This window comes from Methylocystis sp. H62 (assembly GCF_015709515.1).
Lineage (GTDB): Bacteria > Pseudomonadota > Alphaproteobacteria > Rhizobiales > Beijerinckiaceae > Methylocystis.
This window is the reverse complement of sequence record NZ_JADNQZ010000043.1, coordinates 1-88,501: the sequence shown is the minus strand read 5'-3', so window position 1 is coordinate 88,501 and position 88,501 is coordinate 1. Positions and strand designations below refer to the sequence as shown.

Annotated in this window: 77 protein-coding genes, 1 tRNA gene, 16 pseudogenes and 1 other annotated feature; of the genes and pseudogenes, 27 read left to right on the top strand and 67 right to left on the bottom strand. The window is 57.3% G+C overall.

All coding sequences use genetic code 11. The annotated features are described in order from the left end of the window. The 6 genes and pseudogenes from IYY11_RS04515 to IYY11_RS04490 all read left to right on the top strand — a co-directional run. Window positions 1-422, top strand: a 422-nt coding sequence (locus tag IYY11_RS04515) for a transposase (protein WP_196402897.1), incomplete at its 5' end; no start/stop codon positions are given. A gap of 84 nt (window positions 423-506) precedes the next feature. Further along, complete coding sequence (locus tag IYY11_RS04510; protein ID WP_281431676.1) at window positions 507-1,799, top strand: IS4 family transposase; 1,293 nt, start codon at window positions 507-509, stop codon at window positions 1,797-1,799. Continuing rightward, window positions 1,790-1,999: a hypothetical protein gene (locus IYY11_RS04505; protein ID WP_196402896.1), complete on the top strand. Its 210-nt coding sequence runs from the start codon at window positions 1,790-1,792 to the stop codon at window positions 1,997-1,999. The genes IYY11_RS04510 and IYY11_RS04505 overlap by 10 nt, the downstream gene beginning before the upstream one ends. 322 nt (window positions 2,000-2,321) lie before the next feature. After that, a complete protein-coding gene (locus tag IYY11_RS23715) occupies window positions 2,322-2,741 on the top strand; it encodes a transposase (RefSeq protein WP_409455221.1) in 420 nt (139 codons plus the stop codon). A 330-nt stretch (window positions 2,742-3,071) separates the two neighbouring features. Beyond that, window positions 3,072-3,728 (top strand): Fe2+-dependent dioxygenase, encoded by a 657-nt coding sequence (locus IYY11_RS04495; RefSeq protein WP_196402904.1) that lies wholly within the window; start codon window positions 3,072-3,074, stop codon window positions 3,726-3,728. A 262-nt stretch (window positions 3,729-3,990) separates the two neighbouring features. Beyond that, a pseudogene (locus IYY11_RS04490) lies at window positions 3,991-4,110 on the top strand (phage integrase N-terminal SAM-like domain-containing protein); the annotation flags it as partial. 25 nt (window positions 4,111-4,135) lie between these two features. Here the strand turns inward: IYY11_RS04490 and IYY11_RS22805 are convergent. The 7 genes and pseudogenes from IYY11_RS22805 to IYY11_RS04450 form a co-directional block, all read right to left on the bottom strand. Then, entirely contained in the window at window positions 4,136-4,324 is a 189-nt protein-coding gene (locus IYY11_RS22805) for an SEC-C metal-binding domain-containing protein (protein WP_246719618.1), read from the bottom strand. Next, a protein-coding gene (locus IYY11_RS04480; RefSeq protein ID WP_196402903.1) for an IS630 family transposase occupies window positions 4,321-5,390 on the bottom strand; the annotation gives its coding sequence in 2 pieces (ribosomal slippage) (window positions 4,321-4,904 and window positions 4,904-5,390; 1,071 coding nt in all). Before IYY11_RS04480 ends, IYY11_RS22805 begins: the two co-directional genes overlap by 4 nt. A gap of 84 nt (window positions 5,391-5,474) precedes the next feature. Next, a pseudogene (locus IYY11_RS04475) lies at window positions 5,475-5,946 on the bottom strand (transposase); the annotation flags it as partial. Further along, window positions 5,940-6,693: pseudogene (locus tag IYY11_RS22800) on the bottom strand (IS3 family transposase); the annotation flags it as partial. The pseudogenes IYY11_RS22800 and IYY11_RS04475, both read right to left, overlap by 7 nt. After that, window positions 6,359-6,475: a sequence feature (AL1L pseudoknot), on the bottom strand. Its footprint overlaps the pseudogene before it by 117 nt. A gap of 75 nt (window positions 6,694-6,768) precedes the next feature. Beyond that, the gene (gene uppS, locus IYY11_RS04460) at window positions 6,769-7,551 is read right to left on the bottom strand and encodes a polyprenyl diphosphate synthase (protein WP_196402893.1); all 783 of its coding nucleotides are present in this window, start codon (window positions 7,549-7,551) and stop codon (window positions 6,769-6,771) included. Between the two features lie 124 nt (window positions 7,552-7,675). Further along, window positions 7,676-8,554, bottom strand: a complete 879-nt coding sequence (locus tag IYY11_RS04455; RefSeq protein WP_312029696.1) for a CpsB/CapC family capsule biosynthesis tyrosine phosphatase — start codon at window positions 8,552-8,554, stop codon at window positions 7,676-7,678. Between the two features lie 8 nt (window positions 8,555-8,562). After that, complete coding sequence (locus IYY11_RS04450; protein ID WP_246719625.1) at window positions 8,563-8,883, bottom strand: recombinase family protein; 321 nt, start codon at window positions 8,881-8,883, stop codon at window positions 8,563-8,565. 473 nt (window positions 8,884-9,356) lie between these two features. Between IYY11_RS04450 and IYY11_RS04445 the strand changes: the two genes are divergently transcribed. After that, window positions 9,357-9,431: transfer RNA gene (locus tag IYY11_RS04445), tRNA-Thr, on the top strand. Between the two features lie 296 nt (window positions 9,432-9,727). Further along, window positions 9,728-10,210 (top strand): cyclic nucleotide-binding domain-containing protein, encoded by a 483-nt coding sequence (locus IYY11_RS04440; protein ID WP_196402892.1) that lies wholly within the window; start codon window positions 9,728-9,730, stop codon window positions 10,208-10,210. Window positions 10,211-10,220: 10 nt separating this feature from the next. On the opposite strand, the gene IYY11_RS04435 is transcribed toward IYY11_RS04440, so the two are convergent. Further along, window positions 10,221-11,006 carry a metallophosphoesterase gene (locus IYY11_RS04435; protein WP_196402891.1) on the bottom strand — a complete coding sequence of 262 codons (786 nt, stop codon included), beginning with the start codon at window positions 11,004-11,006 and terminating at the stop codon, window positions 10,221-10,223. 550 nt (window positions 11,007-11,556) lie between these two features. Here IYY11_RS04435 and IYY11_RS04430 point away from each other — a divergent pair. Further along, a pseudogene (locus IYY11_RS04430) lies at window positions 11,557-12,673 on the top strand (IS3 family transposase). 332 nt (window positions 12,674-13,005) lie between these two features. Here IYY11_RS04430 and IYY11_RS04425 read toward each other — a convergent pair. The 3 genes from IYY11_RS04425 to IYY11_RS04415 form a co-directional block, all read right to left on the bottom strand. Beyond that, on the bottom strand, window positions 13,006-13,233 hold the full coding sequence (locus IYY11_RS04425; RefSeq protein WP_196402890.1) for a hypothetical protein: 228 nt from the start codon (window positions 13,231-13,233) through the stop codon (window positions 13,006-13,008). A 5-nt stretch (window positions 13,234-13,238) separates the two neighbouring features. After that, window positions 13,239-13,637, bottom strand: coding sequence for an SOS response-associated peptidase family protein (locus tag IYY11_RS22795; protein WP_246719617.1), 399 nt, complete (start codon window positions 13,635-13,637; stop codon window positions 13,239-13,241). A gap of 169 nt (window positions 13,638-13,806) precedes the next feature. Continuing rightward, entirely contained in the window at window positions 13,807-14,013 is a 207-nt protein-coding gene (locus IYY11_RS04415; RefSeq protein ID WP_196402889.1) for a hypothetical protein, read from the bottom strand. 76 nt (window positions 14,014-14,089) lie between these two features. Between IYY11_RS04415 and IYY11_RS04410 the strand changes: the two genes are divergently transcribed. Next, window positions 14,090-15,151, top strand: a complete 1,062-nt coding sequence (locus tag IYY11_RS04410; RefSeq protein WP_196402888.1) for an IS481 family transposase — start codon at window positions 14,090-14,092, stop codon at window positions 15,149-15,151. 40 nt (window positions 15,152-15,191) lie between these two features. On the opposite strand, the gene IYY11_RS04405 is transcribed toward IYY11_RS04410, so the two are convergent. The 5 genes from IYY11_RS04405 to tnpA all read right to left on the bottom strand — a co-directional run bounded on the left by IYY11_RS04405 (window position 15,192) and on the right by tnpA (window position 18,784). Next, entirely contained in the window at window positions 15,192-15,509 is a 318-nt protein-coding gene (locus IYY11_RS04405) for a transposase DNA-binding-containing protein (RefSeq protein WP_246719616.1), read from the bottom strand. 269 nt (window positions 15,510-15,778) lie between these two features. Further along, window positions 15,779-16,363: a UPF0149 family protein gene (locus IYY11_RS04400; RefSeq protein ID WP_281431675.1), complete on the bottom strand. Its 585-nt coding sequence runs from the start codon at window positions 16,361-16,363 to the stop codon at window positions 15,779-15,781. A 65-nt stretch (window positions 16,364-16,428) separates the two neighbouring features. After that, entirely contained in the window at window positions 16,429-17,982 is a 1,554-nt protein-coding gene (gene tnpC, locus IYY11_RS04395; RefSeq protein ID WP_196402887.1) for an IS66 family transposase, read from the bottom strand. Between the two features lie 50 nt (window positions 17,983-18,032). Next, window positions 18,033-18,389, bottom strand: a complete 357-nt coding sequence (tnpB, locus tag IYY11_RS04390) for an IS66 family insertion sequence element accessory protein TnpB (protein ID WP_196402886.1) — start codon at window positions 18,387-18,389, stop codon at window positions 18,033-18,035. Continuing rightward, window positions 18,386-18,784, bottom strand: coding sequence for an IS66-like element accessory protein TnpA (tnpA, locus tag IYY11_RS23235; protein WP_196402885.1), 399 nt, complete (start codon window positions 18,782-18,784; stop codon window positions 18,386-18,388). The genes tnpB and tnpA overlap by 4 nt, the downstream gene beginning before the upstream one ends. Before the next feature lie 44 nt (window positions 18,785-18,828). Between tnpA and IYY11_RS23445 the strand changes: the two genes are divergently transcribed. After that, window positions 18,829-19,047, top strand: coding sequence for a hypothetical protein (locus IYY11_RS23445; protein WP_196402901.1), 219 nt, complete (start codon window positions 18,829-18,831; stop codon window positions 19,045-19,047). Window positions 19,048-19,182: 135 nt separating this feature from the next. After that, window positions 19,183-19,296 (top strand): annotated as a pseudogene (locus tag IYY11_RS04375) (transposase); the annotation flags it as partial. 27 nt (window positions 19,297-19,323) lie between these two features. Here IYY11_RS04375 and IYY11_RS04370 read toward each other — a convergent pair. From IYY11_RS04370 to IYY11_RS04360, 3 genes and pseudogenes are all read right to left on the bottom strand, one after another. Further along, a complete protein-coding gene (locus IYY11_RS04370; RefSeq protein WP_196402884.1) occupies window positions 19,324-20,178 on the bottom strand; it encodes a GMC family oxidoreductase in 855 nt (284 codons plus the stop codon). A gap of 74 nt (window positions 20,179-20,252) precedes the next feature. Further along, on the bottom strand, window positions 20,253-21,332 hold the full coding sequence (locus IYY11_RS04365) for a transposase (RefSeq protein ID WP_196402883.1): 1,080 nt from the start codon (window positions 21,330-21,332) through the stop codon (window positions 20,253-20,255). A 302-nt stretch (window positions 21,333-21,634) separates the two neighbouring features. Then, a pseudogene (locus IYY11_RS04360) lies at window positions 21,635-22,196 on the bottom strand (IS5 family transposase); the annotation flags it as partial. Between the two features lie 373 nt (window positions 22,197-22,569). Between IYY11_RS04360 and IYY11_RS04355 the strand changes: the two are divergent. Further along, a complete protein-coding gene (locus IYY11_RS04355; protein ID WP_210331233.1) occupies window positions 22,570-23,754 on the top strand; it encodes a transposase in 1,185 nt (394 codons plus the stop codon). A gap of 307 nt (window positions 23,755-24,061) precedes the next feature. Here IYY11_RS04355 and IYY11_RS04350 read toward each other — a convergent pair whose 3' ends face one another. The 10 genes from IYY11_RS04350 to IYY11_RS23700 form a co-directional block, all read right to left on the bottom strand. Continuing rightward, window positions 24,062-24,496, bottom strand: coding sequence for a GtrA family protein (locus IYY11_RS04350; RefSeq protein ID WP_196402882.1), 435 nt, complete (start codon window positions 24,494-24,496; stop codon window positions 24,062-24,064). A gap of 9 nt (window positions 24,497-24,505) precedes the next feature. Next, complete coding sequence (locus IYY11_RS04345) at window positions 24,506-25,255, bottom strand: SDR family NAD(P)-dependent oxidoreductase (protein WP_196402881.1); 750 nt, start codon at window positions 25,253-25,255, stop codon at window positions 24,506-24,508. Then, the gene (locus IYY11_RS04340) at window positions 25,252-26,586 is read right to left on the bottom strand and encodes an FAD-binding oxidoreductase (protein WP_210331232.1); all 1,335 of its coding nucleotides are present in this window, start codon (window positions 26,584-26,586) and stop codon (window positions 25,252-25,254) included. Before IYY11_RS04340 ends, IYY11_RS04345 begins: the two co-directional genes overlap by 4 nt. A gap of 15 nt (window positions 26,587-26,601) precedes the next feature. After that, window positions 26,602-28,173, bottom strand: a complete 1,572-nt coding sequence (locus IYY11_RS04335; protein WP_246719613.1) for a UbiA family prenyltransferase — start codon at window positions 28,171-28,173, stop codon at window positions 26,602-26,604. A 426-nt stretch (window positions 28,174-28,599) separates the two neighbouring features. Beyond that, window positions 28,600-29,712, bottom strand: coding sequence for a hypothetical protein (locus IYY11_RS04330; protein ID WP_196402880.1), 1,113 nt, complete (start codon window positions 29,710-29,712; stop codon window positions 28,600-28,602). 243 nt (window positions 29,713-29,955) lie between these two features. Beyond that, window positions 29,956-31,749: an asparagine synthetase B gene (locus IYY11_RS04325; RefSeq protein ID WP_196402879.1), complete on the bottom strand. Its 1,794-nt coding sequence runs from the start codon at window positions 31,747-31,749 to the stop codon at window positions 29,956-29,958. Window positions 31,750-31,838: 89 nt separating this feature from the next. After that, on the bottom strand, window positions 31,839-32,261 hold the full coding sequence (locus tag IYY11_RS23710) for a lasso peptide biosynthesis B2 protein (protein WP_196402878.1): 423 nt from the start codon (window positions 32,259-32,261) through the stop codon (window positions 31,839-31,841). A gap of 3 nt (window positions 32,262-32,264) precedes the next feature. Then, window positions 32,265-33,305, bottom strand: a complete 1,041-nt coding sequence (locus tag IYY11_RS04315; RefSeq protein WP_196402877.1) for a hypothetical protein — start codon at window positions 33,303-33,305, stop codon at window positions 32,265-32,267. Window positions 33,306-33,421: 116 nt separating this feature from the next. Further along, window positions 33,422-33,727, bottom strand: a complete 306-nt coding sequence (locus tag IYY11_RS23705; protein WP_196402898.1) for a PqqD family protein — start codon at window positions 33,725-33,727, stop codon at window positions 33,422-33,424. Between the two features lie 245 nt (window positions 33,728-33,972). Next, window positions 33,973-34,119: a lasso RiPP family leader peptide-containing protein gene (locus IYY11_RS23700; RefSeq protein ID WP_196402876.1), complete on the bottom strand. Its 147-nt coding sequence runs from the start codon at window positions 34,117-34,119 to the stop codon at window positions 33,973-33,975. A gap of 936 nt (window positions 34,120-35,055) precedes the next feature. On the opposite strand from IYY11_RS23700, the gene IYY11_RS04300 reads away from it, so the two are divergent. Next, a complete protein-coding gene (locus tag IYY11_RS04300; RefSeq protein WP_312029695.1) occupies window positions 35,056-36,048 on the top strand; it encodes a site-specific integrase in 993 nt (330 codons plus the stop codon). On the opposite strand, the gene IYY11_RS04295 is transcribed toward IYY11_RS04300, so the two are convergent. From IYY11_RS04295 to IYY11_RS04255, 9 genes and pseudogenes are all read right to left on the bottom strand, one after another. After that, entirely contained in the window at window positions 36,045-37,166 is a 1,122-nt protein-coding gene (locus tag IYY11_RS04295; protein WP_312029697.1) for a glycosyltransferase family 4 protein, read from the bottom strand. The genes IYY11_RS04300 and IYY11_RS04295 overlap by 4 nt on opposite strands. A gap of 8 nt (window positions 37,167-37,174) precedes the next feature. Beyond that, window positions 37,175-38,302: an EpsG family protein gene (locus IYY11_RS04290; protein WP_196402873.1), complete on the bottom strand. Its 1,128-nt coding sequence runs from the start codon at window positions 38,300-38,302 to the stop codon at window positions 37,175-37,177. A gap of 1 nt (window position 38,303) precedes the next feature. Further along, window positions 38,304-40,316 carry an asparagine synthase (glutamine-hydrolyzing) gene (gene asnB / locus IYY11_RS04285; RefSeq protein ID WP_196402872.1) on the bottom strand — a complete coding sequence of 671 codons (2,013 nt, stop codon included), beginning with the start codon at window positions 40,314-40,316 and terminating at the stop codon, window positions 38,304-38,306. A 109-nt stretch (window positions 40,317-40,425) separates the two neighbouring features. Continuing rightward, complete coding sequence (locus IYY11_RS04280) at window positions 40,426-41,610, bottom strand: glycosyltransferase family 4 protein (RefSeq protein ID WP_196402871.1); 1,185 nt, start codon at window positions 41,608-41,610, stop codon at window positions 40,426-40,428. A gap of 7 nt (window positions 41,611-41,617) precedes the next feature. Further along, on the bottom strand, window positions 41,618-42,751 hold the full coding sequence (locus tag IYY11_RS04275; RefSeq protein ID WP_409455220.1) for a glycosyltransferase: 1,134 nt from the start codon (window positions 42,749-42,751) through the stop codon (window positions 41,618-41,620). A 52-nt stretch (window positions 42,752-42,803) separates the two neighbouring features. Further along, entirely contained in the window at window positions 42,804-43,928 is a 1,125-nt protein-coding gene (locus IYY11_RS04270) for a glycosyltransferase family 4 protein (protein ID WP_196402869.1), read from the bottom strand. A 72-nt stretch (window positions 43,929-44,000) separates the two neighbouring features. Then, a complete protein-coding gene (locus IYY11_RS04265) occupies window positions 44,001-44,969 on the bottom strand; it encodes a glycosyltransferase (protein WP_196402868.1) in 969 nt (322 codons plus the stop codon). A gap of 60 nt (window positions 44,970-45,029) precedes the next feature. Beyond that, on the bottom strand, window positions 45,030-45,974 hold the full coding sequence (locus tag IYY11_RS04260) for a hypothetical protein (RefSeq protein ID WP_196402867.1): 945 nt from the start codon (window positions 45,972-45,974) through the stop codon (window positions 45,030-45,032). A 68-nt stretch (window positions 45,975-46,042) separates the two neighbouring features. Continuing rightward, window positions 46,043-46,228: pseudogene (locus IYY11_RS04255) on the bottom strand (integrase core domain-containing protein); the annotation flags it as partial. A 109-nt stretch (window positions 46,229-46,337) separates the two neighbouring features. On the opposite strand from IYY11_RS04255, the gene IYY11_RS04250 reads away from it, so the two are divergent. Then, window positions 46,338-47,540: an IS256 family transposase gene (locus IYY11_RS04250; protein WP_196402866.1), complete on the top strand. Its 1,203-nt coding sequence runs from the start codon at window positions 46,338-46,340 to the stop codon at window positions 47,538-47,540. Between the two features lie 634 nt (window positions 47,541-48,174). Here the strand turns inward: IYY11_RS04250 and IYY11_RS04245 are convergent. From IYY11_RS04245 to IYY11_RS23690, 4 genes and pseudogenes are all read right to left on the bottom strand, one after another. Then, on the bottom strand, window positions 48,175-48,330 hold the full coding sequence (locus IYY11_RS04245) for a transposase (protein ID WP_196402865.1): 156 nt from the start codon (window positions 48,328-48,330) through the stop codon (window positions 48,175-48,177). Beyond that, window positions 48,326-48,817, bottom strand: a pseudogene (locus IYY11_RS04240) (transposase); the annotation flags it as partial. The gene IYY11_RS04245 and the pseudogene IYY11_RS04240, both read right to left, overlap by 5 nt. A 125-nt stretch (window positions 48,818-48,942) precedes the next feature. Next, entirely contained in the window at window positions 48,943-49,491 is a 549-nt protein-coding gene (locus IYY11_RS23695; RefSeq protein ID WP_409455222.1) for a methyltransferase domain-containing protein, read from the bottom strand. Between the two features lie 148 nt (window positions 49,492-49,639). After that, window positions 49,640-49,975 (bottom strand): glycosyltransferase family 4 protein, encoded by a 336-nt coding sequence (locus IYY11_RS23690; protein ID WP_196402863.1) that lies wholly within the window; start codon window positions 49,973-49,975, stop codon window positions 49,640-49,642. 216 nt (window positions 49,976-50,191) lie between these two features. On the opposite strand from IYY11_RS23690, the pseudogene IYY11_RS04225 reads away from it, so the two are divergent. Continuing rightward, window positions 50,192-50,520, top strand: a pseudogene (locus tag IYY11_RS04225) (integrase core domain-containing protein); the annotation flags it as partial. A 77-nt stretch (window positions 50,521-50,597) separates the two neighbouring features. Here the strand turns inward: IYY11_RS04225 and IYY11_RS04220 are convergent. Further along, window positions 50,598-51,560: a glycosyltransferase gene (locus IYY11_RS04220; protein ID WP_196402862.1), complete on the bottom strand. Its 963-nt coding sequence runs from the start codon at window positions 51,558-51,560 to the stop codon at window positions 50,598-50,600. Window positions 51,561-51,664: 104 nt separating this feature from the next. Further along, window positions 51,665-52,495 carry a glycosyltransferase family 2 protein gene (locus tag IYY11_RS04215; protein ID WP_196402861.1) on the bottom strand — a complete coding sequence of 277 codons (831 nt, stop codon included), beginning with the start codon at window positions 52,493-52,495 and terminating at the stop codon, window positions 51,665-51,667. 384 nt (window positions 52,496-52,879) lie between these two features. Between IYY11_RS04215 and IYY11_RS04210 the strand changes: the two are divergent. Then, a pseudogene (locus tag IYY11_RS04210) lies at window positions 52,880-54,065 on the top strand (IS3 family transposase). A gap of 15 nt (window positions 54,066-54,080) precedes the next feature. On the opposite strand, the gene IYY11_RS23685 reads toward IYY11_RS04210, so the two are convergent. The 5 genes and pseudogenes from IYY11_RS23685 to IYY11_RS04185 form a co-directional block, all read right to left on the bottom strand. Next, window positions 54,081-54,305: a WxcM-like domain-containing protein gene (locus IYY11_RS23685; RefSeq protein ID WP_409455219.1), complete on the bottom strand. Its 225-nt coding sequence runs from the start codon at window positions 54,303-54,305 to the stop codon at window positions 54,081-54,083. A gap of 2 nt (window positions 54,306-54,307) precedes the next feature. Further along, entirely contained in the window at window positions 54,308-55,120 is an 813-nt protein-coding gene (locus tag IYY11_RS04200; RefSeq protein WP_196402859.1) for a class I SAM-dependent methyltransferase, read from the bottom strand. A gap of 293 nt (window positions 55,121-55,413) precedes the next feature. After that, window positions 55,414-56,618 (bottom strand): IS3 family transposase gene (locus IYY11_RS04195; protein WP_409455218.1). Its coding sequence is split into 2 segments (ribosomal slippage): window positions 55,414-56,363 and window positions 56,363-56,618, totalling 1,206 coding nucleotides; the frame shifts between segments, so codons are not numbered across the junction. Between the two features lie 89 nt (window positions 56,619-56,707). Further along, window positions 56,708-57,391: pseudogene (locus IYY11_RS04190) on the bottom strand (IS5 family transposase); the annotation flags it as partial. Window positions 57,392-57,564: 173 nt separating this feature from the next. Continuing rightward, window positions 57,565-57,944 (bottom strand): annotated as a pseudogene (locus IYY11_RS04185) (transposase); the annotation flags it as partial. A gap of 19 nt (window positions 57,945-57,963) precedes the next feature. On the opposite strand from IYY11_RS04185, the gene IYY11_RS23225 reads away from it, so the two are divergent. Beyond that, a complete protein-coding gene (locus IYY11_RS23225; RefSeq protein ID WP_196402905.1) occupies window positions 57,964-58,191 on the top strand; it encodes a hypothetical protein in 228 nt (75 codons plus the stop codon). Here the strand turns inward: IYY11_RS23225 and IYY11_RS04175 are convergent. The 3 genes and pseudogenes from IYY11_RS04175 to IYY11_RS04165 form a co-directional block, all read right to left on the bottom strand. Beyond that, window positions 58,144-58,337 (bottom strand): annotated as a pseudogene (locus IYY11_RS04175) (helix-turn-helix domain-containing protein); the annotation flags it as partial. The gene IYY11_RS23225 and the pseudogene IYY11_RS04175 overlap by 48 nt on opposite strands. 154 nt (window positions 58,338-58,491) lie before the next feature. Continuing rightward, window positions 58,492-59,091: an IS5 family transposase gene (locus tag IYY11_RS04170; protein ID WP_196402857.1), complete on the bottom strand. Its 600-nt coding sequence runs from the start codon at window positions 59,089-59,091 to the stop codon at window positions 58,492-58,494. A gap of 38 nt (window positions 59,092-59,129) precedes the next feature. Next, window positions 59,130-59,273, bottom strand: coding sequence for a hypothetical protein (locus tag IYY11_RS04165; protein ID WP_196402856.1), 144 nt, complete (start codon window positions 59,271-59,273; stop codon window positions 59,130-59,132). A 200-nt stretch (window positions 59,274-59,473) separates the two neighbouring features. On the opposite strand from IYY11_RS04165, the gene IYY11_RS04160 reads away from it, so the two are divergent. Next, window positions 59,474-60,757 (top strand): IS701 family transposase, encoded by a 1,284-nt coding sequence (locus tag IYY11_RS04160; RefSeq protein ID WP_196402855.1) that lies wholly within the window; start codon window positions 59,474-59,476, stop codon window positions 60,755-60,757. Window positions 60,758-60,943: 186 nt separating this feature from the next. On the opposite strand, the gene IYY11_RS04155 is transcribed toward IYY11_RS04160, so the two are convergent. The 8 genes and pseudogenes from IYY11_RS04155 to IYY11_RS04120 all read right to left on the bottom strand — a co-directional run bounded on the left by IYY11_RS04155 (window position 60,944) and on the right by IYY11_RS04120 (window position 69,725). Then, a complete protein-coding gene (locus IYY11_RS04155; RefSeq protein ID WP_196402854.1) occupies window positions 60,944-62,413 on the bottom strand; it encodes a flippase in 1,470 nt (489 codons plus the stop codon). A 71-nt stretch (window positions 62,414-62,484) separates the two neighbouring features. Continuing rightward, window positions 62,485-63,513, bottom strand: a complete 1,029-nt coding sequence (locus IYY11_RS04150; RefSeq protein WP_196402853.1) for an SDR family oxidoreductase — start codon at window positions 63,511-63,513, stop codon at window positions 62,485-62,487. Window positions 63,514-63,523: 10 nt separating this feature from the next. Then, a complete protein-coding gene (gene tviB, locus IYY11_RS04145; RefSeq protein WP_196402852.1) occupies window positions 63,524-64,798 on the bottom strand; it encodes a Vi polysaccharide biosynthesis UDP-N-acetylglucosamine C-6 dehydrogenase TviB in 1,275 nt (424 codons plus the stop codon). A gap of 17 nt (window positions 64,799-64,815) precedes the next feature. Then, a complete protein-coding gene (locus IYY11_RS04140; protein ID WP_246719609.1) occupies window positions 64,816-65,652 on the bottom strand; it encodes a class I SAM-dependent methyltransferase in 837 nt (278 codons plus the stop codon). 195 nt (window positions 65,653-65,847) lie between these two features. Next, window positions 65,848-66,701: pseudogene (rfbA, locus tag IYY11_RS23680) on the bottom strand (glucose-1-phosphate thymidylyltransferase RfbA). A gap of 299 nt (window positions 66,702-67,000) precedes the next feature. Continuing rightward, window positions 67,001-67,237 (bottom strand): GDP-mannose 4,6-dehydratase, encoded by a 237-nt coding sequence (locus IYY11_RS22765; protein WP_246719622.1) that lies wholly within the window; start codon window positions 67,235-67,237, stop codon window positions 67,001-67,003. Between the two features lie 850 nt (window positions 67,238-68,087). Continuing rightward, complete coding sequence (locus tag IYY11_RS04125; RefSeq protein ID WP_246719608.1) at window positions 68,088-68,750, bottom strand: transcription termination/antitermination protein NusG; 663 nt, start codon at window positions 68,748-68,750, stop codon at window positions 68,088-68,090. Between the two features lie 171 nt (window positions 68,751-68,921). Further along, window positions 68,922-69,725: an O-antigen ligase gene (locus tag IYY11_RS04120; protein ID WP_210331229.1), complete on the bottom strand. Its 804-nt coding sequence runs from the start codon at window positions 69,723-69,725 to the stop codon at window positions 68,922-68,924. Between the two features lie 833 nt (window positions 69,726-70,558). Between IYY11_RS04120 and IYY11_RS04115 the strand changes: the two genes are divergently transcribed. Beyond that, the gene (locus IYY11_RS04115) at window positions 70,559-71,479 is read left to right on the top strand and encodes a hypothetical protein (protein WP_196402848.1); all 921 of its coding nucleotides are present in this window, start codon (window positions 70,559-70,561) and stop codon (window positions 71,477-71,479) included. A 586-nt stretch (window positions 71,480-72,065) separates the two neighbouring features. Here the strand turns inward: IYY11_RS04115 and IYY11_RS04110 are convergent. The 6 genes and pseudogenes from IYY11_RS04110 to IYY11_RS04085 all read right to left on the bottom strand — a co-directional run bounded on the left by IYY11_RS04110 (window position 72,066) and on the right by IYY11_RS04085 (window position 78,961). Next, a complete protein-coding gene (locus tag IYY11_RS04110) occupies window positions 72,066-73,388 on the bottom strand; it encodes a hypothetical protein (protein ID WP_196402847.1) in 1,323 nt (440 codons plus the stop codon). A 54-nt stretch (window positions 73,389-73,442) separates the two neighbouring features. Continuing rightward, on the bottom strand, window positions 73,443-73,979 hold the full coding sequence (locus IYY11_RS04105; RefSeq protein ID WP_196402846.1) for a hypothetical protein: 537 nt from the start codon (window positions 73,977-73,979) through the stop codon (window positions 73,443-73,445). A gap of 126 nt (window positions 73,980-74,105) precedes the next feature. Further along, window positions 74,106-76,283: a polysaccharide biosynthesis tyrosine autokinase gene (locus IYY11_RS04100; RefSeq protein ID WP_196402845.1), complete on the bottom strand. Its 2,178-nt coding sequence runs from the start codon at window positions 76,281-76,283 to the stop codon at window positions 74,106-74,108. Window positions 76,284-76,326: 43 nt separating this feature from the next. Next, window positions 76,327-77,028: a polysaccharide biosynthesis/export family protein gene (locus tag IYY11_RS04095; RefSeq protein WP_196402844.1), complete on the bottom strand. Its 702-nt coding sequence runs from the start codon at window positions 77,026-77,028 to the stop codon at window positions 76,327-76,329. A gap of 782 nt (window positions 77,029-77,810) precedes the next feature. Then, a pseudogene (locus IYY11_RS22760) lies at window positions 77,811-78,194 on the bottom strand (transposase); the annotation flags it as partial. Window positions 78,195-78,210: 16 nt separating this feature from the next. Beyond that, window positions 78,211-78,961: pseudogene (locus IYY11_RS04085) on the bottom strand (IS5 family transposase). Between the two features lie 1,931 nt (window positions 78,962-80,892). Between IYY11_RS04085 and repA the strand changes: the two are divergent. The 5 genes from repA to IYY11_RS04055 all read left to right on the top strand — a co-directional run bounded on the left by repA (window position 80,893) and on the right by IYY11_RS04055 (window position 85,627). Beyond that, complete coding sequence (gene repA / locus IYY11_RS04075; protein ID WP_196402842.1) at window positions 80,893-82,104, top strand: plasmid partitioning protein RepA; 1,212 nt, start codon at window positions 80,893-80,895, stop codon at window positions 82,102-82,104. Beyond that, entirely contained in the window at window positions 82,086-83,084 is a 999-nt protein-coding gene (gene repB / locus IYY11_RS04070; protein WP_312029694.1) for a plasmid partitioning protein RepB, read from the top strand. The genes repA and repB overlap by 19 nt, the downstream gene beginning before the upstream one ends. Before the next feature lie 186 nt (window positions 83,085-83,270). Next, complete coding sequence (repC, locus tag IYY11_RS04065) at window positions 83,271-84,638, top strand: plasmid replication protein RepC (RefSeq protein WP_196402840.1); 1,368 nt, start codon at window positions 83,271-83,273, stop codon at window positions 84,636-84,638. A 435-nt stretch (window positions 84,639-85,073) separates the two neighbouring features. Beyond that, window positions 85,074-85,298, top strand: coding sequence for a DUF433 domain-containing protein (locus IYY11_RS04060; RefSeq protein ID WP_196402839.1), 225 nt, complete (start codon window positions 85,074-85,076; stop codon window positions 85,296-85,298). Next, complete coding sequence (locus IYY11_RS04055; protein WP_196402838.1) at window positions 85,298-85,627, top strand: DUF5615 family PIN-like protein; 330 nt, start codon at window positions 85,298-85,300, stop codon at window positions 85,625-85,627. The genes IYY11_RS04060 and IYY11_RS04055 overlap by 1 nt, the downstream gene beginning before the upstream one ends. A gap of 3 nt (window positions 85,628-85,630) precedes the next feature. Here IYY11_RS04055 and IYY11_RS04050 read toward each other — a convergent pair whose 3' ends face one another. Beyond that, a complete protein-coding gene (locus tag IYY11_RS04050) occupies window positions 85,631-86,668 on the bottom strand; it encodes a tyrosine-type recombinase/integrase (RefSeq protein ID WP_196402837.1) in 1,038 nt (345 codons plus the stop codon). 253 nt (window positions 86,669-86,921) lie between these two features. Here IYY11_RS04050 and IYY11_RS04045 point away from each other — a divergent pair, with 253 nt between their 5' ends. Together IYY11_RS04045 and IYY11_RS04040 are read left to right on the top strand one after the other, a co-directional pair. Next, a complete protein-coding gene (locus tag IYY11_RS04045) occupies window positions 86,922-88,094 on the top strand; it encodes a DUF1403 family protein (RefSeq protein WP_196402836.1) in 1,173 nt (390 codons plus the stop codon). Window positions 88,095-88,210: 116 nt separating this feature from the next. Next, window positions 88,211-88,501, top strand: a 291-nt coding sequence (locus tag IYY11_RS04040; RefSeq protein WP_196402835.1) for an SMC-Scp complex subunit ScpB, incomplete at its 3' end; no start/stop codon positions are given.

Sequence of the window (88,501 nt, the reverse complement as noted above, 5' to 3'; positions counted from 1 at the left end):
GCTACGCAAACGCTTATCTCTTTGGCGCAATCTGTCCGGCGAAGGGCAAGGGCGCGGCGCTGGCGCTCCCCTACGTCGACACCGAAATGATGCAGCTCCATCTCGACGAAATCTCGCGCCATGTCGAAAAGGGCGCACACGCCGTCCTGCTGCTCGACCGCGCCGGCTGGCACACGACGGCAAAGCTCGTCATGCCCAAAAACATCACGCCGATCCTGTTGCCGTCGCGCGCGCCAGAGCTGAACCCGGTCGAGAACGTCTGGCAGTATCTGCGTCAGAACTGGCTCTCCAACCGCGTCTTCGAGAACTACGACGCTATCATCGACGCCGCCTGCGACGCATGGCGAAAGCTCACCGATCAGCCAAAGACCATTGCTTCAATCGGAATGCGCGACTGGGCGCATATAGGTCAGGCGTTATGACCGTTGGTATAACCCATGATTTTGCAAGCTTGGCTGACGTTGCCGAGCTGCTTGGCCAGCTCGAGCAGGCCTGCCTTGGCGCGGATGATTTTCTGTTCCTGGGTCATTTCGGTGTCTCCTGGAGACGCCGTGGCGGGGGCTGCGCTACCCCGACCAACTCCGCCCCCGCCACGGCTCACATGCGTGGCTGAAAACACCGTCCGTCAGATTAAGTCAAAACTTATACAATTCATTTATAGCCGCGAGTCGCCTGGCAAGATTGGCTTCACGAAGACCATCAACGCCGGGCGCTACAAAGCCGGCCAACCCAATACGCGGACATTATGCGGCGTTTTGATGCATTCGAGTCTAGCCGTCACTACCAGCAGGACGCCGCTCGGCTTGGCGGCGGTGAAGTTCTGGACGCGCAGCAAGTTCAAAGGAACGGCCGCGATCAAGCGCCTCGTGAACCAAACGCGCGTACCGATAGAGACGAAGGAAAGCTATCGCTGGCTTGAGAATCTGCGCCAATCCATCGCGCTTATGGGTTCGCCCGAGCGCTGCGTGCACGTCGGCGATCGGGAAAGTGACATTTACGAACTCTTCTGCCTCGCACAGGTTCTCGGAACGCGGTTCCTCGTGCGCGTTCAGACCAACCGGCTGGCCGAGCCACCGACAGAAGCAGCGCCGACGGATGCGGCCCATCGTGTCTTTTCCCAACTCGCCGCGATCCCGTGGTCTGGTCGTCACCAGGTCGCGATTGGCGGTGATGACGAAACTGCTTTCTTGCAGATCAAGTTTGCCTCGGTGAAGACATTGCCGCCCATCGGCAAACAAAAGCGATACGCGCCACAAACCCTTTTCTACATTCACGCCCTCGAAGTCGACCCGCCTTCGGATCGCGACCCGATCGACTGGAGGCTCGTGACCAATCTGCCTGTCGACGATCTCGCAGCCGCCGTCGAAAAGCTCGACTGGTACGCAATGCGCTGGAAAATCGAGGTGTTCCACAAGGTCATGAAATCTGGTTGCCGCGCCGAAGATGCGAAATTGCAGACTGCCGAACGGCTGGTGAAGTTGCTCGCCCTCATCACAGTCGTCAGCTGGCGCATCTTTTGGATCACCATGTCTGCGCGGGCTCAACCACTCGCGAAACCCGAGACTGTCCTCACACCTGCCGAGATTGAAACACTCGACCGCATCGATGCGGCGCGCTCCAGACCGCGCATCATGCGCCGAACGGTCGCAACCTACTTGTTACAGATCGCCATGCTCGGCGGCTATCTCGCTCGCACGCGCGATCCTCCCCCAGGAAACATGGTCGTCTGGCGTGGCCTGACCAAATTGCAAGATATCGCTTTCGGCATCGCTATCGGTTCAACACGCAGATGTGGGTAATTGAAAGTCTCGCCGGACGCTTACATCTGGACGAGCGCCATCGGAAACTGTCGGAAGTCGACGATCCGCTGACGCGTCTCAAAGAGCTCGTCGATTTCGAGGTCTTTTGCCCGGCGCTCGCCGCCGCGCTGAAGCGTTCCGACGGCGCGGAGGGCGGACGCCCACCTTATGACGCCGTGCTGATGTTCAAGCTTTTTTAATCCTGCAAACGCTCTACACGCTGAGCGACGACGCGAACGCGTTGGAGGGATCTGGGAGCGGGGTGAAAGGGCTTCATGCCCTGCGGTTTACGTTCCGCTGAACGTAAGCGCCGTCGGCAGAGAGCGAAAGAGATCGGCTTCGGGGAAGAGAGAAGGATCGAATTGTATCGTCAATCGTAAGCGCTTAGCCGATCCCTTCTGCCGAAAATTTTCTGATTATGCGAAGAAGCCCTTGCTTTCGAGGCTGGCTATATGACCAGAGACGTCAAAATGGACGCCCAATTGGGCGTCTCGAAGGAAGGCTACGCGGGACGGATTGAGGTTGCCGGCCCGACGGGGCCGTCGGCGACGCTCTAAGGCGGAGAAGGCTCGGATCGCCGCCGAGAGTCTGACGCCTGACGCCGTCGTGGCCGATATCGCGCGCCGATACGGAGCGACGCGCTGGCAGATCTACGATTGGCGCCGGCGATTTGCCGTGATGAACGACGCGGCGCATGACGGCGCCCGCTTGCTCGAAGTGGCGCAAAGGATCGCCGCTGACGGCGGCGCGAGCCAAGGCCAATGCGGCGCGCTCGAAAGCGCGTTCAGCGGCGGAGACCGTGTTCGCGGCGCAGAAACATCGCTTCGGTCTGTTCGTGCGCAGCATTGGCGCGACGCGCGCCAGGTGAAGATCGGCCTCGCCAACATCGCCTATAATGTGACGCGTTTCATCTGGCTGATGACGCGGCCCCTGGCAGCATGACCGCCTTGCTCGCCGCGAAAGCAGGCGCGCCGCCAACGGCAAAAGCCCGTTTCCCACGTCAATAACCGTCGCACGCGCCGCCCTAATGCCGCTCGTGTCGCCAAAAAACCGTTCTTCGAAGTGTCCGATCGTATCGGTTGCACGAAAGGCGCTTGAGCCTCCAAACTCCACGTCGTGTGCGACGCCTCGCGCGAGCCCCTGGTCATGTTGCTTTGAAAAGGCCTAATGAGCGATCACAAAGGGGCGCGCCTGATGCTCGCAGAATATTTGACATGCGTTTAACCGCTCCTGTAATGCAGGACATGACACTGGATGAAAGGCCGACGGCAAATGTTGCTAATAGAGGATTTTATCGATGAGGCTAAAAGTATTGAGTTACGTGACAAAATTCTCACACTCCCTTTCAGATCTGGTGAGATAACTGTGCCTGATCTACCAGCAAATATTAAAAATAATCTGGAATTAGAACCTGCCGAAGGCAAAGAAATTTCTGAGCACATAAGATCACTTGTATTAAAGAGCGAGGCTGTGGCGAATTATGCATTCACAAGAGATGTTACGTGGCCCATCATAAATCGGTTCGACGAGGGTATGGAATATGGAAATCACACTGACAGCGCACTGATGGGGAAGATTCGCTCCGATATTTCGTTCACTATTTTCCTCGAAAGGCCAGAGAATTATAAGGGTGGCGCGCTCATCTTGGAGCTGCCCGGCGGGCCTTTTCCAGTAGCTATCAAGCCACGCATTGGAAGTATATACTTATACCCTACTGGATGGATCCATCGAGTGAATAAGATAACCAAGGGTCGACGCATTGCTTGTGTAGGCTGGATTGAGAGCCGAATTCGTGACGAAAAACAACGAGAGATAATGAGAGAAATGCGCCTTATATGCAGGCACTATTTTGAAGAGTACGGTTACGATGATACTCTTCTTTTGTTTAATAAAAATATTCAATCACTGATGCGTTTATGGTGCGACTGATCCCAAAGGCTATGAGGGTTGACCGATTACAGAAGCGTCCAGCTTTATTGAGGATTCGGTTGTTGTTAAGTAATTGATGTATTTCTCAGTAGCTATTTATAAAACTAGGCCGTGTGGACGAATTTGCGACTGAAGATCGGTAGGGGATTGAACGAAGCCGCTGATCGCGGCGGGTGCGGCGATGTCTGGTGATTGGCCTCCTGTCTGAGAGGATTTGGGTGTTGCAGCCCACTCTCAAACAGGAGGTTTCCAGACGGCCGAGATGAGCCCTCTGCGCCGTCGCATGCTCGAGGACATGACCGTCCGCAATCTCTCGCCGGCGACCCAGCGATCCTACCTTAACGCCGTTTCGAAGTTCAGCCGCTATTTTGGCAGCTCCCCGGTAAGCGTGATCGGACGACCGCGGATCAGTTGAGGCCGCAACATTTTTTGTATTTTTTGCCTGATCCGCATGGACACGGATCGTTGCGGCCGACTTTTCCGAAGGAGTTGGGTTGGGTCGGCGGGGTGACGCTTATTCCTTTGCCTGGATCGTGATTTTCTACGCGCCATTCGTTGAGCGTCAGGACGAAAGGGCCGATAATACCAACGGTCATAACGCCTGACCTATATGCGCCCAGTCGCGCATTCCGATTGAAGCAATGGTCTTTGGCTGATCGGTGAGCTTTCGCCATGCGTCGCAGGCGGCGTCGATGATAGCGTCGTAGTTCTCGAAGACGCGGTTGGAGAGCCAGTTCTGACGCAGATACTGCCAGACGTTCTCGACCGGGTTCAGCTCTGGCGCGCGCGACGGCAACAGGATCGGCGTGATGTTTTTGGGCATGACGAGCTTTGCCGTCGTGTGCCAGCCGGCGCGGTCGAGCAGCAGGACGGCGTGTGCGCCCTTTTCGACATGGCGCGAGATTTCGTCGAGATGGAGCTGCATCATTTCGGTGTCGACGTAGGGGAGCGCCAGCGCCGCGCCCTTGCCCTTCGCCGGACAGATTGCGCCAAAGAGATAAGCGTTTGCGTAGCGCTGATCAGCGGGCTGACGCGGACGCGTTCCACGCCGCGCCCATTGTCGCACGAGGCCGTTCTTCTGGCCGATGCGGGCTTCGTCCTGGAACCAGATTTCGACGGGCGTTCGCGGGGGCAGATCGGCCAGATGCGCCTTCAGCGTCGCTTCGAAGTTTTTTTATAGGCCTCGACGATCTCGCCGTCCTGCGCGGGATGGCGCGGTCTGGCGCTGATGTGGGAGAAGCCGAGTTTCTTGAGGAGCGCTCCCACATAACGCTCGTGAAAATCGACGCCGAATGTCTCAGCGATGACGCGCTTGAGGTCTACGCGTCGCCAGCGCACGACGCCGTCCCGCTCGCGATCCGGTCCCGCCTCGACGATCTTGGCAAATGTGGCCAACTGCTCCGCCGACAGGCGCGATTTCGGACCATCCGTCCAATTGTCGAAGAGACCTTCCGGGCCAGCGGCGTTGAAGCGATGCACCCAATCGCGCAGCGTCTGCCGATCCATCCCGCCAATCCTCGCGGCCTCGCCGCGGTCCTTGCCGTCGCGGACCGCCGCCAGCGACAAAAGCCGCCGGCTCTGATTGACGTCCTTCGAACGCCGGGCCAAAGCCCGCAGCTGCTCGGCCGAGAAATCCTCTCGTAATTTCACCGCTGCTGGCATGGCGCGAATCTCCTTCGCGCCAAATGAGTCAGAAAATTCGCGCCGGGGGAATCCCCCGTGAGTCAGCCCGCATAGCCATTGGTATAAGACATGCGCCTCGATCAGACGCCGCAGCGGATCGAGCGTCGCACAAATGGAGCCGATCGCGTCGGCTTTGGTCGACAGCGCGATCGGCGCGCCCTCAAGCGCATAACGCTCCGCCTGACGGTTCAGGGGCTGATGCTGGCCAAAACTTCTCGAAGGCGATCATCGCCAAAAGGCTCGGCCCGGCCCAGCCGCGCGCGACGACATGGAACGGCGCCGGCGCTTGCGTGATCTTCTCGAAAGAACTTCTCCCGCACGGTCGCGTCTGCGTCACGTCTTCGCCGAGCTTGCGCAGGCGCGCGCCCCCGCAGCAGGCGCAGGTCGTCGGCGTTTCGATCACGACGTGCTCGCGCGGCAGATGCTCGGGAAACCTATTGCGCTCCGGCCGTTTGCGTGCGAAGCTGGCGACGCTCGTCGTTTTCGCCGCGGCCCGTTCCGCCGCGAGTTCATCTTCCGTCCCGCTCGCTGCCAGCCGACGATCCGGCGCGCGAACGTGTCGATGACGAAGGTGACATAGACGAAGCCCCGCCAGGTGGCGGCGTAGTGAAGTCGGACACCCACAACTCATTCGGCCGATCCGCCACGAATTGCCGGTTGACCTTGTCGAGCGGACAGGGCACCGCTGTGTCGCTTACCGTCGTTTTGATAGACTTGCCGCGCACCACGCCCTGCAGGCCCATGGCTCGCATCAGCCGCTCGATCGTGCAGCGCGCCACTGTCTCGCCTTCCCGGATCAATTGTCGCCAGACCTTTCGCGCGCCATTGATGCCGAAGTTCTCGTCGAAGACGCGCCGGATTTTTTCGCAGAGCGCGGCGTCGCGCCTGGCGCAGGGCGATAACCGCGCGGGATCGCGGCGGCCCGCGGCCCGCGCGTGGTAAGTGGAAGGGGCGATCGGCAACACCGTGCAGATGGGCTCGACCCCGTGCGCCTCGCGATGATCGTCGATGAAAGCGATCATGGCCTGAACCGGCGGTCGAGCTCCGCCTGCGCAAAATACGCCTTACGCAAAATCTCGTTGGCCTGGCGCAGCTCGCGGTTCTCCCATTCCGCTTGCCGCATCCAGCGCCGCAAACTCTCTCCCGTGCAGCCGATCTTCGAGGCGATCGACAAAATCGCCTCCCATTCCGAGCCATAGTCCCCCTGGTGCTCCCGCACCATCCGCACCGCACGATCCCATACATCAGGGGAAAAGCTCTTCGACGTCTTCTTCGTTTCCATGGCCCCAATCTCTCAAGAGTTGGAGCCTTCGGCAAACCCGGGGCGGTTGAGATCGGCTCTGAGATTCCCCTTTCCTCAACCAGCAATCTGTCTCGAAGGCGCTGAGCGGGATGTTACACCTCCGAATCGACGCTCGCGACGAGTATATTCACCGATTGCCGCGTCGAACGCCTCCTTGTTAAAGTCTCGCCAATTGATAGGCAGGAAGACGAATTCTGCATAAGCTGACTGCCATAAAAAGAAATTCGACAACCACTGCTTGCGCGAAATACGAATTATAAGATCCGGATCAGGAATGCCAGCCGTTTCGAGGCTCATGCCAATCTTGTTGGCATCGACTTCAGCTGGATCGAGGCGGCCCTCGGCAACTTGCCCCGCAAGGGAGCGGATGGCCGCCACTATATCCTCCCGAGCTTCATATTCTAAGGCAAGTAGCAATGTCATTCCAGTGTTTCGAGCAGTTGCTTCCACGCTTTCGCGGAGAAATTTAGCTTCGCTGGAGGAAATGTCCGACGGCGTTCCGATAATCTTTATGCGCACATTCCGAGCCCGCACCTCGGGGAGATTCTCGCGAATAAACTGATTTAGTATCTCCATGCACAACGCACAATCCTCCCGCGGGGTCATCGGCAATCTAAAAGGGGACAAATGGATCGTCAGATATGATATACTGAGCAAAAGCGCGGCACGGACGGCTTCGCGCACGGCTTGAGCCGGGTGCTGATGCTGCTCATTGTTCAAACAATCGGGATCCGCCAAATCTGAGAGGCGGTCCATAACGAGGGCGACGTGACGCACTTCCCGGCGCGTGTCACGACTTTGAAATCTAATCTTACTTAGTTGGATGTTACCATTCATGCTGAAGGGCCTCTCACGCTCGCTTGATCGTCAACCGACTGGGTCCAAAGGCCAGATTACCATGCTTGCGTGGAGCGCCGAGACGCTTGGCCAACCCGTCCGCCAAGGTAATGATCAATAAAGATTACCGGTCGCGATTTGCCCGCGGACTTTTGATGGTCTGAGAGAACCAATTACGCCAACCGCGAGAACGCCGATTGTGCTCATCAGAATGGCCAGTTCCACTCATGCCTTTATCCCAGCGCCTGTCCGCCACGCTGGGGGGCGCACTGACTTCGGAAGGATCTCTATTATCGAGAATTGCCTGCGGGCGGACAAGTACGAGTTCTTCCGCCTCCTGTTCGCCGAGCCACGTCGCCGCAACAGCCCGGCCTTCCGCCAGATCGGGTCGACGGCGACGCGCCCCATGGGCATCGGTCGCGAGAATATTCACAAGACCTTCATTCAGCATCCGCTCCGCCCAATACTTGGGCCTCCTGCCAAAAGCGCCGGTCAACGATCCAGATGTTACTTGCATCCAGGTGCCGGCGCGGGACAATTCTTTGAATACCGCATAATGCGTCTCGATCCACGTTAGCCTTTCAGGATGGGTCAAAATGGGCACAAAACCTCCGCCCAAGATATCGAAGAAAAAATTTTCAATCCTAGGCAGAGGGACGTGATGTGGAGGCTCGACGAGCACATATCGAGAACCCGCAAGCGACGGAATCCTTTTTTCGCGAAGTCCTGCTACCATGTTAGGAACCACATGGGCGTCGGCGCCGGCAACCAGCCGCAGCGAAATCCCTTTTTCGTCCAGCCGGCGCTGAAGCTCGATCGTTGCAAGAAGAATTTGTGGACCTGTGTTGTTGTACACGCCGGGCAAAATATGCGGCGTACAGGCCTGAACCGTGACCCCACTAGCCTCCGCGATACGGGCCATTTCGATGGAAATGTCGAGATGGGCCGCCCCGTCGTCAATTCCCGGTAGAATATGTGAGTGGAGGTCGATCATACGTTTCATTAATAACATTAAATTGCGACCGCAAGAAATGTATTGAGCGTTTTTGGCGAATTTCGGAGGCGAGTAGTCCTTATCAGCCCGTTGACGAAGTCGGTTTCGGCTGATTCTGTTCGAGCATTCGAGCGCTCAACCACCCGGCACAGCTCGATCGGCTGCTGCCAGTCACGACTGTTGCGTGCGAAGCGCGACACCTCGCGCGCGCAAACGGCGCCAGCTTTTCCGAGGCACACTTGTGCGACCATTCGCTCGAGGCCGGCGCGCTCGGCGCCGCCCGCAGCCGAACTGCCGAGATCGTCATCGATGATCTCGATGTCTGACCAGCCAAGCATCTTCAGCCGGTCTCGCATGGCGTATTGCAGCGTGCTGCTCTCGCGGTTGTGCAGAACCTGATGGGCCGAAGGCGTACATAGAGCAGCGCCTTGCGCTCCAGGTGATGGGGACTGACTTTGTCAGAGGTCATGGCCGGCACCGTCGGTCGTGCCCCCAGTGATGGTGTAGCTGGTTGGGAGCAAGCCGCTCGCGACGCGCGCTTTTTTTCATAGCGCCGTAGTGGTAGGCCCCCATCGGGTGATCCAGTTCGGATGTTGGTTTAAGAGCGGCATTTGGACCAGCGGCTGAGCGCCCGGCGGAGCTGGCTGGGGTTGCGCAGCCGGGCGCTCGGGGAACAGAACCGCCAGGGCTGGCGGCCGATGGCCACACATTGTAATTAGCGGGTGGACCGCTGAAAACGACGTGTTCTTAATGCTTTGACAAAGGCGAGAGTAGAAAAGTAGGGGTTTAGTAGGGCGCAAGCCTGAATTGTGCCGCAATAGCTCAGCTGGTAGAGCCCATCATTCGTAATGATGGGGTCAGGGGTTCGAATCCCTCTTGCGCACCAAAAAAATCAATAATTTATATTTAAAATTTCACCGGCGTGACATCCTATTCATCGATATGTCGCCACTATGTCGCCACCGGAGCGAAATTGCCCGGCACCCTTTGATGAACGCCGATTTTTGTGGTTAGGAATGGGCGCGCCTTGAGTTGGAGTTCCGGATTCGCGGCATGCATAATGCAAGCTATCTTTGGCCTGCATTACCTCGAATAACCCGACATTTGGTCGCTGGGGGGCGATCGCGTGTCGAGGGGCAAGACGCCGATCGAGCTTTCGTGAAGAGACGCTGGGCAAAATTGATGCGCGAGATTTTGCAACACTTCGCCGAGGTTCCGCTTGAAGCCGTCCCCGATGGCACGCTGCTGCTCACCGAAGGCGAACTGAGCGGCCGCGTCTATGCACTCGCGGAGGGGCAGCTCGAAGTACTGCGCGGCGACACGCGAGTCGCCATTCTTGACGAGCCAGGCTCGATTGTCGGGGAAATGTCCGTTCTGCTTGTCGCGCCCCACACCGCTACGGTGCGCGCACTCGGCGACGCGAAGGTACATGCGGTCGAGAACGCCCCTGCTTTTTTTGAATCGCGTCCGGAACTGTCCTGGCTTCTAGCACAGCTGCTCGCACGGCGGCTCAATGCCGGCACGACCTATCTCGTTGATCTGAAGCGCCAATTCGCCGGGTATGGCAATCACCTCGAAATGGTCGGGGAAGTGCTGGAAAGCCTTATGCATCAGCAAGAACGTCACTTTTACCCCGGTTCCGACCGCGAACCTGGCATCGACTAGCAGCGCAACGTCAAGGCGCCGGTTCGAACCAATTGGGTAAGGCATGCAGGGACGGAATCGGCCGGGGAAGCGGCGCGTCGAGCCGCACGGACTGGGCCCCCATCGCTGAAATCCAAAGCGCTTCCCCGATCGCGGTGTCAATCACAATATAGGCGGGCGGCGAGCCATACTGGCGACCCGAGTTGAAAATCCAAGTCGATCCGACGCGGTCGGCCCAAGAGCCATTCTCGACGAATGGGGATTGGTGGACATGGCCAGAGATGACGACGTCCGGTGAATATTGCGCGATCCAGTCCGTCAGTTCCGTATCGCCGAAACTCTGTTTGCCCGACCAACTTGTCTGAGAATCACGTGGCGGCGCGTGATGCGCCCAGATCCAACGCCGTGTAGCGCGCCGCGTGGCGTCAGCGGAAAGTTGTGCAATCAACCGCTCCTTCACCGATGGACCGTCCCACCAGGGAAACACCGAATAGAGCGTGTCCCCAATCACGAGGGCGTCGCCGTCACACGCGATGCCGAGCTTATGCAGCCGCTCGATCCAGCGCGCAACCTTCTCACCAGATTCAGAACGAAAGTCGAGGTCATGATTGCCGGAGCAGAAAATGAGCTGTGTTTTATCGGCGACGCGCTGCAGATACTTCTGGACGACGAGCGTTTGTGCGCTGAAGTCCACCATAGAGCCGACGTCCAAGGCGTCGCCGGCGAAGACGATCAGGTCGTATCTCGGCGCAACGCTCGTCAACCAGTCGAACTGAGGAAGCGCGTAATGCAGATCGGAAACGACGAGACAGCGCATCGAGATGTTCCGTTTACGAGACCGGTGCAGCCAGCGGCTGAAAAGATTACGTGTGGTTGAATGGAGGGCAATGATACGCTCGCTCTGGGGAATGCGGGAATTTGGTCGTTGGTCCTTACGCCATGCTTGCCGAAATACACCCGCTTTTGAATTCCAGATGGTCGCTGGTAAGGCGATGCATTTCCCGTATTGCCGGCAAGAACCAGGCGACGATAACCCTATGTCAGATTGCCAGCAACTCAGGCGTGGTTGGTCCTGTCGAGGCTTACCGAAGAATGCCCCTCCTGCCGGCGAGCATTTTCTGGTCTGACCTCTGAAAGCGATCCTCCTTGAATTCGGCGCTTAAGCCTTTGAGCGAAACGGCACAAGCCCGTAGGAGATTGTCGCGAAGCTTCGTCAGCTTTTGAGGGCGGCGAGACAATCACAGACGGTCTCGACCATTTCGTAACGTGCCAAGCTTTAGAGCTGGCCCCGCAAATTCGGACAGTGAGATGAGTGGATTTTCTGCCTGACGGCGGCGAGGATTCTCGCTGCGAATCAGGAGCATTCGATGACGAAGAGGAGCCGCCGGACGCATTCTCCGGCGTTCAAGGCGAAAGTGGCGTTGGCCGCGATCAAGGGCGAGAAGACGCTGGCCGAACTGGCGCAAGCAGTTCGACGTGCATCCGAACCAGATCACGACGTGGAAGAGCCAGCTTCTGGAAGGCGCGGCGGGCGTGTTCGGGCAGGAGAAGGCGGAGCCGAAAGAGGCGGCCGTGGATTTGAAGTCGCTTCACGCCAAGATTGGCGAGCTGACCCTGGCCAATGATTTTTTAGAGGGCGCGCTCAGCAAAGCCGGCCTGCTGAGCGCAAAGCGATGATCGATCGCAGCCACGCCTTCCCGATCAAAGAACAAGCCAGGATGCTCGGCCTTTCGCGGAGCACGGTCTATTACAAGTCTCGGCCGGTGTCGGCCGAGGACCTGAAGCTGATGCGGCGTCTCGACGAACTGCATCTCGATTATCCCTTCGCCGGAGCGCGGATGCTGCGGGATCTGTTGCGGCGCGAGGGCGCCGTCGTCGGCCGCCGGCATGTCGCGACGCTGATGAAGCGGATGGGGATCGAGGCGATCTACCGGCGGCCGAATACGAGCAAGCCGGCGGCCGGCCACAAGATCTACCCGTATCTTCTGCGTGGCGGGCCGGATCATGTCTGGGCGATGGACATCAGCTACGATGCGGCGCGGATTCGTCTATCTCGCGGCGGTCGTCGACGTGGCGAGCCGCCGCGTCCTTTCGCATCGCGTGTCGATCACGATGGAGGCGGCGTTCTGCGTCGAGGCGCTTGAGGAGGCGCTGGCGAAACACGGCAAGCCCGAGATTTTCAACACGGATCAGGGGAGCCAGTTCACCAGCCTCGACTTCACGAGCGTGCTGCTGGATGCGAAGGTCATGATCAGCATGGACGGCAAGGGCGCCTGGCGCGACAATGTCTTCGTCGAGCGGCTGTGGCGCAGCGTCAAATACGAGGAGGTCTATCTGCGCGCCTACGACACTGTGTCCGAAGCGCGTGCGTCGATTGGCCGGTATCTGACCTTTTACAACGGGCGGCGCCCACACTCATCGCTTGACGGGCGCACGCCCGACGAGGCCTACTTCGGCAAACAGGAAACGGCCATGGCAGCATGACTGTCGCCTTCGGTTTTGTCGCAGCTCTGGTCGGGCTACGCCCTCCCGACGCCGCGACAAAACCGAAACGCCCCGCGTTCAGCAAACCCCGGCAGAGATCCACTTAAAATTCGCGGGGAGCTGTCCAAACAACCGGGGCTAGCTCTCTTTCTTGGCTGAATTATAGAACTAACCGCCGTCGGTTAGTTTCAAACTTCCCGGCGCCGGGAAGTTCGCCTCGCGCTTGTGCGCAAGCGATATGCCCTCCGCTCGAAAACATGTGGTCATGCCCTCGATTGCCAAGCGTAACAATTCTTTCGAGGGCGGATGTCGCAAATGGAGGCTCTGCGTTTTCAAGGTTCAGCGTCTTTTCCAGCATTTCGCGAGCCTGCCGCATCGCGAGCTCTAACCTTCGTCTCTTTAATTAAGTCCGCGAGCTGCTTTCTGAGAACGCGCCCATGAATTTGCCGACCGTCGTATTCTTCGCGGTCAAGGCGTGCGACGATATCACCGACCCTTCTGCAATCTCCGGAGCGAGCAAGTTCGAACGCTCGCTCGATTGTTGTCTTGTCGGCATCCATGGCAGTTATGGCTGCCTAGCGCCGTTGTATAGGGCGTCGATACGCCCGCCACTACTTCGAAGTGCGCGCGTCCGATCCATCGGGGTGCGTGACCAAAATGCTGTATCCCATCTTGAAGGTCTCACAGCCAATCGTGGATGGCGCGCTCGGACTATCCGGTCTTCGCGGCTCATAGCGCAGCGAAGGCGAGCGACCGGCGATCTGGCGCTGAAGTAGTGGGGCGTCTTCGCGCCCTTCGCGCCTGTCCACTCATAGAAGCCGGGTGCCGGAATGACGCAGCGGCGGCTCTTGAACGCCGATCGGAACATCGGCTTTTCGGCGACCGTTTCGGCGCGAGCGTTGAACGTCGAAGGAAGGTCGCGCAGCGGTTTTTTCCACCATGACGGCACAAGCCCCCATCGCATCGGCACAAGCTCATTGCCGCCCGCCGAAGGTCGGATACTTCGATCCTAGTCGTCAGGGCCATGTTGTAGCGCGGCTGGAGATTGCGCGGCTGGCCGATCAGGTCGGCGAGGCGCTGGAGCTCTTCCCAAGAGAGATGCTGTGCGAAGCGACCGCACATTACCTCGGCTCTCACTCCCGGAGCGCGTCGTAGACCTCTTTGAAGCCGTCGAGAGTCAATATGTGCCGAAGTCCCTCGCCGGGCTTGAGGTAGGTCGTTACTAGAATAGTTTTGCCGCTGAGCATTTTGTTTTTCAGGTCGTCGCTGATTGGCCCTTCAGCAGCACAGGTAATCTGTATAAGTTTTGACTTAATCTGACGGACGGTGTTTTCAGCCACGCATGTGAGCCGTGGCGGGGGCGGAGTTGGTCGGGGTAGCGCAGCCCCCGCCACGGCGTCTCCAGGAGACACCGAAATGACCCAGGAACAGAAAATCATCCGCGCCAAGGCAGGCCTGCTCGAGCTGGCCAAGCAGCTCGGCAACGTCAGCCAAGCTTGCAAAATCATGGGTTACAGCCGCGACAGCTTTTATCGCTTCAAGGACCTTTATGACAAAGGCGGCGAACAGGCGCTGCAGGAACTGTCTCGCCGCAAGCCGTTGCTGAAGAACCGGGTCGCGCCCGAGACCGAGGCGGCGGTCGTCGCCATGGCGATCGACCAGCCGGCCTGGGGGCAGACGCGTGTCGCCAACGAACTGGCTAAGAAGGGCGTCAGCGTATCGCCTTTCGGCGTGCGCTCGATCTGGCTGCGCCACGACCTCGCGACCATGAAACACCGGCTGAAGGCGCTCGAAGCCAAGATGGCGCAGGAGCAGTTGATCCTCACCGAGGCGCAGGTCGCCGCCCTGGAAAAAGCCAAGTCCGACAAGGAAGCGCATGGCGAATTCGTTTCCGAATGCCCCGGTTATTGCGGCGCGCAGGACACCTTCTATGTGGGAACCTTGAAAGGCGTCGGCCGCGTCTACCAGCAGACCTTCGTCGACACCTACGCCAAGGTCGGCTTCGCCAAGCTCTATGACCGCAAGACGCCGATCACCGCCGCCGATCTCTTGAACGACCGCGTCATCCCCTTCTACGAGGAGCACGGCATTCCACTGCAACGCGTGCTCACCGATCGCGGAACCGAATATTGCGGCAACCCCGAGCGGCACGAATACGAGCTGTATCTCGCGGTCGAGGACATCGACCATACACGCACCAAGGCGAAGAGCCCGCAAACCAACGGCATCGTCGAACGCTTCCACAAGACCATGCTCGACGAATTCTATCGCATCGCCTTCCGCAAGAGGGTCTATGCGACGATCGATGAGCTGCAGGCCGATCTCGACCTGTGGATGCGCGCGTTCAACGAAATCCGTCCGCATCAGGGCAAATGGTGCTTCGGCAAGACACCGATGCAAACCTTCATTGACGCGTTGCCGCTGGCGCGCGAAAAATCAGGTCATCTTCAGGCCATCGAGGAGAGCAACGCCGCCTGAAACGACATCGGCCAACTCATGCCGTCTGTCAGATCAAATATCAACTTGTACAAATGAATTCGGTCGTGTCCTGCAGAATCAGGATTGGACCTTCGCTAGCCTTGGATCGCGCCGCGGTCGCGGCGAAGTGTCCCGACAACACGCCATGCTCGGTGACGCGGGGATTATCGAAAAATCGATAGGCCGCCTTCGTCGCAGCCCAATCGCCACATGCCGCAGGAACCGGCTTACCAGGGGCGGCTGAAAGTTGCTCCAACAACCGCCGCAAACGACGTTGCAGACGTTTATCCGGAATACTCGCCGCAGCCACCTCGGCATCTTGCCAGCCGGCCTGACCGGTCTCTGATCCAACCTGCATCCATGACGCCCCAGTGATTCGGCGTCACGGACAGAATCACGCCCGATTCAGATCGGGCAAGCCCCTCCGGAGATGTGGGTAATTGAAAGCTACACCGGATGGCTACGTCCAGATCGAAAAATCCCGGCTGCTGCCCCATCGCGATTCTCCCCGCGCCGCGACAGACAGCGAATCACGCCGCCGCAAAAACCGGGAGGTTTTTCGAGGCGTCCGCTCGGCGAAAGGTAAGCGGCACGAGGACACCCTTGGTCCCGCGGCGCCGGCGGGGGTTACACTTTTTTCTGGTATCTGTTCGGCATCCAGAACTGGCGCATGGCTTCTACGACGGCCGGGATGTCACGCCACGCATTTTGAGTGAAGGACCGCGTGCCTGGACCGCGCCGCTCGGGCGCGAGAACTGGGCGACCGGACGGGTCGACGCAATGGAACAGGATCGGCAGCAGCAACCTATGCTCGATGATGTTTGGGTTCATCAAGCGGGACCATGTGAGCAGCCGGAGGTTCATGACGGCATAGAACCCCATGCACCAGGGCTGTGCGTCGATTTCGCCATCCGGCTTGCGCTCGAATAGAGGCTCGAAGCTTTCGGGCTTCGTGGACAACGTGTTGCTGATTGCGTTGTGCCGCATAAGCGTGGCGGCAATCGCAGAGAACTCTTCAGTGTCGTGATTGAACGCGTCCGCATCGACGCCGAGCAGAGGACAAACCCACTCCTCGGGATTCATCGAGATCGGACCGGCGACAACCGCGGCTACGGCGCCGTCGAGCATCGACAGCGATGTCGCCTGGGGACGGCGAAGCGATGTTGATCGGGCGCGTTCGCTGATCCAAAGGCCGAGCCGATCGAACGGCATGGCGTAATCGGCCATCGTCTTGACAGACTTGGTCGCCCTCGCCGCCTTTCGCCTGTTTCCCACTGTCATGCCGCTACCTTCTCGGCCTCGCGCGCGGCTTTCCAATTCCAAACGAGGAGTTCGTGAAGCTGATGATTTTTCGTCGCGCCAGATACCATGCGCTCGAGGATGTCGGCCAAATAGGTCTCGGGATCGACGCCGTGGAGTTTGGCCGTGTTGAGAAGCGAGGCGAGGATCGCCCAGGTCTCCCCACCGCCCTCGTCGCCACAGAACAAGCTGTTCTTTTTTCCGATGCTGATCGGTCGGATCGAGCGCTCGACGACGTTGGTGTCCGGCTCCAGCCGTCCATCCTCGAGGAACAACGTCAGACCCGCCCAGCGTTCGAGCGCGTAGTCGATTGCTCCGATGAGTTTCGACTGGCGTGATATGCCGTCCTTGGTCGCTTCGAGGCGCGCCTTTAATGTATCCATCAGCGGCTTCGTCTCGGACTGCCGGACCGCGCGGCGCTGGTCGGCGTCAAGGCCGCGGATCCGTTCCTCGATCGCGTAGACGGCGCCGATGCGCTCTATGACGTCTTTCGCGAAGGGCGAGTTCGTCGTCTTGTAGACGTCCACGAAGTTTCTGCGTGCGTGAACGAGACAAAACGCTAGGCGGATTTTCCCCGACGCCTTCTTGTCCCCGGCCAGCGAGGCGTAGGCCGCATAGCCGTCGACCTGCAGCACGCCCTCGAAGCCCGCGAGTTGCGTAAGGATCTCCTTCTTGCCTCGGCCGCCCGCGAACACATAGGCGATGGCCGGCGGCGCCGGTCCGTTCCAGGATCGATCATCCGTGGCGTGTGCCCAGAACTGGCAGATCTTTGTTCGCCCTCGCCCAGGATCCAGAACCCGCACGGGCGTCTCGTCGCAAAACAGGCGAGGATGGCTGTGCATGGCGGCAAGCTGCAAGCTGTACAGGCCTTTCACCGTCCATGCCGCCTGCTTCATCCACCGAGCCAGCGTCTGACGGTCGATCTTGACGCCGTGCCCGGCAAGGATCTGCGCCTGGCGATACAGCGTCGAGCCCCACGCGAACTTCGCCGCGGCGATCCAGGCGACGAGCGCTGTCGAGGCCATGCCGCCTTCGACCAGACGTGCGCGCGCCTTGGCTTGAACAACCGCGCCTTCGCAAGTCCGACACGCGTATTTGGGGCGGATCGTGCGAAGCACGCGAAGCACGGACGGAACTCTGTCGAGCGCTTCGCTGACATCTTCGCCGATGCGGTGCAGCGCGCCAGCGCAGCACCGACATGTCGTCGTTTCCGGCTCGATCACCAGTTCGCAGCGCGGCAGATGCTTCGGCAAGGCGCCAATGTTGCGTTTGGCCTTTCGACGCGGCTTTGCCGGGCTTGGCCTCTCGTCATCATCGTTGGCCGCGCGCGGCGCGGCGCTCGCGTCGTCCAAAAGATCGAGTGCGGACTGTTCGGCGCCGATCACGGCCGAGCGCTCCGAGCGCACGCCAAAAATCAATTTCGTCAGCGTCGCGACCGTTGCTCGCAAGCTCTCGATTTCGCCATCGAAGGCAAGCACCAGTTCGGTCAGAAGCGCCGGGTCTTTGGGCAGGTCTTCGGGGCGGAGCGCCATGAAAATAAGATAGCAAAAGACGCGCTGAATCGCCAGTAAAACCGGGCGTTTCAAGCAGTTTTTGTCGGCCGGTTCACGGTTCGCGGCGCTATCCGGATCCACTCGCTGAGACCGTCGAACAGCATCGTAAATTGCGTCGGCGTCAGCCGCATCGTTCCCGCGCCGATCGGCGGCCACGTGAAACGGCCCTCCTCGAGCCACTTCGTCGCCAGAATCATTCCGGATCCGTCGAAAACCAGAAATTTCAGCTTGTCCGCGCGTTTTGACCGGAACACAAAGACGTCGCCGCTATAGGGACTGCCTTGCAGACCCTCCGCGACCAATGCGACGAGGCCATGTACGCCACGACGGAAGTCTACCGGCGCCGTCGCCACGAACACGCGAACTTCCGATCCGAACGAGATCACCGCGCAGACCTCAGCGCCGCAACGACATTCCTCAGTGTCGCGACATCGGCGCCCAGCGGCACGCGCACCCGCGCGTCGGCGAATTCGATTTCGATCCTCGCGGCCACGTCGACGCCGGGGTCTCCTTCCGCCATACAGCTTCGCGTCCCCTCGATCCGCACCTGCGCGAACGCCGACGCGCCACACGACGCTTCACGCGCTTGCCGCCGCCACACGGTCAGCAACCCACGGCTCACCCCGTTGCGCCGCGCGACCTCCGATATGTTGGCGTCGGGATCGGCGCTCTCCGCGACAATCCGCGCCTTCTCCTCCTCGCTCCAATCGCGCCGTCGTCGACCACCCGTGATCACCTCGACGCGTCGGTACGAGTCGGCATCATGCCTGGCTTGATGCATGGAATTTGCGACCTCCCGCCAATAGAACGCGGCGAGTCTCGCTTATCGCGCGGAAAAATGCGAGGTGGGGCGATCGTACCGCTTACGGCGAAAGCGTCGACTGGCTCTACGACGTCGCCAATGAAATGGAAACGGAGGACGGCGTCTTCTGGGTCTACGGCGTCGGCGATGACGGCGTCATGGCCTTCACCGACTTCGGCATCGAAAATCTCGTCGAGCTCATCAAAATCCACAAAGACCTAAAGTCCCGCCCCCAGCGTTGACGCCTCGTTGCCAGACCCCTGCGGCCCACGCCGGATGCTTACCACGCTTCGGGCGACGAACGCCTCGCTTGCAGCGCCGCGATGTATAGGACGGGCTAAGCTCGAAGTCTTCCTGCGCGCCCAGGCCGCGCGCGTCTGTCGGGGCGCAGCGATATGGCCAAGGCGGTCGCCTGTCTTCTCAACCATTGGGACGGGCTGACGCTGTTCCCGGAGGACGGCCGCGTCGAGATAGATACGAACTTGGTCGAAAACCAAATCAGTTGCAATCCGCCCGGGTCACATTAGAGATAACAAGTGATCTTTTAACCGCAAAGAAAATTGAACAATGGGTAGAGTTGGGTTATTATGGCCACCCGTTGTAAATATGGATGATCCCGCGACATATAAGTTATCAGAACCGAACACCTTGCAATTTTTATCTACAACTCCATATTTAGAAGAAATTGACATGCGCGTCCCTCCCATATGATGATATCCAGCAAGTTCATCATTCAGCGGATACTCTCCATCATCTAGCATCCAGGCGTCCAGTTGAATGCGCCCCAAATTATTTCCCATAATCAACTTATTAAACGCGTCGACCGATTCCACAATTGTTCTCCTATCAAGTTCATTCTTTTTCCATAATAAATTAACGCGGGGAATCCCGAAGCGGTCGCGAGCTTCACTGAGCGACACCTGATTCGATATTTCAGGGGCTTGCTCCCAAGCCGCTTTGAATGTCACTGCACAAACAAGTTTTTTGTTAGCCAATGAGGCCATTCTCTCGCCTAGCGCTGGCGCGACACACATTAGCTCTCGAATAATTTTTTTTGTTCCCTCGAAGCGTTGAGTCTCAAGTCGAAACCCGCAGTTGAAGATCTGCCGGTTTATTTGAGCTTCAGCAGTCAACGAGTAAAAATTATTATCGGACATAGCCCTGTCAACGATTGCTCGCCCAAGCGTAAAGTGTGGATGCTCCATCCAATATTTTCCGATAGGCGTAAAGTCATCGAAGAGCGTATTGCCATAGAGTTTTGCTAGCCAGAGCAATAAACGAGAATTTTCAATTCCGCCCATCGCCAAAACGAATTTCTTGGCATTTATCGTAATTAACGCCGCGTTTTCGCGATTTTGAGAGCAGCGACGCATCGTTTCGTGCGCGGCGCGCGTTTTGGGACTGTGCGCTGGGTTTGAGGGCGTCGCTTGGCGCCCATTCTTCGGCGTCAGGCGGCGGCGGTTCGTTGGAGAAAGACCAGCCGCTTGAAGTTGTAAACGAGGTTCGCCATGCCGATTTTCACTTTGGCTCTGGCGATCCCGATCGTGCGGATAAAGAGCCCCATTCGATCCTTCTGCTCGGCGAAGACGTGCTCGACGCGCGAGCGGACTTTCGACTTTTCCGCATTGGCGCGGCGCATGGCTTCGGGCATCGGCTTGCCCTTCGGCTTCTTTCGATGAACGCGGCTGACAAAGCCGTTCTTCTCCATGAACGTCTCATTAGCCGCCGAACGATAGGCCGTGTCTGCCCAAACGCTCGATGCCGTGTTGGTCTTATCGAGCAAGCCGTCGCGCAGCCGCGCGCCCTCATAAGCGGCGGCGTCGGTCGCCGACCATGTGCGGATGAAGCCGAAGCCGCGGTCGATCGAGATGTGGTTTTGATAGCCAAACAATGGGATCGCGATGTCGCAGGGCGGCGTCGAGCCGTCCTCTTTCGTCTTCGCCTTGGTGAACTTCACCGTCCAGCGCGCGTCGCGATCTTTCTGGCGCAACTTGGCGGGCTTCGCTTTCCAGTCCTCGGGAATGCAGCCTTCTTTAATGGCCTGCTTCTCTTCCTGCGTGTTGCGCTGCCGCGGCGCGGCGACGAGAGTCGCGTCTATGATCTGTCCGGCCATGGCGATGAAGCCAGACGCCCGCAGCGCTGTGTCGAAGCGCGCGAACAAAGATTCGATCGCGCCAGCTCTGGTGAGTTTTTCCCGGAACAGCCAAATCGTGCGCGCGTCCGGAACCCGATCAGCAAGCGACAGCCCCAGAAACCGCATGAACGACATGCGGTCGTTGATCAGAAACTCGGCGCGCTCGTCCGAGAGATTGTCCATCGCCGCAATGACGAGGATCTTGAACATCATCACCGGATCGAACGGCGGCCGGCCGCCCTGCGACCCGTCGCAATAGCCAAGGGCTGCAACGAGATCGGCGCGGAACATCTCAAAATCCACCGCCGCCGCGAAGGCTTCCAGATGATCGCCAAGACCGCTCAGCCGCTTCAAACGCTCGTCGACATCAAAAAATCCCGCCTGACCGCTCATCGACTCGCCTCCGATCCCTTCCGCCAAAGGGAATCAGAAACCGGCCCCCGCCGCCAGTTTTTAGAAGCGTCCACCTTGTCGTCTCGAATGATACGCGCACTTGCAACAGAGGACGATCCGATCCGTGCGCCGGGCCATGTGCGCCTCCATCGGCTTAAGGCGTGACGACACGCCGCCGAACGCGCATCACCCCTCCCCCCTTTTGCTCGAAACTGTCTGCGACAAATCGACTCGCTGTCGCGGAACTCTCTGGCTCTAGCCGACAAGGACGGCCCCTTCCAACCGTTCGGGCAACGGATGTCGTCGGCGAAGAGATGCTTGACCCACGGCCAGCGCTTGCGAATGGCGTCGAGGAATATGCTGCGCGCCTGCGGAGTAGGAAAATATCCGCAGATTGACCATGAGCAGCCGTCCTCCGTATCCACCACAATGTGGCAGCGCCCTTTGATTTTCTTGCCCGGCGTCGTAACCTCGCGCTTGCGCCGCCTGGGCCTTGACCGATTGGCTGTCGATGACGCCAGCCGAGGGGCTCGCCGCGCGGCCGGCGCGTTCGCGGTCGATCATCAGCGCCACATCGTGAATGGTTTCGAACAGAAAGCGGCGCATGAAGCGGCAAAACCACCAGTAGACGGTTTGCCAAGGCGGAAAATCTTCGGCAGCATACGCCAACCGCAGCCGGCGCGAGCGATATAGCGGATGGCGTTCAAAACCTCGCGCAGGTCGACCGAGGGCTTGCGCCTTCTGCGCGCCGGCGAGGGAAGGAACAGCTCAACGCGCTCCCACTCTATCGGTCAAATCCGTCGGACAACGCATGGTCTTCTTCTCAAGGGCGGCCATCTTGGCGCGCTTCGCTCGGGTCCACATCCCAAGCTTGAGTCATGTCGCCAATGCGCCTTCAACGGTCTCTAAGATTAGAGACTTGATTATTTCTATCTGTTTAAAGAGCCGCAGTAAGTGTTGGCCGTATTTCCGCTTCTCTTCCAAGTTCTCTTCGCCCTTAGCAGCGTGTTGACGAAGTCTCGGTCGCCTGATTCTGTCTGAAGAACAAAAACTCTCGACGGACTGCGTCGATGGCGATGGGGCGTGAGGGCGAAGTCCAGGGCGACCTCATGATAAGTTGGGGGGAGATGCCGCGTTCGCCAGGCCATGTGTTTTACGACGGTCTCCAGAAGCTTTTGGCTGAAGCCGGCTTCGACGCTTTCGTCGAGGAGGTATGCAAGCCGTATATGCGCCGAGGATGGGCGCTCCGTCGTTGCCGCCTGGCCGTTATTTCCGCATGCATATGATCGGTTATTTCGAAGGGCTCGACAGCGAGCGCGGCATTGTCTGGCGCTGCTCGGATTCTAGATCGCTGGGAGATTTCATTCGGCTCGGCAAGCGCGACAAGGTTCCCGATCATTCCTGGTTGTCGAAGACGCGCAGCCGTCTGCCGCACGAAGTGCACGAGAAGGTGTTCGCCTTCGTCCTGAAGCTCGTCGCCGAGCATGGTCTGGTGAAGGGCGAGCGGCTCGGCGTCGACGGGTCGACGATGGAAGCCAACGCGGCGCTGCGGACGATCGTGCGCCGTGACAATGGCGAAAGCTATCGCGAGATGCTGACGCGGATGGCCAAGGAAAGCGGTGTCGAGACGCCGACGATCGACGACCTGATCCGGCTCGACCGTAAGCGCAAAGGTAAGAAGCTCTCCAACGAAGACTGGACGAGCAAGACCGATCCGGAGGCGAAGATCGCCAAGATGAAGGACGGCTCGACGCATCTCGCCTACAAGCCCGAACATGCGGTCGATCTCGACACGGGCGTGATCGTGGCGGCGCCGATCCACGAGGCCGACAAGGGCGACACGACAACGCTCGATCCCACGCTGAAGGAAGCGGAAAAGAATCTGTCCGCCGTCGGACTTGCGCCGACGCCGGAAGATCCTCGCGATCTCGTCGCCGACAAAGGCTACCATTCGCGCGACGTTCTGAAAGACCTCGACGACGGCCCATGGAAGACGCGCATTTCCGAGTCGCGACCGAGCACGGGCTATTCACGATGGCATGGCGACGACGAGGCGCGAGCGGCGGTCTATGGGAACCGCAACCGGTTGAAGTCGGGTGTCGGCAGGGAGGCCATGCGCAAACGCGGCGAGATCGTCGAGCGCAGCTTCGCCCATGTTCTGGAACGCGGCGGGATGCGCCGCACATGGTTGCGAGGTCGCGAAAACGTTCACAAGCGCTATCTTGTTCATGTCGCGGGCTACAATCTCGGCATTTTAATGCGCGCGCTGTTCGGAGCCGGCACTCCAAGAGAGGCCGCAAGCGCCAAAAACGCACTTTTGCTCGTCATTCAGACCAATGTCGCGATGGCCATTGTCATAGTCGCCGAGATCGACGGCGAAATGGCCTTGCTCGCCATCGTCGCCGCGCCCGAGGCCGATTGATCAAACAGCGACTTCATCACCGCGCTGTTAGGACAACCTTTCGGAATGCTGACCAAGCACACGATAACGTGGTCGCCGATACGAGAGTTGCGCACCGCCGGCAGCACGTCATAACCGGTTCCGATAATGCCGTTTGAGTACATGATCGAAATGCCGCTATTTGGCGTTCCTTCAAGCCGTCCGCCTAGTTGCGCCAAAAGTCGATCGATATCGTCTCTATCGAAGCGCCCCTTATTGCCGGGCTCCCATGACGAATCATGGTGAGCCAACGAGTCTGAGTTCACATAAATTCGCAATGCTCAGGGCTTCAGCTTGGTTGAAACGTAAGAAGACGATGTCCGAAATAGCTGGAAATCGTTGGCACTCCAATCGCAATGCCATGACCGAGAGGCTCCGCCAGCGGGCTAATGAAACCGACGGCTGGAAACGCGTAATAGACGAGCGCCATTGAGACCGCCCAGACCTGAGCGATTCCAGCGAGATTGACAAGGATGAAGAATTTCACCTGACGCTCCAAAGGTTGGTCCGAGGCTGGAAAAACGAAGCGGCGAAACAGCGCAAAGGCGACCGCCATGCCGATCATATAAGCCATAGCGACAGCGGCTGAAAACCCCATCAGGCGTTCGAGGGGAAAACGCGAGAGCCAGTTGACGGCCGCCGCGCATCCGCCGAGAGCGAGGAAGCGCACAAATTGCAGCGCCTCCGCGCGCGCGTTCAGGCTCGTCTCGCCTTGTGGCGTCATTGGCGGCCCTCAAATGTCGAGCTTGTTGAAGATGAAAGTCGGAAGATGGCGGATCAGCAGCATGATCCAACGCCAGAAGGCCGGCGCGTAAACGACGGGGCCGCCGCGTTCTGCCGCCTTGACTATAACCCGCGCCACCGCTTCCGGTTTCGCCCAGAGCAGGCCTCTCTTTTCGAAAGCGGCGGTCATGGGCGTTTTGATAAACCCCGGCTTGACGATGACCGCACGAGCGCCAATCGGAGCGAGCTTATGCGCTATTCCCTCAACGAGGCGGGCCAAGCCGCCCTTACAAGCGCCGTAAATAAAATTCGATCGCCGCCCGCGATCGCCCGCCACCGATCCGATCACGAGCAACGCGCCAGACCGTTGCCGTTCCAGGACGGCGCTTGCCGCCAGGCACCAGGCGACGGCGCTGGCGAAATCGGTCTGAATAAGTTCGCGAACTGCGTCTGGATCGGCTTCGAGGCGTTTTTGCTCGCCGAGCGTCCCATAGGCCAACAACATGATGTCGAGTCCGCCCAGCTTCTTGACCATCGCATCCAATTCGACGTCAGCGTTCAGTTTGGAGCAATCGAGGGCGACCGCGGCGACCTCCACCGCGCCGCGCGTTTTCAAGTCTGAGGCGATCACATCGAGACGGCGCGGATCTCGCGCGACAAGGACGAAGCGCGCGCCCTGCGCCGCCCAAATTCGCGCCGCTGCCTCGGCAATGGCGGAGGCGGCTCCAAGAATGATGATCCCCTTGTTGACGCCTGTCATTCGGCCACTCTGCGCCAGAAGTCAGAGTTCATGATGGGGTCCTTGTGTTCGAGAAATTCACGCCAGCGCGGGAAGGAGCGCCGGAACATCTCAGGCGAAAGCCGTCCATCCTTGGCCGGGTACAGCGCGCCGCCCGCTTCGCTGACAATCACGTCCAAGCGCGACAACAGGTTTAAAGTGTCCACTCCGCGATTGGGAAAGTCGATGGCGAGCGTCACGCCCGGGCGTGGAAATGAAAGCAGACCAGGCGACGCTCGCTCTCCAAAGGTTTTCAGCACCGAAAGAAACGAGGCCTGTCCAGAGCGTGCGATTCCATCAAGCAGACTTGTAATGGCAACCCGCGCCTCATCAGCAGGAATTACGCACTGATATTGGAACATACCACGCCGCCCATAAAGCCTATTCCAATTGAGAAAGGCGTCGAGAGGATAGAAGAATGGCGCGTAATGCTGACGGGCGATTCCAGTCTTCGCTTTGCTCGCTCGAAAATACAATTCATTGAAGGCGGCGACGCTGAACCGGTTGAGGAGGAAGGCCGGTGCGTCGAACGGAACATTTTTCCAAGCCTGATCGTCATGTGGCGTGAAAACCTCGTCCTCGCGCCAATTCGCCCGTGAAAAGATGCCTCGCCCAAAGTTCGCGCCGCGAGAGCTGCAATCTATCCAAGACACCGTGTGCTCGAATTTTCCGACGCTTTCCTCGGCAATGGTCCAAAACTCGTCGAGCCCGACATAGGGGATGATCTCCACGTCAAGATAGGCGCTGCCGATCCTCTGAAGCTGAATTTCCGCCCACTCGATAACGCCGGTTAGACCAATGCCGCCGATCGTTGCCGCAAACAGCCTGGGTTGGTTGTCTTTTGTGACGACATGGCTAGAGCCGTCGCTGCGCAGAAGACCAAAGCAACTGACATGACAACCAAACGAGCCCGCCTGGTGATGATTTTTACCATGGACGTCATTGGCGATCGCGCCGCCTAAGGTCACGAAACGGCTGCCAGGAGTCGTCGGCAAAAACCAGCCGCGGGGAACGGCGAAGGCCAAAATTTGCGACAGAGATGCGCCGGACTCAGCGCGAAGCATTCCCGTCGTCTCATCGAAAGCGATGAGACGATCCAGGCCGCCCATGTTGATTACCGCGCCGCCGCTATTGAGACAGGAGTCGCCGTAAGAGCGACGCAAACCGATCGCAAGACAAGAGGTCGATGCGCTGCCGTCGAGCAGCGCAGGCAATTCATCACAAAAACGTGGCGCAGCGACCTCTTGTAACTGCCGATGAACTCGTCCCCACGACAACACATCATTGCGGCTAATGAAAGGAGTAGGACTCAAGATAAAGCGTCTCGATCACAGGACTGCGGCGATAAAGATCGCGCCCATCGCAGCAGCATAACAGAGGCTCAGCCGATCCTTCAAAGCGAAGGCCACGGGATCGTCACGCAATTGGCCGCGGTGGCACAGCAGCCATACTCGTGCGAGCCAAAGGAAAATGATCACGGCAAAGCCCCAAAGGAAATCCGGGTGTTTGTAGAACCCCTTTGGGAAAGCGTCTTCGATTAGATAGATGACCATGATGAGGACCGCCGCCATCATCGTAGCGACGCCTGTCGCCAACACGAAGGGCGCGTCGCTGGCCTTGTAACCGCGACCTGGCGCAGCCTCTTGCCCATGCGCGGCCATGCGGGTGATTTCGGTTTGCCGTTTTGCCAATGATAGCGACAGGAAAATGAACATCGAAAAAACAATCAGCCATGGAGAAAACGCCACTTCGGTTACGACAACCCCGATGGCTAGGCGCATCGTAAAAAGCGTCGCTAGCAGGAAAACATCGATAATCGGTTCCCGCTTCAGTCGGAAGGAATAAGACAGGCTGAGAGCGAGATAGAGCGCGAGCATTCCGACGCATCCCGCGCCGGCGCCGAGCGCCAGGCCAAGCGCGGCAATGCAGCAGGCGACGATCAGTCCCACACTTAAAGCTATCGGCAGCTCGCCGCTCGCGATCGGCCGATGTTTTTTCGACCAATGTTGACGGTCTTCATGCAAATCCCAAAGATCGTTGAGCAGATAGGTTGCGGAAGCGAGAAGACTAAGAGCCAAGAAGGCCTCTAGTGCATGAATCCATGCGATAAGGTCCATCGCCTTGCCACCGAGAATCAGCGGCACAAAAATGAGCGCATTCTTCGCCCATTGATGCAAGCGTAAGCCGCGCCTTAGCCCATCTAAACCAAGCGCTCGGCGCGGAAACGAGGCCATAATGTCGGCGACCTCGCGAACTCGCAGGAAGAGACGGGGAGATGCGCCAGCGAAGACCGCGCCCAAGGAATGACGCCAGACATGAATGTCGGGATAGGAGTCGCCGGCGTAAATGAAACCATTGGGATAGAGTCGGCGCAGCTCCTCGGCCTTGGCGCGGCCTCGCATGTTTGCGCGACCGTCTGAACTGATGACTTTGGAGATGAACGAAAAACGCTTCTGGATCTTTTCCGCGATGGCTCGATCGGCGGCCGTGGCCAGCACGATCTCGCGGCCAAGTCCCGCTTCGCGTTCGGCAAACTCTTGCAGCGCCAGATTGATCGGGAAGCGATTGATATCTTCTTCCGTAACAACTTCCGCCAACTTTTGCTCTACAACAGCACGCCCTTTGAGTGTCCAAAACCGAACCCGCCACGCCTTCGACCAGTCCCGCTTGAACAGCAATAACAACGCCTCATGGAGCGTGTCAGTTGTGACAAGGGTGCCATCCAAATCAAGAACCAACGGAAGCGCCAATTCACAATTCAATGCTGGAATATCATCTGCTTCGCGACTAACAGCTTGTTTGGACATGCCCACTCCCCCCCCCCAGCTGAACCGCTCGTCTGGCGCTTGACGGTTGAGCTCCTTTGCCAGCGCCGGACGGAAGACCTCGAAGTCGATCAATTCTTTGAGCCGTGTCAGCGGCTCAGCGGCTCGCCGACTTCTGAGAGCTTGTGATGCCGCTCATCAAGATCGAACAAGCTGGGCTGCCGTACCATCGTGATTCCCTCCGCACCCGTACGCCAATTGAACAGCGCCGGCGATGGTCGCGCGAGTTTCTTCGAGGCGTCCGATAGCGCCAATCAACCCGTCGGTGGATTCTGACGCGAAACGCGACAACCTCGAGTCCTTGGTTTCTATGGGAGAGTAGCTCCGGTCACGTCTGCAATCACCGAATTGGCGGGCTTTCAGCCTTGCAGGGTGTTGGGGTTTCGAGCCAGTTCGGCGTATGCAGCTGTCGCACTTCGCGTCAGAATTCCCCATGGACGAGGCGCTTATGGACATCCAGAATCCTCGGAAGCTAAAGTGGGATGAAAAGACGAAGGCATTCTACCGTAAATGGGCCAGCCCCCCCAACGTGAGAATGATATCAAGTAACTGTGCGTACGGCTGCTCAACAGAGCCCCCGACCCACGTCATGACACCCGGTGATATCAGCATCATTGAAACTGTAAATATAGCAAGGTGAACACGAACTGCCTCCATGCTTGTGTCAGCGCTCATATATCTGATTAGGAGTAAGAAGGAAGGAAACGATGTCACGGCGAATACCCTTGTGCCATCTGTAGTAATTAATGTTGCTAGCGCGGGCAGCACAATAGCGCCGCTGGCTATTAAGGCACGAGTAGCATGGCCGCCATTTGAAATCATGTATAAAACTAACACCCACGAAGCTGAAAACCAGCTATAAATCTGAACTGGCCAAGCTTGCAAGAAGCCCCTTAATGAGAGACGTAGCCAACCGCTAACAACGCTAGCTCTCGTGTGAACGTCAACGTTATTGTGTAGATACCATAACTCCAGAATGGCTCGCGCAAATAACATAGACAATACCGATAAGCATATAATCTTGATAAACTCCCTGTCGATAGCGTATGCGCATATCGCTAAAGCAGCAAGCGCAACCAGACCCTGTTCGACGTTCGTAAAACCAAACAAAAGCCCTGAAAGAACGGCTCCACGCCAGTTTCTATCGAAGAGAAGAAGCATGGAGGCTGCAAACATCCAAATGTCGTAATGACCAATTTTGCCAATGGCCACAACCCCAGCCCCGGACCCACAAAGTGCGATCCAAATAAATTGCCGCGTCGAAGCTTCAGGAAATTGGCGTTGAACAAGGCGCCAGGCTAAATAGAAAATGACGCAAACCAAAATAATATGTAGGATACACCATTCCAATTCTGTGTGGATTCCAACGTAATGGGCAATAATAGGGCTAATGATGGAAAGACCCTTGTAATCAGCCAGCGGCGTCGGGAAGGCTTCGGCTATTGCAATTACATCGCCATCTGCGCCGTAGTAAAATCCAACCCCTGACCTGAGAACAAAAATCAAGATAATGATCAAGAATGAGACATGTGGATCTTGCTTTATAATCCACCGAGCCGTCTGGAGAGGTGGAATGTTGCTTAAGTTATTAAAGTTGGGCAAGTCTTGGCTCATATGCCTTAACGCCGCTTCAAGGCGCGGATAGATGATGACAGAATATAAAAGCTTAAGCCAGCCGGAACGTCAAATAGGGATGCCCAAATAATACATCCCTTGCATGAGGTTGCTGCTCTCCGGCGGCTCATTTGCGACTGGGCGCCCGCGCCTCCTGAAAATCGCAAGGCGACGGCCGAACTCCGGCCGCTTCGAGAATGATCCCCAGGCGATAGTTGACCATGCTAGTCCTTACGAGCGTCTCTATTGCTGTTGCCGCGCTGACAGCCAGTGCTGGAGAGCAAGCAACCGTAGAATCATACGACTTGGCATAAGACCCGTCGGCCATTCCGCCGGAATTTTCGACATGTCAACGTATCGAGACAACTCTGGACTCTGTAAGATAGGAGGAAACGGGTGCCGTTCCCTGGCTCTATTCGAAGGGACGGCGGACAAGTAGGTCTTTTCCCTTCTCAATACAGATTCCGGCAGCATGCCAGTCATGCTTTCGCGGATCAAGGCCTTCCTATGACACCACGGCACGACGGGCACTGACGACAGAAATTGCATCATGCGGACATCGAGATATGGATATACCGCTTCGACCAGCCAACCTCCGATGCCGGGATCGAAGGATTCGAACACGCCCTGGCAAACTGGGTGACGAAGATGCGCAACAGTATGAGGACGCCATGGATGCGGCGCGCCGGAGTTTGAGCAATCATCAAGCACTTTACTCCGCACCCAAGGGGGGTATTCTTGCACGGGAGGCGGCGTCATTCGGGGCGTAAGCGCCGTCCCGATCTTCCGAAGCGCATCCCCCAAGCCCCTTGCGCGCAGCGTAGAATAAAGGGCCGAACCGAGTCTTGTGAGACGGCCTGTGTTGAGAAGCCACAGCAAATAGGGTCTGAAATCTGCGTAATTGAGCGCCTCATCGGCTCCATGACCAACGAACAATACTCGAACGTCGTTCAGCGGCCCTCGCTTTATCGCATCGATCCACACCGAGTGATTTAAAACAACCTCATGGGGCTCGGGCGGCATTAGGCCCTTCTGCCACCATTGAGGGTCATAAAACATCTCGTCCGTGTTTTCGAGAGTGATCGGAATCCCTATGTGATCCGCCGCAGCAGTCGCATACCTCGGCTCGTCGTCGTAAATCAGCGTCTCGCTATAATTGGTCTGCACAACGATGTTGTTCGCGCCCTTTCCAAGAATTTCTCGGATAAACGCGACCATAGTCGTAGAGTCGAGCCCGCCGCTCATCTCACTCCCGACTCTCTCAATTCGAATTCGGTCCCCGATGACCGTTTTTGCGAGCTCCCGAAAATGCTCGTGATATTGTTCACGTTTTTTGTAATAAATCGGTTCTCCGACATCAAATTCCCAATATTTTTTCTTTGTTTTTCCACAACGCGACAGTTCTAGAATATAAGCCGGCGGAAGCCTTTTAATCTGACGGTATGCCGTTCTTTCGAATTCGACCTTGAAGTGAACCGCTAAGAAATTTGAGATCCAAATGTCATCAAGTTCGTCGCCGATCTCTGGATGCAGTCTGACGCATTCGAGTGAATTACTACAAATCCAGCACTGCCCGGCGCGGGCATAAAACAACGGCCGCACTCCTAAATGGTCGCGGACGGCGTGGATTTGCTCCGTTTTCGCATCCCAAATCACGAAAGAATAATCGCCAATCAGGCGCTCAACCAGTTTGGGGCCCCAGCGATGGTAGGCCCGCAACGCCATCTCAGCATCGGTTGGCAAATGTTTTTTGGAGGGGTCAGCGCCAAGTTCTTTCCAGAGCTGCTCGCGCGCATCAATGCGAATATCGCCAGCCAGCCATGCGTCGCCATAAACAGTGCAAGGCTGGCGCTCCAAATGAGATTCCGATGCTGTATAAAAGGCGGCGTGTGCAAGCCCGACATTGCGGTTTGCCCCCAAAATCGCGTGGCGTTGTTCGTCAGGGCCCCTCGAAGAAAGAAAATTCTCCATTTTTATCAGGAGGGCTTCGTCGATCGGCGTTCCATCCGTGTTCCACAACGCAACAAATCCGCTCATTGCCCATCCTAGATAATTTGATTTCCCTACGTGGAAAAACTCGGATCCCTAAGAGCGAAACGCATTCCCAGCAACCTCAGGGCAAAGCGTCAAGCCGCTCCGCGCCCGATCTCCCATGAGCAAAGCCGCGTGAAGCCTGGCGCCTCAACGCTGCCGATTATTGCGTTGCCGTCATGTTCAAGCCAAGCGTGCGCCTCAAACCCACTGTCTCCTCGTCTCACGCCGATATGAAGTGTGGATTTGTAACCGTATTTGGCCAGTAACCTACTGGCCGCCAACGCCCGAACCAAGCAGGTTGGATTAGGCGTAACTTGCCGTGCGATCTGGGTCGCCCAGATTAGCTTCGCGATTGGGACGAATTTTTCTGTTCTTACGCACGACGTTAAGATCCGAAGGTCTTCGAATCTAAGGAGATGCAGGCCCAGCCTGCATGCGAGCATTATCAGTGCAGCATTGAGCAAAAGCGCCTGATCTTGCGTCTTCAAAGACAAAAACTTCGTCAGCTTTTGCATTTTCTATTGCCCAACCATGCGCTCGTATACAGCGCTAAGGACCTCAAATCGCCGAGGATAACACAGTCGAAACACTGGGATTCTCGACAAGACCTGCCCGGTGACTTGAAGTTGTTGTACGAGCCCTTCTTCGGTCTGCGCTACCGAATTAAACGTCGACCCGAGTAAAATCAATGTAGCATCCCTACTATGCAACTTTTCAACACTCACAGCATAACCATCGTCACTATTTTCTGGCTCAACCAGCAAGTATAGAGCTTTTAGGGGGACACCTTTATCTACCCTCTGATTCGCCGCGGGAGCAATGAGCTGCTTCTTCGAAAAAGGGCTCGTCAGGACGTCGCAAATTTCTTCCGGCAAAAGGACGGCGGCGGTCTCGGGAAATAGTTTTATCCTTGGCGGGCCTGGGTGAGCAATGACAAATCGGTCGCACAAATTTGCTCGCAATAGATCATCTGTCACCAAACGAGCGCCCCTGCTCATGCAATATGACGCTAACGTTGATTTACCTGCACCACTATCTCCCAGAAAGCCAAAAGCCAGACCTCCAGCTTCTACGACAGTTGCATGAAGCTGAAGCGCCTCGTCGCGGATTCGCAACAATGCGAAGCTCAATGCAAAGCTCACCAGGAAGCTAACGTACGCTTCGGAAATGTCACCGCGCGGGTCGCAGAGGATCGAACGACCGTCGGAAGCAATGAAAAAATCAAAATGCTCATTCCAACTGAGATAGCTCGACCCATCCGGAAGAGGCTCGTGTCGATACCATTTGGGTTCGCCCACAGACGCCCGATGCGATCTAAAACTATTGAAAAAGTCAGGAGGCGCACGCGCAATGTTAATTGCTGGCGGCGCCGCATCGGAGCCGCCCTGTAGCAAAAGATCGATGTCGCTGGCGATGCTGAGCCCGTATACTTGGAACCGGCGCATGTTCAAGAGAACCTCATTTTTCGCGACACGCTGGCGATCTGCGCCTTGACTGTCAAGAACCTGCTTACTTTTCCAATCCAGGGATAATGAGTAGTGCTGGAGGTTACTCTCCATTAGCGCAGTGCTTCAAGCCTTTGCTGAGTTCATGGCCCAGCGCCGTGGTATGGGCGGAGGTGAACGGGCAGAACGCCTGCTTGCCGTTAAAAACCGGCCTACCGCTCGTGGCGTCCTCATCCACTAGCGGTTTTTTCTGGCGCTGGAACCTCTTGCACCAGGCCGGCGTCTCTGAGCTGTTCGAGCAGGTTCAAGATGTCTTTCTCGCAAACATCGAGTTCGACCTCAAACCTTCGCGCCACTTGGTCGCGTATGTCGACTACGCACGCTGGCGTCTGGATTAACGCCCAGACAGCGAATCCGACCTCGTTCAATCCGTAATAGACGCAATCTTCGAGGCTCAAGATCACAGCCTCGCCTTCTAGCTCACAGGACGCCTGATTGCTTGTCGCCGCTACCCAAGAGTCAGTTGATAGATTCATAAAAGACCGCCCATGTTCGACTTTCTCGCCGCCATCCGCGTCGATGACACGCGCCAAAGTCGAAAAGTCAAGCGCAAGCGACGCCGACGATTATGCCGCGCGCGCCATTTTTATTCGTCACGACTTCCTGCAAACCGCGTTAGACCTGAAAGGACGAGACCGTCGGCCTTAATCGAGATCGCTCAACGCGGAGAGAGCGCACCCGTCGGGTGCGCTCTCTCCAATGTCTCGAATCGCCCAATCAGTCAACGTGGGCAACTTGTGTCTTTTTGTTCGCCGCACCCCATGCCTTGACCATCGTTCCCGTACTTAACCCCACTGTTTTTTGTAAGCTCGGCGAGCGAACCGTACCGCGAGAGCGCCGGCGCGACATATTTTTTACGAGACGTCATGCTCGGTTCTGACTCCGCCACGTCTCTCTCTGGCGAAGGATTCCCGTCGGGCCCGGACATGTTGATTCCTCAAATCTGGAGATAATAGCGTAAACTCTATTTCCCAGCGGAAGCTTTGTCAACCGCGCGCGAGGTTCAGCAGCCAATTCTGTCATTTTCATGTATCTGAAATAGCTAACAAAATAAGACATGCGCCGATGCGCTTTATATAGTGCATCCGTATGGATAACTCCGCCAGTTTCGGCTCTTCGCTTGTCCCGGGGAGGCGATTCGCCGTCGGCGCCATCGCAACCCGACTCGCCTTTCTAACGATTGCTTATATCACACTGCATTTGCCCCGAACTGCAGGGAAAGGGATCTTGCCCGCGAGCGCCAAGAGGCGTTATCGCACGCTGAGGCGAAGCGAGGGGGATTTTTTGACGTCGTTTTCGCCGCGCGACCAAAGCCTGACCGGAGCAGGTGCGCGGTCAGCCGCGCGCCCGCTCAAGGGCGCGAATTGCTAATTGGCGGCCCATCCGATGGCGAGCCAGTAACTCTCGCGACCTCCTGCAAGCGGATTGAGCGACAGATTCAAACCCAAACGCCGCGAAATTGAAGTTTGCACAAGCGGTGCGTTCAGCCGCCGGACACGCGTTGTCTGCCAAGGAGCTCGATTAGCGATTCGCTTTGCGCCAGAGGCGTACGCCAGGCCCTTCGTCTGGGGCGCCGATGAATTCGATTCCAGCCGCTTCGAACGCCTTCTGCACCTCAAAAAGGGTCGATGACCGACTAGATGGCACGCCTTCGGAGGCCTCGAATCTCTTAATCGTCTGCACGCTTATTCTGGCGTGTGTAGAAAGTTCGATGACGGACCAACGAAGAGCAGCGCGAGCGGATCGAATCTGTGTCGAAGTGATCATTGACCTTACGGCGCTAGTGGTCTATATAGACCCGTAAGTGAGTCCAATCAGACCAATTGGGAATCAGGTGTCGAACTATAGATCCACTCTCGTCTCCGATCTCAAGGATTGGCGTTCTGCACTTTCTCGGATCGAAGGTGCATACTCTGACAATACCCTCCGATCGTATCGCGCCGACATGGCGACCTTCGAAAAATGGTGCGCGGAAGCACGGCGACGGACGCTTCCTGCGAGCCCGGAAACGGTCGCGGCCTATGTCGAGCATGAAGCGGAGCGCTTCTCAGCTGCCACACTTAAGCGTCGACTGGCGGCTGTCAGCAAGGTTCACAAACTTCTGCGCCTCACAAACCCCGTCGTAGACGAGGACGTGACAATTGCTATGCGACGTGCGTTCCGACGGCGCTCCGCGAGACCCCAACAGGCGCTAGGCCTGACCAGCGAATTGCGCGATCGGCTGATTGCGGCGTGCCCGAACTCTCTCACCGGGAAACGCGACCGTGCGATAATGGCTCTTGGTTATGACACGCTTTGTCGTCGCTCTGAACTTGTCGCGCTTCGCGTGGAGGACTTGAGCACATCAACTGATGGATCAATTCAAGTTCTGATCCGCCGATCAAAAAACGATCCGTACGGGAATGGGCGCCTCGGGTATGTTTCGCCGGAGTCGAATGCATTCGTGCAGGATTGGCTAGGCGCGGCGCGGATCAAGACAGGCTATATTTTTCGTTCTGTCCGTAGCGAATCCATTGCCGAATCCGCACTACATCCTTTCACAATCAACCGGATCTTGAAGCGGACAGCATGCACAGCGGGACTTCCTCCCCAGATCGTCACGAGGCTATCAGGTCATTCAATGCGCGTCGGCGCCGCTCAGGACATGATCGTTTCAGGACTCACCATCCTGCCAATTATGCAGGCCGGAGGGTGGAAGTCGATGAATGTCGTTAGCCGATATGTTGAAAACGCCAACCTCAGCGCATTGCTTGAAAAAGCTCGTGCCGCCATCCGAAGAAAAGATCAAGCCGGCTAAACAGCAATTTCGTGATAGACAGCGAGCGTCTGCGCGATCACGACACGCTCGTCGAATTCAATTAAGGCCTTTACACGTGCAGCCTCTCCGAGACGCCGAGCGAGTTCCGGATCGTCCTGCAGCATGGCGATGGCTCTTGCCAGCGCTTCAGCGTTACGGACGGGTACTAACAGTCCGTTCACGCCGTGCGTGACCACTTCTCGGCATCCCGGAGCATCAGTCGTAATCAGAGGTCGTGCGCATGCAGCCGCCTCGATGAGGCTTTTTGGCAAGCCCTCGCGATAGCTGGGCAAAACCACAATACCCGCGTCGGCCAGCAAAGTAGGCATGTCGCTTACATGGCCGAGCCATTCAACAAGCCCTTCCGCCTGCCACCCAAGTAGGGTTTCTTCCGCTATCGCAGCCGGATTGCCAGGATCTGGATCGCCAGCGAGAACGAAGCGAAGGCGCCGACTCTCCGATTTGAGGAGCCGGGCCGCCTCGACCAACTCGCCAACGCCCTTGTCCCACAACATTCGCGCAGCGAACACAATGCGCAAAGGTTCCCCGACAGAAGCGGGTTCGTCATTCGGCGGAAGGAAGCGCGAGCAGTCAACGCCCGAACTGCGTACTAGACGAATCTGCTCCAACGGAACGATGCCGACCTTTTCGAATAACTGAACGTCATCGTGATTCTGTAAGATTAAGCTCGCGCGATCGCCGCCGAACGCAGCGCGCATCAATAAACGTAGCAAGGGCCGTAGCAGCTGCGCCTTGAAGGAGTCGCTAATGAAAACATAGCCCATCCCTGTGACCGAATTGAGCCGTCCCGCCTTCACCAGGCGTGCGATGAGCCCTCCGTAAACGGCGCATTTAATGGTAAAGGTGTGTACGATGTCAGGCCGCTCTTTGCGCATCAAGCGCCACAGCCAGCTAAGCAAAGCCAGTTCACGCAGCGGATTGAGGCTCATGCGCTCCATCGGCGCCGGAATCCATCGAAACCCCGCGGCGCGAAGCTTCTCGCCGTAGGGCCCTGGGGGAGAAACCAGTAAAAGATCGTGGCCCGCATCGCGGAGAGCGGCGGCAAGAGAGCGCCTGAAATTATAGAGATACCAGTCGGTGTTCGCGAACAGGATCACCTTCAAACTCAGAACTCCAAAAGATAAAATCGGTATGGCAGCCAATAGCCGGCGTGCGTGGCAAAGTTCAACCACACGAAAAGAACTACAGAGTAATACAGCAACACGGCTGCCGTTAATTGGCGCGCGCTTTCGGGTCTGACTGGCAACAGTTCACCGCGCGGAGACGAGGCGGTCGAGTTTGTAGAAGCCAGACGACGCTTGACTTTGACGCCAATCGCATCGGGAAGGCGAGAAAAAACCGCGAGCTGTAAGGGCAGCATGTAAAGCGCGATCCGATCGATCGCCGCGCTCGCGGTGGTAACCGCGAATACTCCCAACATCCCCAGCGAAAAAATTGCAACCCAAGTCCACAAACGCCGTTCGGATTCGGCAAATTGAAATTTCTGTCGCCAAACCAAAAAAATCACAGCCGGCAATGCGTTCATCAGCAGTCGCACCATCGCGCCTTCTGATTGATAATCGGCGACGACGTAGTTGACGTAGAGCGACTCGGCATCCTTCTCCAGAAGCAGCTTGTATGCCCCTGCCGTGATCACTGCAATCCATCCAACTGTCCAGAGTCGACTGCGCGCCGTCGCGAGCGCCGCGAGCGGTAACAGTAGGACAGCTGATTTATGGAACGTAGCTCCCAAGAGCACCCACGCCGCGAACCGGATGTTAGACTTGTTGCCCAGGGCCACCAGTCCAAGCATTGCCGCGCCTAATGCAATAGCTTGACGAGTGTATCCCATAGCGACGACTACCACTAGGTATGGAACTGCGACTGCCAACGCCAGCCAGGGCCGGGGCTGGGCTCGGCAAAACCGCATAAGGCCAAGTGTAAAAATTGCGCCTCCAATAACATTGACGCCAAATATTCCCCAGTCCATCTCCAAACTAAATGAGTTCAGTAACCCATAACCAGGGTCTAGTTTAGTCGAAATTCCATTGGTAGCTATCTCTTTCAACATCTTCAGATATGAGCCCCAATCGCCGCCCACCTGATAACGAAAGCCTATGAGCAGGGCGAGGAATATTCCAAAGGACACCCAAATTACCGAGCCTCGCGCCTGATTGGGCCGGCTGAGCCTCGAACCTGCCGAATTCAGAGCGGCGCACGCCGGCAGCAAAAACATGACCCAGTACGGCCACATCTCAGGAAATCCCTCGCAACCAGGCTTGAAACATCAATATGCTCCATAGTTTGGGCGTTAGGTCGCGTCGACCGCTCAAATGTTGTCTCCATGCTTCGCGAATCTGCGCAGGCTTGAAGTATCCCTCATGCACGAGCCGAGTTTCGTCCAATAGGTTCTCCGCCCAGCCGCGCAATGGTCCTCGCAACCATTGGCCGACGGGAATGCTGAAGCCGGCCTTCGGCCGTTCGATCAGCTCGCGCGGCACATATTTGTGAAGCACCTGGCGAAGCGCCCACTTGCCTTGACCGTCACGAATTTTCATGTGGAGCGGAAGTCGCCATGCGACTTCAGCCACGCGCTGATCCAGAAAAGGCACGCGCGTTTCCAGACTCGTCGCCATGGCGGCGCGGTCCACCTTACATAGAATATCGTCGGGCAGATAGGTGAGGCTGTCTCGGTACATCATCTGCAGTTCACGTGGCTCCGCGCCTCGGGTCGGCAACGGGTCGTCCAGAAGACTCAGCGGCCCCTCTATTCGGCCGCAGCCGGCGCTTAATATTTCCGAAGGATCCTGCCATTCGGAAACTAGGTTACGGTAAAAATCGTCAAAGTTGTGTGCGCCGCGGAGCCGAGAAGCCAACTTGTGCGCCTTTTCACCGAGGTGGCCGATGCCACGGCTTCCGGGTAATACTGCGTTGACGGGACGACTGAGAAGTTCCAAGACCGATTCCGGAACCGCGGCGAGCGCTCCCCCAAGCGCCTGGCGCCCTGAGTAAGGCAGCCTGCTCAGGCGGCTCCAAAGGCGCGGCCCCCACAAGTAGCGATTATAGCCGCCAAACAGCTCGTCGCCGGCATCGCCGGACAGCGCTACAGTGACATGCTGGCGCGCGGCGTGGCAAACCAAAAGCGTCGGTATCTGAGACGAGTCTGCGAACGGCTCATCATAGATCACCGGCAAATTCGGAATGACGGACAAGGCTTCGGCCGCCGTCACGTACAGCTCGGAATGATCTGAGCCAAGATGGCGGGCGACCGCCCGAGCGTGAGGCGCTTCGTCGAAGCCCGCCTCCTCGAAACTGACGGTGAACGTTTTGACCGGGCGCGCGGCTTGTTGCTGCATGAGCGCCACGATTGTCGATGAGTCGACGCCGCCGGAGAGAAAAGCGCCCAGCGGTACATCCGCCACTGATTGCAGCTTCACTGCATCTCTCAGGCTTTGCTCCAGCGCCCCGATCGCGTCTGCTTCGCTTTCAAATTGATGCTGCGCTCCCGATTCCACCAGCGCGTCGAGCGACCACCAACGGCTCAGCGTCGCTCCTCCATGCGTCGCCGGCGGCCGCAGCGGCTGGGCAAGCGAAGGCGGCCCGTCGCCTGAGATGCTGAGCACGCAACCCGGCTCCAGCTTGTAGACGCCCTCATAGATGCTGTACGGTGCGGGAACATACATGAAACGCAAATACAGCGCCAAAGCTTCAAGGCTCACCGGATTGGCGAATCCGGGATAAGCGCGCAATGCCTTTAGCTCGGAACCGAATGCAAAAGCGGCCTGACCGCCATGGCCTACCCAGCCGTAATAAAGAGGCTTCTCGCCAAAACGGTCGCGCGCCAAATACAGCGTGCGGCGAGCGATATCCCATAACGCGATGGCAAACATGCCCGTGACGCGTTTCAGGGCGACGTCTAGACCCCAATGCTCAATAGCGGCGAGGAACGTCTCAGTGTCCGAATGTCCGCGCCATTTGGGAGCAGCGCCGACATCTTCCAATTGCGAACGTATTGCCGCGTGATTGTAAATCTCGCCGTTGAAAGTCATCACGAATCGTCCGCTAGCAGACTCCATCGGTTGATGACCTGCGGACGAAAGATCTATGATGGACAGACGCCGGTGCCCCAGAAACAGCCGCCCTTCGGGATCGCTCCAATATCCTGCGCCATCAGGCCCGCGCGCAACTAATGCGTTGGTCATCGCCTTAATCGCATTCAGCCCGCGCGGGTTTGTTCCGGAAGTCAGAAAGCCGGAGATGCCGCACATTCGATTAGGCTACCGCCTCGTGGAACATGGAAAAAAAGTTGACAGGGCCATTTTTCCGAATTCATTTCCAGGTGGGGCGCCACTGAGAAGGTCGCGGCGCAATTTTGTACTATGAGATCTTGACCCGATCGAACTGTGTGGAGGTCGTGGCTTGAGCAGCGTCGCGCAAAATGCTTTCCCATGTATCGAGCACTCTCGGCAAGCTGTATGCTTCCAGTCTCCGAACGCTGGCGTGAGACAGCCGTTCTACCTCTTCCGGGGAGGCCATCAGTCGCTTTAGCACAATCGACAGGGCCTGGGTGCGGTCTCTGCTCTCATTCACGAGAATCCCGTCGACGTTGTTCTGTATTAAGACATTGGTGCCTGGGCAGTCTTCGAATGCGACTGCCGGCACGCCGCTCAGCAGCGCTTCGGCGGTCGCGAGCCCGAAGCTCTCGTATGTCGATGGGGAAACGAAAAAAGAAGCGTTCCGGTACTCCCGCCAGATGTCACTGATAGCGCCAGGCAGCTCGACGCGGCGCTCCAGTCCAAATTCACGTATTTGCCTTTCGAGCGCTCCGCGCAATTCGCCCTCGCCGACGATCCGCAATGTCCAGTCGGGGAAGTCAGACGCGATCAAAGCAAAGGCGGCGATGAGACAGCCGTGATTTTTTTGCGTCGTCAACCTTCCAACTGAAAGCACCCTTCTTGCGCGCGGGGCACGCTTCTCGTTTTTCGTTGACGGCGCAGCGATAGGATTTGGCGCGACAACCATAACACGCCTAAGCCAGGGCCCGTATTGCTGCTTGATCTGCTCCGAAACGACGGTGATTTTCTGCGCCATAAAAGGGGTCAGCATGACGAGCGCCAATTGGAATGGTCGCGTCTGGTAATGGTCGGGCCCGATGTGCTCGCTTGCCACCATGGGAATGCCGGTTCCTACGAGCGCCATTCCTACGGGTAGGTATGAGCTGTGCATGAAGGCGACGACCACGTTGGGAGCGCAATTTAATATTTTGCGCCTCAGCACCCAAATCCGACGCACGACGTCCCAAGGCCGAGAGTTCCCCTCCACTGTCCCCACGCCCAAAGAAACGCGTCGAACGCGCGACGAGAGAGGATAGAAGGACGGCTGGTCGGATGGATCGCTGGTAATTATCGTTACGTTGTGACCTCGCTCGGCCAATCCAGAACACACAGAGGCAAGAACGCGCTCTGCACCCCCGCCAGGATTGCTCATTGCCTTGATCACAAAGGCGATCTTCAAGGGGAAATGGTGGTCCGCCACCGGTTCGCCGCGCTTATTCAAATGCAATGCGTCGCTATAATTGACATTGGTCGTCGGCGTGCGCGAGCTTTCTCCGATCGTTGGTCAAGCCCAAGAGTTCAAAGTGTCGCGCGATGATGGTCTGCTCTTCAAATGGAGCGATCGCTTCGGCGAGAAGATGCTTATCTATGGGCTTCTCTAGCGCCTGCTCAATCCCGCTTGCGATGGAGATCGGATCCCCGACAGAAACGAGATAGCCGAATTTCCCGTCATCGAGCAGTTCCCGAGGGCCAGTGGGACAATTGGTGGCGACCGGCGTACATCCGCACATCATCGCTTCAATCAATGCGTTCGGCATGCCCTCGACGTAGGAGGTCAGCGCGAACACTCGTGCGTGTGTGAAATATTTGAGGGGGTTCGCCACATTGCCTGGCAATTTCACATTGTCGGTGAGGTCGAGCTCTTGAATCAAGCGTTCAAGCTCGTCGCGCAGCGAGCCCTCGCCGAATATTACCAGCCGCACGCTCCGCCTACGCGAGACCTCCTTCACCGCGCGGATCAGATCGGCGAAACCTTTCCACGGCTCCAATTGTCCGGCGGCGACAATTACAGGGATGTCCTTTTGCAGAAACCACTCGGCATCGACTGGTTCAAGCATTTTTTGTCTGGACAACGGGTTATCGACGATGTTGTAGACACAGACATGGGGCGCGTTACTAAACACCTTTCGGTACTGCTCGACCATGTCCTTCGAAACGCATGTCAGTACGTTCGCTCGCCACATCACGGTGCGAAAGACCTGCTTAAGAACCCACCGCTTGGTAAATATTTTGGTTGAATATGTGTCATATGGCGTGACTCTCGAAGATCCGCTGATTTTCGCCGACGATCCCGAGAGGATAGCCGCTAAGAGTACGATCGTGTTGAGGTGATCTTCAGCCGAGAAGACAATGTCAGGCTTGTTCTTACGAAAACATTTCCATAGGGGATATAGCATTCCACGCACGTTCGCGCGATTGAAAAGCATTACATTGACTCCCAACACTTTCGGCATCGCGAGGCCTCGGTTCACGCAACCGATTACGAAGTCGACAGAGTGTCCATTGGCAGCCAACGCTTCCGCGAATCTGATTTGTGCTAGTGGAACCCCCGATACCGCAAATCGCGGCGTAACGACGCAGATCTTCATTCCTGGCTAGCTCGCTGTGGATTTGCTTGGTCGAACCTGACCTTGGCGCCTTTCAGTTCGCGGCATGGGACGCCGCTTCCAGCGCATGCGCGAGACGAGCGCGCGCAGCTTCATAAGAGTATCGGCGCTCAAACAGCGCCCTGACCTCATGGTCGAATCGCGGCAATGCCGCGTGCTCCAAGCGATTGAGCGTTTCAATGAAGTCGTCTGCGGTCGCACAGATCCACCCCACCTTTTCGGCGACATCTTCGTAGCCGGAGAAGGCCTCGGGGGCGCCGACGACCTTTTTACCGAACATCAGCGCTTCAGCGACCTTTGTCTTCATTCCCGAACCATCAAATATTGGGGCGACAACAAGATGGGCGTCAAGATACCATTCAGCAAGATTTTGCACCTCTCCAATCACCTCGATTTTTGCGTTCGGATCGCCATCGTGCCTCAAAACTTCGAGGCCTTTGCCTACAATGATCGTCCTAATGCCGATATGGGGAACGACATGTTTGATGAACCAAGCGGCGCCCAACCGATTAGCATAAAACGCTCCACCTACGAAGAGTATATACTTTTCTTTGCGGATGCGCGCACAGTCGACTTGGCCACCCGTCGCTTGCGGCAGCTTATCCTCGAGCGACATCGGCGCGATGTAATCTGCCGAGCGGCCGTAGATGCTTCGCAGAAAATCGCTGTCGCGACGGTTTAGCGCTATTAGGCGATCGCTGCAGCGAACCGCCTTCCGCTCTCCGAGATAATTGACCACCATTACGACGAGCGCTCGCAGGCTGGGCGACGCCATCAGAGAACCGAGGAAGAAGCGGGATTCCACATTGTGAAAAAACGTTATGATACTGACGCCCGGCGCGTCTTTACGCAGCGCTGCCGCGACTTCGCCGAGGTTCGAGCCGTCCACGAATGCGAGGCCGATCCGATTGGTGCGAATTTGCCTCACGGCTTCTGCGATGACGGCGCTGTTCAAGCCATCGATATGCCCTCTAAAAGCTCCAATAAAAGAGCACACCCCGGTCAAGGGTCGGCCGTCGAGCTCCAAAATATGCAGATCCTCGCCGAAAATGTCCTTTAGGCAATCACGGTTGAGCTTGCACAACAGTTCCCGCCCTCCGGCGGGTCGAGTTTCAATTTTTTTTGTTATCAGCAAGACCCCCGCCATCAGCTGAACCATCCTCTCATCGTCCCCTATGGGCCAAGCCGCCTGCCACCGATCGATCGTTGTCCATTATATCCTGTCTGTGGCTCAGATAATCGTTAAATCCTTTAGAAGGCTTTTCCATCCATAAAATAATTTATACTGGCCTGTAGTCGCCATAACAAATATTAGCTTCAATCTTTTCACATACGGCATACCGAACAATGACGCTCGATTACGAAATGCGACAATCCGACGATCAAGCGCATCAATCACTTGCTTCTCACTCACGAGCAGGTCCATTCCGCGGAACTCCAAAATTCTAGAATGTAGATGCTGCTTCATTCGGGTGAATTGGTCTACCTTGTTCAAATAATCGGCTCTTGAATCGACCTTTCTGAATTTCAGATACCAGGAAAAAATAGATATTTTTTGCGGCCTTGTCATCTCATTCTGAGATGAATTCGTTTCGTGAATTCTCCAGATCTGCAGAACCTCGCTCGTTAGCCGCTTGCAATCCAATACAGCCGCCCATCTATGAATGTACACATCGTGCTGCGGTATGTCCCTAAAATCCAATGGTATGATGAAATCACGGAACTCTCTCGTCATAGCGGTGCAGGCACCAGCGATGTGACCATTCGGATGTCCATGTATGCTTCTAATTTTTTCCAGTACGGTCAGGTCAAGCTCAGCTCCATTGGAGTTTGCGTACATCGCATCGTTGAGCGCAACTTGGCATGTTTTGTCTCGCTGAAACATTTTAATTAGCGTCGATATCTTGTTAACATACCACTTATCGTCTTGATCGCTGAGAAATATTACGTCGCCACGACAATACGATAGGGCCTGCATGAAATTTCTAAGGTGACCAATATTACATTCATTCTGATAGATGACAACCTTAAATTTAGCGCGGCTTCTAAATTTATCTAATATTTCAAACGTTTCGTCGGTGGAGCAGTCGTCACAAACGATCAACTCGTCGGGAGGTCTATCCTGGCCCACGAAGCTCTCGAGCTGATCTCTTAGCCACGAGGCGCCGTTATACGTCGCCATTGCGATCGACACTTTCATGCTTCTCTCCAAACCGACAGCAAACCGTAGGCCAAAATTCTCTCTTTGATACAGATCCAGCTACTGAAAACAAGACAAGGCGATTTTCTTTAAATAAACAAGTTTGTTTTTTAATACGATCCAAGCATATGTCAATGTATTACAGTATCCATCTTTCGTATAGCCGTCGACAGCAACGTATAATTCGCCTCTAAAAGAGGACACTGATATGTGGTGGTGGCCTTCAGAAGCCCATGATGGAGGAGTACTAAATAAATGTCTACCAACAACCAACGTCTCTCCGTAGGATTCAGATAAATTGTCTATTTTATAGAACGCAACAGACTCTCCGTATTTAGTTATCTCTCTCTGCGCTACCCTCACAAAGCTTTCTCCAAACTTCAATGGGCTGCCTCCACATCTAGAGATGGCTTTATCGACATGTGCCAGTCGGCAGGAGCCCGGCTTAATACGAAGCATGCTATCTAACTCAAATATCTTCAGAGTTTTATCTCTAGTTGTTCCAAACAAATATGCGATATGCGAGTTTATACGCAGAAGCGTCGGATCAAGCAGCGGCCCGTTTATTAATGTTGAGTTTATCTCCCATTCTTTTGGGAATGCTTTTGCGCGGTAGAGAACAACGCGTTCAAGCTGCGCTGTTTCAGGGAGCATATACACTACACCATTGTAATCAAAAACCTGAGGGTATGAGAGATGGAAAGGCTCGTGCAAAACAATGCCAAGGTCCGTTAACAGTCCATCTGAGGACAGCACCGCTGCAGCTATTGCTCCATGATCGCCATCAGTTTTTAGCTCATAAAACACGTATAAATTGTCATGATAAACAAACAAAAACGGGTCGGCACATACTGATGGGTAGCTTTTATCCTTTCGTCGTCCCTGGGCTCCTATTAAGAAAAAAGGTTCTAAGCGTTCCAAATCAAAAATCTGATCAAGGGATGAAACTTTATATATAGCCGTGCGCCAAACTATTCTTTTTTTAAATAGGCCAAGGAGATTCATGCGGCACCTTCTCGCTAGGTGTATAGTCCCGGTGTGAGCTGGGTCGGATCTTTTTCGAAGACGACGGGCTAGGCTTTCCAGGATTTGCAGACATACTCGTGAGGCGTCAGGCCTCGCAGGGTCTTCAGTCGTTTCGCGAAGTTGTAGGCCGCCAAGAACGTCGCGAGATGCTCTCGCAGCTGGTTATGGCTTTCATAGGGGGAGCGTTTGACCGTCGCCTCTTTCAGAGTGCGATTCATTCGCTCCACACTGCCTCGGCGATCTGCTCCAACATCGCCTGGCCGGCGCACAGCTCTCGCACGCGCGGGACTGTCAGGAATCTTGTGTGTGTGTGGGCCATAGTAGAACCGCTGGAGGCGGACTATGGCGATCAAGAAGGACACACTGGACCAACTTCTCTCGGGGCGCGATCCAAAGGAAGTGTTTTCCAAGGACGGGCTTTTCGACGAGCTGAAAAAGGCCCTGGCCGAGCGGGTTCTGAACGCGGAGCTGGACGATCATCTCGATGGCGAAGCAGTGGGTGGTAGAGCCAATCACCGCAATGGCTATTCGAAGAAGACCGTGCTGACCGAGACGTCGAAGATCGACATCAAAATCCCGCGTGACCGGGAAGGAACTTTCGATCCCAAGCTCATCCAGCGTTACCAGCGCCGCTTCCCGGGCTTCGACGAGAAGATCGTGTCAATGTATGCGCGCGGCATGACGGTTCGTGAGATCCAGGGCCATCTCCTGGAGCTTTATGGGCTGGAGGTCTCGCCCAATCTCGTCTCGACGATCACCGACGCGATTTTGGAGACGGTCGCCGAATGGCAGAACCGGCCCTTGGAGGCGATGTATCCGCTGATTTTCTTCGACGCCTTGCGCGTCAAAATCCGCGATGAAGGGCTGGTTCGCAACAAGGCCGTCTATGTCGCGCTGGGCGTTACGCCCGAGGGAACCAAGGATATTCTGGGCCTGTGGATCGAGACTTCCGAGGGCGCCAAATTCTGGCTTCGCGTCATGAACGAGCTGAAGAACCGAGGCATCGACGACATTCTCATCGCCGTGGTGGACGGACTGAAGGGCTTTCCGGACGCGATCAACGCGGTCTTTCCGCAGACGATTGTGCAGACCTGCATCGTGCATCTCATTCGCAACTCCATGGACTTTGCGTCATGGAAGGACCGCAAGGCCATCGCCGCCGAACTGAAGACGATCTATCGCGCGAAAGACGCGGACGCCGGCCGAGAGGCGCTGGAGGCATTCGACGCCGGACCATGGGGTATAAAATATCCAGCTATTGCGCAGAGTTGGCGGCGAAACTGGGAGCAAGTCATTCCGTTTTTCGCCTTTCCCGTCGCGGTGCGTCGGATCATCTACACGACGAACGCCATTGAATCGCTCAACGCGAAATTGCGCCGCGCCGTGCGAACGCGAAGGCATTTTCCAACCGATGAGGCCGCGACGAAGTTGCTGTATCTCGTCTTGCGTCAGGTCGCGGGAGAATGGAAAATGCCGCCACGCGAATGGTGCGAGGCGAAGACCCAATTCGCCATCATGTTCGACGAAAGGTTCGTCGTGGTGTGATGGTCAACCTGGCCCCACACACAAGATTCCTGACAGTCCCGCACGCGCGCCTCGAAACCTGTGCGTGTCACAACGCCCATCTTCAACCCAAATCCGCGCCACCGTGAATCACCCGCGCCTGATAGGAAACAAAAAAGCTTTCGAAGCGGTCCTGAAGGGAGCCGTTTCATCCAAGGTCCCGTCGCTGGGACGATGGAGCCGGTGAAGCCGTAAGAGCGGGCAGTGGCCGTCACAAAGGCGGACCACGCGTGATTAGATAGGCTCACTGTTTCCTCTGATGAGCATCATGTGGCGGCCGTCGCGTCGACCACGGACGGAAGCAAGAGACCGGCGACGAAGACGAGGGAGACGGATCGCAGGCACCGCGCTCGCTATGGCGCAATTAAATGGCGCGCTCGCGCGGCGCACCGTAGATTGGCGAAGTTGATACGAGGGACTTGACAACGCGGGGGCCATTACGGAAGCCCGTCCTATTCAGCCAGCCGACGGTCTTTCCCGAGTTTTTTCCGCGGTATGATCGCGGCGCGCGTCCGCTTTGCGTTTGATCGCTGAGTAATTTCTGCACTTTTGGAACGCGTTGGAGTTGAAAGGACGGGCTCTCTGGGGCTTGCGGACGCGGTCTCTGCCCCGTCGTTCACGGTCCTGCCGGCTGTAACGCGCCGGCCAGACGTCGGAATAGCTCGGCTTGTGGGCAAGCGCTGGCCAGCGCAAGGCGGATGCGGCTTGCGGTCTCGACGATGCGCGCGCCGATCTTGAGCAGCTTCTCGCGCAAGGTGGCAAATTTGCCCATGCACGGCGTCGCAGGTCTCGTCGATATCGAGCGTGACGGCTTTCGGAGGCGCAGCGTAGCTGGCGCAATAAAGATCGATCAGCACGCCGCCAAGCTTCACGATTTCGCGCAAAGTCGGCGCATTCTCCCAACGCGAAATGGTCGGCTGCGAGCACAAATCGTTCCCTGTATCGGGCAAGCGCCCGCAGGCGATCTTGAAGGCCGGATCCTTGCGTAGATGATCGAGATCGTCCGCATCCTCGTAACCGCAAGCGATAGCGAGAATGCGCGCACGAAAAATGGTGGCGAGCGAATGGGTGATCAACAAAGGATTACGCGGATCGGCAATAACGGCGGCGAGCTTGTCCACCAGCCCCAGACGACGTTCGGCTTGCCCCAGGAACATCACGCCGGCGTCCGAGGTGATGCGTCCGCCGTCGAATGCGGCGGTGATCTTCTTGCGGCCAACGGCTGGAAACGAAAATGGGAGGGAGGTATCTTCGGTCATGGCGCGCGTGGCGTCGATGCGATAGCGTGAATGCTCGGCGTAGACAACCGATCCATACACTAAATCAACATTTTACGCTACGCTCGCCAGCCCAAAATTACCCCATCGCTGAATAAGGTGGGCCATCATCGTCCCGCTGCGAAGTCCGAAACGGCTTTAGTCCTGCTGACAGACTGAAGAAATACGCAACTAGTCTGAAAATGCATGAAAATATTCGGCACGTCTGACGCAACATTTCTCCACCGCTTCATGCCTTTTCTCGGAAGGATAACGTTAATAAGGAAGGAAGCTAGATCCCGCTTATTTCTCAACAATCGATAAACGTGCCCGGTCCCACTACTGACCGTGGCGGCATCTAAAAGCTCAAGTTCTGGAAACAAACCTAACAATTGTTGACAGTCTGGCCTAAATTTTGAATCGTATGGATCAGCACAGTATGGATATATAAAGGGCGACGTAACAACAATGTATGACTTTTCTTTCGCTAATCTTTTGATGTTGTTAATAATTATGTCCCTGTCAAATACGTGAGTTAGCAGATTTGAACATATTATAACGTCATAGGAGCGATCATTTATTTGCTCCCAAAATGCGGGCTCACAAAAGTCTCCGCTTAAATCGATTCCATCTCCTTGTTTAGCATCCGCATGAGTAAAGCTAAACCTTTCTTTCATCGGTTCGAATATTAGTTTATTTATATATGGTTGAGCGATTTCGCGATAATGTCTCGTTGAGCTGCCTAGATTCAAAACACTATTAGCATTGTCCTCTAAGTTATTTGACGCATGTTCCAGACACTTCGCAATCCAGCGCGCTTCCGCCTCAAACACCGCCAGCCCCCGTTTTTGTGCCGTATCTGCTTCTAGCTATCCTTGAAAACATTGCGCAAGATGGAGCGTGAGCCTGCGTGCCGACGACCTTTTTGCCGAACATCAGCGCTTCAACGACCTTTGTCTTCATTCCCGAACCATCAAATATTGGGGCGACGACAAGATGGGCGTCAAGATACCATTCAGCATGATTTTGCACCTCTCCAATCACCTCGATTTTTGCGTTCGGTTCGCCATCGTGCCTCAAAACTTCGAGGCCTGTGCCTACAATGATCGTCCTAATGCCGATATGGGGAACGACATGTTTGATGAACCAAGCGGCGCCCAACCGATTAGCATAAGGGCACCTCGAAAAATTCCCTCTTCCAACCGTTACGCAAATCAGATTCAAACCTCGCAGGCTCTGAACGTAGGAGTTTGGCGTGGGACAGCTTGGTTTCTTCGATTTGAGTCGACGCTATAACGACGTCGATAACGACGTAAATTTACACCGCAGACCTCATCCCCGTAAGGCGGCCCTTATCGGCCGGTTACGACCAAAAGCAAGATCGAGTGGCATTATATTGCGCCGGGCAAGCCGATGCAGAATGGCTTCTGCGAAAGCTTCAACGGTCGTATGCGCGATAAGCTGCTGAACGAAACGCTGTTCTTCGGCCTCGACCACGCGCGGGAGAAGATCGGCGCATGGGTCAGCGACTACAATCATCGACGCCCGCATTCTTCGCTCGGCTACGCGACGCCGGCGGAATATGCGGCCAATCTCACCGCAACAGGCGATCGGCTGCGCAACCCCGACCAGCTCCGCCGATCGCCTGTTGCTCCACCCGCGCCCTCGGGCGTACAACAAACGGGACTCTAATTGCCGTTGGATGAAAGTTCAGGGGCAGGTCAGGCGTTGCAACCCACTCTCGGTCAACGGCGTTGAGCCATGCTGGGAATTCCCTTACGATTTAGCGCGTAAAATCTCTTAAAAAACTAGAAAACCCATTGAAAAAATTGTATTTCCCCTCAGCTAACATGCGAACAGCAAGAAATCTCCTTTCAATCGGCCCTGCTGCCACGAGCCTCGTGCGAGAATTCAAGGCGGATGCCTCATCTGAAATGTATTTTAATATATTGAATATTTCATCATGACGGAGAGATAAGCAGCCATTACTTAGCTTCTCGTCAAACTGACGCTGAAGTGCTTTGTTGATTGTTATTCTGTCTTCATAAGAGTGAGCTCTTGGTGTTTTAAACGCGCTCCAAATTACGTCTAGGCTGTTTATTCGTGCCGTTGAGGACGCTATCCATTCTGTCGCGTTTGAGGAATGACGCCGTATTAGCTGGAGTTCCTCGTCGATAATGCACCTAGCCCCGAGACGGTGTGCGACCGAATGTATCCAGCCATCGTACTCTATCCCTTCGGGAAAAGGGGATATATAATGCAATAAGTCATGGTGAATAAGAGTCAAAGCTCCTGTTACAACACCGGTAACGTTGCCATACCCTCTGCTCACTTGGCCAAGCTTTGTCGAGCCTCCCCACTTCAGATGCTCGTCAACAAGTCTTCCATCGTGCATCCAAAGCAATTGATTGGATGACCTTGATGCAGCAACTGTTTCCATGTATGATATTTTCTCTGGCAGCCAGATGTCGTCTTGATCAGAAATGAATATTAAGTCACCAGAACACTCCGATATCGCCTTTGGGAAGTTTTTATTATAGCCTAAATTCGCTTCGTTTTTAATTAAAGTTACATTAAATGGCGCTGCTTTTGCGAATTTAGAAATGATTGTTGTAGTTTCATCGGTCGAACAATCGTCACAGATAATAAGCTCATCCGGGAGTCTCGTCTGTCGGGTAAACGATTCGAGTTGGTGGCGTACATAATTAGCTCCATTAAAAGTCGCCATCGCGATCGAGATCTTCATAGCAACAGTGCTTTCACAAGTAGGCGCTTCTTCGGTTTGGGCTTAACCTTCGTACCGTCGAATATCGGATGACGGGCCACCCACAGGCCCAGCAATCATAGGGACTAGGAGCGATCATTGAAACGGCCCATTCGCCCAAATGCAAAATCGCGCCAGCCCAAAAACATGTGTCGTAGCTTCTTCATCTTTTCCTCCTCTACTAACAATACCTTAATTGCATCGATAATTATCATCTTCAGATAACCACGCCTAATTTCGGGATAGGCCTGTCTCATAAAGAGCCTGTTGCGCGTCATGTAATATTTCCGTAAATAACTATGGTTCCACGAAGTTACCCTTCGACCAAATATCTTTCTTGTTATAGGGTCCCCGAGGGAGTGGTTAAGCAATATTCTATTAACTCGAACAATTCGATAACCCATCCGCAACAAGCGGAAACAAAGCTCATGATCAACTTGATCAATAAACAGCTGCTCATTAAAGCCACCAATTGCCAGAAAGGCTGCCAACCGTACCAGACTTCCAGACGTTATGGCGCTTTTGCATTCAGTTAAGCCTTCCAACCCTTCATAGGCGATTTCTCTGATCGAAGGGGAAAATATTGCTACACCTCTCTCTTTGAAGTGCGGCGCGCTTGGATCCAAATAACTACGAATAGCTTCTTCGTTAAACCAGCTATCCTGATCCATCGTTAGAACCCATTCCACCGCGAGCTGCGAGGCTCGCTCGCAACCAAGATTGAGTGCGGCTGCAATTCCGATGTTTTTATTTAGTGGTATATATTCAATATCTGGACGCGCTGGAACCAAATTGCTGTTATCGTTGGTGGAATTATCAACGATAATCGTTCTATCTACGAATTTACAGAAGGTGCTTATGTTTTCAACAAACTCCTCTTTTGGATTGAACCAGATGACAACTGCTGCTATTTTCATTTAATCTCATCCCATCTTGTCCCGAACCTACTACTCATACCAGGACTGTTCAACGCTCACATGGGGAGGTTCAGGTCAAGGGGATCAGCTTCAGTAGCGCATGAATAAAACTCCGTTGGCTGTGTCGGTGTCCAAGGTCTGAGCCTGTTTCCGGGACCTGGTCGTTTCCCGGCCAGATCAAACTCACATTCGGTCGCCGTTCGTGACGGCTGCACCAATATCCCGCTTGCGGCGGTCGGGGCTCAGGAAGACGAGACCATTCTCTAGAGCGGCTTTTTCAAGCCATGCGTTGAAGCGGTTCGTCCACCTGGATCCGCCATGACCTGCCCCTGAAAAGTTCCTCCAGCTTCGATTAGAGTCCGACCCATTGCAGGGACGGACGAGATGAAGAAGAAGCGGTTCACGGAAGAGCAGATCATCGGGATTTTACGGGAGCAGGAAGCGGGCGCGAAGGTCGCGGATCTGGCGCGCAAATACGCGGTTTCGGAAGCGACGCTCTACAATTGGAAAGCCAAATTCGGCGGCATGGACGCTTCCGAAGCCAAGCGGCTGAAGGCGTTGGGGGACGAGAACGCAAAGCTGAAGAGGCTTCTGGCGGACCAGATGCTCGAGGCAGCAGCGTTGCGAGAGCTTCTGGGAAAAAAATGGTAGGGCCCGCCGTGAAGCGCGCAGCCGTCGCGCACCTTCGGGCCGTCATGGGCCTGTCGGAGCGTCGGGCCTGTAACATCGTCGCCATCGACCGCACGACGGTTCGCTATACGCCAAAGCGGCCGGCGGATCGGGAACTGCGTGAAAGACTTCGGGAACTCGCCAACCCCCGCCGACGCTTTGGCTATCGGCGGCTGTTCATCCTGCTGCGCCAGGAAGGCGAGCGCTCGGGCAAAAACCGTATCTACCGGCTTTACCGCGAAGAAGGGCTTACGGTGCGCAAACGCCGGGCCCGCCGCCGCGCTGTCGGCACGCGGGCGCCGATCGTTGTCGAGCCAAGGCCGAATGCGCGCTGGTCTTTGGACTTCGTGCATGACCAGTTTGCCTGCGGCAGGCGGTTCCGCGTCCTCAACATCGTCGACGACGTGACGCGCGAATGCCTGGCGGCGATCCCCGACACATCGATCTCGGGCAAGCGTGTCGCCCGTGAGCTGTCGACGCTGATCCGTGGGCGCGGAAAACCTGGAGTGATCGTCTCTGATAACGGGACGGAATTCACCTCGAACGCCATCCTCTCCTGGGCGACCAAAAGCAAGATCGAGTGGCATTATATTGCGCCGGGCAAGCCCATGCAGAACGGCTTCTGCGAAAGCTTCAACGGTCGTATGCGCGATAAGCTGCTGAACGAAACGCTGTTCTTCGGCCTCGACCACGCGCGGGAGAAGATCGGCGCATGGGTCAGCGACTACAATCATCGACGCCCGCATTCTTCGCTCGGCTACGCGACGCCGGCGGAATATGCGGCCAATCTCACCGCAACAGGCGATCGGCTGCGCAACCCCGACCAGCTCCGCCGATCGCCTGTTGCTCCACCCGCGCCCTCGGGCGTACAACAAACGGGACTCTAATTGCCGTTGGATGAAAGTTCAGGGGCAGGTCACAAGGTGGTCACGTGGAAAGGACGACGATCGCGATTGGAAGCTCGGACCAAGCAGACTGAGCCCGAGGAAAAATTGTCGAGCTCACGCCAGATCATGGGACAGACGTTAAGGCCATAATAAGAACGCGCCAGATGTTGGCGCACCTTCGAGCGGGTTAAGATTGAATCATTCTGGCTGAAAGTCCCGCAGCTGTTGCGCGAACTCGCCAATTGCTTCTTCATTCTCACGAGCATCTTGGTGTTTCCAACATCACTGCATTCGTTTGTTTTTCCCCATCCGTCTCTCCTGTCATGACAGTATATCGTGGGAACTGCTTGCGTTTCCGAATCGCTATGATTGAATCGAAAAACTGGACGCTCTCGATGTCTGTCATTGCCTCCGGGGTGTTGGACCCACCGGCTTGGTAGTGCTTATGCATATGATCTACCTTGTTTTTGAAGTATTCGATGATTGTCCCGCGCCTGCGCAACCCGCCCTCGAATTGCGGCCAATAGGCTGTATGAGTATCCTCAACAATATAAAGTCCACCCTCACTTATGAGAGGCCACAAAGTTTCAAAGCTGGCGCGCTGATGGCAGGCAATATGTGAGCCATCGTCCAGGACGATATCAAGCCCGCCCATTTCTTTCACTACACTAAGGAGGAAATCCACATCGTCTTGAGAACCGATACGGACAGGCCCCGTTTGTGTGTCCAAGGGCGCGCACTCAGGATTATTATCGACGCCAAAGATCGTCGCTCTATCTCCCAAGAACTTTCGCCACATATCCAGCGAGCCGCCTTTCGATACACCAATTTCGAGGACTCTGACGTCTGCCTGTCGGTAACAGCCGAGCAAGCTGTCGTAGATTGGAAGGTAATGGAGCCATTTGTGGATAATGCGTCCCCTATTTTCAAAAAAAATGCTTGCGGCTTTTCCTGTGTAATTCCTTCTCAGTTTGTCGGTCACAGTTGCGCGAAACGATGTATAACACGGCGGCTCGCCAAGCCTTATTGTCCACAATTTGGCTTCAATGCGTTTGAGGAAACTTTTCATTTCGAAGGTCCTGCGCTTGTTGCTCATAGCGGCTGTAGGGTCGCAGACGCGGCCCCAATTTTCATTTGACGGCCTGAGAGTCCGTTTGAGAATCTTTATCAATGAGCGATCCTTGGCAAGACGAGGCCGCCCATTGGAACGTGGATCATAGAGCTGGCCCCGGTTGTTTGGACAGCTCCCCGCGGATTTTAAGTGGCTTTCCTGCCGGGTTTGCTGAATGCGGGGCGTCTCGATTTTGTCGCGGCGCCGGGAGGGCGTAGCCCGACCAGAGCTGCGACAAAATCGAAGGACGGTCATGCGGCGACCGCCATCGCTTGCTTGCCGAAGTAGGCCTCGTCAGGCGTGCGTCCGTCAAGGCTCGAGTGCGGGCGCCGATCATTGTAAAACGCCAGATATCTGGCAATCGACGCGCGCGCTTCGGACACGCTGTCGTAGGCGCGCAGATAGACTTCCTCGTATTTCACGCTGCGCCATAATCGCTCGACGAAGACATTGTCGCGCCAGGCGCCCTTGCCGTCCATGCTGATCGTGACCTTCGCGTCCAGCAGCACGCTCGTAAAATCGATGCTGGTGAACTGGGCGGATTCAATTGGTCGTCGCAACGATCTCAATGGAGACGGCGATGGCGCGGACGAGAGCAAATACCAAAACATCTGACACAAAGGCGATGCGCTCGCCTGGCAGGCCGCCAGCGGCCGTCCGGGAGCAGCTTGTTCAATTCTGGAAAGCAATTGCCGCGGGTCGGACACGCGATGAGCCAGTACGCGCCGGCTCGCCACGTCGACCACCGCCGCGAGATAGATGAAGCCGCTCCGCATCGGGATGTAGCTGATGTCCATCGCCCAGACATGATCCGGTCTCTCGATCTTCACGCCGCGCAGGAGATATGGATAGATTTTGTGCCCCGGCGCGGCTTTGCTCGTATTCGGCCGGCGATAGATCGCCTCGATCCCCATCCGCTTCATCAGCGTCGTCACGTGGCGACGGCCGACAACGACGCCCTCGCGCCGCAGCAGATCGCGCAGCATTCGTGCGCCGGCGAAGGGAAAATCGAGATGCAGCTCGTCGAGGCGGCGCATCAGCTGCAAGTCATCGGCCGAGACCGGCCGTGGCTTGCAATAGACCGTGCTGCGGGCGACGCCGAGCATCTTCGCTTGCCCCGCGATCGGAAAGGCATGGCTGCGGTCGATCATCGCTTTGCGCTCAGCAGGCCGGCCTCGCTGAGCGCGCCCTCTAAAAAATCATTGGCCAGGGTCAGTTCGCCGATCTTGGCGTGAAGCGCTTCCAAATCGACAGCCGCTTCTTTCGTCTCGGTCTTTTCCTGACCGAACACGCCCGCAGCGCCCTCCAGAAGCTGGCTTTTCCAGGTCGTGATCTGGTTCGGGTGAACGTCAAACTGCTGCGCCAGCTCGACCAGCGTCTTCTCGCCCTTAAAGGCGGCCAAAGCCACCTTCGCCTTGAAGGCCGGAGAATGTGTCCGGCGGCTCGTCTTCGTCATCGATTGCTCCTGATTCGCGGCGAGAATCCTCGCCGCTGTCAGGCAGGAAATCCACTTATGCTACTGTCCGAATTTGCGGGGCCGGCTCTGTCGCGCTCGACGCGGCCCAGAAACGTGCGGAGTTTGCGCAACGCCTTGTTCGCGCGTTTGAACTGCTTGGCGTGCGCGTAACGCTGATGCGCGATCAGCGCGTGCTTGCCGATGCGCTCATAGGATTGCCGCAGCGCGACGCCGTGCTTCTTCGCCAGCCGAACGAGCCGTTCGGCTCGATGCATGAGCTTGGCGTCCGTTGGAAAAGCGACGGCCTTTTCCTGCACCGTCGTGTCGACGATGATCCTGGAGAAGTCGGACGGCTTCGCCGCGCCTGTCTTCGTCGCCACGGACAGGCTCTCCTGGACAAGCGCCGCGAGCTTCTCCTCGCCCATCCGCTGACGCCAGCTCGTCAGCGACGAGCGGTCGAAGGGCGGCTGGTGCTGGAAAAACTCCTCGCCGCAAAAGAGTTGAAAATAGGGGTTCTCCACCCAGCGCTCGCATAAGGCTTCATCGGAGAGATCGTGCGTGTGCTTCAGGATCGCGAGCCCGGCCATCAGCCGCGTCGGCAAGGGCGGACGGCCCGGAACGTCGGCGTAAACCGCGCCGAAGTTCTGCTCGAGAAAGCCCCAGGCGATGGCTTGGGCGAGCTTCGCCAGCGGATGGCCCATGTCGACGATCTGATCGAGCCGCGCCCGAAACAAATCCTTCTGCCCGCCGTCCCGCCGCTCCTTCGGCCGCATCGCGAATCTCCTCGCTCGCCACTCGACGGACAGAGAGAATCACGACATCGACGCCGGATCAATTTGCAAGAAAAACCCGCCCAACCCCGCAAAACCTTGCGAAAACGATTACTTCGCCGAAACCGAAACTGATGTCATGTCAAAAACATGAGAGTTCTTCACGGGAGACGGTGCCGCCAGCGGGTCATCCAGCCGAAGGTTCGCTCGACGACCCCAGCGCCGCGGCAGAACCTTGAAGCCCGGATCAGCGTCGATCCTTCGCACGATCTCTATGACGAACTCTTTGAACGCCGCCTTGTTTATGAGTTTTCTACGGCCGTAGGCACCGTCGGTGAAGAGATGCTTGACCCACGGCCAGCGGTTGCGGATAGCACCGAGAATATACTGCGCCCGCGGAGTCGGAAATATCCGCAGTCGTCCAGATTTGAACATGAGCGGCCGTCCGTCCGTATCCACCACAATTTGGCGCTTGCGCCCTGCGATTTCCTGCCCGCGTCGGAGCCCCGCACTTGCGTGGCCGGGGCCTTGACCGTTGGCTGTCGATGGCGCCAGCCTCCGCTGGAGATAAAGTGATGAAGCTGGTCGTATCCGATTTCGCCATCGCGCGCTGCCATGGGCTGCATGCTCTTGCGATCACCCGCGCCTATCGCACATCCTGTCGGTCGCCGCTCGACAATCAGATACGCCTCATTCTGCACACCGCCGCCTATTGGCGTGGACCGGAGCGTGCGCTCAATAACGGCGGCGACCTAATCATCCTTGATTGTTCGAGGTCTGCCTGGACGGGCCTCATCCAATAGCCCATCGATGCGGTCCCTCAGAAAGCGCCGTCGCCACTTGCCAACCGTGTGCTCATAGACGCCAATCTCGCTCGCAACGGACTTGCTGGGAACGCCATCCGCGCATTGGAGGATAACGCGGCAGCGTTCAGATAACGCCGCGCCACGCGATGGCGACGAACCTGTCGTTAGAGATAGACTCGCTCAGCCGCAGTGAGGATCAAGGGAGCAATCGGACGCCCCGTCGAATTGGCCATAACTTGCTCCCGCTTTCATGCGAAAGCCCTATCCTATAATGAAATGGACTTCAGTTCCAGATGACTAGGCCGTGCGGACGAATTTGATCAAGCATAGGCCTGCTGCGAAACTGACGATGGATCGGAAATTTCTGGCTGTCTTTTCGCAGCGTAGGGCGACGCGCTTGAACCGTTTGATGCGCCCCATGCCCTGCTCGATACGAGCGCGGGCTTTATAGAGCGTCCTGGCGAAGAACTTCGGTTTGTCTTTCTCATTGGCCTTGTGCGGGATGACTGGGGCGATGCCGCGCGCTCTCGCCGCCGCGCGCTTCGCTTTGCTGGCGTAGCCCTTGTCACAAATAGCGGCGCGCGGCTGAATATCCGGGCCGATGTCGAGCAGCATTTCGAAATGCAGCGCGTCGGCAGCCTCGCCGCCGGTCAGATCGAAAGCGATGATATCGCCCGATGCGTCCGACTTGGCGTGGATTTTCGTGGTGAAGCCGCCGCGCGAACGCCCGAGCGCCTGCGCTTCTTGCCCCCTTTGGCGCCTGCGGCCGATACGTGCGCGCGCACGATCGTTGAATCGAACATCTGGATCAGATGCGCCGACGAACTCATGGACGCGAGCGTATCGAAGAAGGCCTCGAATACGCCGGCCTTGCTCAAGCGGTCGAACCGCTTCCATACGCCGTTCCAGTGTCCGAACCGCTCCGGCAACGCGCGTCATCTTACGTTTTCGACTGTGAAGAAATGAAGCGCTTCGAGGAAGCGGCGATCGTCGTCGGCCTTGCGTCCGCGACGCGGAATGCAGGCCCGAAACACCGCGAGCGTATGCGCCCAGTCTTCCTCGTCCATCCGCGTCGACATGGCTTCTGGTCTCCGACTCAGTCGGAGTCCTATGAATCATGCCTGATTCCGCGTGGGAATCCCCAAGCGATCTTCAAGCGCTAATTCGTCCACACGACCTAGCACTACTTTGGCAGATTTTTTTGAGGCTGCGCCGTTTGGGGATTCCTTTTTGTCGGCATGCGTGATTCATAGGGGGTCGGCTTCTTGGAGGGCCGGCCATGGCTGGGTCGTGGAAGAGAGATCTCGAGACTTGGCTGGCGCCGTTTCTGGCGCGGCTGGGACATAAGGCTCGCCGGCGCATGTGTCCGCTTTACGTTGAGGGTCTGATCGGTCCTGGCGACCGCAAGAGCGTCGAGCCGATGGCGTCTCGGCTGGCGCCGGGGGATTATGATCAGCTGCATCATTTTATTTCCAGCGGCGTCTGGGATGAGACGCCGCTGGAGGAAGAACTTGCCCTTCAGGCTGACAGGCTGGTCGGCGGCGCAAAAGCGTTTCTGATCATCGACGACACAGCCCTGCCGAAGAAGGGAGCGCATTCAGTCGGCGTCGCGCCGCAATACGCTTCCGTCTTGGGCAAGAACGCCAATTGCCAGACGCTCGTGTCGCTGACGCTGGCGCAAGGCGAGGTTCCCGTCATGATCGGCCTGCGCTTGTTCTTGCCCGAAAGCTGGACAAGCAACGCCGCGCGCATGGTGAAAGCGGCCGTCCCCGACGCTTGTCGGAAGGCGCGCACGAAGCCGCAAATCGCGCTCGCCGAAATCGATCGCGTGATCAGCGCCGGCGCGCGTTTCGGCGTCGTGCTTGCCGACGCCGGCTACGGTCTATCCGCCCCGTTCCGACATGGGCTCGACACGCGCAGCCTCAATTGGGCCGTCGGCGTCCCAAAACATCAGAAGGTCTATCCACAGAACGTCAAGCTGATCTTCCCCGTCGCCGGCCGCGGTCGCCCGCGCAAACGTCATGTCCCCAACCAGCGCTCCGTTCCCGCTGAAGACATGCTGGCTTGCGCCAAATGGCGTTCGCTCAGTTGGCGCAAGGGAACGAAGAAACCGCTGCGGGCCGCCTTCGCCGCGCTTCGCGTCCGTATCGCTGACGGGCCGCCGCAACGCATCGGCGACAAAGGCATGCAACATATGCCCGGCGAGGAAGCCTGGCTCATTGGCGAGCGCCGTGTCTCAGGCGAGCATAAGTATTATCTCTCCAATCTGCCCGCCGACGCCGATCTGAAAACCGTTGCCGCAACAATCAAGGCGCGTTGGGTCTGCGAAAAAGCGCATCAGCAACTCAAGGAAGAACTCGGCCTCGACCACTTCGAAGGGCGATCCTGGCATGGTCTGCATCGTCATGCGCTGATGACGATGATCGCTTACGCTTTTCTGCAAAGCCGCCGCCTCACCGAGACGAAAGGGAAAAAAAAGAATCGCCGTCGGACCGCCGCAACCGAGTTTGCCCGCGATCCGCCGCGCCGTTCTCGCCCATCTCTCCCGCGCGCCGCCCTATAGATGCCCACACTGCAAAACCATGCTGCGAAAAGCCAATGATTGAAACTGCCAAAGTAGTGCTAGACCCACAACATATTTCTTGACCGCCGTTTGCGACATGGCGCCTCTCCCCGAAACGTCGACGACGTCGCCGACGGAGTTACAGAAACAACTCAAAATCACTGACAGGAGGCACCAGGCTCATCCTCACCGCAACGCCTCCCGCATGGAAGCAAGCAGCTTCTTGAGAACACCAATGGCTAATTCGCGCATTTCGGCTGGAGCGCACCATAACGACCACCCCAGCGCTACTACCGACAAGGATACAGCGGCCAACCACCACATTGTACTGCAAAAAGTCCAACCGATGGCTGAGCCCAAGGCGCCTAACAGCAGCAGAGCTGGAACTCTTAGCGTCGCAACCTCGCTAGGCAACATTTCCGCAAACCAAAGCAGCAAAACGCAGTCTCCAACCACGCGCAGGCTAAATGCCGCCGCGGCTCCGGGAAGGCCCCAAATGTACAAGCCTACAAAAAGGGCGATCAAATACGGGAGAAGTTCGGCCATGTGGAATTTTGCGGTCACATCGGGCCGTCCGGCCCCCTGCAGCTGTGCGAAGGGCACGGCGGCCACTCCATTGATCCAAAAGCCCAAGAGCAAAATTTGAGCTGTGCCGTTCGCGTTGGCGGCGAACTCGGGACTGATCCAAAACCCCAGAAACGGTTCGACCAACAAAACGGCGACGACCATTACTGGTGTCGTGACCGCCACGAGCGAGCGCAAGGCAATTTTCGCCAGCTGTTCGCGTTCGATCGCGTTGGCGGTGGCGAAACGCGGGAAGAGCGCTGATGTGATCGCCACAGATAAAACGAGGGAGCGCTCGCCGAGCTGGAACGGCACTGAGTAATAAGTGACGGCGCTCGCGCTGACCTTGGCGCCAATTACAAAGCGGTCGAGAATGCTCATAAGTGGGTCAATCAGTGACGAAATCGTCACCCAGCCGCCGAACCGGAGTAAACTTTTGGCATCACTGCATGCTAGCAACGGCGCTTGATCCCGAAACACGTGAATTTTGCACCGCCAAAAACCCGCGATGAATGTGAAGAACTTTATAAGAATGACAGCAGGAAGCAACAGAGCCAGATCAGGACCAAATCCCCACGCAACGATAAGGGGTAAGGTCTGCACCAAAACGGTGCTCGTTACAGAAATAACATTTAACTCCAAGAATTGCGCGCGTCCTTGAAGTGCGCCACCCACAACGCCTGACATTGTCGTCAGAGGAACTGCGAACATGAGCCAAGGCAGAGCTGGCCAAAGTTCCGATCTGAGGTCAGAGCCCAAGCTAATCGTATACCGAAAGTAATAGTTCGCGACCGGCCAAATGAGCATGCCGCCAAAGCTGCCCAATGCGGCGTTCATCGCTAACGCAGTCCAAAAGGTCGACGATATCAGCTGTGGGGACGAATTACCGAGCGCCGCGATTCGCTGCGACGTCGCCCGACCGAGCCCTAGGTCGAATACTCCAAAATACCCGAGTAACGACCAGACGATTGCCAAAACGCCATATCGCGCCTCGCCAATTAGGCGAATATAGATGGGGGTTGTCAGTAAAGAAACACTTATTGGAATCAGGGCCCCCAACAGGTTATAGCCCGTATGCTTGGCAGCACTCATTATTTAGCCGATAATTGCCACAGAAGACAAGATAGTAACGTCGTAGGGAAAGATTAAATTCCCAAACTTACTCAAATGCTTGACGCTATGTACCATGGCATGGCCAGGGCGAGGCCCTGGTCGACGCGATGCGACGGAGAATAACCTAGGCAAGCAATGGCTTTGTGAATATCCGCTAGGCTATGGCGCACGTCGCCGGGCCGGAACTCGCGATATTGTGGCTTTGCCTTTTCGAGATGCGGGAAGCGCGGCGTGAGCAGGCGGCGCAAATGCTCATACAGCTCGCGGAGGCTTGTGCGTTCGCCAACCGCCACGTTATAGACTTGATTGATCGCTTGGGCACTGCGAGTGGTCGCCGCCAGCAAATTGGCCTGCACGGCGTTCGCGACGTAGCAAAAATCGCGGCTGGTTTCGCCGTCGCCGTTGATGAACACGGGCTCGCCATTGATCATCGCCGCGGTCCATTTCGGGATCACCGCGGCGTAAGCGCCATTAGGATCTTGCCGCGGCCCAAAGACATTGAAATACCGCAGCCCAATCGTCTCCATCCCGTAACAACGGGCGAAGACGTCGGCGTAAAGCTCGTTGACGAATTTAGTAACCGCATAAGGACTCAGGGGTTTGCCCATTACGTCCTCGACCTTCGGCAAGCCGGGATGGTCGCCATAGGTCGAACTGCTGGCGGCGTAGACGAAGCGCCTGACCTTAGCGTCGCGAGCGGCAACCAGCATGTTGACAAAACCGGTGACGTTTGCGGCGTTGGCTGCGATCGGATCTGCGATGCTGCGCGGCACTGAACCCAGCGCGGCTTCATGTAGCACATAATCAACATACTCGCAAACGCGGCGACAGCCGTCGAAGTCGCAAATGTCCCCTTCGATGAATGTAAATTGATTCCATTGGGAGGGCTCGACGAGTGCCTTCACCTCGTCGAGATTGCGCCGATAACCGGTCGCAAAATTATCGAGCCCCACTACGCGCTGATCGAGCTTGAGAAGCGTCTCCAGAAGATTCGAGCCAATGAAGCCAGCGACGCCGGTGATCAGCCAAGTCCGCGGGCTTTCGCGCAGTTTCAGGCGGATTCGATCATAAGGGGTCATTCAGCTCCCCCTAAAGACGCAGGTCAGATTGATCGAAATCCAGCACATATTTGAGATCGTAAAGCACGTGTTCTTCCCTACCAAAGTCTCGGACCGCCGGGCCGAGCTCGCGAAACAGGTCGTGCGCGACCGCCAGGATGATAGCATCGTAAGCGCCTGACTCCGGTTCCTCGATAAGGGCCAAGCCATACTCGTATTGCGCTTCTTCGCGGGAGGCCCACGGATCGTAAACATCGACATTGGCGTTGTAATCGGCGAGTTCGCGCACGATGTCGATCACCCTTGTATTGCGCAGATCAGGACAATTCTCTTTGAAGGTCAGCCCCATGATTAGGATGCGCGCGCCTTCGACATGAATGCGCCGTTTGATCAATGCCTTGACCAGTTGCGACGTCACATAGGCGCCCATGCCGTCATTGAGACGGCGGCCAGCGAGAATAATCTCGGGATGGTAGCCGATCGCCATCGCTTTGTGCGTCAGATAGTAGGGGTCGACGCCAATGCAGTGGCCGCCGACGAGGCCCGGCCGGAACGGCAGAAAATTCCATTTGGTGCCGGCAGCCTCGAGCACCGCTTCCGTGTCAATGCCCATTTTGTTGAAGATGATCGCGAGCTCGTTGATCAACGCAATGTTGAGATCGCGTTGGGTATTTTCGATTACCTTGGCGGCTTCGGCGACTTTGATGCTTGAAGCCTTATGGGTGCCAGCGACGATGATCTCGCCATAGAGCTCGTCGATAATATCCGCGATTTCTGGCGTTGAGCCGGCCGTCACCTTCCTAATCGTCGAGACGCGATGCAGCTTGTCGCCTGGATTGATCCGCTCCGGACTGTAGCCTGCGAAAAAATCGACGTTAAATGTCAGCCCCGACACAGATTCAAGCACTGGCACACAGTCTTCTTCGGTGGCGCCGGGATAGACGGTCGATTCATAAACGACGATGTCGCCCTTCTTCAGAACGCGACCGATCATTCCCGAGGCCTTGATCAGCGGCGACAAATCGGGACGTTTGTGTTCGTCGATCGGCGTCGGCACAGTGACGATATAGAAATTACAGTCGGCAAGATCGGTGAGGTCGGTGGTGTAATGGAGGCCGCTGGCCTCGCGCAATTCTTCAACGCTGACTTCAAGCGTCACATCGTGGCCGGCTTTGAGAGCCGCAACGCGTGACGGGCTTATGTCGAAGCCAACAACCTTGCGTCGCTTGCCGAACTCCGCGGCGAGCGGCAGCCCGACATAGCCAAGGCCAATAATAGCGAGCTTGATGTCCGATAAACTTTTCATCTATTCTTCAGTTAAGCTCATTTTCTCGTTCCTACCGCGCACCAAAAAGGTTCGCCGTCGGCGATCACGATGTTTTCGAGCCCCGCTTGCGCCATCATTTCTTCAATTTCGTCCCGCGTGAAGCGTTGCTCCAATGGCGTCCCAAATCGATCACGGGCGTCGGTGCGCATCGTATAGAAGCTCAAATTTCGATATCCGTAGAGCGGCATGTGTCGCATGTGCAAGCCCAGTCGCTCGCCAAGCAGCGACATGCGAGCCAGCGGCCAATACACCATCAAGGCGATCACGTCCGTTGTGACAGCTTTGAGCGGCGCCGGCATGGCGCGTACGGCGGCGCGGACTGTCTCGCTCAGTCGCCACACAAATTTGAACCAAGCCGGCCGGTTGTCAAACCGGTAATACAAATAGACGAGAAATGGGGCGCCTGGTTTGAGCAGCCTCACGCAGGCCTGCATCGCCGCGAACGTATCGGGGATGTGATGCAGAACTCCCAGCGAATAGCCGAAATCCTGAGAACCAGGACCGAGCGGCGCCGAATCCGTCGTCGCGACAAGAAAGCGCACGTTGGCATGTCCGGCAAGATTTCGCTTTGCGACGTTTAGCGCTTCGCTGCTCGCGTCGATGCAGTGGAGGAGACCTACGCGAGGCGAGACAAGCTTCGCCCAGCGCCCGGAGCCACAGCCCATATCGAACCCTTCAGCTTGCGGCGGCAAGGCGCTCCATGGAAACAGCTGGAAATAGTTCTCAAAGATTTTCTTGAGCTCTTCTTCGTCGAGCTTCGACTGGTCGTAGCGCGACCATTCGTCACCAAAGCTTGCAATCGTTGTTTGGTCGACATTGGGTTCTGTTGGCAAATCGAGCCTGCCTGCGAAAGAGAAGGAGTGTTTGAAGCCTAATGAGGCGATAAATTCAGATCGTCGTTTTTGATGGGAACTCGCCATCGACAGATATCCGGCTCGTGGCGGTCTACGCTGCGTTGCTGCGGATCGCAAGACGGCCGCAGCCTCAATGCATGTGAGCGGTAGGAGCGTCGTGAACAGTTGTCAGCATCAGGGCGACATGTGTCGCTCCCGCGTGTCGCCGGCCTCTCTCAGGATCTGAAGCAGATAGTCGCCATAGCCGCTCTTGGCGAGACGCGTCGCGGCCGCGCGCATCCCCTGCGCGTCGATCCAGCCCTGCGTGAATGCGGTCTCCTCGAGGCAAGCGACGCGTTTTGCCCCTGGCGCTGCTCGATCGCCTGCACATATTGCGCCGCTTCCAGTAGAGAGGCGGGGGTTCCGGTGTCGAGCCAAGCGAAGCCGCGCCCCAGCTGTTCGACGGTGAGCGTTTTGGCCTCGAGGTAGATGCGGTTGAGATCGGTGATCTCGAGTTCGCCACGCGCGGACGGCCTAAAGAGACGCTGCATATTCGGGCGCGCGCCTGTCATAAAAATAAAGTCCGGTCACGGCCCAGTTCGATCTCGGCGCAACCGGCTTTTCTTCGAGCGAAACCGCCCTGCTTTCCTTATCGAATTCCACCACGCCGTAACGCTCTGGGTCGCGGACGCGATAGGCGAAGACCGTCGGCCGGTCTGGCGCCGGCGCGCGGACCTCAGCGCCTCCGTCAAGCCGTGGCCATAGAAAATATTATCGCCCAACACCGTCGCCGAATTTCGACCTTCGATAAATGGCGCGCCAATTATATAGGGTTGCGCAAGACCTTCGGGGCGCGGTTGTTCGGCGTAGGAAAGCGAAATTCCCCATTGCGCGCCCGAGCCCAGCAGACGCTTGAAGGAAGGCAAGTCCTCCGGAGTCGAAATCTCCAGTATCTCCCGTGCGCCCGCGAGCATCAGCACGGAAAGCGGGTAATAGACCATTGGCTTGTCATAGACAGGAAGCAGTTGCTTCGACGCCGCGAGCGTCATCGGATGCAGTCTGGCGCCGGAGCCGCCAGCGAGAACAATGCCGCGCGTGTCTTTCCCAAAACCAACCCGACTGACGCATAACGTGCGCTCGTGGGGCGTTAACGCCGGGAAAATGATAGGGCCCGCAATTTTTGGAGCGATTGGTGATGATCGTCGGCTATAGGTTTCGCGCTACCAGACGGTCCGAGCCCGCATCGGGGCGTGTTTTGCGAAAGCGCCCTTCTTCTCCCAATAATCCGAAGACCTCGTCGGGAAACGAAATTTCTCGGCTCGCGCTTTCGGCAAGCCGCGCCAATGTTTCAGCGCGGCGTCCAGCGTGGTGAAGGCGCGATGACATTCGTCCAGATAAGGGCCGCGGGCCCGTCGATTGACCGGTCGACACGGCTTTCGGCGGCAAGATGCATGACGACGTCAGGCTGGAATTCTGCAAAGGTCCGGGCGACCGCGGCGCGATCCCCTAAGTCGGCGCGGCGAAAGGCGTAACGCGGGCGCTTCGCATCGGCTCGAAGCGAGTCGAGATTGCCGGCGTAGGTCAGCTTGTCGAAAACAACAATATTGTCTTCGGACCTCGCCAGAAGCGGCGAACGCTTTCATCGGATGAACTATTTTACAGACGTTGCGACGACCAATTGAATCCGCCCACACGCTGCGCTGATCTCCAGGCGTATGGGCGCGCGCAAAAAGACAGTGCGGCCTAGGCGTCGCGCGTGTTTGGCGGCATTCTTATCGCGCCCGAAGGACGTAGGGCGGCGCCCAGAAGGGGCGCCCGCAGCCGTCAAGCCCAAGTCGCATGGTTTGAGCTATTTTTTGATACTTGTCATCGAACGTTTTAGTTTTTGATTCTCTTAATTTTATTTTTTGTTCTCTTCATTCAAGAAACCTCGTTTTTTTACAAGTTGCGATAATGGCATTTCCCGCGCCGTCCCCGCTTTCGGCGCTTATCCGACGAGAGCCGACGACCCGGGACTGCAAATTCGAGGCGCAGCAACCGACCTTGCTCGCATAGCGAAGATGGCCCTCCCACGTTGGTTCATCATTAAACGGCAGACGTCGCTTCGTGACATCGACTCGGCTATATCTTCGGCCCTCGGCGAGCTGCAAATTACAAAGCTAACTTGCGAATGGGCGCGACGTCTGCGCGAGCGGTCGCCCTCATTGAATGGAGCGCTCTACGACGCTCGGATGGCGCGCAATGATTTCTCGCGCAAATTCGAAAGGTTCACCTTATGTCGCCTGAGCAAACTGACCAAGGTAGAAAAATTGCGCGAGGTCGATCGCACTGCTCAAGACGCTTCCGCAGACGCTACCGCCGTTCGGGTCAAACGCAGCGCTTGTCCCGTTGCTATCACTTTGGCACCACCGCGCACCGTCGCGCGACAGTGATCTTTACGCCGCTTCGAGCGCCGAACGGTCCAGGAGCGCGGGCACTTTTCCGCCCATGATGTCAAGCAAGACCCGCACGCGTCCGTTAGAGTCGAGCCTCTCCAAGCAGCCGATCGCGTTTGCGAACGGGCCGGCGGTGACGCGCACCGACTGGCCTACGCACAAACTGCGATCAAATCGGACCAGGCCATCGTCATCGGTGTAATCGAGCAATTGCTCGACCACGCCGATAGGCACCCGGGCCGGTCCCTCCCCTGCCATGACGAGGCTTGCGACGCCAAAGGTGCCATTGACCGTTCGCCAGCGATCGCGACCCAAATCGAGCACGACGAATATGTAGGTCGGGAAGATTGCGCCACAGACGTCGCGCAATTTTCGCGCGCGCCTAACTGTTTTCATCATCAGCGGCAAAAAAGTGGGAAAACCTTGCTGAAGGAGATGAAACTGAGCCCTCGCCTCCTGCCGCGGACGCGAGCGCACGACATACCACCTTTCCGCCCCTGTGAGGATCAACGTCTCGCGACGGCGCTTCCAACATTCTATTTGAGCCAAACGCGATTGTCCTTGCTTAGCTGCCACATTTCCCTTGCCGTTAAGCCTCCGATTGGCGGAGTCGCGCTCGCATCCTACCGCTAAAATTATGCCATAGGTCGGCCTGGGAGTCATTCTTCTCGAGATCGCTTCATTTTGCGCAACGTCATCGGCGACAACGTCGAGACCGTGACTGAACCATGTCCAGACCCTTGCGGAGCGGGCGACTTTCTCAAAAACGAGGAGCCGGAATTTGACGATCCATATGCTGTCGAAGTCCAGAGCCCGTAGTAGCGTGCTTTCCGCTCACTGATCGGATCTCTGAACGCTGGGCCAATAACGGCGACGAGCGCCCGTATGCGCTGGTTCGGCGCGCGAGCGCCGCCAAAGCCGCCGAGCGTCGATCGGCATCTCGACAGATTCTGCTACTGCGGCCGGGATCGCCGGATTGATCAACAAAGCGCATGCAAAAGCGGCGATCGCCATCATTGCGCCGGTGCGCAAAGGATAGTCGACAAGAGAGTGGCAGAGCAGCATCGCTATGACCAGAATCGCCGCGCGGGCCAAAGATTTGTCGATTGCAAGCGGACCTGGATTTGACGCTCCCCACATCTGGAATGCTCTACGGGCGAGCCAGTAGAGGAACAGGCCCAGAAGTAATAGACCGGCGACGCCGGTCTCGAGTAGTAATTCGAGCAAATCATTATGGGCATGGTTGGCGTAATCACCTGCATACGCTTCTACGTCACGGGGCTTCTCGAACAGCGCGAAGACTGGGACAAAAGTGCCAAGCCCTGCCCCGATCGGCATGAGCGCTTGGGCGGCTTCGAAAGTCGTACGAGCAAAAACCGTCCGCACATCTGTCAAAGGGTCGACGGCGAAACGATCCAGCGCATCAAATAAGGCCGATTTTCCCATGAAAACCATGACGACCATTAAGCCGATCAGCACTGCCACGATCGCTCGATTTCTTAAATATTGCAGAGGTGAACCCGACAACGTCAGGGCTCCGAACAGCGCTGCCATCGTCAAAATTGTCCCGCCGCGTGAACGCGTCGTCAATTCAACGGCGAAGAGCGTTACGAGCGCAACGGAAGCTGCGATGCTCACTGTGACCGACGCCGCGTCAATGACATCGGGGCTTTTCCAGCGAGCGGGGCGCAGCGTTGACAGTCCAGTCGTAAGCCAAGCGGCCGTCAGTAGAATGGTGGAATAGAGTAACGCCGCAAAATGATTGACATTTGCGAAAAAGCCGACGGGAGAGCTCGCGTTAGTGATGCTAAAGAATCTCAGGGGGCTCGTCGGCCCTTGGACAAGCTGAGCCAATCCGAGAAAGGCGCTTGCTACTCCGGCGGCGATAGCGAGCAGACTTAACAGTCTGCGCTCGCGCCAGTCGAGCGTCAGAACAGACAGAAACACTGCAAGAGACGGCAGCAGCCATAGGACGGTCAGCCAAGTCGACTGCGGGGCCATGCTGATCGGCATCCAGGGGGGGCGGCGACCGAGGAGCTCGAAGGCCGCGACCACGCTTTCGCGCCCAGGCAAATGCGTCCATATCGCCGGCGGCAACGGAATGAGCTGAATCATTGGCACGGCCAAAAGCGCGCCGCAAAACGCCAAGGCCCAGCGCACCTCTAGGTCGCGTGCGGCGTCCAAGAGACGCCAGAATGCGGCGAGCAAAACGGGGATGGATAGCAGCTGAAGCACCGCGTCGGACAGGTGCCCCCCCTTCGTACTCCCGCCGAGAAGGAGGCAGGACAACAAACCGAACGCGGAGAGGTAAAAAAACAAGTCAACTTTCCTTCGAACCAGCTTCCTGTGTCTTGAGATTTAAAAACTCCAACCCGCGTGGGCGATGAGTCGGTCAGGTAAAGCCCAAGATTGAGGCCCAATTGTTCAGCTAGGCTTCGCTAGAAGCGCGCCAATTAATTGAGCGGTCGTTCATGCGCAGTTCATCCGGGCATCAGGCGCATTTTCCCGATTTGTCGCGCTCCCGCGACTGGTTTCGACGTAATCTCGCACAACTTCACACGCGGTTTGCGCGCCGGCCCGAAATATGCGTGCCCGCTCCGGTGCTGTCACGCAAGCGCATCCTAACATATCGTGCCCGGCGGCTGCCGACCGAGCGCCATTGCCGCAGTCCCGAGTCTTCACCGCAGGCGAGGATCTGCTTCGACCGGCAGATGGACCAGACGACCGCGCTGGTTCTTGATCACAGTCGCCTTCAATCAAGAAAAGCGTCTGCTGGGCGATCGGGGGCACGGCAGCGGGACCGAACTGCCGATCGTGCTCTTCCGCTATGCGACCGGACGCGACCACATTTTTATGCGACCGGACGCGACCACATTTTGGCACATCCGCGCCTAGGAGAGGCAGGCATCCACCACATCAGACTCACGATCCTCAAAGAGTACTGCCCAACCTCGACGTTGGGTGAGCGCCTAAACGAACATAACCTTTCAAGGACACTAGAGTTTCGGCAGGACGTCCATGCAAACATCTTCGACGCAACGTCGCTGACGAAGGCGAAAAAAATCGCCACTCAGCTAGCCAGGCCGAACATCAACACGCGACAGCTCAATCGAACGCCGTCGGTCCGATCGACCATCGGCCACAAGAACTCCGTTACGACGTTACTTTACGCCGCAATCGTCCAGAAGTCGCGCAAAGTTCGGGCCGAGGTCAGCATCGTCACTGACATTTTACGGGCTGATAGGAGGGAAGATGATCGGCGTGCTGGAGCCACCACCCCTGATCGCCGCCAAGCCGCTCAATCCCACGAGCGGCAGGAGCACGGCGGGATTCCATCCGGCACAATCACAGCTTATCGGCTGCCCGCTTTGGTCCCGCAGAAGCCCTCCTGAGCGGGCGTGCAACGCGCCGTCTCGACACAAAAACTGTTGCGTTACGCCGTTAACCGCCGCTCTTTCGACAAAGCAGCCACAATCACAGCTCACCGCTTGTCCGCTCTGGTCAAGTAGGGGCCTCCCCGACCGTAGGCTCGACAGTACGCCGCCTCGACATGAATACTGCTGCAGCGAACCGTTCGCTGCCGCTCTTTCAATAAGGCAGGCTGCTTCGCGCAAGTCCTGGGCCGATGCTCCAACTGTTGTTAGACACGCCGCCAACCCCGCAATCGAAGACAATTTTCTAATTCTCGACAATGCCTTCATAGCTAATTCCTCTTACGGGAGCCGTCCTCTGTGCCGCGGATCAAGGAGCTTTCGGCGGGCGAACCGATGCGATTATACGCGTCCGTCCTCTTCTGGATACCCCTAAAGATATTCAGACGAATCTTTTCTCGAGAGTGTTGCATAATTATCGCGCGCTACTTCAGCGCGGGAGAAGGTCTTCGGCTCTAATAGCTTCCGGCGGAGCCTCCCAAGGCATCGCGAAGACACTCAAGCCGTACATCGCTGTTCCGCTGCTCTTCGAACTTTAGGAATTATTCTAGGGTTTTTTTCCCTCTCGCGTGATCGAGAGCGCATCGAACCAAATGGCGCCGGACACGAGTAGCTCGGAAGGGGAACGAGCCGCCAGCTTAAGTTGAAGCAACTGGACTGAGCAGCCATTCTCTGGCACAACCACCGAAAATTCAAAAGCACGCCAATCTTGAAACGATCCCAGGATCATCTCGCTCTCGCCGATTTTGGCTCCGCCCACGCAGCTAATACTCCATTGAACACCGCGCGGCCCGATGACCTCGCCATTTAGCGAACCCCTAAATGCGTAAGCGCCAGGGGGCAATACGATCGATTGCGACACGCCAGGGAATTCAACGCTGCCCGAACCAAATTCGACGACAAGCGCATGGTCGACCGCGGTTCCAGGCTTCGACACGAAATCGACGATAACATTCTCGCCCGCGGGAGCCTGCCAATCGAATGGTGAACCAGATGGCTTTGCCTCAAAATCGCCGTTATAAAGAAACCCGGACGCCTCGAGTTTTTCGGGCGGGAGGAATTGCAGCCAGACATAATACGCCAGCCCATAAAGCTTGTGTTCAAACAGGAACGACTGGTAGGCGTTGATCTCACTCGTCGTTGCAGGTGCATGTGTGTCTTGAAGGCTCAATAGTAAGTCAAGAGGAGTGCGCGCATTGGTGATGTACATTCCGAGGTTGCCGAAGAACTGAGGGCGCCATCTTGGATTTGCAGCTAGAAGCTTTTTTATCTCTTGCGCGCCCCTTTTGTCCTCCGCCATGCGAGCCAGGATCGGCATCACATTTTGCGCATATGCGTCTCCTGTGCGCCACAAAGCGTCCGCGTAATAGGCCGCCGTCGAGAATTGCTTCCGTTCGAAACTTTTCGACATTATCCAGTTGATGGCGAATCCTTCGTGAAGCGAATGGCGCGCGGCTGCACGCATAAATGCTTCAGCTTTCCGCGCCGCGCCTTCTTCGTCTGAGATTTGGCCTAGCAGCCGATACGCGCGGGATGAAAGGGGATCGGCGACGAGAGCCGTTTCAACCTGATCGCGCAAAAGCTTCAACTGTTTTGGCGTCGGCTGAGTCTGACCAGAAGGCTTGCCTTTTTCGCTGGGTTTTGAATTGATCTCAATTTCGGCGAGTGCAAGGAGCGACGTTGGCTCGCTCCCTCGCAGCAAGAGCGCTATTTTCGGCGAGGCCGTGGCTAGGTAAGCGACAACGGTATGAGAGACAATAAGCCAGCAAAGCGCAAATCCGAGAATGCTGAAGATCACCGTTCGGATGGCGTGAGGCCGAGCTTCGTCGGCATCGGTGTTCAGCGCAAGCGGCTGCTTCAATTTTGGCATGGTCAAAGCCTACAGCACGCGTTAGCCACTTTGTTTGGAGAACTCCGGCTTATCTCAGTGAGCGCGAAAACCCAGCGCGAGCGCCACGAACTTTTCCCATAAACTGCCCCGCCCGCGCCTCCCAGGTTTGGCGATCTGCACTTGCTCGCCTGAGATCCTCCGCTTCAGATGCCCGATGCCCGCGACGCCATTCGGGTCCCTTGCTCGGTAGATAGCTCGACCGTCGTGTGAAGCCGTAAGCGCCGCCGGACGTGTGTCCAATGTTGCATCATAAGCTGCGCGCCGCTCCGGCGTCTTGAGATTGTTCCATGCGTGGGTGATTCGCAATAAATAGACGGACCGCGCCGAGCCCTGACGATCCTCTGCATCCAGCCATTTGCAGAGCAGCGCAAGATTTCGACGCAGATCGGCGGCTGGGGCGCTTCGCCGCGCGCCCAGCGCGCGATAACTGTCGGCGCTTGGCGACAGGAGGATTTGTTCGATGTAAAACGCCGCCGCTTCACACAGCTTTTGTGGAGACCTCTGAGTGCGTTTCGCGGCGGCTTCGATGGCGCCGCGATCATCCGAAACGATGCGCAGCAACAACAACATGCCCTCTGGTAAAGAGCTAATTCGTAACTGGCGGCGACGCGACGGAGTCGAAGCCAAATCAAGGGCGGCTCTCACTGCGGCGATATCGTCGTCAGGCAACATCGTCCTCAGCCCGCGCCGCTTCGATCAAATCGCCGAATCATTTGCAGCGTGATCGAGCTCGTCTCTCGCCTCGGCTCCTTTGTCGACGCCATCTGTGCCGATAAGATCCGTACCATATCCATATCCATATCCATGGCCGCCTGCTTTTCTTGCATCGTATTTGGTCAGGACCAAACCCAGCGGCGTCACGCGCGCCTGCGCCAAGCGTTTCAGGGCGTTGCGAACCAACCCAATCCGTCCCTCTCCCGAAGCGATCACCAACAATGTGGCGCTCACTGCGTTGGACAGTACAATCGCGTCCGCCATGCCCATCACAGGAGGACCGTCCACAATAATTACATCGAAGATTTCGCTGTACACCGACAACAAGGAACGAAATCGCGCACCATGTAGCAATTCCATCGGGGCGGGCGGCAACGGACCCGACGGCATAACATGAAGGTTATGCGTGGTGGAATCAATTTGTTGGATCACGTCATCCGCCTCGCAATGATGCGAAAGATAATTGCTAAGACCGATAGTGTTGCCAATGCCGGCTTTTGTATGAAGGGAAGGATTGCGAAGATCAGCATCCACGATGAGCACCTTCAGACCCATAGCGTCCAACTGTCGCCCAATTCCTAACGCGGTGCTGGACTTCCCTTCGCCCGGCGACGCACTGGTGACCATCAACGTCTTAGGGATGCCAAATTCGGTTGAAAACTGCAGTGACGTGCACGTCGATCGGAACGCCTCCGAGATGGCGGAGCGCGGATCGTGAGCCTCTATCTCGAATGTCTGATTTTGCCTGACCCTCGGAATGATGCCGATAAGCGTCAAGGCTGATGCGGTTTCCGCATCGAGCGGCGAATAGATCACGTCGTCGAAATACTCACGGGCAAACGCCGCGGCGACGCCAAGGACGAGCCCGGCCGCGAACGCGAGAGCGAAGGTCTTAGGTATATTCGGTGAGGTCGGCGCACCCGGGAGTTGCGCCTTGTCGATAATGAACACATTGTTGGTTCCGATGCCGCTAGCGACGTCTACTTCTTTATAGCGCTGCAAAAGACTCTCATAAAGCGAGCGGGTTGTGTCCACTTCGCGTTTAAGGATGTTGTATCGAATGCTGCGCTTTTGAAAATCGAGCGTCGCGTCGCGCAGTTTTTCGACCCGCTCTTTCATTTCGTTTTCTTGGCTCAATGACGACTCGAACGCGGCTTTCAGAGAGGCTTTTATGGCCTTCACCTCTTGGTTGATCTGGCGGTCGGTTTCTTTGATTTTATTGTTGAGTTGCGACATTCCCGGATAGTCCGCGCGGAATGTTTCGGATTTCTCTTGATATTCGGTAATGAGCTGACCACGTCGCGAACGTAAGTCCTCGATCGCCTTGTTTGTTAAGATCTGCGGAATGTCGATTCCTGTCGACCTTTCGGCTTGGCGCCACAATTGTTCGTTCTTCATACGCTCGGCCGTTAAGACACCCAACGCGGTGTTCGCGGCCGCCAGATTGCCTTCTGCAATGGACGTCTTCTCGCCTGTCTGAATGATCTGCTGTTTTTCCGCGAAGGCAACCAATTGGTTTTCGGATTGTTCGAGACGCAGTTTCAATTGTTTGAGCTGATCCTCAAGGAACGATTTGGCGTAAGCGTTGGCTTGAAAGCGCTTTTCAAGGTGAGCAGCGGTATAGGCCGAGCCATAAGCATTCGCGACCTTTTGAGCCGACGCTGGATCGGCATTCGTGACGGTTAAGTCTACGAGCTTCGTAAACGGCACAGCTTTCACGCTGAAGCCGCCTAGCGCGCTCGGATCGAGGCGCGTGAGCGACGCCACACGTTGCGTTAGGCTAGAACTCTTGAGCAGTTCGACTTCTGTTTCAAAATCACTGTCCGCTTCAATCGAAGCGTTCTCTGAACCTTTTATGATCGTTGGCGCAGTGCGATCGATCTGCAATCGAATTGTCGCTGAATAAAGCGGCCTCTCCAGTAGACCCTTTAGTAGACCTAGCACTGCAAATGTCGCGGCGACGCCGCCAATCAACCATTTTCGCTTAATCAGAACGCGCAAGATTGCTCGAACGTCGATGCCTGACTCGCCGTCGCCAGTGAGGTTGTCGCCGATCTCGCCATAAGCGTATCTCGGCGGCAGGTAAGCGGGGCTTTGGACCAGCGAACGGCCCGCTGGCGCGCCGCCGTCGGACGCGTCGTTGCGATCTTCGTCGATCAATTCGGTATTTCCTTGTCCAGTGTTTTCGCGTCTCGGTGAGCGACTAGAGCGCCATCGCTAGGCCGGCCAGGGGCAACACTTTCAAAACGTTGTTGAGTCCCATCTTAGCCATTGAGTCACTTACGACGACAACATCACCAGGCGCTATTGAGGGATCCGGCGCAGTTCCGCCGATAATTGCCGAGATGTCGTATCTTGTCATCGTGCGTGCGCCGTTAGCGGTCCGGAAAAGGACGACATCGCTCGACGCAACCGCTGCGTCCACCCCGCCACTCCTGGCAAGAACTTGCATCAGCGTTTCCTCGCCCTGCATTTTATGGACGCCGGGGCTCTTGACAGCTCCTTGTACTGTAACTCGCTGACTGTTGTATTCTCTAACAACCACCGTGACTTGAGCCGCTCTCAAATACCGCGCGTTGAGGCGAGACTGGATGTTGCGCTCTAGTTCGGAAGGGCTTTTACCTGCGGCGGGTACTTGGCCGATGAGCGGCATATTGATTGTTCCGTCTTCGCCGACCTGCATCGTCTTGGAAAGGTCCGGCGCCCCATATACGGAAATGTCCAACATGTCTTGAGGTCCGACGAGATAGCGCCGACTTCCTGGCGAGGAAGTCGATAAATATTGGCTCGCCTGTTCGGTCGGCGTTTTGTTTTCGACCGGAGTTCGATCCGTAATGCCGGCACCTTCATTGGGAACGCCGTTGCAGCCTGCTAGGACAGCGAAACTGACTGCGAAAAACACCATTCCGAACGACCGTGCGGCTTCCGCTCCGCAGTGCTCTAGCCGTCGCCTCACCATGCCTCACCTCAAAAACCGGATGACATTTAACATCGTCCCGTCGCGGCGCCGGATTCTTGCACTGACGGGCGCGGCTGGTGCGCCGGTTGATCGACCCTCCCGAAACAACATGTTTTTATATCATAGTTTGCCCTCATCAATTTCCCCTGCGTAGTGGCGCCGATCAAAATATTACAACCTTTTTATCCGAAAATCATGAATTATGGAATGCGACTGCTGGCGCCGAACGGAAGCCGACAATCTCTCGACGCCCGATTTTCTTCCTGGTCGCGAACCTCCTCACAACGGGCCCGCTGTTCGCAATCATGGCGAGACTGAAGGAAAAAGCCGAAAAGCGAGGGCGACCGCGCTTCGCCTCCCGCCACTGCTGCCGCGCACCACGGCGGATCGGACGGCGGAACTCGTCAACCCCCGCGCCCGCATTCTTTCGGGTGTCACGCTTCCGTTATTTAAGCGCCACCAGATCGCCGGACGGAAGGAAGGAATCGAAAGTGGTTGTATGATTTGAACGCCACTAACGAATAATCGCGCCGGATTTGTGGCATGCCGCGAAAAAGGGACGTCGCCTTTTTGCCGTCTCGTCCCAACATTGCGGAGTCCGGAATGACAGCGCCAGGCAAATTTGTGAAATTCTTTTGCGAGATCGAGCGCTCGGTTTTCGGACTCAGTGTCGTCGCAATCGGGCAGCCATTTTAAATATTCGCGCAAGTGTCGCGCCGGCGGAAGGCGGCGAGTTTGCCGAGCGTGCGACGCAACTGATCGGCGACGTTACGCAGCTGCGCTTTTGCGGCCGCGGCGTCGTCCTGGGCGAAAGCCGCGGCGATGAAGCCGGGAACCATTCAGCCGGCCGTTCTTGCCGGCGTGTGCGAGCGCATTGCCCAAGGTGGACGCGGCAGCGTTGCCAAGCGCGCTCATTGCCTTGAAAAACGGCGGCCTTGATCCCGCTCGTGGGCGTCCGAGACGACGAGCTTCACACCACGTAAGCCTCGGCAATCAGCTCGCGCAAGAACTGGATCCAGAAGGTCTCGGCCTCCGAGGGAGGGCGCATTCGTGACGCCGATCGCCATGATGACGGCGATGGAGACGATGCTGCCGTTCCTGCGGACTTTGACTAGGGCCTGTTGAGATTCATCGGGAGTTTATGACGGTGGCGGCGATGTGGATCATGGCGGCGAAGCTCTGATCGGTTTTGTCGGCGCGGAGCGCGATGCGTTTGAACTCCTTGAGCTTGCCGAAGAAGTTTTCGATCAAATGCCGCCATTTGTACATCTCCTCGTCAATGGCAAGAGGTTTTGCCCGGCGGATGTTGGGAGATGACGACTTTGGCGCCGCGCGCGTCGAGATAGGCGATGATGCCGTTGCTATCGAACGCCTTGTCGGCGATCAGCGCGCCGAAAGCGACGCCCTCAAGGAGCGGCGCAACCGCAACCGTATCGAAACGCTGTCCGGGCATGAGCGTGAAGCGCACGAGATTGCCGAGCGCATCGGTGAGCGCCAGGATTTTGGTGGTCATGCCGCCTTTTGACCGGCCGATGGCCTGGCTCGAAGTCCCCCTTTTGCGCCCTGTCCGTGACGGTGAACCTTGACGATGGTGGCGTCGACCATGGCGTGTTCCATGTCGGGTTCGTCGCAGACGGCGTCAAACAGCCGATTCCAGACATCCGCCTTTCACCCAGTCGCGGAACCGTGTGAACACGCTGTTCCAGTGCCCGAATGCGCGCGGCAGATCGCGCCACGGACTGCCGGTTCGAGCAATCCACAGCACCTCCTCCACGAACAAACGGTTATTGTTGCCGCTGCGGCCGGGATCGCCCTGTTTGCCAAGACAAAAGGGCTCCATCTTCGCCCATTGGGCGTCATTCAAAACGAATCGGTTCATCAAAAGCTTGAATCACAGCCAAGCTCAGATGAGAATCCCAAATCCCAACAGACCCTAGGTCATGTCGATGAAGATGAAGACACAGGGTCAGTCTCCTCGATCGGCCATCGAGAAAGGCTTTGACCTTTTCGTCGATCTTTTGGCAAAAGCCGGCTGAGCTGGTTCTCGGAGATTCCGAGCCACCCATGGCTTTGACGAGTTCGTCGACACAGCGGTCGAAAACGTCCTGGACTTAGGCCTCCTCACGGCATTCAGCGAGACGGGAAAGTGAGAGCCCTTGCCAAGCTTACGGATGCGCAGTTCCACTACCGCCGGCCCATGTCTGCCAGTCGCGGTCGCGATAGTCGTTGCGCTAATGATCCGCCCGCTCCAACGCTCGTCATGAGCGACGGCGCGCGTCAGCGCGCAAACCTCTTTCTCCCTCAGGAGATGGGCGGCGAAGCCGCCCATCTCCCGCAAAATATAGAGGTCGGGGCCTTTTCCACGGGCGCGTGACGGCTCATCATCTCTTCGGTCATCGGCGGTTCGTCGGCCGCGCTGTAATTCGCAACCCGACTTTATCGATTAATTGTCGAGGCCTTTCTCGGATGCCTTTCTCGACGGCAACGGTCGTGTCGAACGTCTACTTGTGACGCTCTTTCTTTGCGCCAACGGCGTGCTGCGCAATCGTCTTCTCTATCCCTAGCGCGCGCCCCGCAGGTTATCACCGCGTTTTAGAAGTCCGTAAGAACGGCGCTGTCAGGCACGGACCAATTCTTCCTCTGCGCATTCACGAATCTCTCCTGCTGCACCCCTTCGCCACCGCCAACGACCTCATCCTCCGTTTCGGTTTGAGTGGAGTTTGAGTTGCGCTCTGGCTCGCGCTGTTCGGGAGGGCCACGCGCCGGCTAGAGAGCAGCGATGTCGCCACAAGCGGCTTCGCTTGCCGCAATGTGTCGTGCCGACTTCTTTCCCCGCCCGGCGCTCAACCGCCGGCCATTCAGCGCGGAGCAAACAAGTCGGCTGGAAGCGTCTCCGCTGCGCTTCGGGTGCGGCGCGATTCGCCTCTCGCTCGTGATCGCTGTTAGCCCGGGACCCGCGCGGTCGTAAGCGAAAGAGCAACGACCATGAATATCGATATCACTCCCCTCCCCTGCGACGGTCAAAACGAAACGCCTTCGTTACATTTCCCCAAAGAACTCTCGCCTTCACGGCCGTCGGCCCTTTGGCAACGAGCCAGATCGGCGTCCCCTGCCCTCCTCCGACCTTGCGGTCATGGCGCTAGAATCCGCAGTCGAGTGGCTTTCAAGTCTCTTTACTCAATGCGCGGCCAGAAGCTCGCCTGCCCGACCGGCTTTGCGCTTTCGGCAAACTCTTTCATCGCGAAGCGGAGCGCCTCGATCGCGAAACGAACTGCGCAGCGTCACGCGCGGGCGAACAGGACGGCTGGGAAATCCGTTCGGTCGAACTGAAGCGATTGATCGTGCAGGGGCTAACGTTCACTGAACGTCGGAACGCCTTTGAATTCTTCCGCGACCATCTCGCCGAACTCTATGCGGCCGACGGGCTCGGTCTGGCGTCCCTGCTCCGGCTTCAAAAGTGAATCACCGCGCTCTGACGGCTGGGCCCGTCTGGCCAGGACTTGTCATCGCAAGAACGCCGCGCCCTTCAAACGCAATGACGGGATGCTCGAGAAGTTGCCGACAGGCGGGATTGTTTTCCCGGGGTTCGGTATCGTCGAAAACCTCGCAGATAAAGCGTGCAAGAGGGAAATTCCGGCGTGACGATTCGATAAGGCAGCGCGCAAGCGTTGCCGGTTGGCCGCGGCCAACTTCGTAAAACACCCGTTAACTTTTCGGTTACTCAAAAACCATTGCTGAAGAAGCCGAATCGTGTTCCTGATACGGAAGAAGAGCAATTTTGTGCTTGAAATCGTATCGCGGGATTAAATCGTGGGCGCGCAGACAGTTGAGGCGACAGCACCATCAGATGCGCGAATTTCCGCCCACGCTCGCCTGTTGTCCGAACAGCTTCAGGCGCTCGGCTCCCGACTTTTCCCGCCGGACAGTCACAAATTACTCCGCTCCTTTTCATCCGGGGAAGCCGCCAAACTCTTGCATGTGTCGGATGGATATCTTCGGCAGCTCTCTCTCGACGGGATCGGGCCCGCGCCTGAAATAAGCGCCTCCGGGAGACGCTCCTATTCCCTAGTACAAATTAACGAGCTGCGCAGGCACATTGCCACGGTGAAACCACGCGAAGCACTTTCCGTTTTGCCTCACCGCCGCGTTGGGGAAAAAATGCAAACTATAGCCTGCGTCAATTTTAAGGGTGGATCGGCAAAAACGACGACGTGCCTGTATCTTGCCCAATATTTAGCAATGTCGGGATTTCGGGTGCTTGGGGTTGATCTTGACCCTCAGGCATCTCTGTCGGCCATGCTTGGCTTGCAGCCGGAATTCGACCTCAAGGAAGGCGACACGATTTATGGGGCGATTCGGTATGAAGACGCCCGTCATCCCGTCCGGGACTGCATTCGCAAGACCTATTTTGACGGACTGGATCTTATTCCTGGCAATCTTGAGCTTATGGAGTTTGAACATGAAACGCCGCAGGCGCTGGCTCTTGGTTCGCGGCTGCCGGGCGGCATGTTCTTCGAACGCGTTGGCCATGCGCTCGCGGAAGTCGAGGCAGATTATGACATCGTCGTGATCGATTGTCCGCCGCAGCTTGGCTATCTGACGCTTGGAGCCCTTTGCGCCGCGACAGCGCTACTGATCACCATCCATCCCCAGATGGTCGACGTTGCCTCCATGTCGCAGTTCTTGCTGATGGCCTCAGACTTGATGGCGGTAGTGGGAAAGGCCGGCGGCGATCTGCGCCACGATTTTATTCGCTATGTAATCACCCGTCACGAGCCGCACGACGGGCCGCAGTCACAAGTAGTGGCTCTTCTCCGCAGCCTTTTTGGCGAAGAGGTTCTGGCGGCGTCCGCTTGGAAGTCGACCGCCATTGCGGACGCAGGCCTCACGAAGCAATCGCTCTACGAGCTCGAGCGCGGGGCGATCGGGCGTGCGACCTACGACCGCGCAATCGAGTCGCTTGAAGCAGTCAACAGCGAAATTCTCGGGCTCATCCTTCGAACATGGGGGCGGATTCCATGACCCGACGGAACATCATAACATCGCTACTCGAGAACAAGTTGGCCGCGGCCAACTCCGCGGAACCCTCCAAAGCCGCCAACCCAGACAGGGTTCTTGCAGGCCCGGTGAGGACGATGAGCTTGACGCTCGATCGGATGGCCGAAGAGTCCCGGACGCTGCAGGAGGCGCTCGCTACAGGCGCTGCTGTAGTGGAACTGGATCCTGAATGCATCGATGTTTCGTTCATAAGAGACCGGCTTTCCAGCGCTGATGATCACGAATTTCAGGTGCTCAAGGAATCGCTCCGCTCTCACGGACAGGAGGTGCCGATCCTCGTAAGACCGCATCCAACGAAAGGCGGCTCCTATCAAGCAGCGTATGGGCATCGACGTTTGAAGGCTGCGCAAGATCTCGGAATCAAGATCAAAGCCGTCGTCCGCAACCTCGATGATCGACAGCTGATCATTGCGCAGGGAATTGAAAATACTGCGCGCCGGGATCTTTCCTTCATCGAACGCGCTCTGTTCGCAAAAGCCCTCGAAGATAGCGGGCACGACCGCAGCGTCATCATGGCGGCGCTCTCAACGGAAAAAACAGACCTCTCGAAAATGATCACCGTTGCTCGATCGCTGCCAGAGGCATTGGTTCGCGCGATTGGTCCGGCCCCAAGGGCTGGCCGACGACGTTGGCTGCAGCTCGCCGAATTATTGCGCTCTCGCAAGTCGCTTGTTCGCGTCGAAACCGCCCTCTCCGACCCGAACTTTCCGGCTGACTCTGACACTCGATTTCTAAGAGCGCTCACAGCGGCTACGGACAAGTCAATCGCATCAGACCGCGCCGAGGTTTGGAAGCGCCCGGATGGCGCGGCGCTTGCGCGAATAAGCCGCGACGCTAAGGCGACCATCGTCCGCTTCGATGAGAAGGCCGAGCCGGACTTCGGCGCATATGTCATTGAGCGCCTGAGCGATCTCTATGAGGAATTCCGCACACGTCGTGCGTAAGCGGATTGTTGCGTAGAAATACTGGAAAGAAGGAAACTCGCAAAAAGAAAAAGGCCCCCGAAAACGTCTCCGCCCGGAAGCCCTTCTCAGACTTAGCACTCAGAGAATCACACTTCCGCGAATCGCTGTCAAGAGTCGGCGCCGTTTCGGCGAGCAGATTTCTTTTGCCTGAACGAGGCAAAGATCATGCGCACATATTCAACGACACCCTTCGGGCGGCGGCCGTTGTCGCTCGCCATGGTGGCGGCGCAGGCGGCGACGCGGGATTTCGCGTCAAAACCTGACGCGTCCGAGACGGTCGTCCATAAGTGGCGCCTGTTCCGCGCGCTCACGGAAGCCAAAGAGCCGCTCGGCATCACCGACCGGGCGCTCTCAGTTTTACACGCCTTGCTCAGCTTCCACCAAGAAACCGCGCTGACCCTTCCCGAGGCCGAAGTCGGCGAGGGGGAGAGTGATTCGCCAACTCCCGGAATTGTGGTGTTCCCATCGAACCGCGAGCTTTCTATCCGCGCTCACGGCATGGCGCCGGCGACGTTGCGTCGGCATCTCGCGTCACTTGTCGAAGCGGGGCTCATCATCCGCCGCGACTCGCCGAACGGCAAACGTTTCGCGCGGCGAGGGCAGGGCGGAGAAATTGCGGAAGCCTTCGGCTTTGATCTGACGCCCTTGATCGCGCGCGCAGCGGAGATCGAAAACCTCGCCGAAGAAGTGCGAGTCGAGAACCGCGCCATCGCTCTCCTGCGGGAAAGGATCACGCTGGTTCGGCGCGACATCGTCAAGATGATCGAGACCGGCATGGAGGAGGGCGTTCGCTTCGCGCGGGTCTCGATCGACGGGCAGGAGATTGGCGACTGGGAAGGCCTCTATGGGCGTTCCCAAGCCCTTTCGGCGCGTTACTCGCGCAGTCTCGGGCGGGCCGAGCTGGAGGCTTTGGCGGGCGAATTGACGGCCTTCGCAGCGAAAATCCAGAATCTATTGGAAACTCACGTAAAACAGCAAAAAAGAAGCGCCAATGAGTCCCAGACTGAGCGTCATATACAGAATCAAATCACAAACATTCCTGATATTGAACCTAGCCTTCAAAAAGGCAGGGCCGAACCGCTCAGGTCAATGCCGGAAAAGCCGGAAGCTGAAAGGGTAGGGGGTGCAGAAGCTGAGGCAAGTCCCGGAATTGAGGCGCGACAGGCGACATCGACGCGAAGCTACCCCCTCGGCATGGTGCTGCAGGCCTGTCCCGACATCGTCGACTACGGCAAACACGGCGAGATTTCCTGCTGGCGCGATCTCATCGACGCTGCGACGATTGTCCGATCGGCGCTCGGCGTCTCGCCTGACGCCTGGAAACAGGCGCTCAACGTTTTGGGCGAGCATGACGCCTCGATCGTCATCGCCGCAATCCTGCAGCGGGGTGAGGAAATCAAATCCGCCGGCGGCTATTTGCGGGTGCTAACCGGAAAAGCGCGGGAAGGGCAATTCTCGCTGGGGCCGGTTTTGATGGCGCTGCTGCGCGGCAAGGCCGCAAGAGCGGCGCGCGACCGGCAGCAAGCGGGGTGATAGGCGTGGGCTTTCGCTGCCGTGGATTTGGCGATTATCGTTGCCGATCGAGGGAGGCGGACGCCATGATTGATACGACGACCCAACTCGCCATTCTTTCCGATGCATTGGTCAAAATCATTGACCTTTGTCCCCTGGCGACGACAAGGAAGGCCGAGCCCGCTCCTCTTGACCCGAGCGGGCGACATCGCCGCGCAGGCGCTGACCGCCGCCGCCACCTACGGTCCGTTGCGCCATTCGCGGAGTCCGTCGGCGGGCAACTGGATGGCCGTCCTCAGAGCTAGGTTTGCCGAGGACGAAGGCTGAACAACGGCAGCGGTTCGACCTCGATCAGGCCCCGCCTGTGCGAATTCGATCCAATCGCAAACGGTAGGATTTCGGCTATACTTGCCCAAATAAGTTAGAGCGCCAAGCGGCGCAACAAGGGGCGCAGGAGTGAGTGAACTTCATCGCATCACGGTCGACCCGCAGCAGTGCGGCGGGCGTCCCTGCATTCGAGGCTTGCGCATCCGAGTCAAGGACGTGCTTGACTTATTGGCGGCGGGCGCCTCGCACGACGAGATTCTCGCGGACTATCCGCTGCTTGAAGCGGCGGATATCGCCGCCGTCCTGGAATTCGCCGCACGTCAGAGCGATCATCCGATCTTGCATGTCGCATAATGCGATTTCTTGTCGATGCGCAATTGCCGCCGGCGCTCGCCCGATGGCTTGTCGCGGCTGGATATGAGGCCGAACATGTCGGCGACGTCGGCCTTGGCGGCGCAAAAGACCATGCGATTTGGGCCTATGCGGTCAGCGTTGGAGCGGTGATCGTCTCCAAGGACGAGGACTTCGCGCAGCGCAAGGTGATGAAGAACGCCGGGCCGCAAATTGTCTGGATCAGACGGCCCAACACGCGGCGGCGCGAATTGCTGGTTTGGTTCGGGGCTGTGCTGCCACGAATGATCGACGCCTTGGAACGCGGCGAAAGCTTGATCGAGATGAGCTAGCCTCTAAAGGCCTGCCGCCTTGGTCAGATTGACCCTAAAACGATCGCGTTTGCGCTGGTAGCGGCGGGTCATTTCGGGGGAGGCGTGGCCGAGATGTTTTTGCACAAGCGCCTCCTCGATTTGCGCCGAGGAGGCGAGGCCGGCGCGCAGGCTGTGGCCGCCAAAGGCGAGACGCCGCTCGCCCTCGGTTAAATCGCCGCGAATGCCGGCGGCGAGCGCGGTTTTCTGCACCAGACGGGCGACATGTTTATCGGTCAGCCGCTCGGCGGCGACGCCGCCGTTCTTGCGCGCGATCGGCCGAAACAGCGGGCCCTGATTAATCCGGCCGAGCCGCATCCAGGTCTCGAGCAGGGCGACGGGACAGGTTTCGGGACGCGATCCGCGGCCGATTTCGACCTCGCGCCAGCCGGTCTTGCCAGAAATCTGCAGCACCGCGCCGCCGTCGAGAATCTCGACCCACCCGGCGCCACCCTCGGTCTGATCCGGGCCGCAATCGAGCCCGACGATTTCCGAACGGCGCAGGCCGCCGGCAAAGCCGATCGCCAGAATGGCGCGGTCGCGGATGCCGCGCAGATCCATGTCGAGGACGCTGAGCATCGCCAATAGTTCGTCAGCGAAGATCGCCTCCTTTTGGAGCGGCGGGCGACCATGGGCGCGGCGAATGCCGGCGAGCACCGTCGAAATATGCCGATCTGACGTATCGAGCGGTTCGCCGCGCTGGCGGTAATGCCAGCAAATGCCGGCAAGCCGGCGCTCCAGCGACGCGACGCTCAAAGGATCGCGGCCGGGGGAACCCTCGACACAGGCGGCGAGATAGAGGCCGACGGTTTGCGGGTCCGGGGGGAGGGGATCGAGGCCCTGCCGGCGCAGCCAGGCGGCGAATTGCCGCCAGTCGGCGTCATAGGCGCGCTGGGTGTTGTCCGCGCGGGCGTTGCGGGCGTAATCGCGCGCCTTTTCGGAGAGCGCCGTGAGATGGGGGGAGGGGGGCCGCTCCGTGAGGGGCGCGGGGTCATCTTCGAAGTCGTCGTCGATGTCCGCCATCTCGTCCTCTTTTCGGTCCGGCTAGGGTCCTGCGTCGTTTCGAGCGCAAAAATTCCGACGCCTCGGAAGGCTCTCTGAGGTCGATTTCGGCCATTTTCGCCCGGAAGTCCGCCGGTTTCGAATCATGTCCGATAAGCCCACATTATCGGACATGAAGGAGGAAAGACAAGCGCGGCGGAATTTGGCTGACATCAGCAAACAAAGCGCCGCCAGTACTTGCCGCTGGACCCGTTCCGCGCCTACGATTCCGCGCATGTTGGAAAGCGATTCGCCCCACCCGTTGAGCCTTGAACCCGTGGCGATGGCGCGCCCGCGGCGCGTCGTGCGAAGCCGTCCTCTAAACCCGTCGCGCCCCCCAAATCTTCCGGAAATCCAGCCGCTTCCGCGTTGGGCGAGGCTCAACGGCGGCGACAGAAACGCGATGTTTCTCGCCGGCGCCGGCATCGCCCATCTCGATCAGATTTTGCGCGCCGGCGCCGATGTTTCGCGCGCCGGCGATAGAGCCGTCGATGTTTCGAGCGCCGGCTTAGGGACTGGCGCCGATATATCGAGCGCCAGCAGCGACTCAGTCGATGTTTCTAATGCCGGCAAAAACTTCGGCGTCGAGCCGGTTTTTTCGGGCGCGCTGCGCCAGCGCCTGGCGCTCACGGCCGCCGCGGCCTGCGCGCGGCTCGCGCGGCTGCGCGAGGACGAAGCGGCGCTCCGCGACGCCGAGCATCTCTCCGGCTGCGGCGGCGAGACCAGCCCGGCCGGCCGCCTGCATCGGCTGTTTCGGCTGTTTGCGGCGCGTTCCATCAAATTTGACGCGGCGACGTTGTCGCTTGCCGCCGAATATGTCGGGGCTCCGAGCGCCTTCGACGCGCAGGGTATTGCCGAGGCGTTGCGACAAACCGTCGCCAACGCCAATGATCCGCTCGCCGCGGCGGCGGCCGCGAGCGCAAGGGCGATGCATGATTTGGCGGCCGTGCCAGCGATCGACGCGGAGATCTTCGCGCTCTGGCTCGCCGACGTCGCCCTGGCGCAAAAACTTGGCTGGAACGCGCCGGTTCCGCTGCTGGCCACGGTGATCGCTCACCCCGCATTGCGCCGCCCCCCAAACGGCCGGCGACCGCGTCCAGGCGACCGCGACTGGTCGAACGCGCTCGCCGGCGCCTACGCGCTCGCCGCGGGTGAGGCGATGGATCTCGCTGGCGCCTTGTCGCGCCAGACGCAAAAACTTCTCGACGCCGCGCCAAAGCTGCGCGCCAAGGACGCGTTGCGGGTGATCGACATGTTGGTCGCCGATGATTGCGTCGCGCCGGCGCGCGCGGCGAAAACGGCAGGGCTCTCGGACCGCGGCGCGCGGCGTCTTTTCGATCGGCTCATTGAACTTGACGCGGTGCACGAACTGTCGGGGCGATCGAGCTTCCGGCTTTATGGGCTCTGAAGCGTTTCCAGCCGAAGTGGATGCCGGTTCGGCGCGGGAAACGCGTTTTGAAAATTGTTGTCGAGCAAAGTGCAAGCGGCTCCGATGAAGCAAACGCGGCAAGAAGAGGCGCAAACATGGGCCGCCCCCAAAATAACGAGCTGCACGACTCGTTTGATCCCGTGCTCATGGAGTTACCGGAAGCCGTGCGCTGGCGCGAGTGGATGGGGCGCGTCGAAGCCGTCATTTTCGCCGCGCCAAGCCCCGTACCGCGCGAGGCGCTCGCACGGGTCGTCGGCTCGACCTGCAACCTCGACGAGCTGATTGCCGACATCCGCGACGATTTGCGCGCAAGGCCATACGACCTCGTTTATGTCGCTGGCGGCTATCAACTGCGCACCAAGCCGCGCTTCGCGCCGGCGATCCGC

Coding starts and splice junctions, on each gene's coding strand:
- IYY11_RS04510 (WP_281431676.1), top strand. CDS start 507: ATGATTTTCTGTTCCTGGGTCATTTCGGTGTCTCCTGGAGACGCCGTG.
- IYY11_RS04505 (WP_196402896.1), top strand. CDS start 1,790: ATGTGGGTAATTGAAAGTCTCGCCGGACGCTTACATCTGGACGAGCGC.
- IYY11_RS04495 (WP_196402904.1), top strand. CDS start 3,072: ATGTTGCTAATAGAGGATTTTATCGATGAGGCTAAAAGTATTGAGTTA.
- IYY11_RS22805 (WP_246719618.1), bottom strand. CDS start 4,324: ATGACCGTTGGTATTATCGGCCCTTTCGTCCTGACGCTCAACGAATGG.
- uppS (WP_196402893.1), bottom strand. CDS start 7,551: ATGAATGGTAACATCCAACTAAGTAAGATTAGATTTCAAAGTCGTGAC.
- IYY11_RS04455 (WP_312029696.1), bottom strand. CDS start 8,554: ATGAAACGTATGATCGACCTCCACTCACATATTCTACCGGGAATTGAC.
- IYY11_RS04450 (WP_246719625.1), bottom strand. CDS start 8,883: ATGCTTGGCTGGTCAGACATCGAGATCATCGATGACGATCTCGGCAGT.
- IYY11_RS04440 (WP_196402892.1), top strand. CDS start 9,728: ATGCGCGAGATTTTGCAACACTTCGCCGAGGTTCCGCTTGAAGCCGTC.
- IYY11_RS04435 (WP_196402891.1), bottom strand. CDS start 11,006: ATGCGCTGTCTCGTCGTTTCCGATCTGCATTACGCGCTTCCTCAGTTC.
- IYY11_RS04425 (WP_196402890.1), bottom strand. CDS start 13,233: ATGGATGCCGACAAGACAACAATCGAGCGAGCGTTCGAACTTGCTCGC.
- IYY11_RS22795 (WP_246719617.1), bottom strand. CDS start 13,637: ATGCGATGGGGGCTTGTGCCGTCATGGTGGAAAAAACCGCTGCGCGAC.
- IYY11_RS04410 (WP_196402888.1), top strand. CDS start 14,090: ATGACCCAGGAACAGAAAATCATCCGCGCCAAGGCAGGCCTGCTCGAG.
- IYY11_RS04405 (WP_246719616.1), bottom strand. CDS start 15,509: ATGCAGGTTGGATCAGAGACCGGTCAGGCCGGCTGGCAAGATGCCGAG.
- IYY11_RS04400 (WP_281431675.1), bottom strand. CDS start 16,363: ATGCCGTTCGATCGGCTCGGCCTTTGGATCAGCGAACGCGCCCGATCA.
- tnpC (WP_196402887.1), bottom strand. CDS start 17,982: ATGGCGCTCCGCCCCGAAGACCTGCCCAAAGACCCGGCGCTTCTGACC.
- tnpA (WP_196402885.1), bottom strand. CDS start 18,784: ATGCATCAAGCCAGGCATGATGCCGACTCGTACCGACGCGTCGAGGTG.
- IYY11_RS04370 (WP_196402884.1), bottom strand. CDS start 20,178: ATGCGTCGCTGCTCTCAAAATCGCGAAAACGCGGCGTTAATTACGATA.
- IYY11_RS04365 (WP_196402883.1), bottom strand. CDS start 21,332: ATGAGCGGTCAGGCGGGATTTTTTGATGTCGACGAGCGTTTGAAGCGG.
- IYY11_RS04355 (WP_210331233.1), top strand. CDS start 22,570: ATGGGCGCTCCGTCGTTGCCGCCTGGCCGTTATTTCCGCATGCATATG.
- IYY11_RS04350 (WP_196402882.1), bottom strand. CDS start 24,496: ATGACGCCACAAGGCGAGACGAGCCTGAACGCGCGCGCGGAGGCGCTG.
- IYY11_RS04345 (WP_196402881.1), bottom strand. CDS start 25,255: ATGACAGGCGTCAACAAGGGGATCATCATTCTTGGAGCCGCCTCCGCC.
- IYY11_RS04330 (WP_196402880.1), bottom strand. CDS start 29,712: ATGAGCCAAGACTTGCCCAACTTTAATAACTTAAGCAACATTCCACCT.
- IYY11_RS04325 (WP_196402879.1), bottom strand. CDS start 31,749: ATGAGCGGATTTGTTGCGTTGTGGAACACGGATGGAACGCCGATCGAC.
- IYY11_RS23710 (WP_196402878.1), bottom strand. CDS start 32,261: ATGCAAAAGCTGACGAAGTTTTTGTCTTTGAAGACGCAAGATCAGGCG.
- IYY11_RS04315 (WP_196402877.1), bottom strand. CDS start 33,305: ATGGAGAGTAACCTCCAGCACTACTCATTATCCCTGGATTGGAAAAGT.
- IYY11_RS23705 (WP_196402898.1), bottom strand. CDS start 33,727: ATGAATCTATCAACTGACTCTTGGGTAGCGGCGACAAGCAATCAGGCG.
- IYY11_RS23700 (WP_196402876.1), bottom strand. CDS start 34,119: ATGACGTCTCGTAAAAAATATGTCGCGCCGGCGCTCTCGCGGTACGGT.
- IYY11_RS04290 (WP_196402873.1), bottom strand. CDS start 38,302: ATGTGGCCGTACTGGGTCATGTTTTTGCTGCCGGCGTGCGCCGCTCTG.
- asnB (WP_196402872.1), bottom strand. CDS start 40,316: ATGTGCGGCATCTCCGGCTTTCTGACTTCCGGAACAAACCCGCGCGGG.
- IYY11_RS04275 (WP_409455220.1), bottom strand. CDS start 42,751: ATGAAGATCTGCGTCGTTACGCCGCGATTTGCGGTATCGGGGGTTCCA.
- IYY11_RS04270 (WP_196402869.1), bottom strand. CDS start 43,928: ATGGTTCAGCTGATGGCGGGGGTCTTGCTGATAACAAAAAAAATTGAA.
- IYY11_RS04265 (WP_196402868.1), bottom strand. CDS start 44,969: ATGAAAGTGTCGATCGCAATGGCGACGTATAACGGCGCCTCGTGGCTA.
- IYY11_RS04260 (WP_196402867.1), bottom strand. CDS start 45,974: ATGAATCTCCTTGGCCTATTTAAAAAAAGAATAGTTTGGCGCACGGCT.
- IYY11_RS04250 (WP_196402866.1), top strand. CDS start 46,338: ATGGCGATCAAGAAGGACACACTGGACCAACTTCTCTCGGGGCGCGAT.
- IYY11_RS04245 (WP_196402865.1), bottom strand. CDS start 48,330: ATGGGCAAATTTGCCACCTTGCGCGAGAAGCTGCTCAAGATCGGCGCG.
- IYY11_RS23695 (WP_409455222.1), bottom strand. CDS start 49,491: ATGAAAGAAAGGTTTAGCTTTACTCATGCGGATGCTAAACAAGGAGAT.
- IYY11_RS04220 (WP_196402862.1), bottom strand. CDS start 51,560: ATGAAGATCTCGATCGCGATGGCGACTTTTAATGGAGCTAATTATGTA.
- IYY11_RS04215 (WP_196402861.1), bottom strand. CDS start 52,495: ATGAAAATAGCAGCAGTTGTCATCTGGTTCAATCCAAAAGAGGAGTTT.
- IYY11_RS23685 (WP_409455219.1), bottom strand. CDS start 54,305: ATGAAGAAGCAATTGGCGAGTTCGCGCAACAGCTGCGGGACTTTCAGC.
- IYY11_RS04200 (WP_196402859.1), bottom strand. CDS start 55,120: ATGAAAAGTTTCCTCAAACGCATTGAAGCCAAATTGTGGACAATAAGG.
- IYY11_RS23225 (WP_196402905.1), top strand. CDS start 57,964: ATGAAGCTGGTCGTATCCGATTTCGCCATCGCGCGCTGCCATGGGCTG.
- IYY11_RS04170 (WP_196402857.1), bottom strand. CDS start 59,091: ATGGAAGCGGTTCGACCGCTTGAGCAAGGCCGGCGTATTCGAGGCCTT.
- IYY11_RS04165 (WP_196402856.1), bottom strand. CDS start 59,273: ATGTCGACGCGGATGGACGAGGAAGACTGGGCGCATACGCTCGCGGTG.
- IYY11_RS04160 (WP_196402855.1), top strand. CDS start 59,474: ATGGCTGGGTCGTGGAAGAGAGATCTCGAGACTTGGCTGGCGCCGTTT.
- IYY11_RS04155 (WP_196402854.1), bottom strand. CDS start 62,413: ATGAGTGCTGCCAAGCATACGGGCTATAACCTGTTGGGGGCCCTGATT.
- IYY11_RS04150 (WP_196402853.1), bottom strand. CDS start 63,513: ATGACCCCTTATGATCGAATCCGCCTGAAACTGCGCGAAAGCCCGCGG.
- tviB (WP_196402852.1), bottom strand. CDS start 64,798: ATGAAAAGTTTATCGGACATCAAGCTCGCTATTATTGGCCTTGGCTAT.
- IYY11_RS04125 (WP_246719608.1), bottom strand. CDS start 68,750: ATGACTCCCAGGCCGACCTATGGCATAATTTTAGCGGTAGGATGCGAG.
- IYY11_RS04115 (WP_196402848.1), top strand. CDS start 70,559: ATGCGCAGTTCATCCGGGCATCAGGCGCATTTTCCCGATTTGTCGCGC.
- IYY11_RS04110 (WP_196402847.1), bottom strand. CDS start 73,388: ATGCCAAAATTGAAGCAGCCGCTTGCGCTGAACACCGATGCCGACGAA.
- IYY11_RS04105 (WP_196402846.1), bottom strand. CDS start 73,979: ATGTTGTTGTTGCTGCGCATCGTTTCGGATGATCGCGGCGCCATCGAA.
- IYY11_RS04095 (WP_196402844.1), bottom strand. CDS start 77,028: ATGGTGTTTTTCGCAGTCAGTTTCGCTGTCCTAGCAGGCTGCAACGGC.
- repB (WP_312029694.1), top strand. CDS start 82,086: ATGGGGGCGGATTCCATGACCCGACGGAACATCATAACATCGCTACTC.
- repC (WP_196402840.1), top strand. CDS start 83,271: ATGCGCACATATTCAACGACACCCTTCGGGCGGCGGCCGTTGTCGCTC.
- IYY11_RS04055 (WP_196402838.1), top strand. CDS start 85,298: ATGCGATTTCTTGTCGATGCGCAATTGCCGCCGGCGCTCGCCCGATGG.
- IYY11_RS04050 (WP_196402837.1), bottom strand. CDS start 86,668: ATGGCGGACATCGACGACGACTTCGAAGATGACCCCGCGCCCCTCACG.
- IYY11_RS04045 (WP_196402836.1), top strand. CDS start 86,922: ATGTTGGAAAGCGATTCGCCCCACCCGTTGAGCCTTGAACCCGTGGCG.